Origin of the sequence: Paenibacillus paridis (genome assembly GCF_006345825.1) — a bacterium.
GTDB lineage: Bacteria > Bacillota > Bacilli > Paenibacillales > Paenibacillaceae > Pristimantibacillus > Pristimantibacillus paridis.
In genome coordinates this window covers 115,344-198,159 of record NZ_VCIX01000075.1, presented here as the reverse complement: position 1 = coordinate 198,159, position 82,816 = coordinate 115,344, and the positions used below count along the sequence as shown (strand labels likewise).

General features: G+C 48.3%; 68 protein-coding genes and 1 other annotated feature (1 of these 69 running past the window's edge). Of the genes, 41 read left to right on the top strand and 27 right to left on the bottom strand.

The features are described 5' to 3' along the window. The first annotated feature begins 219 nt into the window (after window positions 1-219). The gene (murI, locus tag FJQ58_RS07065) at window positions 220-1,017 is read left to right on the top strand and encodes a glutamate racemase (RefSeq protein WP_139991715.1); all 798 of its coding nucleotides are present in this window, start codon (window positions 220-222) and stop codon (window positions 1,015-1,017) included. 82 nt (window positions 1,018-1,099) lie between these two features. Here murI and FJQ58_RS07060 read toward each other — a convergent pair whose 3' ends face one another. From FJQ58_RS07060 to FJQ58_RS07050, 3 genes are all read right to left on the bottom strand, one after another. Further along, window positions 1,100-1,864, bottom strand: a complete 765-nt coding sequence (locus tag FJQ58_RS07060) for an exodeoxyribonuclease III (protein WP_139991731.1) — start codon at window positions 1,862-1,864, stop codon at window positions 1,100-1,102. 84 nt (window positions 1,865-1,948) lie between these two features. Further along, on the bottom strand, window positions 1,949-2,596 hold the full coding sequence (locus FJQ58_RS07055) for a DUF2306 domain-containing protein (protein ID WP_139991714.1): 648 nt from the start codon (window positions 2,594-2,596) through the stop codon (window positions 1,949-1,951). Window positions 2,597-2,660: 64 nt separating this feature from the next. Further along, window positions 2,661-3,248 (bottom strand): TetR/AcrR family transcriptional regulator, encoded by a 588-nt coding sequence (locus FJQ58_RS07050; protein WP_139991713.1) that lies wholly within the window; start codon window positions 3,246-3,248, stop codon window positions 2,661-2,663. A gap of 667 nt (window positions 3,249-3,915) precedes the next feature. On the opposite strand from FJQ58_RS07050, the gene FJQ58_RS07045 reads away from it, so the two are divergent. The 8 genes from FJQ58_RS07045 (at window position 3,916) to FJQ58_RS07010 (ending at window position 12,181) form a co-directional block, all read left to right on the top strand. After that, window positions 3,916-4,305 carry a hypothetical protein gene (locus tag FJQ58_RS07045; protein ID WP_139991712.1) on the top strand — a complete coding sequence of 130 codons (390 nt, stop codon included), beginning with the start codon at window positions 3,916-3,918 and terminating at the stop codon, window positions 4,303-4,305. A gap of 128 nt (window positions 4,306-4,433) precedes the next feature. Next, window positions 4,434-7,757 (top strand): NEAT domain-containing protein, encoded by a 3,324-nt coding sequence (locus FJQ58_RS07040; protein ID WP_162341359.1) that lies wholly within the window; start codon window positions 4,434-4,436, stop codon window positions 7,755-7,757. A gap of 219 nt (window positions 7,758-7,976) precedes the next feature. Further along, the gene (locus FJQ58_RS07035) at window positions 7,977-8,444 is read left to right on the top strand and encodes a MarR family winged helix-turn-helix transcriptional regulator (protein ID WP_139991710.1); all 468 of its coding nucleotides are present in this window, start codon (window positions 7,977-7,979) and stop codon (window positions 8,442-8,444) included. Further along, window positions 8,441-9,214, top strand: a complete 774-nt coding sequence (locus tag FJQ58_RS07030) for a pirin family protein (RefSeq protein WP_139991709.1) — start codon at window positions 8,441-8,443, stop codon at window positions 9,212-9,214. Before FJQ58_RS07035 ends, FJQ58_RS07030 begins: the two co-directional genes overlap by 4 nt. Before the next feature lie 36 nt (window positions 9,215-9,250). Next, complete coding sequence (locus tag FJQ58_RS07025) at window positions 9,251-9,871, top strand: NAD(P)H-dependent oxidoreductase (protein WP_139991708.1); 621 nt, start codon at window positions 9,251-9,253, stop codon at window positions 9,869-9,871. 173 nt (window positions 9,872-10,044) lie between these two features. Next, window positions 10,045-10,857, top strand: coding sequence for an undecaprenyl-diphosphate phosphatase (locus tag FJQ58_RS07020; protein WP_139991707.1), 813 nt, complete (start codon window positions 10,045-10,047; stop codon window positions 10,855-10,857). A 136-nt stretch (window positions 10,858-10,993) separates the two neighbouring features. After that, entirely contained in the window at window positions 10,994-11,644 is a 651-nt protein-coding gene (locus FJQ58_RS07015) for an SGNH/GDSL hydrolase family protein (protein WP_139991706.1), read from the top strand. Window positions 11,645-11,701: 57 nt separating this feature from the next. Next, the gene (locus FJQ58_RS07010) at window positions 11,702-12,181 is read left to right on the top strand and encodes a heme-degrading domain-containing protein (protein ID WP_202915228.1); all 480 of its coding nucleotides are present in this window, start codon (window positions 11,702-11,704) and stop codon (window positions 12,179-12,181) included. A gap of 86 nt (window positions 12,182-12,267) precedes the next feature. Here the strand turns inward: FJQ58_RS07010 and FJQ58_RS07005 are convergent, their stop codons facing one another. Next, entirely contained in the window at window positions 12,268-12,774 is a 507-nt protein-coding gene (locus FJQ58_RS07005) for a DUF2062 domain-containing protein (RefSeq protein ID WP_139991705.1), read from the bottom strand. A gap of 204 nt (window positions 12,775-12,978) precedes the next feature. Continuing rightward, window positions 12,979-14,370, bottom strand: a complete 1,392-nt coding sequence (locus FJQ58_RS07000) for an aldehyde dehydrogenase (protein WP_139991704.1) — start codon at window positions 14,368-14,370, stop codon at window positions 12,979-12,981. Window positions 14,371-14,662: 292 nt separating this feature from the next. Between FJQ58_RS07000 and FJQ58_RS06995 the strand changes: the two genes are divergently transcribed. Continuing rightward, window positions 14,663-15,088 carry a DUF6157 family protein gene (locus FJQ58_RS06995; RefSeq protein WP_139991703.1) on the top strand — a complete coding sequence of 142 codons (426 nt, stop codon included), beginning with the start codon at window positions 14,663-14,665 and terminating at the stop codon, window positions 15,086-15,088. Window positions 15,089-15,321: 233 nt separating this feature from the next. After that, the gene (locus tag FJQ58_RS06990; protein WP_139991702.1) at window positions 15,322-17,430 is read left to right on the top strand and encodes a methyl-accepting chemotaxis protein; all 2,109 of its coding nucleotides are present in this window, start codon (window positions 15,322-15,324) and stop codon (window positions 17,428-17,430) included. A 227-nt stretch (window positions 17,431-17,657) separates the two neighbouring features. Here the strand turns inward: FJQ58_RS06990 and FJQ58_RS06985 are convergent, their stop codons facing one another. Beyond that, a complete protein-coding gene (locus FJQ58_RS06985; protein ID WP_139991701.1) occupies window positions 17,658-18,707 on the bottom strand; it encodes a hypothetical protein in 1,050 nt (349 codons plus the stop codon). A 205-nt stretch (window positions 18,708-18,912) separates the two neighbouring features. On the opposite strand from FJQ58_RS06985, the gene flgB reads away from it, so the two are divergent. From flgB to FJQ58_RS06945, 7 genes are all read left to right on the top strand, one after another. Then, window positions 18,913-19,320 carry a flagellar basal body rod protein FlgB gene (gene flgB / locus FJQ58_RS06980; protein WP_139991700.1) on the top strand — a complete coding sequence of 136 codons (408 nt, stop codon included), beginning with the start codon at window positions 18,913-18,915 and terminating at the stop codon, window positions 19,318-19,320. 141 nt (window positions 19,321-19,461) lie between these two features. Beyond that, a complete protein-coding gene (locus tag FJQ58_RS06975; protein WP_202915227.1) occupies window positions 19,462-19,698 on the top strand; it encodes a hypothetical protein in 237 nt (78 codons plus the stop codon). A gap of 327 nt (window positions 19,699-20,025) precedes the next feature. Beyond that, window positions 20,026-20,451: a hypothetical protein gene (locus FJQ58_RS06970; protein ID WP_139991699.1), complete on the top strand. Its 426-nt coding sequence runs from the start codon at window positions 20,026-20,028 to the stop codon at window positions 20,449-20,451. A 706-nt stretch (window positions 20,452-21,157) separates the two neighbouring features. After that, entirely contained in the window at window positions 21,158-28,945 is a 7,788-nt protein-coding gene (locus tag FJQ58_RS06960; RefSeq protein ID WP_139991698.1) for a pullulanase, read from the top strand. A gap of 207 nt (window positions 28,946-29,152) precedes the next feature. Further along, window positions 29,153-30,748 carry an AraC family transcriptional regulator gene (locus FJQ58_RS06955; RefSeq protein ID WP_139991697.1) on the top strand — a complete coding sequence of 532 codons (1,596 nt, stop codon included), beginning with the start codon at window positions 29,153-29,155 and terminating at the stop codon, window positions 30,746-30,748. 137 nt (window positions 30,749-30,885) lie between these two features. Then, window positions 30,886-31,803 carry an iron-siderophore ABC transporter substrate-binding protein gene (locus FJQ58_RS06950; RefSeq protein WP_139991696.1) on the top strand — a complete coding sequence of 306 codons (918 nt, stop codon included), beginning with the start codon at window positions 30,886-30,888 and terminating at the stop codon, window positions 31,801-31,803. A gap of 20 nt (window positions 31,804-31,823) precedes the next feature. Beyond that, entirely contained in the window at window positions 31,824-32,387 is a 564-nt protein-coding gene (locus FJQ58_RS06945) for a nitroreductase family protein (protein ID WP_139991695.1), read from the top strand. A gap of 79 nt (window positions 32,388-32,466) precedes the next feature. Here FJQ58_RS06945 and FJQ58_RS06940 read toward each other — a convergent pair whose 3' ends face one another. From FJQ58_RS06940 to FJQ58_RS06910, 7 genes are all read right to left on the bottom strand, one after another. After that, window positions 32,467-33,363, bottom strand: coding sequence for a DMT family transporter (locus FJQ58_RS06940; RefSeq protein ID WP_238403862.1), 897 nt, complete (start codon window positions 33,361-33,363; stop codon window positions 32,467-32,469). Between the two features lie 690 nt (window positions 33,364-34,053). Further along, window positions 34,054-34,839: a 3'-5' exonuclease gene (locus tag FJQ58_RS06935; RefSeq protein WP_139991694.1), complete on the bottom strand. Its 786-nt coding sequence runs from the start codon at window positions 34,837-34,839 to the stop codon at window positions 34,054-34,056. A gap of 89 nt (window positions 34,840-34,928) precedes the next feature. Further along, window positions 34,929-35,432, bottom strand: coding sequence for a DUF1648 domain-containing protein (locus FJQ58_RS06930; protein WP_162341357.1), 504 nt, complete (start codon window positions 35,430-35,432; stop codon window positions 34,929-34,931). A gap of 196 nt (window positions 35,433-35,628) precedes the next feature. After that, on the bottom strand, window positions 35,629-36,537 hold the full coding sequence (pstA, locus tag FJQ58_RS06925; RefSeq protein ID WP_139991692.1) for a phosphate ABC transporter permease PstA: 909 nt from the start codon (window positions 36,535-36,537) through the stop codon (window positions 35,629-35,631). Continuing rightward, window positions 36,534-37,496 carry a phosphate ABC transporter permease subunit PstC gene (pstC, locus tag FJQ58_RS06920; protein ID WP_139991691.1) on the bottom strand — a complete coding sequence of 321 codons (963 nt, stop codon included), beginning with the start codon at window positions 37,494-37,496 and terminating at the stop codon, window positions 36,534-36,536. The genes pstA and pstC overlap by 4 nt, the downstream gene beginning before the upstream one ends. Window positions 37,497-37,663: 167 nt before the next feature. Further along, window positions 37,664-38,527 (bottom strand): phosphate ABC transporter substrate-binding protein, encoded by an 864-nt coding sequence (locus tag FJQ58_RS06915; RefSeq protein WP_139991690.1) that lies wholly within the window; start codon window positions 38,525-38,527, stop codon window positions 37,664-37,666. A gap of 19 nt (window positions 38,528-38,546) precedes the next feature. Beyond that, window positions 38,547-39,947, bottom strand: coding sequence for a stalk domain-containing protein (locus FJQ58_RS06910; RefSeq protein ID WP_139991689.1), 1,401 nt, complete (start codon window positions 39,945-39,947; stop codon window positions 38,547-38,549). A gap of 346 nt (window positions 39,948-40,293) precedes the next feature. Here FJQ58_RS06910 and FJQ58_RS06905 point away from each other — a divergent pair, with 346 nt between their 5' ends. From FJQ58_RS06905 to FJQ58_RS06890, 4 genes are all read left to right on the top strand, one after another. Beyond that, entirely contained in the window at window positions 40,294-41,127 is an 834-nt protein-coding gene (locus tag FJQ58_RS06905; RefSeq protein ID WP_139991688.1) for a sugar phosphate isomerase/epimerase family protein, read from the top strand. Further along, window positions 41,120-42,247 carry a Gfo/Idh/MocA family protein gene (locus tag FJQ58_RS06900; RefSeq protein WP_139991687.1) on the top strand — a complete coding sequence of 376 codons (1,128 nt, stop codon included), beginning with the start codon at window positions 41,120-41,122 and terminating at the stop codon, window positions 42,245-42,247. Before FJQ58_RS06905 ends, FJQ58_RS06900 begins: the two co-directional genes overlap by 8 nt. Window positions 42,248-42,298: 51 nt before the next feature. After that, complete coding sequence (locus tag FJQ58_RS06895) at window positions 42,299-43,489, top strand: MFS transporter (protein WP_139991686.1); 1,191 nt, start codon at window positions 42,299-42,301, stop codon at window positions 43,487-43,489. 75 nt (window positions 43,490-43,564) lie between these two features. Then, window positions 43,565-44,254: an S-layer homology domain-containing protein gene (locus FJQ58_RS06890; protein WP_139991685.1), complete on the top strand. Its 690-nt coding sequence runs from the start codon at window positions 43,565-43,567 to the stop codon at window positions 44,252-44,254. Window positions 44,255-44,395: 141 nt separating this feature from the next. Here the strand turns inward: FJQ58_RS06890 and FJQ58_RS06885 are convergent, their stop codons facing one another. The 4 genes from FJQ58_RS06885 to FJQ58_RS06870 all read right to left on the bottom strand — a co-directional run bounded on the left by FJQ58_RS06885 (window position 44,396) and on the right by FJQ58_RS06870 (window position 47,161). Further along, window positions 44,396-44,965, bottom strand: a complete 570-nt coding sequence (locus FJQ58_RS06885; protein WP_139991684.1) for a YdeI/OmpD-associated family protein — start codon at window positions 44,963-44,965, stop codon at window positions 44,396-44,398. 180 nt (window positions 44,966-45,145) lie between these two features. Continuing rightward, complete coding sequence (locus tag FJQ58_RS06880; protein ID WP_139991683.1) at window positions 45,146-45,562, bottom strand: DUF1761 domain-containing protein; 417 nt, start codon at window positions 45,560-45,562, stop codon at window positions 45,146-45,148. Window positions 45,563-45,651: 89 nt separating this feature from the next. After that, the gene (locus tag FJQ58_RS06875; protein WP_139991682.1) at window positions 45,652-46,161 is read right to left on the bottom strand and encodes a DinB family protein; all 510 of its coding nucleotides are present in this window, start codon (window positions 46,159-46,161) and stop codon (window positions 45,652-45,654) included. An 82-nt stretch (window positions 46,162-46,243) separates the two neighbouring features. Further along, on the bottom strand, window positions 46,244-47,161 hold the full coding sequence (locus FJQ58_RS06870) for a helix-turn-helix transcriptional regulator (protein ID WP_139991681.1): 918 nt from the start codon (window positions 47,159-47,161) through the stop codon (window positions 46,244-46,246). 255 nt (window positions 47,162-47,416) lie between these two features. Between FJQ58_RS06870 and FJQ58_RS06865 the strand changes: the two genes are divergently transcribed. Beyond that, window positions 47,417-47,632, top strand: a complete 216-nt coding sequence (locus tag FJQ58_RS06865) for a hypothetical protein (protein ID WP_139991680.1) — start codon at window positions 47,417-47,419, stop codon at window positions 47,630-47,632. 196 nt (window positions 47,633-47,828) lie between these two features. Here the strand turns inward: FJQ58_RS06865 and FJQ58_RS06860 are convergent, their stop codons facing one another. Further along, window positions 47,829-48,170, bottom strand: a complete 342-nt coding sequence (locus FJQ58_RS06860) for a hypothetical protein (protein ID WP_139991679.1) — start codon at window positions 48,168-48,170, stop codon at window positions 47,829-47,831. 177 nt (window positions 48,171-48,347) lie between these two features. Next, window positions 48,348-49,028, bottom strand: a complete 681-nt coding sequence (locus FJQ58_RS06855) for a class I SAM-dependent methyltransferase (RefSeq protein ID WP_139991678.1) — start codon at window positions 49,026-49,028, stop codon at window positions 48,348-48,350. Window positions 49,029-49,275: 247 nt separating this feature from the next. After that, window positions 49,276-49,512 (top strand) — a binding site (T-box leader). Window positions 49,513-49,567: 55 nt separating this feature from the next. Here FJQ58_RS06855 and FJQ58_RS06850 point away from each other — a divergent pair. Then, window positions 49,568-50,740, top strand: a complete 1,173-nt coding sequence (locus FJQ58_RS06850; RefSeq protein WP_274382319.1) for an aminotransferase class I/II-fold pyridoxal phosphate-dependent enzyme — start codon at window positions 49,568-49,570, stop codon at window positions 50,738-50,740. A 49-nt stretch (window positions 50,741-50,789) separates the two neighbouring features. Here the strand turns inward: FJQ58_RS06850 and FJQ58_RS06845 are convergent, their stop codons facing one another. Both FJQ58_RS06845 and FJQ58_RS06840 read right to left on the bottom strand, forming a co-directional pair. After that, window positions 50,790-52,529: a sensor histidine kinase gene (locus FJQ58_RS06845; protein ID WP_139991677.1), complete on the bottom strand. Its 1,740-nt coding sequence runs from the start codon at window positions 52,527-52,529 to the stop codon at window positions 50,790-50,792. After that, window positions 52,526-53,260 carry a response regulator transcription factor gene (locus tag FJQ58_RS06840; protein ID WP_139991676.1) on the bottom strand — a complete coding sequence of 245 codons (735 nt, stop codon included), beginning with the start codon at window positions 53,258-53,260 and terminating at the stop codon, window positions 52,526-52,528. Before FJQ58_RS06840 ends, FJQ58_RS06845 begins: the two co-directional genes overlap by 4 nt. Before the next feature lie 113 nt (window positions 53,261-53,373). Here FJQ58_RS06840 and FJQ58_RS06835 point away from each other — a divergent pair, with 113 nt between their 5' ends. Then, entirely contained in the window at window positions 53,374-54,615 is a 1,242-nt protein-coding gene (locus tag FJQ58_RS06835; RefSeq protein ID WP_139991675.1) for a DUF418 domain-containing protein, read from the top strand. An 801-nt stretch (window positions 54,616-55,416) separates the two neighbouring features. Here the strand turns inward: FJQ58_RS06835 and FJQ58_RS06830 are convergent. Both FJQ58_RS06830 and FJQ58_RS06825 read right to left on the bottom strand, forming a co-directional pair. Then, the gene (locus FJQ58_RS06830) at window positions 55,417-56,445 is read right to left on the bottom strand and encodes a DUF1835 domain-containing protein (RefSeq protein WP_139991674.1); all 1,029 of its coding nucleotides are present in this window, start codon (window positions 56,443-56,445) and stop codon (window positions 55,417-55,419) included. Between the two features lie 242 nt (window positions 56,446-56,687). Next, window positions 56,688-57,590, bottom strand: coding sequence for a manganese catalase family protein (locus tag FJQ58_RS06825; protein WP_139991673.1), 903 nt, complete (start codon window positions 57,588-57,590; stop codon window positions 56,688-56,690). A 215-nt stretch (window positions 57,591-57,805) separates the two neighbouring features. Between FJQ58_RS06825 and FJQ58_RS06820 the strand changes: the two genes are divergently transcribed. From FJQ58_RS06820 to fumC, 5 genes are all read left to right on the top strand, one after another. Beyond that, window positions 57,806-58,117: a Dabb family protein gene (locus tag FJQ58_RS06820; RefSeq protein WP_139991672.1), complete on the top strand. Its 312-nt coding sequence runs from the start codon at window positions 57,806-57,808 to the stop codon at window positions 58,115-58,117. A gap of 98 nt (window positions 58,118-58,215) precedes the next feature. After that, window positions 58,216-58,884 carry a bifunctional 2-keto-4-hydroxyglutarate aldolase/2-keto-3-deoxy-6-phosphogluconate aldolase gene (locus tag FJQ58_RS06815; RefSeq protein WP_139991671.1) on the top strand — a complete coding sequence of 223 codons (669 nt, stop codon included), beginning with the start codon at window positions 58,216-58,218 and terminating at the stop codon, window positions 58,882-58,884. A gap of 79 nt (window positions 58,885-58,963) precedes the next feature. Further along, the gene (locus FJQ58_RS06810; RefSeq protein WP_139991670.1) at window positions 58,964-59,839 is read left to right on the top strand and encodes a glycoside hydrolase family 43 protein; all 876 of its coding nucleotides are present in this window, start codon (window positions 58,964-58,966) and stop codon (window positions 59,837-59,839) included. Between the two features lie 63 nt (window positions 59,840-59,902). Next, window positions 59,903-61,135 (top strand): GAF domain-containing sensor histidine kinase, encoded by a 1,233-nt coding sequence (locus tag FJQ58_RS06805; protein ID WP_139991669.1) that lies wholly within the window; start codon window positions 59,903-59,905, stop codon window positions 61,133-61,135. A 154-nt stretch (window positions 61,136-61,289) separates the two neighbouring features. Continuing rightward, window positions 61,290-62,675 (top strand): class II fumarate hydratase, encoded by a 1,386-nt coding sequence (fumC, locus tag FJQ58_RS06800; protein ID WP_139991668.1) that lies wholly within the window; start codon window positions 61,290-61,292, stop codon window positions 62,673-62,675. A gap of 79 nt (window positions 62,676-62,754) precedes the next feature. Here fumC and FJQ58_RS06795 read toward each other — a convergent pair whose 3' ends face one another. Continuing rightward, on the bottom strand, window positions 62,755-63,321 hold the full coding sequence (locus FJQ58_RS06795) for a guanylate kinase (protein ID WP_139991667.1): 567 nt from the start codon (window positions 63,319-63,321) through the stop codon (window positions 62,755-62,757). A gap of 177 nt (window positions 63,322-63,498) precedes the next feature. Between FJQ58_RS06795 and FJQ58_RS06790 the strand changes: the two genes are divergently transcribed. The 6 genes from FJQ58_RS06790 (at window position 63,499) to FJQ58_RS06765 (ending at window position 71,734) form a co-directional block, all read left to right on the top strand. Beyond that, complete coding sequence (locus FJQ58_RS06790; protein ID WP_139991666.1) at window positions 63,499-65,436, top strand: ABC-F family ATP-binding cassette domain-containing protein; 1,938 nt, start codon at window positions 63,499-63,501, stop codon at window positions 65,434-65,436. A gap of 38 nt (window positions 65,437-65,474) precedes the next feature. After that, window positions 65,475-66,107, top strand: a complete 633-nt coding sequence (locus FJQ58_RS06785) for a fumarylacetoacetate hydrolase family protein (RefSeq protein WP_139991665.1) — start codon at window positions 65,475-65,477, stop codon at window positions 66,105-66,107. A gap of 77 nt (window positions 66,108-66,184) precedes the next feature. Then, window positions 66,185-66,889, top strand: a complete 705-nt coding sequence (locus FJQ58_RS06780) for a winged helix-turn-helix domain-containing protein (protein WP_162341355.1) — start codon at window positions 66,185-66,187, stop codon at window positions 66,887-66,889. After that, entirely contained in the window at window positions 66,886-68,190 is a 1,305-nt protein-coding gene (locus FJQ58_RS06775; RefSeq protein WP_139991663.1) for a sensor histidine kinase, read from the top strand. Before FJQ58_RS06780 ends, FJQ58_RS06775 begins: the two co-directional genes overlap by 4 nt. Before the next feature lie 95 nt (window positions 68,191-68,285). Continuing rightward, window positions 68,286-68,969, top strand: a complete 684-nt coding sequence (locus tag FJQ58_RS06770; protein WP_139991662.1) for an ABC transporter ATP-binding protein — start codon at window positions 68,286-68,288, stop codon at window positions 68,967-68,969. Next, a complete protein-coding gene (locus FJQ58_RS06765; protein WP_139991661.1) occupies window positions 68,966-71,734 on the top strand; it encodes an ABC transporter permease in 2,769 nt (922 codons plus the stop codon). The genes FJQ58_RS06770 and FJQ58_RS06765 overlap by 4 nt, the downstream gene beginning before the upstream one ends. Window positions 71,735-71,919: 185 nt before the next feature. On the opposite strand, the gene FJQ58_RS06760 is transcribed toward FJQ58_RS06765, so the two are convergent. The 3 genes from FJQ58_RS06760 to FJQ58_RS06750 form a co-directional block, all read right to left on the bottom strand. Further along, window positions 71,920-72,381 carry a Dps family protein gene (locus tag FJQ58_RS06760; RefSeq protein WP_139991660.1) on the bottom strand — a complete coding sequence of 154 codons (462 nt, stop codon included), beginning with the start codon at window positions 72,379-72,381 and terminating at the stop codon, window positions 71,920-71,922. A 1,389-nt stretch (window positions 72,382-73,770) separates the two neighbouring features. Continuing rightward, window positions 73,771-75,759: a glycoside hydrolase family 15 protein gene (locus FJQ58_RS06755; protein WP_238403861.1), complete on the bottom strand. Its 1,989-nt coding sequence runs from the start codon at window positions 75,757-75,759 to the stop codon at window positions 73,771-73,773. A 4-nt stretch (window positions 75,760-75,763) separates the two neighbouring features. Continuing rightward, window positions 75,764-76,792: a LacI family DNA-binding transcriptional regulator gene (locus tag FJQ58_RS06750; RefSeq protein WP_139991659.1), complete on the bottom strand. Its 1,029-nt coding sequence runs from the start codon at window positions 76,790-76,792 to the stop codon at window positions 75,764-75,766. Window positions 76,793-77,288: 496 nt separating this feature from the next. Here FJQ58_RS06750 and FJQ58_RS06745 point away from each other — a divergent pair, with 496 nt between their 5' ends. From FJQ58_RS06745 to FJQ58_RS06725, 5 genes are all read left to right on the top strand, one after another. Beyond that, window positions 77,289-78,605 (top strand): sugar ABC transporter substrate-binding protein, encoded by a 1,317-nt coding sequence (locus tag FJQ58_RS06745; RefSeq protein ID WP_139991658.1) that lies wholly within the window; start codon window positions 77,289-77,291, stop codon window positions 78,603-78,605. Between the two features lie 126 nt (window positions 78,606-78,731). Then, the gene (locus FJQ58_RS06740) at window positions 78,732-80,045 is read left to right on the top strand and encodes a carbohydrate ABC transporter permease (protein WP_139991657.1); all 1,314 of its coding nucleotides are present in this window, start codon (window positions 78,732-78,734) and stop codon (window positions 80,043-80,045) included. A gap of 2 nt (window positions 80,046-80,047) precedes the next feature. Continuing rightward, window positions 80,048-80,887 (top strand): sugar ABC transporter permease, encoded by an 840-nt coding sequence (locus tag FJQ58_RS06735; protein WP_139991725.1) that lies wholly within the window; start codon window positions 80,048-80,050, stop codon window positions 80,885-80,887. 4 nt (window positions 80,888-80,891) lie between these two features. Next, window positions 80,892-82,562, top strand: coding sequence for an alpha-amylase family glycosyl hydrolase (locus FJQ58_RS06730; RefSeq protein ID WP_139991656.1), 1,671 nt, complete (start codon window positions 80,892-80,894; stop codon window positions 82,560-82,562). Between the two features lie 153 nt (window positions 82,563-82,715). After that, window positions 82,716-82,816: the start of a spore germination protein gene (locus FJQ58_RS06725; RefSeq protein ID WP_139991655.1), read on the top strand. Its footprint extends 1,408 nt past the window's final position; the window shows 101 of its 1,509 coding nt (coding positions 1-101); the start codon lies at window positions 82,716-82,718; its stop codon lies off the right edge, out of view.

The window sequence follows — 82,816 nt, the reverse complement described above, 5'->3', positions numbered from 1 at the left end:
TTTGTCCCTTCATTGCCATAAAAATGCACCCCTTAGAATTCATCGGATTAACCAAGGGGTTTTTCCAATGTCTATTCTAAGGGGTGCACTTCACTTTCGGATGAGGGGCTTTTTTCTTCGCATTAGAATTATAAGCTTTAATGAAAGAGGGGAATGAGTTAAGATGGATATAGCTCTATCTGAAATTCTATTTCACTAAACGTAAGGAATCGATGAGACATGCGAATAGGCTTTTTTGATTCAGGGATTGGCGGGCTTACCGTGCTTGCGGAAGCGCTGAGAAGATTCCCTGATAAGGATTTTCTTTATATGGCAGATACACTGCATGTTCCTTATGGCACGAAGCCAGAGGCGGATGTTAAAGCGTATATTTTGGAGTCGGTCGCCAGGATGATGGGTGAAGGAATTGACGCCCTTGTTGTAGCTTGCAATACGGCAACCAGTATAGCAATTACAGAACTAAGGGAGCGTTACTCGCTACCCATTGTTGGAATGGAGCCGGCGGTCAAGCCTGCGGTGGAGATGAACCGTGCGACAGGCAAAAGAGTGCTTGTGTTCGCGACGCCGCTAACGCTGCAATTGCCTAAATATTATGCGCTCGTCTCCCGTGTAGATGACATGGGGATCGTGGATTCGCTTCCTTTGCCGGAGCTTGTGCATTATTGTGAATCTCTGCAATTCGATAAATTCATCATGAATGAATATTTTCGGGCGAAGCTCGCGAGCTATGATCTGGATCAATACGGTATTATCGTGCTGGGCTGTACGCATTATCCTTTTTATAAAAATATTTTGAGGGAGCTGCTTCCGGCTCATATCGAGATCGTGGACGGCAATGTGGGTACGGTGAAGCGTTTGTCCGCTTTGTTGAACCGTTACGGCATTGCTGAAGGCGGCGGTAGCGGGGATGTGCACTTTATGTGTACAGGCAACGAACCTGCATACAAGGACAAAATGCAAACGGCGCTTGCCCTTTTGCTTGAACAGCATGCAGTTTCGGAGACGCTCTCCACATAAGTAGGAACCAAAAAAAGCCGGACAACCCTCTACGGAGTGCTGTTCGACTTTTATTGTTCTTTAGACGGTGTACCCGGGCAATCTAGCCAGCTATTTCTTCTATGGCGAGCAGGACAGGGCAATGATCGCTGCCCATGACATGGGTATCAATTTGCGCATCAATGACCAAGGGGCTCAGTCTCGCTGAAGCCAAGAAATAATCAATTCGCCATCCGACGTTCCTCTCGCGCACCTTCGGCATATAAGACCACCAGCTGTACACGTCCGCACGTTCCGGGTAGAGATGTCTAAAGGTATCAATGAAACCCGAGCTAAGCAGCTCCGTCATCTTGCCGCGTTCTTCAATCGTAAAGCCGGAGTTGCCTAAGTTAGGCTTCGGATGCTTCAGATCGATCTCTTGATGGGCGACGTTCAGATCACCGCAGACAAGAACGGGCTTTATCGCATCCAGCTCCAGCAGATAGCTGCGGAAGCGGTTTTCCCATTCGAGCCGATAATCCAGTCTCGACAGGTCTCGCTTGGCGTTTGGCGTATAAACGTTAACAAGGTAGAAGCTGTCGAATTCGAGTGTGATCACGCGTCCTTCCGGCTCGGAATCCTCCTCGAGGCCGTAACGCACAGACAGCGGTTTGATCCGGGTAAAGATGGCGGTGCCGGAATACCCTTTTTTGACCGCATAATTCCAGTACTGCGAATATTCCTCGCCAAGCTCCATCGTAATTTGCCCTTCTTGCAGCTTCGTCTCCTGCAGGCAAAAAATATCCGCATTCGTTTCTTTAAAATAATCGTTGAAGCCTTTGGTGACGCAGGCTCTTAAACCATTCACATTCCATGATACCAGCTTGATCATCTTGATTCTCCCAGCTTTTCTATCGTTTATTTGCAGAGAACGTCGAGGCCGTTTCTTCTTGCTAGTTTAACATAGAAATCGTCACGAATTGAATAAGGTAGGGGATTGGGGGGTTCTGGATGCTAGATTACGAATAATAGCTTCAATGATGAATAGATTTGGAACCCAGCAAAGCCATGCTACGACGCGGTAACCAGCTTCAAAATCTCCAAATAGGATGGCCATAGGCGCGAGCCAGAGGCGAAGAGTAACCCCGGCGAAGGTGAGGGCGTAGCTGCGGAGCATCCAAGCTTGGTGTGCCTGCACATTTTTGCCTATGATTTTCCGTATGGCCGTCCAAGTCGTTGCTACCCACAGCACATCGAGTGCAAGGAAGCCGAGGCCTGCAGCCGCGCCGCCCGTAGCGAAAAAGGAGAGGTAAATGCCAACGATTCCGCTTATCGTAATCGAAATAACATAAACATAGCCGAGCCGTTTATGGAGAAGGGATCGTTTCTTCGTTTGCTTCATAAAAATTTGAAACGGTCCTATAAGAAGAGCAAGTATGCCTGTTGCTATGTGAATATAAAGGACGTAGACCCATGGAGTAAGCTGAAAATCAGGCTTTTGCAGCTTAAAAGCTACGAGCCCCGCCTTGCTGGCATCCAATAGACCGTATTGAACAACGGCATAGCCTGCAATTGCGAAAGAAAATAGAAATACAAGCGCCCTAAGAAATTTGTTTCTCATCGTAAAGACACTCTCCTTTGTTTTTATCAATTATTGATCACTGTTCAATTAAAGAACAAAAAAATTATTCCAAACCGCGAAGCAATAAATTCACATGCATGTCGGCTAAGTCCGCCACTTCCTCAAAGGATTGGCTGCCCGGAATATAGAAGTTGACGAAGCCATGGAGCGCGAGAAACAGGACCCAAATCATATTATCGTTACGGGCATGCTCTTCATTGATCACTAGCAGCGAAGCTCTTACGGCATCAGCAAATTGGTCATAGCTGCCCATCTTAGGACCCATCGTGTAACAGTCGAGTTCAGGCTCCTGAATAAGAAACATTAGCTCGAAGGAGCGCTTGTTCTCCAGCCCGAAACGAATAAAGTTAACAAAAATAAGCTGAAGCCGATCACGTCCAGGACTTGGCGATTGGGCAATCGTTGTTGTTAGCAGCTCGTTAAGCCGGTTAAAATCCTCAGTTGCCATGGCGCTGAACAAATCAGCCTTCTCTCGAAAGTGATAATAAAGCGATCCAGGCGAATAGCCGAGCTCTTTGGCAATTCCACGCATGGATAAACCACGATAGCCGTGCTGCGAGAACTGCTCTCTTGCCGTATCTAAAATACGTTCGCGGCTTAGCTCCTGATCGACTGCTTTTCTGGGTGACATATGGATTGGTTCTCCTTTATTGAACAGTGTTTGAATATAAAATACTATATCCTGTATTTTTATGTCAATAGGTATTCGGGAGTTTGGGCAAGGATACCACGTAAGAAAGGGGGAAGGTTAAGAGATGTTTTTATTCAAAGTGTAGCAAGAATAAAACTTTAATTAATAATGATAATCGTTATCAATAATGTTTAATACATTTAAAACTAATAATTGTTATTTACATAAAAAACGTTTATTCACTATTTTTTAAAAATAAAGGAAATAGTAAATATTAAAATGAATAATAGTGGATTCTTAAAAAGAAGTATTCGGACAGGAATTACTATTTAAAAAATAAATAGTAGCTGAAATTGGATTGACATAATTTAGAGTATAACTATAAAATCAAGCTATCGATGGACGATGTACACGTTATCGATTTTCTGAAGAGAGGGAGCATGTTACTTGCACCTGCAGGCATGTGCTTCGGCCACGGAAATTTTTTTTGCAACTAAGATGATAATGATTATCATTGTCTACATACTTACTTTTTCTGTGGGCTATACTTGCGCATTAGGGAGGGGGAGTGAAGTCGAAATTAGCAATGGACAGTTATCTCGCTTAGCGTAATCGAACTATTTTTATCAGTAAAATATGAACTCAAAATAAGGGAGTGTATTTAATAATGGTAAAATCGATGAAAAAATTAGTTCCAATGATGCTTTTGACTTTGGTCTTCGCGCTTGTTATGGCTATTCCGGCTTTTGCCGCAACACAAAGCTACCGTTTCCTTGATTCAGCGGGCAGCGCAACATCGTTTACTGCGGTCCATTCAAGTGCGTTCATTAACGGACCTGCGGACGTAACAGGCTCCACAGCTACGATTACACTTACAGGCGACTATTTCCCATCTTTGAAAGTGAATGGCGTTTATGCGACAAGAGCAGTTGTTGGCGGCAATACAACTTTCACATTCCCGGTTGCTGACGTAGTAACGAATATTCCGGTTGAGCTTCGTGTCTACATCGAGGATGTTCACGATGCAACATTCAACCTGCAAATTGACTGGCTATAATTCATATTATAACAGCGACCTGATTGCCTAAACAAAACCATATGACGGAGAAGCGGCCTGATTTATTCAGCCGCTTTTCGGTCGGTTTTCTAGGTAGAGACAGGAAGCGAAAAAGGAGTGTCCAACAGTTGAAAAAGAATTTGAGAAAATCATTTGCTATGCTGCTTACGTTTGCCTTGCTGCTAACATCTTTCCAATTGGGCTACGCAGCTGAATCAACAAATGCAAAGGTACCAGATGGCGAATATGCGCTGAGCTACAATTATTGGAAGGATAATACGGAAACAGCATCGGCTGCGGATGGGTTTATGCAAACCGGTAATGCAGGAAAGCTCATCATTCAAGACGGTAAAGCGAAGTTCGAGCATGAAATCACGAGTAAGAACTATGCTTATTTCCATTATCTTGGGTCGCGCAAAGCAGGCAGCAGCAAGGCAGTTATTACCGCATCAGGCTCCAATTACATAGTTAACGGCCAGGATGGTTATGAGCCGGTTACTTACCGTCAGGCCAATAACGGAACGGGAAATTGGATCGTTCAAATCGCTATTGATGACCTGTCCCAGAAACAAGATATCCTTATGCACGTAGAAGTTACCGATATTCCTGGATTCACCTATAACCACTGGTACAACGTACAATTACATTTGAATACAAGCTCGCTTCCGCAGATTCCTGAAGAGGGAGAAGGCGGTGGCGGAAATAATGGCGAAAACAACGGAGGCGGCACGGATCAACCGATTACCCTTGAGAATGTAAATGAGCTCATTTCGGTGTCACGTTCCGTTTACGAAAACACATACGAAGGCACATCTTATGGCGATTATCCCGTAGGCTCCAAAACGTCATTCTATAACAGTATTGAGCTAGCTGAAACCAAAAAGGCAGCAGCTGGTTCAGATGCAGCTCTTCTGAAAGAGGTTTATGTACAATTACAAGCAGCGTTAAACCAATACAAATCCTTGATTATTTCAGCGGACAAATCAGCACTTCACCTGCTTATTACGCTATCCACGGAGCTAGCAGATTCGTCAGAGGAACTCGGAAAGGCTGAAGGCAACCCGGGTGCATTCTACTCGACGATTACACCGGGCGAATATGCTAAAAATGCAATAAGCAATTTTGAAGAAGAGATTAGGATTGCGAAAGTAGTATTTGACAATGAGAGAGCATCACAAGAGGCCGTTGACGCAGCAGTAAAAAAAATAAACGGCTGGTATATAGATTTCCCGACCAGACAGTATATTGCTTCCGCTCCAACCAAAATCTATGTTTTGGATTCTTTGGAACCCACAACTGTGGAATCCTCCAATGCCAGTGAAATCGAGAGAACAGCAACATTGATTACGAATGAGAGCCTCCAAAACCGAACAAGTGCTAACCTTTCGTTCGTAGGATCTGCGATTGCTGAGGTCGTGCAATCTTCAGCACTCGAAGACGGAGACATGAAGACAGATGATCTGTTATTTACAAGAAATAAAGATAAAGCGCTTTTAGTAACCAAAAGCTCAAGTGAGCAGAAAAAAGTGTATCAGGTCATTATCCGTAACCTGTTGGCTGGCGATGAAAATTGGAAAGGCTTTTCTTATGTACGATACAAAGCTGGTGACGAGACTAAAGGTGTTTATATCAGTTACAATGCTGAGCAGCTTCAACAGCTGAAACAAGCGGCACTGAATGCTCAGAAACTGCATGACACCTTAGTTGCTGTAGAAGGAGCAGAAGAAGCGTATTCAACTGCGAAGGCTCAGTTGCAATCAGCTATACAAACAGCAGAAGAATCATCAAGCAATCTAGCCTCTACAAGGCAGCAAATCTCGGCTGAAACATCGGACTTGGAAGCAGCCGTAGCAGCTTTTAAGGAAACCGGAGTAACAACAGTCAATTTCTCTGCTATCTATTGGAATAAGGAACAATTCTCGACCATGGACAATTACTTTGTGAAGCCGGCACTTGTCAGTACGAATGGCGGTTCAACCTATGTGACGGTGACCGTGAAAAAGAGCTCTCAAGTCGAAGCAATTCGAGTGGAGACAGGCGGTGCATTCGAGGAGTCTATCGTTGTTAGCGAAGACAAAGCTGCTGATACGCGCGTCGTAAAGTTCAAGGTCGATGACTTGTCGGTACTTGTGAATGCTAAAGTTCATGTCGTCGTTAAGGAACAAAACTATGAAATGACACATGACATCCGCTTGAATTTCAATAATGTCAACAATTCCGTATTGGTACTTGCCATTAATGAAGCGACAGCCCTTCATAAAGCTGCGGTAGTGGGAACGAAGAAAGGCGAGTATCCGGAAGCTGCGAAGGTTGTTCTGCAAAGCGCAATTCAGGTAGCAAGCGCAGAAGCGGTGCGAATTACAGGAACACAAGAGCTGACGGATGCGGCAGTAACGGTGCTGCAGGCGGCTGTTGCTGCTTTCAAAGCGGCGGAGAATACAACGACTCTCCCTGATCCCACAACTACACCAGCACCGAATCAAGGTTTGGCCGATGGGCAGTATGTGATTGGAGTTCGCGTATTAAAATACGGTACTGAGCAGGATTCCGTCATGCAGGAGTATATTTTCCCAACGGCAAAATTGGTCGTATCCGGAAGCAGCAAACAAATTCATTTGTCCATTAAGCAGGATAAAGAAATTACTGGATTAAAGTTTAATGGCGCTAATGTTGCGTTGGTAAGCAGAAATACAGAAAAAAATACAAGGGTCGTTTCTTTCGCTGTGAGCGATCTGTCCAAGATTACGGATGGCTGGGTGAAGATCGATTGGCCGGAAATGAGCTACTTCCACGAGTACAACATCCAATTCAAGTTTGATGAGTCGAGCATTCGTCCTTATAATGGAACGGATGATTTGGAGCTGGTCGAGGAAAAGGATGGCGAAAAAGAAAATGAAGAGCTGAATGAGCCTGTCGTTACGGATTTTAAAGATATTCAAGGGCACTGGGCGCAAGCTTCGATTGAGAAAGCTCTAAAACTGGGCATTGTCAAAGGTTATGAAGATGGCAAATTCCATCCTAATGGCGTCATTACTCGCGCAGAATTTGCAGCTTTGATTAGCCGGGCATTGAAGCTGCCAGGCAGTACAACAACGACAAAGTTCAATGACAATACGCAAATTCCAACATGGGCACAGGAGCATGTTACGCGTGCTGTCCAAGCAGGCCTAATCGGCGGTTATGAGGACCAGACCTTTAGGGCAGGCAATGAAATTACAAGAGCCGAGCTTGCGGTTATTATCGCGAGAGCGGCAAAGCTAGAAACGAAGGAGGACGCGGTATTGTCCTTCGCTGATGCGGATAAGTTCCCGGCTTGGGCTAGAAAAGAGGCAGCCGCAGCGATTGAGGCTGGACTCATTCAAGGCAAAGGGAACAATACATTCGATCCGAACGCGAACGCTACTCGCGCAGAAGCACTGACTCTTATTTTAAGAGTGCTTGAGAAGCTGTAGTCAGCGCGTTTGAAGCTGGTCAACCGGGATCTTCCGTATAGGAGGTCCCGGTTTTTTTGATATAAATGGGAGTGAAGTGCCCGGTCAAGAGAACGAAGGCGCCAGTGCCTTAGCAGTTATATAAAAGGATTTGACAACTATTTATCCTAATGATAGGATATAAGTATCCTAATAGTAGAATTTTTGAAATTAAGATATGTGTAGTAAGGGGGCAAAAAAATGTATCATGCTGATGAACAAGGGCAGCTTGACCTTAGGCTTTTCCGCGTTTGGTTCAAAGCCTCACAAGCCGTTAGCAATAATGTGCGGAAAGATATGGAGAGCCATGGCATTAGGCAGGAGCATTTTATGATTCTCGAACTGCTCTACAGCAAAGGGCCTCAGCCTATTCAGAAAATAAGCGAAAAATTCGATATTCCGAGCGGCAGCATCACATACGTTGTGGACAAGCTTGAGAAGAAGGGATATGTAAGGCGCGAGCCTAGCGCTACAGACCGAAGGGGCTCGAATGTGCTGCTGACCGAGACAGGCCAAACCCTGTTCGATGATATATTTCCAAAGCATGCAGATGTGATTGCAAAAAACTTGGCTTTTATAAGCAACGAAGATAAAGAACAGCTTATTGTCTGGTTAAAGGCGATTGGCCTCGGCGCAGAAGCGCTGGCGGAAAAGGGGACGAAGTCATGAGATTAAACGTATATACGCCGCTTCAGCAGGCGATCGGCTCGTTTGAAGGAGGCAGGATTACGGAGCAGAAGCCGATCGGGTTTCCTCATGAGCAGGAAGCCGTCAAACGGGTGGGTCCATTGTTTTATTGGGCATGGGCGCATGCGAAGGAAGGCGGAAGCATCGGACTGCATCCGCATAAAGGTTTTGAGATAATGACCTATGTGGTGAACGGACTCGTAGCGCACGGTGATACGCTTGGAACAGAGAGTACTGTAGGCGTGGGCGGGGCCCAGGTGATGCAGACAGGCTCGGGTGTCTCGCATCGCGAGAAAATTACGGGTCCTGATGCGGAGTTATTCCAAATTTGGTTTGAAACCGACCTGAGCGAAGCTGTGAAAAGAGTGCCAACCTACCATGAATTTATGGCAGAGGATTTTCCGGTTACTGTCATTGGCAATGCTAAGGTCAAAACGATCTTAGGGGAAGGGTCGCCGGTTCAGCTGGTGACGAATGCACGGATGTGGGATATCGTCCTTCAGCCGGACAGCGAATATGTACACACGATTCCCGAAGGTTATTCGATGGCTACACTAGCGATCAGAGGAAACGGTGAACTTTGCATGCCGGCCGAGACCGGAGGGGTAGCATCTTTTGACCATAAAGATTTTGCAGTCATAGAGTCGGTTGACCGCGCAGAGACGATTCGGCTTGCCAGTAAGCAATCCGAATTGCGGGTCATTGCTATTCAGCTACCTACTCAAGTAGACTATCCACTATACCAAAGATAAAACCAAGCGTCATTAAATGTTAAGGGGATGAAGAGAATGTCAAATGAAAGCATTAATCTGGCCGTTATTTATTATAGCGTAACAGGAACAAATTATCAGATGGCCGAATGGGCTGCGGAGAGCGGCAGACAAGCGGGTGCCGAAGTAAGAATACTGAAAACGCCCGAGCTGGCAACGGAGGATGCGATTCAAGCGAACCCGATTTGGAGAACTCATGTTGCGGCAACGACGCATATACCGGAAGTAACTTATAAGGATTTGGAATGGGCAGACGCTATCGTGTTCAGCATTCCATCCCGCTTTGGCGGTATGCCAGGACCTGTGAAGCAGTTTCTGGATTCGACCGGAGCTTTATGGTTTAACGGAAAGCTAGTGAATAAAGTCGTGAGCGGGATGACTTCTGCACAGAATGCCCATGGCGGGCAAGAACAAACCATTTTGAGCTTATATACCTCCATGTATCATTGGGGGGCTATCGTGGCAGCGCCTGGTTACTCAAGTCCGGTTACTTTCGAAGCCGGCGGCAATCCATATGGCACGAGCGTTACCGTACAAAGCGGGAAAATGGTTGAAGACATCAAAGCAGCGGTAGAATACCAAGCGAAGCGTACGGTTAACGTAGCTCAGTGGGTGAAGCTTGGGCTTGCCCAGGAGTAAGCTCGAATGGCTAAGAATATCATCAAGCGGCGATTTTTTTAAGATTGCAATCTCTAGTTGTTACAAAATTGAAAGACCGGCAGTCTTCTTCTTAGAAGAAGCTGCCGGTCTTTGCTATATGCGCTCGGTACGCTATGATAGATCATAGAGATCGATTTAGGAGAGGAGAAGAAATGACAGACTTATTGCTTTGGTTAAAGTATCTGCTGCTTGGAATCGTACAGGGGGCAACCGAGCCTATCCCCGTATCCTCCAGCGGTCACCTGATTATCGCTCAAAAACTATTAGGCATAGAGCAGAGAGGCTTGGCTTTTGAAATATTGACCAATACGGCCTCGCTGATCGCTATTTCCTTCATTTTCCGCAAGGATATTATGAGGCTCATTGTGGGCAGCTTGCGGTTTGTCCAAACGAGAGAGAAGAGCTACCGTGCAGATTTTATGTTTGCGGCCTATGTGGTCGTAGGCACAATACCTGCGGTAATCATCGCATTATTGTTTAAGGATCAAATCGAGTCCTACTTTTCAAACGTACATACGGTGGCCGTTTCCTTATTGGTTACGGGCGTGGCCCTCTGGCTTATCCGCAACTTGCGCGGACGGAAGCGCGATGGCGACTTGTCATTCAAAGATGCGCTAATCGTCGGGCTGGCGCAAGCCGTTGCGCTTATTCCCGGCATTAGCCGGTCAGGCTCAACGGTGATTACGTCCATCGCTGTTGGCATGAAGCAGGATACAGCGCTTCGCTTTTCCTTTATGCTCTATATCCCCATCAGCTTAGGCGGTCTGGTGCTGGGGATATCCGATATTGCGGGAGATCCTGACCGTTCAACTTTAGCGATTCCGTACATCATTGCATTTCTGACTACGCTTGTCGTCACCTATTTTGCAATGAAATGGTTTATGAACATCATGGCCAAAGGCAATTTGATTTATTTCGCTTATTACTGCTTTGCAGCAGGAATATTGCTCCTTATTTTTCTATAATTTAAAAAGCAGCTCATCCATACAGGCCAGCACATTCCGAGTGGGAAAGTGCTGGCCTGTTCATTATGGACTATACGAAATCTGGCTTTTTCACCTATAATAAACGTAGAAGATATTGGAAAAAGGGGAGAATCGGATGTCGGATAGAACAGTTATTTTATTTCAAGGTGATTCAATAACGGATGGAGCAAGAGGAAGAAGTGATGACCCGAATCATATATTGGGACATAGCTATGCCTATATTATTGGGGCAAGACTAGGTTATGAGCAGGCGGAACAGCAGCCTCTTATTATTAATCGCGGAATTAGCGGCAACCGTGCTTCGGATTTATATGCAAGATGGAATGAGGATGCTATCAGTTTGCAGCCGTCCTTAATCAGCATGCTGATTGGTGTAAATGATGCATGGAGAACGGTGAACGGCGAGACTAGCGGGGTAACGGATCGATTCGAGCGTGCTTATCGTCATGTGTTGGAGGAAACGAAGGAAGTATTGCCGCAGGCTAAGCTTGTGCTTTGCGAGCCGTTTATCTTAAATACAGGCGCTCCTGCGAGCAATTGGGAGGCTTGGTCGGAGTGCTTAACGGCGTATCAGCAGACAGTTCGCCAGCTCGCAGAGCAGTACGGCGCTATTTTCGTGCCGCTGCAAGCCGCATTCAACGAAGCATGTACGCGTGCGGAGGCTTCTTATTGGTTATGGGACGGCGTTCACCCAACGGCCGCTGGCCATGAGCTGATTGCCCGTCAATGGATGGATCAGGTGTTTGGAAGCGAAATGAAAATTTAAAATATGCTTAAAATCATAGCCGATAGCTATTTATAGCGAAGAGGAGCCAGATTAAAAATGACGACGCCATCGATGGAACAACGATTGCAGCAAATGGAGCAGGAGGAGCAGGAGCTCTGGTTCCCAACCTTTACGAACGACACGGCTCTGGAGCTTGGCTTCGCGATCGTGGAGGAAGCAAAGCGTAACGGCCAGGGAATCACAGTGGAGGTTACCCGCAAGGGGCAGCGCTTGTTTCTCCATGCGATGGAAGGAACATCGGCTGAGAACGAGGACTGGATTAGGCGCAAAAATAATGCTGCCAATTATTTCGGTAGAAGTTCATGGCACATCGCTTGCCGTCTTCACAGTGAGGGAACGACGATGGAGGAGAAGCACGGATTGCCCTTAGCTGATTATGTTGGAGCGGGTGGCGCATTTCCGCTGCTTGTGCGGGGGGAAGGGCAGATCGGTACGGTTACCGTTTCCGGCTTGCCGGACCAAGAGGACCATGATTTGCTTGTTGCGGTTCTTCGCCGTTTCTTATTGCAATTCTAAGCTCATATGCAGAAAAGGCCGGAATTTCTCCATCGGAGGACCCGGCCTTTTTTTATGTCGGAGTATTCACTTTCAGCTGTGCTGTATCAAACCACTTTCCTCTTCAGCTTCCGAAGGAGGGGGAGACGGTAATGCTTTAGCACAAAACGAAGTACAAAATAGCCAATGAAAGAGAATAGAATGCTATTGACGATCGAGCCGGTTAAAAAGTTGAGTCCGATGTCGCTGAAGCTGTTAAAGTGATCCGCCGCTTCTGAATAATCGGCATCCGGCACGGGTTCATCCAAAGCGTCATCAAGCTCATAGTTGGGTGAATGAAAGAAGCTTTCAATAATAAATCCGGATTTGTAGTTGAGAAAAAAGAGAAACGGCCAAAGGAAGGAGCCCAGCGAGCCGGATATGACAGCAGCGACAAGGTTGCCTCGCAGCAGCCTAGCAAGACCTATGGAGAGCAGCATGCCAATGCCGAAGGTCGGAAACCAGCAGTGAAAGAAACCGGCGATAAAGCCGATGGCAACGACATGGTCTGATTTGCGAATTCGCAGCAGCTTAAGGAAGTGATACTTCATTTTTCGAACGAGCTTCAGCTTCATAGGTGTCAGTTCCTCTGTTCAGTTGATGTATTGTATTATAATAGCAGATTTTGTCCAAAAAAGGGTCTAAATATAGGCCGGGAGGACAGAAGTGGAGGGAAATGTAGATATACCGCAAAAAAGCGAAGAACCGATGGCTAGAATTATATCCATCAGTTCTTCGCATTGTTTTTTTAGGGGGATCATTTTCGCCATTTAGGCTTATTATTTCAGCAGCTTTTTAATTCTGTCGAGCTTGCCTGCATACGGTGGAAAAACAAGTCCGAATTCGATTTTGGTGCTCTTCTTTAAGATGCTTTTTTTGTGGGAAAAAAGATCGAAGCTGTGTTTTCCATGATAGGCCCCGACGCCTGAATGGCCAACGCCGCCGAATGGCAGCGATGGGTTAGACACATGCATAATCGTATCGTTAATGCAGCCGCCGCCGAAGGAAACTTGATTCAGCACTTGTTTCTCTATCGCTGCGTCCTCGGTGAACAAGTAAAGGGAGAGCGGCTTGGGACGAGCGTTAATGGCGCTAATCGCCTCGTGAAGGTCCTGGTATTCGAGAATGGGCAATAGGGGGCCAAAAATCTCTTCCTGCATCGCTGCGCTTTCCCAGGTACTGCCTGCGAGCAGGGTCGGTTCAATATAGAGATCAGCCCGATCGGTTGTCCCGCCGAACACGATCTGGGCTTGATCGCGTTCCAGAATGGAGGCAAGCCGGTCGAACTGGCGCTGGTTGACGATCCGGGCATAATCGTTGTTGTGCTGAATATCGGAGCCGTAGAAGCCTTGAATGGTTTCTTTCATTTTCTGGATTAACGGTTCCTTGATGCTGGCATGGGCCAGTACATAATCCGGCGAGATGCAGGTTTGTCCGGTATTCAGGAGCTTTCCCCAAATGATTCGTTTAGCTGCGAGCTCCAGATTCGCTTGCGCATCAACGATGACGGGGCTTTTTCCGCCTAGCTCCAGCGTGACAGGAACAAGGTTTTTCGCAGCGGCCTGCATGACGATTTTGCCCACCTCGGTACTCCCCGTGAAAAAAATATAATCAACCGGCGCATGGATGAGCAGGGATGTCGTTTCCCTTTCTCCTTCAATGACGCATATATAGGATGGATCAAAGGCTTCGCTGATTATTTTAGTGATAAGGGCAGATAGATGAGGCGTGCTCTCCGAAGGCTTCACAATGGCACAGTTGCCTGCCGCTATGGCACCGATTAACGGCTCGATGACGAGCTGGAATGGGTAGTTGAACGGACCGATGATTAACACGGTTCCATACGGTTCTCTATAAATGCGGCTCGTTGCCGGAAAAAGATAGAAGGGAGTTCGTACCTTCTCGGGTTTCATCCATTTCTTGAGCTGCTTTAGCATATGGCGGATACTGCTTGTCGTGATCGCTATCTCCGTCATATACGTTTCTAATTCGCTTTTGCGCAAATCTTGATATAGAGCATCGCTAATTTCCTTCTCATGACGCTTGATCGTTTCCATGAGCAAGCTAAGCTGCTTGATACGGAAATGAACATCCATCGTATGTCCTTGACTGAAGTAGCTCTTCTGATGCTGCACAATATGATCTATGGCTTCTTTGCTGTATTCGCTCATGCCGAACCCTCCTCGCATTAACCATATCTTAACAGGTTGTGTTACCAACTTCTATTCTAGCCCGTTATTAACGCATTATCGTCATATTTACAGAAATTATGATCGCTGTGCCAGCAGACGGTTTGTAAGTGCACGGGCCTATCAAATAGGAAAAAGATGCTGGCCGCCGCTTGCGAGCAGCTCCGTGATGCCTTCGAGGGCGATGGCAGTGGTGAGTTATTCTTTCGGAGTCGATAAGAATGAGCAAAGAGTCTATACTAAGAGTATCTATCTCTCACGAGGAGGACAAGCAATGGACTGGAATTATTATAATACGTTCATTACCGTCTCTGCGGATTGCCCAGTGGAATTCGGAATGGTGCCGCCGGATAAGAAGAGCGGAAGAACGAAGCCGAGCTTGGAATATGAGCTGGCAGCCGAGCATCCATATCGCTATACGCAGGAAGAGCTGATGTTTGAGGTGCATGTTCGCCATCAGGGCATTTCGCAGGAGGAGCTTACAGAGCGCGGAGAAACGATTCGTAGTGCCTTTTTTTCCAAGCCGAAAGCTTGTTTGCGAGCGTCCATGCTTCCGAAGAAATACGGATGGGGCATCCATTTCGATGAGGAGGGCAAGCTTGCGCTCATACCGAAGGAGTCGGCAGAGTATCAACAGTTTGCAGAAGGCAAACGGGAGAATTTAAAGGTAGTCGCTGGCATGAGAAGCAGCAAAAAATAAGCATAAAATAATACTTGTGATGAACGTTATAATAAACGCATGGATGAATGAGAAAAATCAACAGGAAAACCGGTAGAGCCTTATGTAAAGGCGCCGGTTTTTTTGCATGTTAAGGGGGAAAAGGGGCGAATGGGCAGCCCATCAATTATTTTTTTAAACAGGCATTCATGTCTATTATGTTTTAGTCGTTTTTTGTCGATTAATGTCTTATTACAAAGGGTGGAGTTGAGCATATGACCGTATTTCGGAAGCTGTCTTTAACATTTAAGTTTATTGCTGTGGTCGGATTAGTGATTGCTTTGGTACTTGGGTCCATATTGCTCGCAAATTTGCAGCAGCTACGGTCAACGAGCATAAGCAAAGGTGAACTTGAGGCCGAGAAGGCTGGTATGGAATACGCAACAACGATTGAAAACAAGATGACGGAGCTTGAAGCTACCTTGCAAACGCTATCTTCACTGCTGGTGGATACACGGAAGACCAATAGCCTGTCACGGGAGGATGCCATTGCCATTATGAGCCGAGTTCTGCAAGAGCGGCCGGATGTATTCGGTATTTATACGCTCTGGGAGCCGGGAGCGTTCGATGGCAATGACCAGGCAAACCGAAACAAAGCTGCCTATGACGATGCATCCGGGAGATTCGTGCCCTACCTTATCCATAATGGTGAAAATGTGGCAGCCGAGCCGTTGAAAGACTATGAAAGACCGGGAGCCGGCAATTACTATCTTATACCAAAGGCGAGCAAGAAGCTTTCTTATATTGAGCCGTACACCTATGAGGCGGCTGGCGTACAAACGGAATTGATGTCGATCGTCTACCCGATCTTGGATGCCAAGGGTACTTTTCTTGGCATCGTTGGTATCGATCTCTCGCTTTCGGAGCTTCAGGCGGAAGCGGCACAATATAAACCGCTTGAAGGTTATGTAGCGCTGATTACTTCTAAAGGTGTTTACGCTGCGAATCCGAATGATCCGGCATCGATTTTGCAGGCTTACGGGGATAGTCCCGATAAACAGAAATTATGGGAGCAAGTCATCAGTGGGAAGAACCACAAGGCCTACACATTGAATTCCGGGGGACTCAGCGTACTCCGCGTGTTCGAGACGATCCAAATGCCGGGCAGCGAACAGGTTTGGTATACGCAGACGGCGGTATCAAAGGATGTTATTTTGGCGGAATACAACAAAGCTAAGCTTATCGCTATTTTGACAGCGGCTGCTGCGATGCTAATCTTGGCGGGCGTTATGGCATTCCTTATATGGAGCATGGTGATAAAGCCGCTTCGTGTGCTGTCGGGCAAGCTCCAGCTTATGTCGCAAGGGGATTTGACGCAGCAGCTTCAAATTCGGACAGGCGATGAGTTCGGCATCATGAGCGGACATTTTAACGAAATGACGTCCAAGCTTAGGGGAATGTTCCGTCTCGTTTCCGACTTATCCATGGCAGTAGGCGCTACTTCCGAACAGCTAACCGCCAGTGCGGAACAAACCGGCAAAGCGTCCGAGACGATTGCAGTGTCGATCGGGCATGTGGCCGAAGGTGCGCAAAGCCAGCATGGTTATGCGTCGGAAGCGTCGCAGGCGATGGGGGAAATGACGATAGGCGTTCAGCGTATTGCAGATTCTTCAGCGTCAGTCTCATCATCCGCGGAGGATGTGGCACAGCAGACAAAAGCCGGCAGCGCGCAGCTTCAAGCTGCCATTCATCTGATGGATGAGCTGCAAAGGTCGGTAGCAGAAACGGGAAGCGCGATCGACCGTTTAGGTCAACGGTCGGACCAGATCGGCGGCATGATTGATATTATTTCGGGCATAAGCACGCAAACGAATCTGCTTGCTTTGAATGCAGCGATTGAAGCCTCAAGAGTAGGGGAGCATGGCAGAGGATTTGCCGTTGTAGCCGCAGAAATCCGCAAGCTGGCCGAGCAGACTAAAAAAGCTGCCGAGCAAGTAACCGGCTTGGTGGAGGATGTACGTGGGGATACGCATAAGGCGGCACTAACGATGGCGGCAGGCAACGAGAAGGTGCAGCAGGGCGTGAAGAGCGTCGCGGATAGCGGCCAATTGTTCGCTTCGATCCTGACTGAAATGTCGCAGGTCAATGATCAAATTCAAGAGGTATCCGCGGCGGCGCAGCAAATGACGGCCAGCACGGAACAAATTTCTGCGAGCGTTGTACAGCTAGCCGACCTAGCATCGGATGCTTCCTCGGAATCGCAAAGCGTTGCCGCAGCATCGGAGGAGCAGCTTGCCTCCATGGAGGAAATCTCTGCTTCAGCGGAAGCATTGAGCAACATGGTTCAGGAGCTGCTTGAGAAACTGGATCAATTTAAAATATAGCGAACGGGAAGAAGGCATGGTGCTCAGCGGAGGTCGGGGCTGAGCGCCATGTTTTTTTTTGATGAGGAAAATATAGTTCTGCACATGTGGATAACTTGTGTGTCGTTTTGGGGATAAGTGGATACTTTTGTTCATAGTTTAGGTGAAGGCCTGAGTTCTGGAGCGTTGTGCACAGGGGTCATATGATGAGGATTTGTTTATGTACTTTCATGCACACAGGCATGCGTTTACTCTAGGCTCTTAACTTTAGAACTGATGGCCTCAGCCACTGCTGCTTCCTCCATAATAAGCATGTGTTGCGTTGCATAGAGGGAATTGGTTTTGGCGATGAATAACTGGCCTACTCTTTCAAACGAGCTCACTTGCGAGTGTATTGAAGTGTCTTCCAACAAATTAGGAAATACAGTATTCGTCGGTACAGGTTCATATCCTTCGAAGATCAATTCGTCAGATCGCTCCATTTGACTTGGATTAAACAAGAAAAACCGATCATTCATATTTTGTGTAACGGCCAGTCCGTTGTTCAAATAGAGCATTTCATAACCCGGATTCATATCGGAGTCCTCTTCCTCTTGGTCTTCTTCGAACTGCTCCTGCTCCATGGACAGCTCAAATGCCGGATAAGAAAAACAAGCAAACAAACGCATATCGTTCTCTAACGTGAACAAGGTTGTGCCGTCAGGATGCCATGCTGGCGAAATATAGCACCCATTCGGAAACATTTCTTTGATGCAGAGCTGGTTCTCATGAATCGACAGTTCGTATACGGAGACGCCATCCTGACCTGCCGCAAGCTCAAGCGTTACAGAGTCCGAAGCAGGTATATCCATCATTCGCAGAGCACTGTCATATAAGGGATCTTCCATTTCGTGCGTATGTACTAGAGTGCCATCTTCGCTAAGGTAAACCGATATTCGAAGACGATTCTCATCAAGCTTCTGAGCTGTCCAAATCAGGCTTCCCTCACGCGAGAACAATACACATTCGAAACTCCCAACCTTGCTCCACAACAGTTGACCGGAAAAATCTCCTAGGCCAAGTGAACCGTCCTCCATGATAAAGGCAGCGCGCTCCATAAACGGATGAAACGATAGGGTGTTGAATTGAAGCTTTGCTTGGTTGGAAATACTTCCTGCTTCATGATGCGTCAAGCTCTCATCAAGGCGGTATACTCTATATTCCATGTCATACAAATAAACGGCAGGTGCCTCATTGTTTCTCGCACAAAAGCCATAAGAGCCTACGAGCGTTTTCGCGGGAGTCAATCGTATCATCATTGTATTCCTCCAGATCGTTGGTTAGTTTTTCCCTCGTGTGGATCCAGTAGTGTCGCAGTCTCTCAATTTTAGCATAGTCTCGACAAAAACCTTTATGTATAAGTGCTTTGCAAGTAATTCAGCGAAGTTTGAAACGTCTATCGGAATGGAGCGTACCATTTTATGATATACAAATTCATAGACTTATGAATTGAGGAGATGAGAGATGTTCGAAACCCAAAATTCGATCCGTAACGAATCTTTGCTTCATATTCTGGAGTTAAGACATAAGGTGATTACAGGGAACCTTGCGAATACTGAGACGCCGGGATACAAAGTGAAAAGCGTCGCCTTCGAGGAAGAATTGGAGAAGATGATTACGGCGGGGAACGGAGAAAATGTACAGCTCAACCGGACGAACGAGCGACATCTTCCGCAAACCTTCGGGTCGGGGGTCATTCCCTATAAAATAGTTGAACACAGCGACACGACCATGAATAACAATCGGAATAATGTCGACGTTGACAAAGAGATGGCCAATCTGGCCCAAAACCAACTTGAATACAATTATATGATTGATCGCGTTAGTGGTCACTACAGTAAATACATGAAGATGTTTGCTGATCTGAAATAGACCAGACTGTGAGCCAGGCGCTAGCAGGGAAGATGGACGCTAGTGCCGGGCTCATTTATGTATTTTTCTGTTTATCCTAACACGGAATAATAACGGGCAACTTTAATATAATTCTCAACTTACATACCGTGGGGCGATGATGTGTCTGGTATAAGCGAGTTAATTACTTTCCTTAATAAATTAGAGGATAATCATATATTTTATAAACTGAACAAAGTTAGAAATGATGCTGTCATGGTTGAAGTAGCTGTTCCTGGACAACGGTGGGAAATAGAGTATTTTGCAGATGGTACGGTAGAGATTGAAAAATTCATCAACGATGGAGATATTTATGATGCTGGAGAGTTGGAGTTTCTATTCAAAGACTTCAGTGATTAATTAAGAAAAATTTTGAACATTCAGAGTGTATTTCTTTAATGCAGAGCTTGTTCTCATGAATCGACATTTCGTATACGGAGACGCCATCCTGACCTGCCGCAAGCTCAAGCGTTACAGAGTTCATTAGCGAGGCATTCGATCTCCAGTGGAATGAATTTCTTATTAGATTATTACGCTAATGGAAAAGAACTGTTGAATAAAGACAGGGGCGCTAGGTTTTGAGGAGGTAATGGTGGTTTAGATTCATCATTCTTATTTTGTATAATACTGTTGTATAATGTGATTTTTCATATTGAGCTTTACGAATAAAAACATACAGGTGAAACGATGAATCAAATACAAGCCATTTGTATATTTCTATTTTGTTTTAGTCTTCTATTTGGATTAGGATTAACTGTTAACTTTAGAAGTAATAAAAAAATCTCTAATAGAATATTTGTTAGCACCATAGCCGTTTGCTTTCTACTCTCTGCTATTATATTTATTTCTTTCAAACAAATGAAAAAGCACGGTATTCAGGATATGATTCATTCACGGAATGGCGTGATTATTTCTGTAAATAAAATCAAAGACAAGCAAACTCCATTCAGTTCTGAGGTTGAAAAGGATAATTCCGTTTATGAGATTCAATATCGAATTGGAAATAAATATTATACAGCATGGCATCGTTCCGTCGATGTAGGAACGAACATGGAAGAAAGCATGGATGGGAAAGTCAGATTTTATAAAGAAAAATGGATCTTTAATGAGTAATTATAGCGGAACCTGAAAGGAGCAGTGTGCTAAGGCAGCTGCTCTTTTTCACATTAGGCGAACGGTTAATAGAGCATAGTAGAAGAAGTATTTATTTACTTCATTTGGCTTATTTCTTTCACACAATTTTTGATCGCATCGATAACGAGTTTTGGTTCTGAGAATTGAGGGAAATGTCCGCTTTTGTTAGCGGTAATATGTTTGCTGTTACTGGACATAGAGAGCAGTTCCAACTGATGTTCTATACGCTTTTTACGAACTTCCTCAGGCATCATACAATTTTCTTTTCCGCCTGTATTCACATTTTTGATAGGTTTTTAGTGAGTACGAGTTTCGTTAGTTGATAAAAATGACAAACGATTCTAGAGTACAGCTATATGCGCAAACGTTATCATTTTATTGATTTTAGATGAATAAGGATGTATAGATAGGTCTTTTTTAGAGAAAAACAATTGACAACGCTTTATTTAGAGGATTAATATGAGCTTAGGCAAACGCTTTCATTGGTTTCTTTCCGTAAATTGAGATTAAGGAAGGAACGGTAGAGAGAAGTTTGTATTTATTTTATGTTTTATGCAAACGATTGCACAATTGTGAGTGATCATTTTTATGAAGGTCAGGAGGTGTCGCAGCCGGAGAGTTAACGGAGCGCTTATGGCTTTTCTGGGTTAAACAAGGTTCGAAAAATGAGGGAGGGTTCATTCGAATGAGCTTGGTTTTCAAACAAAAGAGGCTGTTGTCGATGCTGCTGATTGCAGCCATGCTTTGGTCAGTGATCGGCATTTATCCAATTCAAGCGAGTGCAGAAACGCTGCCGCAGGCGGTGCTCGTAGGGGATTTGCAGTCTGAGCTTGGCCATACGGGAGACTGGGACCCGGCAGCCAAAGCGACTGAAATGGACAGCTTGGGCAATGGATATTATAGCTTAACGGGCACTTTGCCCGCTGGCACTTATGAATATAAAGTCGCTATCGACGGAGCGTGGACGGAAAGCTACGGTTTTGCCAGCTACACAAACCCAAGTGGCGAAGATAGCGGCGGCAACATTAAGCTGGTATTAACGGAAGAGACGGAAATTACCTTTTATTACAACCACATCACGCATAAAATTGCCGACTCCACGTATTACACTCCAATCGCTGCAGATAAGCTCCCGCGCATAGTAGGCAGCCTGCAAACCGCAATCGGCGATCCAGGCAACTGGCAGCCGGAGGCGGCGCTCTCGATTCTTGACGATCAAGATTTTGACAACGTATACACGATTACGAAAAAAGTGCCTCAAGGCACCTATGAATATAAGCTGGCGCTTGGCTCTAATTGGGATGAGTCATATCCTGCGCAAAATCTAGTTTTGGCGCTGCCTGAGGAGCTTCCCGTTACGTTCCAATACCATGCGGGCAATCATGAAGTGAAGGCGACGTTCACCGTACCCGTCGATCCTAATGCCGATCCGATCCCTGCGAACCATCTCCGCGTGCATTACAGCAGGGCCGATGGCTTATATGAGCAGTACGGCCTTTGGCTTTGGGATCATGTGGCTTCCCCATCCGCCAACTGGCCAAGCGGAGCAACCGTGTTCTTAGCCGGAAAGGCAGATGCCTATGGCACCTATGTAGATATCCCACTAGCGGCAGGGGCCACGAAAATCGGTTTTCTAATCGTTAATCGTACGGATGGCTCCAAGGATGGGGGAGACAAAGCGATTGCGCTGGATTCGCCGGAAAAGAATGAAGTTTGGACCAAGCAAGGCTCGGATAAAGTTTATGAATATGAGCCGGTTGAGCTTCCCGAGAATACGGTTCGTATTCATTATGTTCGTGCCGATCAGAACCAAAGCGCTTACGGCTTATGGCTATGGGATCAGGTAGCGGCTCCATCGGAGGGCTGGCCGGCCGGGGCGGCGGCATTCCAAGCAGGCAACGTAGACCGCTACGGCGGTTATACCGATATTGAGCTGCAGCCGAATGCGCAGAAAATAAGCTTTCTAGTCGTTAACCGGACTTCTGGCGACAAGGACGGCGGCGACCGTACCTTCAGCCTTCTGGACCGCTATGACCAGCTGTGGATCAGAGAAGGGGACAATACGGTTTATGTGTCACCTTATTGGGAGATGCCGACAGGACTCGTTTCCGCGGAGATTTTATCGGAAAGCAAGCTGCTCCTTTCGTTTACGATGACGGACGGGCTTGCTGCGGATGAATTGAAGTCCGCAATCTCCATCACGGACAAGAACGGCGCGCCCGTTGCGGTCCAGCAAGTGGTGCTGAATGCGGATAAGAAAACAGCTCTGGCAGAGGTAGACATTCAGCTGGAGCAAGCCCCTTTGCAGGTGACTTACCAGGGCAAAACCGTCTCCGCCGTTACCGGCTGGAGAATGCTGGACGAAGTCTATGCCTACGAGGGCGACGATCTTGGAGCGACCTACGAAGATGGTCAGGCTGCTTTGAAGCTCTGGGCGCCAACGGCAAGCTCTGTAGTAGTCAAGGTTTATGATAAAAACGACGCTACCCAGCTTGTTGGCAGCAAGCCGCTAGCCAAGGGCAACCAAGGCGTATGGTCCGCGGCACTAACGCCTGAAGACCTGAGCGCGTCTGGCGTTACCGATGTGAAAGGTTATTTTTATCAATATGAGGTTACCAATGATGGCATCACCAAGCAGGTGCTCGATCCTTATGCCAAGTCAATGGCCGTATTTAGGGTGAATACGAAGGGCGAGGCTGGAGCGGACGGGGATACGGTCGGGAAAGCGGCAATTGTGGATCTGAGCCAAACCGATCCTGCGGCGGATTTTGATTTTGCCCAGATTGACGGCTATGAGAAAAGAGAGGATGCAATCATATGGGAGGCGCATATTCGGGATTTCACCTCTGATCCTTCGATCGCTAGCGATTTGAATGCGAGATGGGGCTCCTACAGCGCCTTCAAGGATAAGCTCGATTATATTAAATCACTTGGTGTGACGCATGTTCAGCTGCTTCCGGTCATGGCTTGGTACTATGGCGATGAAGCGGCTATGGACGTGAGGGAAACGGAATATTCCGCGCTGGATAATGAATACAACTGGGGGTATGATCCGCACAGCTATTTCTCACCGGATGGCGCCTATTCGGAAAATGCGGCAGACCCAGAGCTTAGAGTCAAGGAACTGAAGGATTTGGTCGCTGCTATCCACGATGCGGGCATGGGCGTCGTCCTCGACGTGGTGTACACCCATATGGCCAAAGCGAGCTTTCTGAACGATATCGTACCGAATTATTATGCGTTCCAGGATGCCAACGGCAATAATATTGGCGGCTTCGGCAACAACCTCGCGACCTCGCACAAAATGGCGGAGAAGCTGATGGTGGATTCCGTTAAATATTGGTTCGAGGAATACAAGATCGACGGAATGCGCTGGGATATGATGGGCGATGCCACTTACGATTCCGTTCAAAACGCTTATGATGCGGCAGCGAGCGTTAATCCGAACGCGCTGTTTATCGGCGAAGGCTGGAAAACGTTCGGAGGAGCAGCGTCCGATCAATCCTTGGAGGGTAAAGGAGCCGATCAAGCTTGGATGGACAAAACGGATAACGTGGGTGTGTTCTCCGACGAAATCCGCAATGAATTGAAGTCAGGCTACGGCTCGGAAGGCGAGCCAAGGTTTATTACAGGCGGGGCAAGGAGCATCGCTACGATTCTGGATAACATCAAGGCACAGCCTGGCAATACGCCTGCGGACGATCCGGGCGATATGGTCCAGTATATTGAGGCTCATGATAATTTGCCTTTATACGATGTAATCGCTCAATCTATTAAGAAGGACCCGTCGATCGCGGCGAATGATTTGGAAATCCATAAGCGTGTACGGCTGGGCAACTTGCTCATCCTTACTTCGCAGGGCACGGCTTTCCTTCATGCCGGGCAGGAATATGGCAGAACGAAGCAGTGGCTAGGCGCAGGAGTGCCAGAGCAGAAGTATCATGAGCTGGCGGATGAAGACGGGAATCCGTTCGGATATTTTATCCACGATTCCTATGATTCTTCGGATGCGATCAACAAGTTTGACTGGCAGAAGGCGGCAAACGAGGTGCAATATCCGGTCAACCACATCACCAAAGAATATACGGCGGGGCTGATCGCGCTTCGGAAGCATACGGACGCCTTTCGACTGGGTGATAAGGATTTGGTCGATTCCAACGTGACGCTGATTCCTTCCGCAGATATCAAAGCAAATGATCTGGTCATCGGCTACAAAAATAAAGCAACCGACGGCTCCGGCAACTACTACGTATTTGTTAATGCGGATAGCAAACCAAGAACGCTCGCATTGTCGGAGGATTTAACCGCAGGCACGGTGCTTGTGGACAATGATGAGGCGGGATTGGGAGCGGTGACTGTTCCATCCGGATTCGAACTGATCGCAAGCTCGATCACGCTTGAGCCGCTAAGTGCAGTGATTATTAAGCTGGATGCAGCTGCCCCAACGCTTACCGGCCTTGAGCTGGACAGCGCAAGCTATACGCTGCAGGTTGGAAGCACGCATCAAACGGCCGTTTTTGCAAAATACAGCGACGGCAGCAAGCGCAAAGTCACAGGTTTGGCGGCTTATTCTACAGATTATCCTGATGTGATTGCTGTATCTTCTAGCGGCTTAGTAACTGCTATCGGCGCTGGAGCTGCTACGGTAACGGTCACTTTCCAAGGGGCAACAGCAAGCGCGGCTGTGTCCGTAACGACGGAATCAACGAAGCGCTATGTTCAATTGAATTATATCCGTCCGGACAAAAACTACGCGGATTGGAATCTCTGGATTTGGAATACGGGCGTCAAGAACGACCAAATCAACTTTGACAAGGTTGAAAATGGCGTCGCAACCGTGATGCTGGAAATTTCGCCGGATACGACGAGTGTCGGCTTCGTGCTCCGCAAGGGTACGGACTGGAACACGGCGAAGCAGGATATTCCGGATGACCGGGTCATTCCGATCGCTCCGGGGGCTGCGTTTACCAAGGTGAATATTACGAGCATGGTTAGCCAGCTTGATATTTTGCCCGTGGTCAATGGTCCTGTGCTGAAGGATGGGACGCTCACCTTCCTCTACCGAGATGATGTTTTGTTCCGCGAGGGACGGCTTGGCGATATTACGGATATGAAGGTTAAAGTGAACGACATGACGTACGACATGGTGTACGATGCTGCCAAGGAATGGTTTGCTTATACGCTTCATGATATTGAAGGGGGCGTATACGAGTATACCTTCCTAGTAACGAAGAAGAATTCGGCAACTGTTGAAATGACTGATCCGAAAAACACAACGGACGGCAAATCGGTGGTAACGTACCGGAAGCCATCGGTCACAATGAACGCGGCCGCTAGCCCAGCTTCTATCTCCTATAACGAGAGCTCTGTGTTGACGATTGAAGCGGCTGCTTCGGAGGAGATTGCTTATGCGGAAGGGTATATGGACCTTACGGCTTTGGGCGGGCCGGCCAAGGTCGCCTTTGATACTGGGCTGATGGCCCAAACCATTGGCGTGAAGGATTCTATAACCGCAGGAGTAAAGGAACTCCCGATTACGCTAGTTGATGAGTACGGCAATAAGCATACACATAAAGGCTCGATAACGGTAAAAGCGAGGACGTATGCGGGCAAGCTGGATTTTGACTGGGATGAGGCCCGCATTTATTTTGCGCTGACCGATCGGTTTGCGGATGGTGATTCCTCCAATAACGCGGATGTGGATAAGAGCCATTTGGAAGCTTACCATGGCGGCGATTTCAGAGGGATGATCGACAAACTGGACTACCTGGAGGAGCTTGGCATCAATACGCTTTGGATCACGCCAATCGTTGACAACATTGATTTCAATAAGGGCGTTGATTTCAATAGCAAGCAATATGGCTACCATGGATATTGGGCGAAAGATTTCACCAAGCTCGACGAGCACCTTGGGGATATGGATACGTTCAAGGAGCTGATCAACAAAGCCCATGACAAAGGCATTAAGATTATGGTCGATGTCGTGCTGAACCATACGGGCTATGGTTTGAAGCCCGAAGAGAATCGCCCAGGCATTACGGCTGAGGATAAAGCGCGCTTCGATGGCATGCTGAGAACGAATGGCGTTCAGGCCAGCACCAATCCGATCGAAGGAGAGCTGGACCATCTGCCGGATTTCAAGACGGAAGACCCGGCCGTACGCGAGAAAATCATAGAATGGCAAGCAGGCTGGCTGGAGCGGGCCAGAACGGAGCGAGGGGATACGATCGATTTCTTCCGCGTCGATACGGTGAAGCATGTGGAGAGCACGACATGGAAGGCGTTCAAGAACGCGCTGACCACGATCGATCCGGGCTTTAAGCTAATTGGCGAGTACTATGGAGCTACGATCGACGGTGACGGAGGCATGCTTCGCAGCGGTCAAATGGATAGCTTGCTCGATTTCAGCTTTAATGACAGAGCGCGAGATTTCGTTAACGGCGCTATTGATGCGGTTGATGCATATTTGGCTGAACGCGAGGCGAAGCTGGATAACGGAGCAACGATGGGTCAATTTTTGAGCAGCCATGACGAGGATGGTTTCCTCTCCCACTTTGTGGATGGGGACAAAGGGAAGTTAAAAATTGCAGCGGCTCTGCAAATAACGGCGAAAGGCCAGCCGGTCATCTATTACGGGGAAGAGCTGGGACGATCCGGTGCGAATGCACGCGATATGAGTGCGGGACTATTTAGCGAAAACCGTGCAGATATGCCGTGGGATCAGCTCGAAGCCGAGCAAGCGCTGCATGACCATTATCAGAAGCTGCTCAGCATTAGGGCGAAGTTCTCGAAGGTGTATGCGAAGGGAGCCCGGACGAGGCTGGCGGGCTCGGATGAGCTCGGTTATCTGGCTTTCAACAAACAGTATGAGGGCAATAATGTAGTTACGATTATTAATACTTCGACGGCTAGCAAGCTGGTGACACTGACCGTTCCGTTCCCGGATGGAGCGGAAGCTAGGGATGAATATAGCGGCAAGCTTTACAAGGTCGCGGCAGCAGGTGAGCTTACCATCGAAGTGCCGGGAAGAAACGAAGGCGGTACGGTTATTCTGAGTGAGGTCGCAGGTGTTGAGCCGACGCCTTCGCCGACAATAGAGCCAACGGCATCACCAGAAGCGACGCCATCACCAACGACAGGACCAACAGCATCGCCGGAAGCGACGCCTTCGCCGACAACAGGGCCAACGGCATCACCGGAAGTGACGCTGTCCCCAACGGCAGGGCCAACAGCATCACCGGAAGCGACGCCTTCGCCGACAACAGGGCCAACGGCATCGCCGGAAGCGACACCGTCGCCAACATCGCCGACAACAACCCCAGGCACGCTGCCAACGCCGAATGGCTCCGGAACTAAGCCGCAGCCGACGGACGCTCAGGTGGTGGAGGAAAGCACGCTGAAGAGCGGTAAGGATGGCAATGTAACGGTTCAGGTGGCAGACGGTAAACGGGCTGTTCTACTGCCGCTCCAAGCAGCGACATTGCTTGAAGGCAATGCATTAATATTAGAAGCCAACAGCCTGACGATTACACTCTCTAACGAAATGCTGGCTGAGCTTCAAGCTTTGGCAGTTGGAGACGAAGCAAACGCTGCCCGTATATTATTCGAATTCAAGCCGCTTACGGCTGCTGAGGTTAAAGAGCTGATGGAACGTTCGGGAACGGACTATATTAAGGTAGATGCAGCCTCCGAGATTTACGATTTCCATTTGAGCCTTTGGACCAAAGATGGGAAAGTGGTAAAGGTTACGAAGTTCGGTTCGCCGATTACGCTCACCTTTAAGCTGCATGCCAATGCAGACAAAGACAAAGTGGGAATCTATTATATGGGCGAGGATGGAAAGCTGGAATATTACGGTGGCGTGCTGAATGGAAATGGCATAAGCGTAGAGGTAGACCATTTTAGCAGCTATGCCGCGCTTGCCTATGAGCGATCCTTTGCTGACGTACCAGCTAGCCACTGGGCTTCTGCAGCAATTAAGTTTCTGACAGCGAAGCATATCGTAACTGGCCTCAACGACACGCAATTTGCACCGCAAACGCAAGTGACGCGTGCCGAATTTGCGGCAATGCTGGTTCGTGCGTTGGGTGCTAAAGCAGAGGGCAAAGCGAACTTCTCCGATGTCGCTGCTGATCACTGGTATTCCTCATACGTAGCTACGGCAAGTAAGCTGGGCCTTGTGAAAGGGCGCAGCGGCAGCAGTTTTGCGCCAAACGACACGATTAGCCGCGAAGAGATGGTCGTTATGGTTATGCGCGCTTATGAGGTAAGCAAAGGTAAGGAGAATGTTACTGCTGCTAATGATGCTGGTTATATGGATAGCAGCCAAATTAGCCATTGGGCAATTGACTCGATTGCTCGCGCTTCCGAGCTTGAGCTGGTGCAGGGCATAGACGGAGGTTCCTTTATGCCGAAGGGCAAGCTGACGCGCGCCGAGAGTGCCCAGGTTATTTATAACCTGCTAAGTAAGTAGACGAAAACACAACGGATTCAGATTAAAAAAATTAGCAGTCTTGAGTCTTGTAGACGTTGACTTGAATCCCTCAAGGATAAGCCTCCTAAACCGCTCTGAAAGTGGTTTGGGAGGTTTTTTTAATACATATACGCTGTAACTCGGATTTGGCAAGAGCATAAGGCAAACAGAGCATGTATAATGATGGTGGGAGGATGAGGATTACCTATGAACAGACAAGATACAAACAAACTTCCGTTCCGCGATCTTTTTTACGTTATGCAGGGAATACAGTACTTGGTTTCTGCAGCAGGAGAGCAGATGAAGGTTGCGGCAGGAGTCGAGCCGATGCTTCTTATTGTAGTTACAGGAAATGGTGTGCTTCAATGGGAGCGGGGGCAGCAGCTTTTGGCTCAGCATATGATTTTCTCCATTCCTCCAAAGGAGCTTGCATGGATTACAAATGACGGACAGTCAGCCCTAGGCTGCTATGTTATCACATATAAAGTTTATCAAACGGAGAAGAACAACTATCATCAGGCACAATTAACAATCAATGAATCAATTTTACTAGCAGGTAGGAACTCTGTGCTGGAAGCTACGGATTCGATTCAGGACATGGTTAAGTCGCTTTACCGCTCCGTGAGTATAGGAGAAGAGCAGGAGGCTATTGCAACTCATTTTCTTTTTCAGAAACTGATTTTTGCATTAACTGAACAGAAGCAGTTCCAAAAAGACAATAAAAACCCGCGGCTCGCTGTCAAACGCACGCTGCAGTATATGGAGCGTCATCTCGATGAAGCGATTTCTATCGAAGGTCTAGCAAAGCTGGCAAATGTCAGCAGGCGCTGGTACACGGTTCTTTTTAAGGAAATGACGGGCGAGAACCCTCACGATTATTTAATTGGCTTGCGAATAAGGAAAGCAAAGGATTTGCTTAACCTATCGGAAGATAGCTTTCATACAATTGCTCGTCGAGTTGGCTTTGAGGACGAGCATTATTTCAGCAGGCGCTTTAAGCAGAAGGTAGGCTTGTCTCCACGTTATTATTTGCAGCAGCGGAGACATTTTGGAACACGGGTTACGTATCCGGAATTGATGCATGTGCTCGGGGTTACACCGATTGCAGCTCCTACTCCCCATCAGGAATTTCCTTATTATTTGCAAGCTTCTTTCCGCGAAGTGGAAAAGCTTCATTGCGATAAAACATTAAGCCTGGATAAGGTCAGATTATCAAAGCCTGATTTCATCGTCGCTTCTGAGTGGCAAGATCAAGCGATTTACGAGGAGCTTAGTGATATTGCAACTACGGTGCTTTTGCCTAATCGAGAAGATTGGCGTGATGAGCTGAGAGATATGGCTGAAATATTGGGTAAGCGATCAGAGGCGAATCGAGTGATTGAGCGTTTTGCGGACAAGCTGGACCAGGCAAGGGAATGTTTATATTTTGCGGTAAAGGGTGAGACGGTTGTCTATGTGCGACTGACCTCTGAGGGAGCTGTCGTGTTTGGCGAGAAATCATCTAGAGGGCGCATTCTGTATACAGAGCTTGGCTTAAAGCCGCCAAGCGTATCCGCTTTGAATCAAGAAGGCATCGTCTTACCGTTTAACCGACTCTGCGAGCTCAAAGCCGACCATATTATTTTACAAGCAGATGATATGAAGCTACGGGGAATATCGAATGGGGAGTCGTTGCTTAGGGGCAGGGAAAGCCGGATTTATCAGGTGGGCAACGAAGAGTGGTATAACTTTTCATTCTCGCCGCTGTCCACCCACTTTGCTGTTGATGAAATCATTAAGATATTTGATTCTAGAAAAGCATAATATTCCTAATTCCTAATACATTCTTTATTTCCATTCCTCCATGTTTTGTTTCCAATGTTCCATGTACAATATAAGACTACCGTCTATAATGAGAATGAGAATTATTATTGACAGAAGATAGCGAGAGGGATGGGAAGATGAGCAAAGGTAAAATAGGTGGCGTATGGTTCATAGCGCTTGTTCTGTTGTTAATGACAGCATGTGGATCGAACAAAGCAAACGAAGTGAAAAATGAATCTACGCCGGCTGCAGAACCAGAAAAGTTAAGAGTTGTGGCTACTTCGGTTACGTATCCGGATTTTTTGTATGTGCTTGGCGTTACGCCGGTTGCGGCTGAAAATTATCATGCAGAGTTTCCAAGCTATTTTAATGATACCTTCAAAGATGTAGCTAAGCTGGGCAATGGTGAAAATTTGGAGGGTTTGCTTGCATCGGAGCCGGATTTGATCATTGCACCTAAATGGCGGGATGAGAAGGTATATGATCAATACTCCAAAATTGCAAAAACCGTGCTGATGCCAGACCGCGATAATTGGCGCGACGAGTTGCGGGATATTGCGGAGGTGCTGGATAAAGCAAAAGAAGCCGATCAGGTCATTCAGGATTATGAGGCGCATATTCAAGAAGCCAAGGCCGAACTGCAAGCGATTGTCGGGGATGAAACGTTCGTATATATGCGAGTTATGCAGTCGGAAAGTTTTATTATGGGGGAAATCTCCGCTAGAGGGAAAGTCATTCATGGCGAGCTTGGTCTTAAAACGGTTGCCGCCTACCCGCAAGAGGAAGGCAGCCTATCGATTTCATTGGAAACGTTGACGGAGTTCGATCCCGATCATATTATTCTCCAAGTGGATGGCGGAGAAGATAAGGCGAGTGCACAAAAAATATATGACGATATGAAATCGAACCCGGTTTGGCTTGGTTTAAAGGCTGTAAAAGCCAATCAAGTCTATGTAGTAGGGGATAAAGAGTGGATGAACTTCGGCTACTCGTCGGTTGCTACGATCAGGGCGGTAGATGAAATTGTTGCTGCTATTAAGCAAAATGAAAAGTAAGCCGCAGGAGGTTAGCTCACTTGCATAACGGAATCGAGCGGACGATTCGGGATCGCAGAACGATTAGGTCTTTTTCGGACAAGGAAATATCGGAGGAAACGCTGATTCGACTGCTCAATGCAGCAGTATGGGCACCTTTTCATTCCCGTGCAGAGCCTTGGCGTTTTATAGTGTATATGAAGGACGGACGACAGGCATTTGCTGATGCGGTTTTGTCCACCTATACACAAGAGGAACTGGAGCGGTATGGAGAGGGTGCTCGCTATGAATATGAGCAGGAGACACCTGTCCACATCATTGTCGTTATTCGAGAGGACAAGCATCCAGGCAAGATGGAAGATGCTCTATTGGCCGCTGCTTCGTTGATTCAAAACTTGCAGTTGCTGGCTTGGGAATGGGGAATGGGTGTTGTGTGGAAGACGCATGAGTTCAACCGCGAGGATGCTTTTAAACAAAAAGCAGGCATTATGGCTAACGAGAAAATAGTGGGAACGCTCCATCTGGGCTATTTCACTCCGGATAAGATACCTAAGGCCAAGCTTAGAAAGCAGGCTGAACAGTTAGTTACCTGGCACCGGGGATAGGAGGAGCGGCATCACTTTTATGTATTAGCCAGAAAAAGGGGGAGGAATGAGCAGTAATTTGCTCTTTCCTCCCCTTATATTATTCTTTGCCATGGCGGATGAACAGCCAAACGCCGAACAAAATCAATACGCCTGCGGCTAGCTGGTAGGCTGTAAGTGCTTCTTTCAGAAGCGCCCATGCAAGCAAAGAGGCGATTACAGGTTCGCCGAGTACGGACATCGATACCGCAGCTGCGCTCATATGCTTAAGCAGCCAGTTGAACAGGTAATGGCCAAATAGCGTTGGCACAATCGCGAGTAGCAGGAAAATGCCCCATTCCTTTGGGCTATAGCCCGTGAAGGAATTGCCGCGAACAATATTGTAGAAGGCAAGCGCCGTTGCTGCCAGTAAGAAAACCCAGAAGTTATAAGCAAATGCGCTCATGTCGTTGCGCAGCTGCTTGCCAATCAGCATGTGCACGGCAACCGCCGCCGCGCCTAGCAAGGAGAGGATATCTCCAAGCAGCGCGTCACCGGAGAGGGAAAAGTCGCCAGAGGCGATGATGACGGAGCCAATTAAGGCGATACCCATTCCGCAAAGCATCATTCGGTTAGCTTTTGTGCGGAAGACCCAATAGGAGCCAAGCATGACCATCACAGGTTCGAGCGTTAGAATGACAGTGGAGCTGGCAACGGTAGTTAGCCGCAGCGAAGCCATCCACAGCAGAAAATGCAGTGCGAGCATAATGCCTGAGGCCGTCAGCAAACGCCACTGCCGTGCGGTGAGCCGGAATAGCTCCGCCCGATATTTCCAGACGAGCGGGAGCATAAGCAGATTAGTCAAATATAACCGGTACATCGCAATGACCGCGACGTCGGCTTCCGACCACCGGACGAATATAGAAGAAAAAGAAATGGCAATAATACCGATAATATAAAGCAATTCATAGGTTGCGATCGACTTGGTGCTGCGTTCCATAGTTGCTGTTTCTCCCATACTTATAAAACCCCTGACTCCATCCGCCGCAATTAGCGCTGGAAGGTTCAGGGGCTTCGTTTATATTATTTGAAATGAAAATATGCACATTTCGGTCGCTGCGCGAGCAGATCATTCTTTAGGGCTGCAAAGGTGAATACTTCGTCTCTCCAAAATGATCTCCATGCTGCGATGAAGACTTTATTATCATTTGATTTAGCGGGAATTTCTCCCTCTAATCTGATGGATTTTGGCTTTTCTTGACGTTTAGCTGGAATTTCTCCCGTTAATTTCAAGAAAAAGCCGGGAACACATGTGAAAAGACCAGATTAACAGGAGAAATTCCTGCTATTTCATATGCCAAGCAAATAAACCTATTTTAACGGGAGAAATTCCATCTATTTAAGGTAAACTAGATATTCCCGCTTTGGGCGCCGTGTGAATAGGTCAATTTTGAGGGTCGAAGTTGCAATCAGATCGTTGAATTTCATATGGGCCGCGAAAGAGAACACATCGTTTCTTCAAAATAATCCCCATCCATGCTTCGCTGATACTTCATTTTTATATTCGACGAATATAGCTTGTTGGGTTAGTGCGGTTATATTCATCTATAATTGTAATATTTAAATTGCATGATCTTCATAATATCAATCCAAACAGCCGATAGAACCTCACTTACCCAGCCGAAGGCTTCGCCGCCTTATCCAGAGCTTACCCGGCCTGCCCCGCTTGCCCGGCCGAAGGCTTCGCCGCCTTCTCCAGCTCGGCATCGAAATACTGCTGCAGCTCCGCTACTTTTCTTACGTCCTCGAAGGAAGCTTTGCCTGCGAGGTAACGCTCAGCGAACACTTCCCATTGGGGCACGATTTTTTGCGAGGTCATCGACCGAATCGCGTTTTTGACCATCCGGCGTTCTTTGGCATTCGTGTACATGTCTTTGTATTGCTGCTTAAGGGAGAAGTCTAGCTCGCCAAAAATTTTGCGAAGCACTTCCGAGGTCATGCGTGCATCATCCAAAGCGCGGTGGGCCGAGCCCTCCGCGGTAATCTCAAGATCGACAAGAGCGGCTTCGACGCTGACGTCGTTCGTCACGTTCTTAAAGCGGATGTATCCCTTCAGCAAGTCGAAATAATCAGCGGCCATCCAGAAGCTGTCATCAAGCTTATGCATCCGAGTATCGAACACAATGCGCTTCAGGTCTTCTCCGCCCCAAGTGAACAGAAGGAAGCTGTCGCTTTTGTTCAGCCAAGCGGTAAAATCCCGAATCACCTTCGGGAAGCGGCTTGCCGAGTCGATGTCTTCCTGCGGAATGCCGGTCTTTTTCTTAATAAAGCTGTTCAGCTTGGAAAAATAAACGGGCCGGATTAAAGCGGAAAATTCATCCGTTTGCTCCAAAGAGCTATTTAAACGAACCGCACCGATCTCAATTACTTCCATGGGCAATTCGCTTGCAAACTTACGTCCATTAAATTCAATATCCAATACGATATAGTCCAAAATCTTAACCTCCGATAGATAGTAGCCTGTGTTCTCCATTCTATCAGAAAAACTTATCCAGATGGAAACTACAATAGGGTATAACGCCTTTATGGCTGTATTTTTTTTGATTTCATCGTATAAATAACGATGGTTCCGAACAAAATGACCAAGACAGCTGGAAGCAGCCACAGTCCAAGGCCAGCGGACTTTCCCTCAGCATTTTGAATGATCGACCACTGCATGTAGCCAAACAAAACGACAAGCTCAAACTTGATCCAGCTGAGCATCGCTAGGGAGATTTGGTAGTGGTGGGCCGCATTTTGCTCTGTGATGGTCGTCATGTAGTTGAATTGATGAGGAGTTTTGCGTAAAAGGGACAGCCCGATATAAAAGAGGAGCGAGATTGCCGGGCCAATTAGCAGAAAGGCTTTGCTGCCCCAGTTATCGGGCTCGCCGCCGGCATTGAAGTGAATCGCAATCGTTTGGGGAAGCGAGCTCCACCGTGCAGCCGTATAGGCGACCGAAAAAATAAGAATAAGGATAGCAAGGCTATCATGCACGTTTTCCAGTGCAGTTCTGTTCATTTTTAGCTTGGGTAATGGAGTTATCATAGCAGCACCGCCAATCGCAAGGTATAGGTATCCCATTAATTATACCGTACTCTTCCTCCTTTGGAAGATGGTTTTTACATTTAATTTCCATAAGGTGATCCTCTTCTACAGCTTTACATTTTGAAAAAGCCTCCAGCATAGGCCGCTAAGGACCAAACTGGAGGCTTTGCTATGCCCATTGCGTTGCCAATCCGTGCTAAGCACGCTTCGTACGACGGGAGTTTAACCAGAGCGGGATGCGGAAGATCAAATTGATAAGCAGCACGACAAAGACGAGCACGGCCGCCGCTTTTTGCGCAATTTCCTGCGCGTCCCCGACGATGGCTTCGGATTGTACGTACCAGAGATGAACGGCAAGCGTGGCGCCGGGCGAGAAGAGGCTGAAATCCCACATTTCACCAGATGTCGTTACGCCAGCCGTTAGAATAATAACGGCGCTCTCGCCGAATGCCCGGCCTGCAACGAGGCAAATGCCGGTAATGATGCCGTTTAGGGCAGCCGGGATAAGCGCTCGCGTAATCGTTTGAAGATGGGTGCCTCCGAGCGCGAAGGAAGCGCTCTTTAGCTCCTTCGGAACGGAGCGGATCGACTCCTCGGTTACACGGGTTAGAACCGGCAGGTTAAGGAAAGCAAGACTGACCGCGCCGCCAAGAATGGTTAATCCAATCTCGAAATATTCGACGAACAGCGCAATGCCGAATAAACCGAAAATAATGGATGGAACGGATGCGAGGCCTTCGACGCAAATACGGACAAAACCAATGAGCTTATTGTCCGGAGCGAATTCCGCCAGATAGATCCCTGCCGCCATGCCAAGCGGAATGGAAATCAGCAAGGAAATGAACAGAATATAAAAGGAGTTAAGCAGCGTCGGCCCGATGCCTCCGCCCTCATCGATCTCGCTCGGCAGACCGAACAGGAAATCCCATGTCAGCTTCGGCAGCCCATCCTGCAAAATCAAATATAACAGACCAAAGATAAACGCAATGATCAGTATGCCAAGGGTCCAGACGATGCCGGTGAAAGCACGGTCCTTTACCCGGTTAAGGCCTTGCTTGCCGCTAAACGGATTCGCTAAGGGGCTTGTTGGAATGGCTTGTTTCATGCTTGAATCCCCTTTCTTTGCAGCCAGCGAATGGCGACGATCATGATTAATGAAATGACAAGCAGCAGGAAGCCCATCAGATACAGCGCGTAATTCCACGTGGAGTCAAAAGGAACGTTCGAGATTTGCATAACGATGTTGCTGGTGAGAACGGAAGTCGGCTTCAGCAGGCTGTCGGCCAGCTGCGGCGTATTGCCAATGACCATTACGACGGCCATCGTCTCGCCGACTGCACGCGCCATGCCGAGAATGACCGCATACATGATGCCGCTTTTGGCTGATGGCAGCAGCACCCGCCATACCGTTTGGAAGCGGGTAGCGCCGAGTGCGTAGGAAGCATCGCTAAATTTGGCGGGTACGGCGCTGATGGCGTCATCACTGATCCGGCTTACCGTAGGCAGAACCATAATGGTAAGCACAAGCGCCGCTGCAAGCAGGCCGTCGCCCATGCCGCTGCCCGTTACATTACGGATCAAAGGGATAAGCACGGTCAGGCCGAGGTAGCCATATACGACGGAAGGGATACCGACGAGCAGGTCAAGCACGGGACGAAGCATGTTTTTTAGCCAAGAAGGCACGAACACAGACAGGAATACAGCAATGATTAAGGAGATGGGCACACAAATCAACAGCGTAAGGGCTGTAAGGGCAAAGGTGCCAAATATGAAGATAAGCGCGCCATACTGCTCATTCTCCGGATTCCATTCGGTGGAGAAGAAGAAATCGGCAAATGAAATTTGGCCAAACGTCAAAACGCCGGTACGGAACATCAACAGCAGAATCAGAAAAAGGATAAGGCAAACAAAGCCGGCGGCCGCGATGCAAAGGTAACGAAAGAGACGGTTGGTGAAAAATAGTCGTGACCGCCGATCAAACGGTTTGCTGCTGCCCGACAATATCGCGCTTCCCAGCTCAGCTGCTTGCCGATTCTGACGCACGGGAGGGGTGGATTCCAACATAAATCATAGGCTCCTCTAAACGAAAACGGTTCGTGGCTGCCTTACGGCTGCCGGTCCCGATTCGCGATCAAATAGGTTCGGGGGTACTAACTTATCAAACGATTTAAGGAAAGAACGGCCGGCTTAGGCGCTCATATGCGCAAGCCGACCGCTCCTGTGAATCAAAACTATTTGATTGCCGAGATCGGGATGAATTTAAGCTTTTTAAGCGAACCGTTTTGGAATTTCGTGCTTTGTACGTATTTAATGAATTCCTTAGTAGCGCCAGTTGGCTCGCCTTTGGTCATGTAGTACCCGTAGCCCCATACTTTGTATTTACCGTTAATGACGTTAGCTTCTGTAGGAGCGATATCATTGATTTTTACGGCAGTCATTTTGTCTGTTACGTAAGCAAGGTCCATGTATCCGATGGCGTTAGGCGTTGTTTCGATTGCCGACTTCATGTCGCCGCTTGTTTTAACCTCTTTGTAGTTGTCGCCTTTGGACATGAAATCCGTACCGGCAAGCGCCTTGTCTTGGAAGTTAACGCGTGTTCCTGAACCGAAGGTACGGTTTACGACGATGATTTCAGCGTCCTTGCCGCCAACTTCTTTCCAGTTTTTGATTTTGCCGGAGAAGATGCCTTGCAGATCCTTTGTCGTTAAGTTTGTTGCGGTTACGTTTTTGTTTACAACGGCTGCGAAAGGAATGATCGCTACTTTATGAGCGACTTGGCCTTCGAATTTTTTGAAGCCCGGAACATCCTTCGTTGCGTCCCAGTCTACTGCTCCGATATCAGCGATGCCTTTGCGCACAGCTTGCGGTCCTGTAATGGAACCGGCAGCGGATGCCGAGATTTTAACTTTTGGGTTCAGCTTTTTGAACTCGTTCGACGCTTGAAGCGTCAAAGGAAGCAAAGCAGATGAGCCGTTGATGACGATTTTGCCGCTAAGCTTGCTTGCTGCGGTAGCTACAGGAGTGGAAGAAGGAACGGATGAGAAACCGACAACGGCGATAAGCGCCGCGATTGTTAATTGTTTAAACCATTTCATTAGGAATGACCTCCATTAATTAGTTTGTGATGTTTTTCCATTTGCCTTGGGCAGATACGACCAATTGGCCGTCAATGAGTGCAGCGATATCGCCATTTCCGGAGATCAGCAGCTCGGATGCGCTATCCGAAACGGTCTGAACGAGCTTGCTTGTGCCGGAAGCGCCGTCGATTTCATAAATTGCGTTTGTGCTGTTGCCGTCAGCTGTTAGCAGGTACAATTTGCTGCCGCCTTGAACGAGTTGGTAAACGTCCTTGTCAGCGAACGACGGTGTGCTTGCTTTGCCAGCCGTATCGATAGTAACCAGTTGCCCAACGCTTGCTTCATCGGAGCTTACGCTGACATAGCTGACTTTGGAGCCGTCTGCCGCAAGTTTCAGGAATACTTTATCTGCCGTGTCTTTTGTAAGTTGAACGGGCTTGTTATCTGCTGCAGCCGTGTTATAGAAGTAGATTTGCGGCTCAGTGCCTGTGGCATCGATAGCGACATCATCAAGCTCAACGTCAATGCTGCTGTCGGCAGTTACTTTGGGCTGTTTGAACACATAGAAAGCAACCTGTTTGCCGTCTGCGGATACTTCAAGGTTTCCTTTGTAATCCACCTTGTCCTCCAGCACTTTTGTGACGCTGCCATCCGCTAGGGATACCTTTGCGATGACGGAGCTTTTGTCGCCTTGCAGGAAGAAGAGGGAAGAGCCGTCTTTCGAGTATTGCAGCTCGTTTTTGATGGAGCTATCCGTGCTTACTTGCTTCGTTTGCTTCGTGCTAAGCTCGATAGTAAATACTGCGCCGTTCGCATCGGAGTAAGCTACGCTTTTGCCATCTGGAGAAAGGACAAGCTCAGACGTGTCAGAGGAAGCCAGCAGCAGCTCGTATTTGCCAGTTGCTGCATCGACCAGAAAGTCCTCGCGTCCTTCGCCGGCAGAGTTGGAAACGATCAGCTGGGAGGAATTTGCCCAAATGGCATGCTCGGCACCGTCAAGCAGTTCTACCACGCTGATGGTGTTGTTTTCATAAGTCCCGCCAAGTGCTTGAACGAAAGCGGCTGGCTCGATAAAGGTTGCATAGGCAACTTCCTTGGCAGGGTGCTGAAGAGCGGTTACTGTTCCATTAACCGTAAGGGTTTTGGAAGCTGCTTTCAGCTTCAAGGTGTTGTCGCGGAATTTTACAACAACCGTATGGTCACTGTTAATGTGAAGGGTAGCGCCAATGGCATTGGTGATGTCGCGAACGGAAGCGAGCGTGACGCCGCCGTCTACAATCGTACGAATGGAAACCGGGTTTGCATTAACGAAAAAGTTGGATTGGCTGATTTGTACAGCTTGCTTGCTAGCTGCTGTTTGTGCGAATACCGGAGTCACTGCGGATGCGCTGATTGCTGCTGCGATCATGGAGATTACCATTGCTTTTTTCATTTGCATGGAATAGGGTCACCTTTCTCAAATGGGTATTTTTTTTTATAAACCGAATGTCCGACGGCCTTGGTCGGTATGTATACTTGGCTTGATCCCTCCCAGGCAGTGTTAGTTCGGAACGTTTCATCGGTGAGTGATTCATTTCTACTAGATCATAACAACGATTTATTATCCCATTATTTAGAAATTGTATAGAGATTGTAAATGATAGGGTCAAAAGGACCAATCTGAGCTGTTCTATGAAAAGAGAAATTTCCCCCTGAATCAGAAGAAAGTGCACCGCAGACTGATTTGAAGGAGGACTATAATGAGGGTATGACGCTAATTTATTCACTTGCGGGAGGACGAAGCAATGAACATTTCAATCGGAGGCTATTCATTCAATAACACGTACTTGGAAGGGAAGATGGATGTATTCGGTTATTTAGAGACGGTCAAGTATCGCTATCGCATGGATGTGGTTGATTTGTGGAACGGTTTTTTTATCGACCGGAGCAGCAAGCCAATTATGAAGCTAGCGGATGAAAGCTATATTCGTAAAATACGTGAGGCGCTAGATGAGAAGGAAATGCGCGTCGTTAACTTTGCTATCGACGGTGCCCATTTGTGGGATCCAAACGAGGATATGCGTAAGCAGCTGTACGACAATGCCCTTCTGCATTTGCGGGCATCCGTCATTTTGGGTGCGGAGACGGTACGGATTGATACAGGCGGCAGCTATGAAAACTTTGAACAGATGGGCGAGGAGCAGTTCGAATATACGGTAAAGCGCTATCGTGAATTTTCAGACTACGCACGCGAGCATGGCTTTCTCTTGGGTCCTGAGAATCATATGGGAGCATCGCTCAATCCGAATGAGATGAAACGCCTGGCAGAGGCGGTCGATCATCCTTCATTTGGTTTTCTCGTACACTTGGGGCGCTGGAAGGAAAATCAGGCGGAGGGCGACAGCATCGTTGCGCCATGGGCCTATCATACTCATTTTGACGAGGAGACGGCTGACGGCGAGCATGCGGTGTCTACCATTCATATGCTTCGGGAAGCCGGCTATAAAGGTTACTTTGGCGTAGAATATAACGCTCCTGGCAACCAATATATAGAGACGGAGCTGCTGATCTCCAAGGTGAAGAAAATTTTAGTGGACGCAAGCCAGTCCTCCGGCAGAGGAGAGCAGGAACATGAATAACATTCGAATTGGAATAATCGGAGTCGGGCAAATTGGCAAAATGCACATTGAGAAGTATAAGAACATCGCCGGAGCCGAGCTTGTTGCGGTGTGCGACGTTAATGAAGCGGAGGCGAAGCGTGTTGCTGAGCTGTATGGCATTCCGCATGCCTATGCGGACTTTCGGGAGCTGCTGCAGCATGAAGGGCTGGATGCGGTGGATGTGTGTTTGCACAATAATTTTCACGCTCCGGTGACGATAGCGGCTCTTGAAGCGAGCCTCCATGTCTATTGCGAAAAACCGATTGCGGGTACGTATACCGACGGAAAAGCGATGGTTGAAGCGGCAAAAGCTAACGGCAAGAAATTGCATGTTCAGCTCTTTACGTTATATGGTAAAGACACGAAAGCCGCAAAAACGTTAATTGACGACGGCATGCTGGGCAAGCTTTATCATGCGCGCTCGACGGGCTTTCGCAGAAGGAACCGTCCCTTTGTGGATGGGTATGGCACGCCCTATTTCACGCGCAAGGAGACAGCAGCAGGAGGAGCCTTGCTGGATATGGGCGTCTACCATATTGCTCAGCTGCTATACCTGCTAGGCAACCCGCAGGTGGACAGAATATCGGGCAAGCTGTATCAGGAGACGGATATGCTGCCGGAGCGCAGAGAGCAAAGCGGCTTCGACGTGGAAGAGCTGGCGGCAGGCTTTATTCGTTTTTCGGGCGGTTTAACGCTGGATATTGTAGAAGCCTGGGCGATTCATATGGGCGGCTTTGAGGGAAGCAGCATCGCGGGCTCCAAGGGCGGAGTGCGGCTTCCGAATGAGGCGGCTGGGGCTGCGGCCCAGCCGTTCAGCTTCCATAGCACCGTTTGCGATATGGATATGGATAGTACGATTGATTTGGATATGATGGATTTGCGCAGGCACCGGCTGTATGAGCATGAGGATGCGTATGCGTCTTCGCAGCATCATTGGGTTGCTGCGCTGCAAGGAAGAGTGCCGTTATTGCCGACAGCGGAGATCGCGCTGAATACTATGCTAATAAGCGAAGGCATCTATATGTCAGAGGAGCTGGGACGGGAAGTCAGCGCAGAGGAAGTCGTGACGCGCTCCCGAACGTCTGCCGTGCTGCTTTAGAAATTTGTAACGGTTCGGCAACAGCTCTGGAGGCAGGATGAAGGACAGGATATGAATCATACTAAATCGTTTCAGATGATCAAAGCGTTCAATTTTTTTGTATATGGCGCAATTGCCGTCTACAGTACGTTCTTTGCGTTATATTTGCAATCGATCGGCATGTCAACGCTGGAGATCGGCGCATTGATGGCCGTCGGACCAATGGTCTCCATTATTGCGAATCCGTTATGGGGCTATTTAAGCGACAGGCTCCGCAATGTCAGGCTTATTCTGATCATTATGCTCGTAGGAAGCATGCTCATCATGCAGCTTGTCTTTTTATACCAATCCTATACGATGATTTATGCGAGCATGCTGTTCTTTTTCTTTTTTCAAATGCCCTTATTTTCGCAAACGAACAGCCTGATCTTAAACAGCATTGAAGGAACGAAGCATAACTTTGGCGCGTTTCGGTTGTTCGGCTCGCTCGGATGGGCGCTTATGGCGGTTATAGCAGGTCCTGTTATTGGGCAGATTGGGATTGAGCGGCTATGGGTCATCTATACGGTGATGATGCTTATTTCACTGGGATTTGCACTTACGCTGCCAAGAGGCGAGGCCAAGGGGGCCGCGCCAGCAGGCAAGGTGAATTACCGCTCTATGTTTCGCAATCGTTATTTCTTGCTGTTCTTGGTCATTGGCCTAGTTATTTCGATTCCAAATTCGATGAATACGACATTTATTTCGCTTTATATTAGAGAAATGGGCGGGGAAGCTTCCATGATCGGCTGGTCGGCCTTCTGGTCATCCATCTTTGAAATTCCCGTATTTCTGCTGCTTGATCGTTATTTGAAAAAAAATACACGGACGATGGTTCTTTGCCTCATCGTGATCAGCGGCTTGTTCGCGCTGCGCTGGCTCCTGATGTCCAATGCAGACAGCGCGGTGCAAATCATTTACATTCAGGCGCTGCACTGCATTACGTTCGGCGGCTATTATTACATTGGCACGCAGTTGACTGTCCTGCTCGTGCCTGCTGAATTCAGAGCCTCGGGCCAGGCTCTTTATGCGCTGACTTGGGGTGGCTTGTCCGGAATTGCGGCGGGCATTGCGGGAGGCTGGCTATTTGAGCAGTCGGGTCCGCAGGCGATGTATCAGTTATGCGGTATGCTTGCTTTGGCGGGAACGGTCGGGTTTTCTTTGCTATATTTCCGCTTGCGCAAAGGTGTCCGTCGGTCGGAGGGGATGAGTACGGGATTGTGAGGTCTGCAACCTTTTGCGAGGCAGCGCCGTTCTAATAGGAGAACGGACAAAACCAATCAGAAGAGGTGGACGACCATGAAGAAACGTATAACGACATCCATTGCAGCGGTCGCTGTCATGCTTTCTGCAACTATTGCTACACAAGCCTTTGCAGCAGCTCCATTTAGCGATATTTCTAGCTTAAGCAGCAAAGCGAAGATTGAAGCCCTGCAGCAACAAGGCATTATCAAGGGAGTGAGCGATACGTCATTCAACCCGGAAGATAACCTGACCGCCGCACAAGGCATTTCCTTAATCGTTAGAGCAACGCAAATTAGCCTCGCAGCCATTGATTTCTCAAGCGCGCCAACTGCGGACGGTTTTTATACAAAAGTAAACAACGACGCGTGGTACGCGGAGGATTTTGTTATTGCCCACTATAACGGCCTGGATATTCCAGCCGATATTGATCCGAAGGCACCGCTCACCAAGGAGCAGTTCACGCATTATCTCGTACAGGCTCTTGAGCTGACAGGCCAGTACCCGACGATTAAAATGTTCATCCAAATTCAAGATGAGAAGTCGATCACGGTTGACTACCAAGGTACGATCCAACGTGCGCTTCTGTACAAAATCGTATCCCTGGATGAAGCAGGCAACTTCGATCCAACGCATGTACTGACGCGTGCCGAAGCGGCAGCGATCCTGTATGATACACGCAGCTTCATTGATGCGCACAAGGACGATGTTGCTCCAGACCCGGTTGAGCCGGAAACAACGGCTTAAGTTTTGTTAAGATGCATAGCAGTCGATCGGACTATTCCAAGTCTGGTTGGCTGCTTTTTGTTGTAAAAGCCTTAGCCTTCACGTTGTGGGAGGGGGAGCGGCTGTAAACACTTCATTTCACTCTATTCGATCTAGCGCATCTTAATAATCCAGAAGGCGGCCATTATCATGCCACTGGCCATACATTTTATTTTCTTTCGTGTTTGCTATAAATTTGTCTAATCTATCCTTAAATAATTCTGGCTGATGTTTATTGCTTTGAATCGTGTCGATTCGAACTCTTTGATAAAGAGCTGGAAACGCCAAGAAATTCTCGTATACCTGTGTATCCTCTTTTAGCCTTTGCTCGATCACCGTATCTATTTTAAAAGAATCATGACTCATATCTGGAAGCGCCTTTCTTCCTTCATTCGTCATCAACCCTAATTTTTCCAAGCGGCGGACACGCTCTTTATTCAATTCAGTCCAATTGCTTTTTTTGCTTCTTGGGGACAGTCTCTGCGCGAGCCCGGTTTCAGATATTTTCTTCTTAACCCCGTCGATCCAACCGAAGCATAAAGATTGTTCCACCGCGTCCAAATACAGCAACGAGTCTGGTTTTGGCGCCATGCTCACGACGACCCAACAAGATGTTGCTATCTTGCTATTCTCTTGCAGCCAATCCCTTAAATCCTCTTTCGATATTGCAGTAAATAGATTTTCAATGTCCATAATTAAGATACTTTCTCCTTTCTCGGTATGGAATGTAATTCTGATGCTTATAGACGATAAGGCTAGCTTAGCAATTAAGCCCAGTTCTCTCAAGAGAACTGGGCAGCGTTTATTTTGGAGGTTAATATTTAATGACCTTAGAACGCGTGCTAAGCCTATTGCCGATTCATGAATAACCCACTATTTCATAATGACAAGAATTATGCTAATGATCAAACCGGACAGTGAGAAGTAGCTGCCGCTAATCAGTCCGTACAAAAGCGGTCGAGGCATGTTTGGATTGATTGCCGTATTGACAGTCGTTGAGGCCAACAAGCCGATACCGACAATGACACCGAAGAGGATAGCATCAACAAGGGTTTCGATATTTAAGGCATAGATCAAAACGGCCATGGTGACTGTCGTTATTAAACCGCACACAAAAGGTCCTGCAATAAATAGGGGGGCTGGCTTTTCAGCAGGTTTGCCTTCTCTTCCTAGCGCAAAGGCGTAAGCTTTTCCGAAAAACACAGTAAACCAAAGTCCTCCCAATACAGCGGAAGCTAATGCAGCTAATAATACTGCAATCCAGTTAATCTCTTGTAGTACATGAAACATCATTTTTCTCCTATTCGATAAAACGTATTTTTATTAACAGTAGCAGAGGTTTAATGAGGAATTGATCGATTGATTTTGCAGGTCAATCTTTACTTAGTCGGTTCTTGATACCAAAAAAGCGAATAGTCGTTCATAGTGGACGCGTGGCCGAGCTGGCGCAACATTGTAGACACATTGCCCCTGTGATAGGTCCCGTGATTGACCAGCTGCAGCACAATTTCTGATAGCCGCGTTTGGCGGGCTCCTGCGAACGGATTATCAAGCAAAGTCGTTTGCTCTAAATTGGGATTGCTCCTGAACCATTCTCTGAATTGATCGGATAACTCGGCATAGATATTGGAATAGTCATCTATGGATGGCAGGATGCTTTCATTTAGCGGTATGCATGCTTGGAACGCCTCTGGCATACCCGTACCTGTCAAAACCAGATACCACATCTTATCAACCGCATAGATATGGCTCAGTGCATGGGCGATGGTGGGAAATGAGCTGTTCACTTCTTGGCTCAGCACGGAGGACGGGAGTTCCTTGATTCTCCCCAGGATGGTTTGGCTGGCCCAGGTGTGGTATTCAAACATTTGTACCGGATGATTCGACATTCATAACGTCTCCTTTTGGCTTCTCATGAGTTTGTTTTGGTATCTGTTGTAATCATAATAAAAGAAGTATGACAACAGTCTGTCATACTTCTTCATAGAGTTTGAGCGTATTTGAAAGCTGTTCTTTTAAAATGGCTCGCAGCGGAGAGGGCTCGAGGACTTCGGCGCCGCTGCCAAAACTCAGCAGAATGGACCAAAGCCAGCGTGCCTCCAGCGGTTTGTAAACCGGAATTCGCAGCGTCACGCTTCCATCGGCCAGAAATTGCTTATCCACCTGGTGAAACTGATCCATAGCCTCTGACAGAGCCTCAGGTCCCACCCTGACCACCACATCCTGTATTTGATCCTGCCATTCCTTGTTTGAACGACGCCCCTCTTCCGGCACCTCATGATGTGGCTGAAAGGTATCCTGTGTCAGAAACAAATTGAGTATTCTTGATAGCCGGAATTCCCGATAATCCTGCCTAGTTCGGCAATAACCATACACGTACCAATTGCTATATTTAAAATGAAGCCTAATCGGTTCCAAATCACGGGATGTCCGTTCATTTTTTGCATTGATGTAATCAAAGCGGACGATATTTCGCTCCTTAATGGCCGTTCGTAAATAAGGAAGCGCTTCGGGATCAGTACGACGGGTTTCAAAGTCTACCGATAGAATCGGTGTTTGATGTTCAGGCCCGATCGTTTGCAATCGTTCAATGGTTCCTTGCGCACGCTCGTCTTCAAATACGGAGGAGAGGCTGCTAAGCACAGTGATTAGGGAATCAACATCATATGAACCGAGCAAGCTTCTATCCATTTTATATCCGTCCATCATGCCATATCCGCCATTCATTCCCTGATAAGAGATGACCGGAAAGCCGGCTGCACAGATGACATCGATATCCCGATAGATGGTTCTTTGAGAAACTTGGAACTCTTCTGCTAGCACGGAGGCAGACAGAACTTCGTGATTAAGCAGCTTGTAGATCATAGAAATCAATCGTTCCAATTTCATAGGTATCCCCGCCCGTTATTCCATTTCGTTTAGTGGGCATTATTATATCACAAATTTTGTTTTAGCTAGTCTTGGCGTTGGTTATTGTCCGAGCATAACGATTATTCCAAGGGGAGTAATAAGAATTAAAAGAGTAATCTTTATTTATAACATACCTATTTATAAAAAATCAATAAAAAACGAAAAAAAGCCTTGAAATATTTTCGCGGCTGTAGTATCTTCTGTATAGGAAATTATTTGGGGAGGTGAACGATAATGGAAAAAATGGCAATGCAAATGATGATGAACATGTGCATGGAAGAAATGATGTGCAAGATGAAATCCATGAAGATGATGATGGACATGATGATGGAAATGAACATGATGGACAGCATGGATATGAACATGATGATGATGAAAATGCAAGAATGCGACGAGATGTCCACGATGATGATGAAGATGATGCGCGACATGGAGCAAGTATCGATGTAACATGATCTATGAATCTGGCCATTCATAGAAAGTAGAATCTAGATACGTGGGCAGAGCAGTTCGCTGCATGCCATTCCTCAATGCAATATCCTACATAGCTAAGCAGAGCAGATCACTGCATGCCGGCTTTTTTTTATTTTCAGAGCTTTTCGGCTAGGCGGCAATGAATTTGATTCCATGACCCCACAATCCCTCATTAGGATGCATAGTGAGCCTTCAGCTTGCTAGCGATCATAACCCTCTGAAGCTTGAATTCCCATACCTTTTCTCTAAGCTGCTTCTGCTGCTGCTCCGAATGCTGGGCGTCGCGAAGCTGTTCGTATATATCAAGCATTTTACGATTAATTTGATCAAAACGCAGCCATAGGTCCACGCGGATGCCATGCTCGATTTCGAGACGGATATGGTTGTCTTTCGCATGCAAGGTTTGGAGGATTTGCTGCTGCCATTCGGTATCTCCGACGGTTACGGCAAAGTTGTAAAGATCCAAATAATCATCAACCCATTTTGCTGCAATTTGTTTCTCGGAATAGGTCATGCCGGTCAGCTCCAATCTCCGTAATGTTTCTATACCTAGTATTATACTCGGAATTAAAGGGATTGCAAGCGAATAATTTCAAAATCGAAATAAAAGCCGATTCAATCCGCACTTGTTAAAGGGGAATTGCTCCGGCTTTGGCTTTGAAAGATTGAGGCAGAAGGAACGTGGGATCCATTACGGGCTCTTATGAGCGGCAAATACAGCGAACCCCATGTTTTTATAAACACAATCGCTTTGGGCAAAGCCCGCCTCGCGCAGCCAGTCGAGCTGGTCCTGCACCGTGGCATTTATATCGACTTTACGGCGTTCAATAGAGGCTTCAATGGCTTCAGCAGGCAAGCCGCTTTGCCAGATGGCTTTTTTCCATTGGGCCATGTAATAATCCTCCCAATATGCCGACGGGCCTGCTGCCTGATCAGCGTTTACGAATAGGCCTCCGTCGGCTAGCAGCCCGTGGATAGTCCGGAATAGCGCGCGCTTAGCGGGATGAGTCAGGTGGTGAATGGATAGGGAGGAAATGACGGCATCGTACATCTCCGTATAAGGATATATGGAATAATCGGCCGTGATGTAGCTGACGTTAGCATCCTGCTCGAAGCGGGAGCGGGCTCCCTTCAGCATTTCCTCGCTGAGATCGATGAGCGTAAGGGAAGCGCTTGGATATTTGCTCCGTAGGAAAGAGGAGAACAGCCCGGTGCCAGCCCCTAGGTCCAGAATGCGCGGCGTGTTGCTCTCACATTTAACCATATCGGTTGCGATGCCGTAAAAATCATCAAAGCAAGGGATCAATTGGCGGCGCTGGCGGTCATATTGTGGCGCGACGGCATCGAAATGTTTTTTGACGATATCACTCATAAGTAGGCCTCCTCGAATCTTTGATAAGTGTGGATTGTAATCTATTCCGCGTGAAGTTAAGTTGTATGTTACAGCTCTGGCCTTCATAATGGAAATATATAAAACAAATAAACTTTATAGCTTATAACTATGAGTGATTCGGCTTTTATTAACAAAAAAATGGGTATTGCATATCCGTGTTTTTGATGTTATCATTGGTAAAAATTTTAACAATTTAGTTGATATGCAATGACAAGCTGAATAGCTTTTATATTCGAAGACGAGAAAGAGTACGTTATGGGCCTGTTCGAACAGAGAGTTGGGGGAGCTGAAAACCAACGTTCAGGCGCTAGCGGAAAGCCATCTCCGAGAAGCAGGCTGAACGAGAGTAAGCTCTGCCGCAATTCCAGCGTTAACGGGAACATGTATTGATGGATACATGAGCAGAGTGTCGCGCTTCGGCGTGGAACTAGGGTGGTAACACGGGTGGAGACTCGTCCCTTTACAGGGATGGGTCTCTTTTTTTGTTTTCAAATAACCTTTTTTTAGGAGGAACAGCAATGAAAACATGGTCAATGAGCGAGATGATCTCGCCAATGGTGAAGCAAATTCCGCCCTCGGGCATCCGAAAGTTTTTTAGCCTAGCGGAAGGGAATAAGGACATTATCTCCCTTGGAGTCGGAGAGCCTGACTTCGTGACACCGGAGCATGTTCGGGCTGCTTGCGTCCGAGCACTCGAGCTCGGAAAAACCACCTACACGCCGAATGCAGGGCTGCTGGAGCTGAGAGAAGAAATTGCCGGCTATTTGTACAATAGCTTTCAAGTGAAATACGAGCCCTCCAATGAGATTATCGTGACCGTAGGGGGGAGTGAGGCGATCGATCTGGCGCTGAGGGCTCTTATTGCGACGGGGGATGAGATCATCGTTCCAGTTCCGAGCTATGTGGCTTATTCGCCGATTGCCCAGTTAAACGGGGGGAAGGTCATTGAGGTTGAAACGTTTGCGAAGGACGATTTCAAGCTGACAGCGGAGGCATTAAAGGCCGGGCTTACACCACGCTCCAAGATATTAATCATTAACTATCCTAGCAACCCAACGGGAGCAATGATGACCTATGAGGACTGGCTGCCCATTGCTAAGATCGTTGAGGACAACAACCTGATTGTCATCTCTGATGAGATCTATGCTGAGCTTACCTATGACAGCAAGCACGTCAGCTTTGCAACACTGCCGGGCATGAAGGATAGAACGCTGTTAATTAGCGGATTCTCGAAAGCATTTGCCATGACCGGTTGGAGAATCGGTTACGCTTGCGGGAATCAGGAGCTGCTTGGGGCGATGCTGAAAATCCACCAATATACCGTTATGTGCGCGCCGATCATTGGGCAGATCGCTGCAATTGAATCGCTGCGGAACGGTCTCGGGGAAAAGGATAGGATGATGGAATCCTATAACCAGCGGAGACGGATGTTTGTAAAGGGATTGAGGGAGATCGGCTTGCCCTGCCACGAGCCTCGCGGGGCGTTCTATGCTTTTCCCTCGGTTGCGCATACCGGGCTTGATTCCGACTCCTTCGCACAAAAGCTGCTGTTTGAAGCGGGGGTAGCTACCGTTCCAGGCCATGTGTTTGGCCAAGGCGGGGAAGGCTTTATCCGCTGCTCCTATGCGTCCTCCGTGCCTAGGCTGACGGAGGCGCTGGAGCGCATCGATCGCTGCTTGCGCGCGTTATAGAAGGAAGAAATATAAAGAAGGGAGTCGGAGGACTCCCTTCTAGAAATCTCTATTCATCTCCGGAGAAATAGATGAGGATGGAGGTGCCTTCACCGATAGCAGAGCGAACCTCTATGCGGCCGCCATGCGCTTCCACGATCATTTTAGCAATACTCATGCCAAGGCCGGAGCCATCGCTGGATTCTTCCGTGTTCGTGCCGCGGTAGTAGCGTTCAAACAGATTGTGGATGGTTTCGTCATCCATGCCTCGACCGTTATCGGAAACGCAAATATAGGCTTCGTCGTTGACCATTCCGCAGGCTGCCGTAACCGCGACGCCTGGCGGATTATGCTTAACGGCGTTGGAGAGCAAATTGTCCATGAGCCGCTGCAGCCATTTCTCGTTGCCGAGCACGGGTATGGGCTGCTCCTCCCCTTCGTATTGAAAGTCGGCTTCGGATAGCGTGGCGTCATTCACATATTTCAGGACGGCTCTTCTAACGAGCTCGCCAAGCTCAAGCTCTTTCCTCTCTATAAGCTCGGCGCTTTGCTTTAATTGAAAAATTAGCGAGAAATCAGACATCAGCTCCAGCATATAACCGCTTTTCTCGCGGATCATTTTCCCCATATCCTGAAGCTCCTCCGCGCTCCAGTGCGCGGGTGAATTTTCCAGTATATAGCCATAGCCCTGCACGGTGGACAGCGGAGTCCGCAAATCATGCGAGATGCCGCTCATCCATTCTTCCCGCGTTTTCTCCAACTGCAGCCGATCCTTTTCCGTTTGGGCGAGTCGTTCGGCCATTTGGTAAAAAGAGCCGATGGCTTCGCGGTAGAGACGGTAACGGATGCGAAGCTTGCCGTTGCGGCGGAAAACTCTTCGGCGGTCCTTGGGCGTTAGCACCTCATCATAGAGACCTCTGCCCATTCGCTCAAACCACCCCACAAACAGCATGAGGGGCTGGCCATAACGGATGCCATGCCATATGGAAATCGCGAGCGAGAGGAGTAGGATCGAACCGCCCATCCAAATAAAGACGCGAATAATTTCTTTGAAGACGGGCTGCTTTGCAAAGGTTCCCGGTGCATTTGGCGTATGCATAATCCAGGTCAGCTTGCTTGCGGGCGGCTGGTACACATAAATATTCGTATCGTAATTGCGAGGCTTTTGCTGCATGATCAGAACTTCCAGCGGTTCGTATTCATTGACGGCCGAAGCTTGATCGCCAATCATTTGAACGTTGTCGCCCGCTTGATCAACGATAAGCAAATAGCTGCTTGTTTCACGGAGCTCAGCGATAAGGGCATCACGGTGCGCGGGGCTGACTAAACCGTTTTGCTGATAGGCATTATACCAGCGCTCAAGCTTCTCCTGCTGCGGGCTCTTATACCCAAGAAGGAACAGGTAGGGGCTGCTGTAGCTTTGATCGAGCTGATTATCCACAAAATAGTCTCCATATTTGCCCGATTGCTGAATGGCTAGGAGCTGGGTAACCGAATAAGACATAGGCTGATCGCTATCGGTATTGGCGCTATAGATCACATCGCCCTTGGTATCTACGACCTGTAGCCACATGCCTTGCTCCTCTATGAGCGTTCGCCAGCGATTGGACAGCTTGATATTGCTATCGTCAAATAAGGTTTCCGTTACAATTGAGCTAAGTGCGCCGGCGGGAAAGCTGCTCCTTAAATCTTCGTTCATGATTTTGCTGATCAGGATAAAAAGCAATATGCACATGGCTACGAAAATGAGAACGGAATATATAATGAGCTGGTATGTGAAATGGAAAGCCATTCGCCGCTGAATCTTCATAAGCCGGTAGGATCCTTTGCCAGTTTGTAGCCTAATCCGCGCACGGTAAGCAGATGGGTCGGCATGCTAGGATCATGCTCGATTCGTTCCCTGATCCGCCGGATATGGACCATGACCGTATTGTCGTCGCCAATCCCGTCAATTCCCCACACAGCCTCATAAAGCTGCCCTTTGGAGAAGACGATTCCGGGATTTTTGCAAAAAAAGAGCAGAAGCTGGAAAACCTGTGCCGGACACGAGACCGGCTGCCCGTCGACAAGCAGCTCGCCTGCGGCTTCGTTCACTTGAAAGCGCCCGAAGCGGAATATAGGCTGCGCCGCAGCGGTGAACAAAGAGGAGGCGCCAGGAGCTTGGCCGCTTTCATCCCTGCGGCGAAGCCGCGCCTTAATGCGTGCGGCAATCTCTAAAGGATTAAACGGTTTGGTTATATAATCGTCGCCGCCCAGCGCGAAGCCCGTCAGAACATCCAGATCGGAAGCTTTGGCGGTCAAAAATAAAATATGAGGATTGCCCAGCTGCCTAATCTGGGAGCAAAGCTCGAATCCGCTGCCATCGGGCAGCATCACGTCAAGCAGCACGATGTTGGCCCCGTGCTTGGCTATCGTATCCAGTGCTTCCCGGCAGGTTCCGGCTGTATAAATGTGCTGGAAGCCTTCTTTCTGAAGCACGAGCTGCAGCATTTTCACAATCGACGGTTCATCATCAACGATAACAATCGTATCTCTATTCATAATTATCACCCGCCTTCATGCTAGCATATAAACCTTAACAGCAGTTGAACAAATGGCAGGAAAATTAAGTTTCTGTTTCAGTTCCGTTTGTAAGTCGTTTAACAGGAGCCGCTATGATTGTAAACAAAGGGGTGATAGCTGTGGTTAACGCCATAGAAACAGGAAGCCGGATTCGCATAATGGATGCTATCAGAGGTTTCAGCTTGCTGGGCATATTGATCGCTAATATGCTCATTTTTCAATACGGTATCTATGGCAAAGAGGAAATGCAGCATTTTAACCCAACCAGGCTCGATCATGTGATGCACCATGGACTTCAGATTATCGTAGAAGGCAGCTTCATGCCCATCTTTATGTTTCTGTTCGGATACAGCTTGGTTAAGCTGCGCGAATCGCTTGTGGCGAAGGGGCATAAACCAGCGGGGCCATTCATTCGCCGTTTTCTGATGTTGATGGGGCTGGGACTGCTGCATAGTATATTTCTGTGGGAGGGCGATATTTTGCTGGCTTATGGGCTGGCGGGCTTTTGTTTGCTGCTGTTTGTGAAGCGGACGCCGCGGACGCTGGTCATTTGGGGAATCATCTTGAGTGTGCTCATGGCAGGCATCAGTTATGGCTCGGAACAAAAAGAACCGAAAGCCGAGCAGCGCATGCAGGCGTATGTGGAAAAGTCGATTACGGTCAATGGGGAAGGAACCTACAAGGAAATTATGGATTTTCGCCAAAAGGAAGATCCGCTTGATCTTCCAGAAGCGCTCCTATTCTTCGTTTTACTGTTAATGCCGTTAATCCTGCTGCCGATGTTTTTGCTTGGCATAGCGGCGGCGAAGAAACAATGGTTTCACAATCCGAAGCGGGAGCGGCGAAAATATAGCTGGGCAATGGCGATATTTCTGCCGATTGGCCTTGCGACGAAGAGCGCGGCCGTTCTCCTGCCGGAAGGGAAATGGAATCTACTGCTGCTGACGGCAGGCGGACCTTTGCTGGCGCTGGGGTATATTTTTGGACTTGCGCTCTTGCTGTCTTATCTTTCCAAAAGCTCAAAAATCATTATGGCGTTTGAAGCGGTAGGACGGATGTCCATGACGAACTATTTAATGCAGACAGTCATTAGCACCACGATCTTTTATGGCTACGGGCTGGGCTGGTTTGGCAAAATCGGCGTATTAAATGGTTTACTTCTTGCGCTGCTTATTTATGCCTTGCAAGCTGTAGTATCCAGCTGGGTTTTGCGCAGGTTTAAAAATGGCCCGTTCGAGCGATTGCTGCGGATGTGGACGTATTGGTCCTTCAGCGGCAAAACAAGGAGCGGACGGAAGCTCTCCGATACGCCCGGAGTAAATACGGGAGCATAGCGCTGTGTTAAGTCCTGACCGGATTGCACAAGTTGACGGTTGGGTTGAAGGTTGGCTGCTGGTGAATGCTTGGTTAGAGAGGTTACTCTGACGTAAGGTAAGAATCTGGCTACAAAGGTGAACACTCCGTTTCTTCAGAACGATCTTTTCGCATCGCTTAGACATCGTTTCTTTCCGTTCAACTTTTATATGTAAAAAAGAACCTGGGATCATAACGAAATGAATGGTTTTCATCCGTTTATTGGGTCGACAACAGAAGGATTATGATTTAGAAGAGGGAAATCCTCCCGCTAATATAGCGTAAACTGTTGGGCTAATGAAATAGATGGAATTCCTCCCGCTAAAATAGCGTAATACGCCGGGCTGATGAAATAGAGGGAATCGTTCCCGTTAATTCAACCGTTTCATGCCAATTTAGGCATGATACATGGAATTAAAGGGAAAAATTCCAACTAAATACCCCGAAAGTCCAATATTCATTGAAATAGAGGGAGGATTTCCAGCTAAATCGAAGGGCGAGAAATCATAAACGAAAATGATAAAAGATAGAACGGAAAAACAGAATAAGAAAAGGAAAAGGAAAAGGTAAAGGTAACTGTAAGGGTAAAGGAAAAGCGTGAAAAAGTAAAAATATGAAAAAAGCAAAATCATGAAAAAAGTAAAACAGCCAGCCAAGAATATGGATCTATTCGCATGAGAAGTGGTTATGTTGTTAAAGTGTATTTTACATACCTATTTGCGTTGCTTATCTATCTTTTGAGGAAAGTGGACTTAAAGGTAGGGCAGAGCAAGGCCCACTGTTCATCTGCTTCCATCACTTCTCCCCTGGCGGACCAAGCCTCCGCCCAAATCGTCCCAGCGCCATGCAATGTCATGCCCGTGAAGATGCAGTCCGCCAAACCACTCGTCGATCCCTTGAATCGCAATGCGATCCGCCGCTCCATTCAGCACCTCATTCCCAAGCTCGGTCAGATGGACTGGATGGTTCAGAAACTCCGGCATGTTGCTCGGATCCAAGCTGGTCTTAGACCCATCAATACTTAGCAAGGGATGCTTGCCATGTGCTAAAGCACGGATGACTTTCCAGTATTCGATATCGCCCATGCCGAGCACATGCAGGCTATCAGTTACTTGACGGAACAAGGCCAATGGCGTGTTCGCGCCATTGCGAACGGCTTGACACGTGGTCTGTTCCACAAGGCCGAGGCCATTCCGCTTCGAGGGCAGCCGCTGGAGATGCGCGCTGAAGGCATCAAAGGCAAAAGGGAGGCCGGATGCCGTCAATTCTTCCTTCTTATTTTTCAGCAGCTCAGCCATTTGAACAGGTTCAGGTGAGGCGTAAGCCTGCCAAAGCTCGCTTCCGAGCTTCATTTCTCGCTGCCCAATGGTCCGCCAGGTTCCGGATAATGTCTGAAGCTGTGCCGGAGTGAGCTGCCCTAGGCCGTGAAATCGTTCGATTCCGGGAAACTCCCCAATACAGAGCAGACTCAGCTTCGTATGGCCTAGTTCCTGCTGTTTGAACCAGTGGAGCAAATAAGCGAGCATGCTCTGGTCAAACAGGTCATGCTCAAACCACAGCACGACTTCATTGTACTTGGAAAATTCACGAAGTTTCTGTTCTTGTTCCTCGCAGCCTGCTATGAATTCACCAGAGTGAATGCCCATCGTTTCTTCGAGCACACGGGCCCTCAGCGGCCGTTCATAAGCTCCAGCTGGATTTTCAAAGATCGGCCCTGCCGGATAAATCTCTCTCCATACAAGCACATCACCCTTTACAACGCCTAGCTTCAACTTCTCGCCTACCACATCACCGTTAACAATATGCAGCATGCTCGGCCTCCTTCATACATAGGGTTGAGCACTGGCAGCCAATAGCTTGTCTTTCAGCTTTTGACGGGCATTGTGCTGCCAGTACGCGCCATCCCGCAAAAATTTCTTTATCATACTTATGTATCACAAAAATTCCCCTAGTGCCATCTCTTACTATCTGTTGCAGCAACGGTGCAAGGCATACTCCTAAAGAAAAACGTCCTAAAGCCATTATATCGGCATTAGGACGTTTTTCGACTTGACTATTCCCGAATATTGCCCGCCTGCTTAAGGCGCTCAGCAATAGCTTTGAATTCTTCAGCTGAGATGCCGGGAGCAAACTCTTCTTCTGCGGCAGGCGCTTCTGGAATTGGATAACCTTGCGGCACTCCTTGGATGACTTCCAGCGGCAGATCGTCCTCAGGGTGAGTCCCTTTCCAGATCTGATCGATCGCGGTAAAGTCGCTGTCGCTATACGTATATAGCTTGGTATGCACGCCTTTCTCCTCGTATTTCCTTGCCTCGTTAAATGCTTTATTGCTCAAAGAAGGGATCGGAACCAGCTTCGTTACATTAACTCCGGTTGCAATTTCGAGCGCTTTGGCATAAGCGACGACATGAACGCCTCCTCGTACTAGCAGATAACCTACGACGGCGCGTGCGGCAGGGTGATCCGTCATTTCATATACTTTCATCTTATGTGTCCGTGCGCCGCATTCCAGGAAGAAGTTGTGAAGCAAGTCCTCCACCAGGTTTCCGCTATTAAACACATGAGCGCCCGTCCAAGGATTGCCCATGGAATCGAATGGCATCGCGCCTTGGGCGCCAGCCAGAAAATGATAGGACAGCCGGTTATCCTTTGCTGCGCCGAGCGGCGTTGCTTCGGGTTCTTTATAGGTAGTCGAGCCTCTCAGACATTTATTGATCGCATGTGATACCAGCTCGACATGGCCAAGCTCTTCGGCGGTTATGCTCATCACTAAATCATAGAAAGGCTTAAGCTTTTCTTTGGAGCGGAAATTAAAAGATTGATACAAGTAATTGTTTAACGTTGACATTTCTCCGAACTTACCGCCTAGCAGCTCCTGAATGGCAGCTGCGCCGTTTGGGTCCGGCTTTTCGACATCTGGTATTTCAATTAAGATTTCATCCATGCGCTTGAACATTATTTTCTCAACCTCCTAAGTTCCCGTTAGTCTCTCCCAAGCTAGTCATACTTAACCTTTCGTTGTTAACCATAAATTCGTAAAAAAAGGATGCGGAATTAAAGGGAAGATCGGATTATCGAAATGAATATGCTGTAAACGTTCCATTTTAAGGCGTACTTGTGTTATTTTTAAAGGAATCATAGCCCATTTATTTAGAAGAAGGAGCGATACATATGTCAGCACAGTCAAAAGAATGGATTTTACACTCGGTTATTTTCAGCCTGAAGCATGAGAAGGGTTCGGAAGCGGAACGTCAGTTTTTGGAGGATGGTAAGCGTATTCTTGCCTCTATTCCAACCGTGACGAATTTTCAAGTGTACAAGCAGGTTAGCGCGAAAAATGACTACGACCACGGCTTCGCGATGGAGTTTGCCAATCAGGCTGATTATGACGCTTACAACGAGCATCCGCTGCATGTACAGTTCGTGAGTGAGCGCTGGGTGACGGAAGTCGAAAGGTTTCTTGAAATCGATTACGCTAAATAGCGTAATCATTGAAGAAAACTGCAAAACGGCTTATAATTAGCGATATATACAGAACAAATTCAAACAAATACGAACATAATGGGAAGAGGGACTTACGGATGAAAAAGCTTAGAGTGCTGCAGCAGCTGACGGAGGCTGGCGTTGTAGCGGTATTGCGCGCGGATTCGCCAGAGGAAGTCGTGGAAATGTCGCGCCGTGCGATCAAAGGCGGAATCAAAGCTATCGAAATTACGATGACGGTACCATTTGCGCTTCGAGCAATCGAGCAGCTTGCCAAAGAATATTCCAGCGACGTATCGCCGGATGCAGATAATTTTGCAATTATTGGCGTAGGTACGGTACTTGATCCGGAGACTGCGAGAGCAGCGATCTTGGCGGGCGCTGAATATGTGGTGTCGCCGGCGCTTAACCCGGATACGATCAAGCTCTGCAATCGTTATTCCATTCCGATTCTGCCAGGCACGATGACGATTCATGAAATACAGACGGCACTTGAGCTGGGCGTAGATATCGTTAAGCTGTTCCCGGGCAATCTCTATTCCCCGAATGTAATTCCTTCGATTAAAGGACCTTTGCCGCAGGCAAACGTTATGCCGACTGGCGGCGTTTCGCTTGATAATTTGAAGGATTGGATCAAGGCCGGCGCGGTTGCGGTGGGCATTGGCTCCGACTTGACGAAGGATGCTGTGAAAACCGGCGATTTCTCGCTTATCGAGAAGAAAGCTGCTGCGTATATTGCGGCATACCGCGAAGCAAAAGGATTGTAGCCTGACAGCCTGATAGAGAGGAAACCGCTCTGTCAGGCTTTTTTATGCATGAACAGAACCCGAGGAGGTAATTGCAGCCATGATTAACCGTGACCAAATTCGTATTCGCGACCCTTACATATTCGTAAATGAACAGGAAAAATGCTATTATCTCTACGGGACGACGGACAGTAACGTCTGGTCGGGTCCCGGCACCGGCTTCGATACTTACAAAAGCTCGGATCTTGAGCAATGGGATGGCCCTTATCCGGCTTTCAGGCCAACGCCGGGTTTTTGGGCGGATCATCATTTTTGGGCACCGGAAGTGTATTTTCATCATAATCGCTATTATATGTTCGCTTCATTTAAGTCAGAGGACAAGCGGCGTGCTACGCAAATTTTGGTGTCGGACAGTCCAAAGGGGCCGTTTGAGCCGCTTAGCAGCAAGCCGATTACGCCTGCCGAGTGGGAATGCTTGGATGGCACGCTTTATATCGCTGAGGACGGTACGCCTTGGATGGTATTTTGCCAAGAGTGGGTGCAAGTGAGAGACGGCAAAATGTGCGCGGTTCCGCTTGCGCCGGATTTTAGCGAAGCGGCAGGAGAGCCCATTACGCTGTTCACGGCTTCGGAAGCTCCTTGGGCAGTAGCCGGCGGGGATGAGAAGGACGTTTATGTAACGGATGGCCCGTTCTTGTTCAAAAATAAAGAAGGCGAGCTGCTTATGATGTGGTCAAGCGGTTCGAAGAATGGCTATGCGATCGGGATCGCCCGCTCGAAGAACGGACAGATCGAAGGGCCCTGGACGCAGGACGAAGAAACGTTGTTCCCGGAGGACGGCGGACACGGGATGCTGTTCCGCTCATTCGAGGGCAAGCTTATGCTTGCGATGCACACCCCAAACCATCAGCCAGAGGAACGGGCTGTATTTATTGAAGTGGAAGAGAAGAACGGCACGCTGCGGAGGAAAGAATAGCAGCGTACGCTGTAGGAGGAACATGCAGCGCATGACGGTTATTTTGAAGATGGGATGGATTGTATGAGATCTGCAATTATTGAAGACATGCTAACGATCGTCTCGCGCAATATTTATGATTCGGCTACGCAGGTGATGAGCACGGCCAGCAGTATCATTCAGGCCAATACGTTCTGTATTGCTATAAATGATCGAATGACGACTACGGTTCTTAGATCCTATAACCGCGAGGAAATGATTTTGGCGGAAGGGCTGGTTGTCGACAATGAAGAGTCCTATTGCCATTTGGTCATTGAGAAGTCGCAAGGCCCTCTAATTATAGAAAATAACCTAACTCATCCGCTTACAAGAGACATGGATGCAACAAAGCTGGTGGGCGGCTGCTCGTTCATGGGCGTGCCTATCGTGAAACGAGGCGGGGAAGTATACGGCTCATTGTGTGCGTTTGATCAAAATTTTTATTCTTATGATGAGAAGGAAATTGCGTTTATGATTTCCCTGGCGGCGTTTTTTGCCAATGTGCTGGAGCTTGAGGATACGGTGGGCGCATTACAAAATGCGAATTTGACCATATGCGATTTGGCAGAGGAGAAGGCCCATTTGCTTGCGGTGATGAGCCATGAGATTCGGACGCCTCTGAATGGCATAATCGGAATGATTGATTTGCTCCAATCCACGGAATTAACGGAGGAGCAGCGGAATTATATCCGTATTGCGCAAGCAAGCGGGGACTCGCTTCTAAAGCTGCTGAATGATATTCTCTCCTTCTCCAAAATTGAATCCGAGCATCCGCAAATTAGCGATGAACCCTTTGCCTTTCGTCCGAGCCTAAAGCAAGCGCATGACCTGCTGCTGCATGATGCGGTGAAGAAAGGCATTCGGCTTGAAGTGGACGTATGCTCAGCGATGCCAGACATTATCGTAGGTGACGTTAATAAGCTGCAGCAAATTATCATTAATCTAATTAGCAATGCGATCAAGTTCACGGATGATGGGGAAATAACGACCACCGTCGAATTGCTGGAATCGGAAGTAGGTTTGCCCCGGATGCTGGTGACGGTCAAAGATACGGGTACTGGAATTGACCAGCAGCAGCTCAATCGCTTGTTCAAGCCGTTCTCCCAATTGCATACGTCTGCCAAGAGGGAAGAATATAGCGGCACGGGTCTCGGATTATCCATCTGCAAAAAACTTGCGGAGCAGCTTGGAGGAAGCATTTGGCTCAAGGAAACCAATGAACGAGGCACCAGCTTCGCTTTGGAATTGCCATTTGGCGTTCATGAGGCATCTGCATGATTCCTTGCCGCTAAATTGTTTAGAAATCGTGAACGCCGACACAATTCTTCTGTCCGATTTCGCCCGCTTTGCTTGATTCTGGGTTGGAATAGCGTTATAACAGAAGCAGGGTCATGAGGAGTAAAATCAATGGATTAAAGGAGTCGTTCAATTAATGGATTATCGAATTGAGAAGGACACAATGGGTGAAATTCAGGTTCCTGCGGACAAGCTGTGGGGCGCGCAAACGCAGCGAAGCCTGCAAAACTTCAAAATTAGCGGCGAACGCATGCCAATCGAAGTCGTATATGCGATGGCTTATATCAAAAAAGCCTCCGCGCAAGCGAACGAGAAGCTTGGCGTATTGGATGCGGCCAAATCGGCGATTATCGGCGAGGCTGTAGATGAGATCGTATCCGGCAAGTGGGATGAGCATTTCCCGCTCGTGGTATGGCAGACAGGCAGCGGCACGCAAACGAACATGAACGTGAACGAGGTTATCGCAAACCGTGCGAACGCGCTGCTTGCTGAACGCGGCAGCGACGTGCGCATTCACCCGAATGATGACGTGAACCGTTCGCAAAGCTCGAATGACACGTTCCCTGCGGCGATGCATATTGCCGGCGTCATTGCGCTGGAAGATCGTTTGCTTCCATCGCTTGACTTGCTGAACGACACGCTTCGCGCAAAAGCGGAGAAGTTCAACGATATCGTAAAAATCGGCCGCACGCATCTTCAGGATGCCACGCCAATTACGCTTGGCCAAGAAATTAGCGGTTGGTACTCGATGCTAGACAGAACGCGCAAGATGCTCGTTCAAAGCGTAGAGACGATGCGCGATTTGGCGCTTGGCGGTACGGCTGTGGGCACGGGGCTTAATGCTCACCCTGACTTTGCCATTGCAGTAGCTGAAGAGGTAACGGCACTTACCGGCAAATCCTTCGTTACCGCTGAGAACAAATTCCACTCCCTGACAAGCCATGACCAAATCGTCTATACGCATGGGGCGGTTAAAGCTCTGGCGGCTGATTTAATGAAGATCGCCAATGACGTGAGATGGCTGGCAAGCGGCCCGCGCTGCGGCATTGGTGAGATCTCCATTCCGGAAAACGAGCCAGGCAGCTCGATTATGCCAGGTAAAGTAAACCCGACGCAAAGCGAAGCGTTAACGATGGCCGTATGCCAGGTTATCGGAAACGATACAGCGATTTCGATAGCAGCGAGCCAAGGCAACTTTGAACTCAATGTGTTCAAACCGGTTATTATTTATAACTTCCTGCAATCCGTTGCGCTGCTTGCTGACGGCATGGTATCGTTCAACGACAATTGCGCGGTTGGCATTGAGCCGAATGAAGCGGCGATCAAGCGCAATCTGGATCAATCGCTGATGCTTGTAACGGCACTTAACCCGCATATCGGCTACGAGAATGCAGCGGCCATTGCGAAGAACGCTCACAAAAAAGGACTTACGCTTAAAGAGTCGGCGATTGCAAGCGGCTTGCTCACTCCCGAGCAGTTCGATGAGTTTGTCCGTCCGGAGAATATGATTGGTAAACGTTAATCCTTGTTTGGAATAGGAAAGGCCAGCACGTCAGTTAATGACAAGTGCTGGCCTTTTTTTTGAAATATAGAGAAGAGTATTACGCTAAGGTTGAATGCATGTAGCTATCAACGATGGTCTTGATTTGTTGGACGGTCCGCTCAAGCGATACATTCTCTAAGACATGTTCGCAGGACTTGCGGTAGGTAACTTCCTCGGTATAATGGCTCAAATAGCTGTCGATAATCTCATAGCGAGTGCCCTTGCTTTCGAGTCGCTCCGCAACGGTCTTCTTGTCGACGTACAAGAAGATGCGAATAACGCGGTCGCCGTATTGTTTATGAATGATGTCCGAGCCTTCGCGGTTCAAAATGAGATAAACGCTGTTGCCCGATTGCAGAGCAAGATCGAGATATCGCTTACCAATACCGTAACGGTATTGATCGATTTTGACCCATTCCATAAAGAAGCTGTCTGCCGCTAGTTGATCGAATTGTTCTTTCGTTACATAACGGTAATCCATGTCTGGGCGTTCTTGATCGCGCGGCAGCCTGTCCGTGCAGGAGGGAATATGTGCAATTCCGGTTCCCTTTAGAGCTTGGTGCGCCGCAGTCTTGCGTCCGGAACCGCTTGTGCCGGTAAAGATGAAGATGTAAGGCTTGACCATGCCAATCACTCCTTCCTCTTACTCTTTATATCGGTTTTTCAGCGAAGGTTCATGACTGCTCTATCTTAGAAAGATCAAGGAGAAGTGGCAGGGGACAAAGTGATGCGGCTGCTTATTTATGGTATGATACGTGTGACTGCCTAGGCAGCTACTATTCTAAAAAAGTAGGTTTGACTCATGCATTTATTGTCTGTAGAACATATAACGAAGAGCTACGGCGAAAAGCTGTTGTTCGAGGATGTCACCTTCGGCGTGGAGGATGGCGATAAAGTCGGCATTATCGGCGTGAACGGCACGGGAAAGTCTACCTTTCTCAAGGTTATTGCGGGCCTCGAGCCAGCAGATTCAGGAAACGTGTCGATTGGCAACCGCGTAACCGTCAGAATGCTGGCGCAGGACCCGGTCTTTGCCCCTAATGAAACGACGCTGGAGCATGTGCTTGGCGGAAACTCCCCGCAGCTAAGAGCCGTACAGGCTTACGCTGCTGCCATGGAAGCAATTGAGCTTAAGCCAAGCGACACGGCGCTGCAAGAACAGCTAATTAAAGCAAATCAGCTTATGGATGAGTATGACGCTTGGCAGCTCGAGAGCGATGCGAAGATGGCGTTATCCAAACTAGGCATTTATGATTTTGAGGCCAAAGTGGAGACGCTATCGGGCGGCCAGCGCAAGCGGGTCGCGATGGCGGCGGCGCTGCTGCTGCCGTCGGATGTGCTTATTCTCGATGAGCCGACCAACCATATTGATAATGATTCCGTAGCATGGCTAGAGGGGATGCTGCAGAAACGCAGAGGCGCCCTTCTTATGATTACGCATGATCGTTATTTTCTCGATCGGGTCAGCAATCGCGTCATTGAGCTGGATAAAGGGCAAGCCCATTTCTATCAGGCGAATTACAGCCGCTTTCTTGAACTGAAGCTGGACCGCGAGGAACGCGAGGCTGCAACCGAATCGAAGCGGCAGAATTTGCTGCGCAACGAGCTTGCATGGATCAGGCGCGGAGCCAAAGCGAGAACGACGAAGCAAAAGGCGCGGATCGACCGATTCGAGGCGCTTAAGGCGGAAGCGCCGAAGCAAGCGGGCGGCAAGATGGATGTGTCGGTAGCTTCAACTAGGCTGGGCCGGAAAATCGTTGAAATGGAAGACGTGACGAAGCGCTTCGGCGAGCGTACGCTTATTCGCGATTTCAGCTATATTGCCGTTCCCGAGGATCGGGTCGGCATTGTTGGCCGCAACGGAAGCGGGAAGTCTACGCTTCTTAAGCTGATTACCGGTCAATTAATGCCGGATGAAGGAACCGTTGAGCTGGGCTTGACGGTTAAGCTTGGCTGGTTCTCGCAGGAGCACGAGGAGATGGACCAATCGCTTCGCGTTATTGAATATATCCGCGAGGCTGCAGAGCAGGTGAAGACGGCGGATGGCACGACGATCTCCGCAGGACAGATGCTGGAGCGGTTCCTGTTCTCGCCAACGATGCAGTGGACGCCGATCTCCAAGCTCTCTGGCGGAGAGAAGCGGCGCTTGCAGCTATTGCGCGTGCTGATGAACGCGCCTAACGTGCTGCTGCTCGATGAGCCGACGAATGATTTGGATATTTCGACGCTTACCGTGTTGGAGGACTATTTGGACGATTTCCCTGGTGTCGTGTTCGTCGTTTCCCATGATCGCTACTTCCTGGATCGTACGGTGGACAAAATTGTTGCGTTTGAAGGGGATGGCGTCATCACCCATCATACCGGCAACTACTCCGACTATCAGGAATTTGTCGCAAAACATGGATCAGGAGCTCCGGCAGCGGCTTCAGCGCCCAAGGTGCAGCCTGCAGCTGCGCCTAGCCGCACAGATGCCCCTGCGAACGCAGCGGCAGGCAAAGCGCGTGTGACGAAAATGTCCTACAAAGACCAAAAGGATTTCGAGCAAATCGATGGCTGGATTGAGGCCGTGGAGGCTGAAGTCAGCGCGATTGCGGATCGTATGGAAGCGGCAAGCAGCGATTCTGTGAAGCTGCAGGAGCTTGCGGCGGAGCAGCAGCAGCTGGAAGAAAAGCTGGAGAAGCTGATGGACCGCTGGGCTGAGCTGAATGAGCTGGCGGAGCAAATTGCGGCACAGAAATAGAAGGATTTTATTTCATATGACGAAGGGCGGCTGAGCTGATGAGCGCTAACGACATTCGCAATGTTTATTGCATAGGACGCAACTACAGGCTTCACGCATTGGAGCTTGGCAACGAAATTCCGGATGAGCCGCTCGTGTTTACGAAGCCGTCTCATGCCGTAGTCCCGATGAACGGCAATGCCGTGGAGCTTCCGGGCGATGTAGGCGAGGTGCATTTTGAGCTGGAGATCGTCTTGCGGATAGGCAAGTCCTATGAACCGGGCATCGATGCCGAGCAGCTAATTGATGCTATGGCGCTGGGGCTCGACTTGACGCTGCGCGACGTGCAGTCCAAGCTGAAGGCAAAGGGGCAGCCTTGGCTGGCTGCCAAAGGCTTCAAGAGTTCGGCGCCGCTTGGCGAATGGCTTGCTTATCCAGGCGCAGCGGTGCTGGCAGAGACGGAGTTCGTCCTGCTGCGCAATGGGGAAACGGCTCAGCGCGGCCAAGCGAGCGACATGCTGTTTAGCGTATCCGAGCTGATTGAATATGTAGGCGAGCATTATGGCCTTAGCGCGGGCGATGTCATTTATACAGGGACCCCGGCTGGCGTAGCGGCTCTGCAGGATGGCGATCAGCTGCAAGCCCTTTGGGCTGGCGAGCCAGTAGGGAATTGCAGCATAAAATTAGTTTAGACGGTTGTACGACAGTTCTTCCTACTTGGAAGAACTGTTTTTTTATGTAACAATTTGTAGAGGGGAGCGTGATTGGCTTGAAAATCGTATGGATTGAGGATGAGCTGCAGTTGCTGCAGGAATGTACTGAATTTTTACATAAGGAATCTATAGAGGTACACGGGGCTACGAGCCTTCAGGAAGCGGAGAGTCTTATCGCGGAAATAAGCCCGGATTTGTTATTGGTGGACTGGATGCTGCCTGGCGGGGCGAGCGGAATTGAAATATGCAAGCGGAACGAGCGGGAATGGAAGCTGCCCTTCATTATGGTAACGGCTAAGGGGGATGAATTCGATAAAGTACTGGCGCTTGAGCTTGGGGCGGATGATTATTTGACGAAACCTTTCGGATTGAGGGAATTGAGTGCCAGAATTAAAGCGGTGATGCGCAGAGCAAGCAGGAACGGTGAGGAGGTCTCAATGCTGGACGAAGAAACGCTGATTCAGCGAGGAGGGCTTTTGCTTGACCAACAGCGCTTCGCAGCATTTTTGAACGGACAAAAGCTTGATTTGACGCGTACCGAGTTTTTGTTGCTGTCGAAGCTGGCGGCTTATCCTGGGAGGGTATTTACCCGTACTCATTTAATGGACGAGGCGCTTGGAGACAGCTTCCTAGGCTATGAGAGAACGCTGGATTCCCATATCCGTAATTTGCGGCGCAAGCTGGAGGTCGGGAAAGAGAAGCAGGAGCTGATTCAAACGGTTTATGGCGTGGGCTACCGATTTGCGGAGGAGTTCCGGTGAAGAGGAACGGTTTAATCGGCAGAGCGAAGGAGAAGCGCTGGCTGGCTGCGATCACCGTTTTGGCAGGCATGGTGACGTTTCTTGGAATGCAATGGTTGGTGGCAGATGCTAATCAGGTAGAACAAAGGGCGAGTCAGCTTTTTTGGAACGGATATGCCAAGCTGTTTTACGAATCAACAGGCAGCTGGTCCGGACTGGGGGAACGTTTGAGGACTGACCGCTTTATGCTTTCGGAAAATAATGTGGCTTCGGTAACGGTATATGATAAAGATGGAAGGACAGTAGCAGAGCTGAAAAACCAAGGGCCCCGCGAAGCTGCCGCTCGCAAAATAGCGGTTTTGTCCGATAACGTCATTGTCGGATTCACGCAGATCCATGCAGCGAAGCAAAAGGTCGGAAGCAAAGAACTTTTGCTTCCGCTGGCAGTGATGCTGCTTGTTTATTTGCTCGGGGCTTGGTTGCTCCGCCAAAGGAAGGTTATCGCGGAGCAGGCAGAGGATCGGATTGCCCTAGCCATTTGGCAACGTTCTGCCCCGGTTAAGAGTAAAAACGTAGAAAGTAAAGTTAAGCTTAGTGAGGCATTAAGCTTAATTGAAGAGCTTGCGCAGCGCGCGGAACGTTTGGAGACGGTGCGGAGGACAATGGTAGCAGATATTGCTCATGAGCTTCGGACTCCGATTGCAGTTATGCGTACGCAGCTGGATAACGCCATACAGGAAGGGCAACCGCTCCCTTTATCCAAAATCGTATCTCTCCATGACGAGACGCTTCGCCTCACGAAGCTGGTTCGTGACTTGCAGGAGCTATCGCTTGCGGAATCAGGGCATCTGCCGCTCAATAAGCACTGGTTTTCGCTAACGAGGCTTGCGGAATCGGTCGTAGAGGCACTCGTAGTCGGCACGGAGGAACAAGAGATGAAGTTCATCATGGAAAAGGATCAGGATATCCGTATCTATGCAGATGAGGCCCGGGTTAGACAAATTATGATCAATCTGGTTGGCAATGCGCTTCAGCATGCTCACCAGGAGCTTTGCGTGGCCATTTTATTGGAAGATGGACAAGCTTTGCTCAGCATAGCCGATGACGGCGTTGGAATCGAGGAGGAGGAGTTAGCCTTTGTGTTTGACCGATTTTACCGTGGAAGTTCGAAGGTGAGAACAAGCAAGCGTGCCGCTGGCTTGGGACTTGGACTTGCGATCGCGCAGCAGTTCGCGAACGTGCACGGCGGGACAATTACCGTGAGCAGCGAGTATGGCAATGGAGCTACCTTTGCTCTGCGGCTGCCCATTATGAAAGACTAGCGAACTGCACAAGTTCTGCATATTTGCTCCATTAAGAATGCATATCGATTTGCTAAAGTGAGAGCATTCTATGGAACAAGAGGTGAAGCATCAGGATGATTACTGTTAAAGGAATATCTAAGACGTATGGCAAGGGTGAAGCGGCGGCTCGGGCGCTTCGCGACGTATCTTTTACGATCAGCAAGGGTGAAATGGTATCGATTACGGGCCCTTCCGGCTGCGGCAAGTCGACGCTGCTTCATCTTTTGGCGGGTATCGAATCCGTCGATAGCGGTGAAATATGGATTGGCGATGCGCCGATTCATGCATGGGATGACAAAAAAATCGCGAAGCTGCGGCTTGCAAAAATGGGGTTTGTGTTTCAGTCCTACCACCTCGTTCCTGTATTGAATGCATGGGAGAATGCTGCTTTGCCGCTCATTGCATCCGGCGTTTCTTCAGCTAAGGCGAAGGAACGTTCGCTTGAAGCGCTTAAAGAGGTTGGGCTTGCGGATAAGGTGAATCAGTATCCCGGTGCATTATCAGGCGGGCAAAATCAACGTGTGGCAATTGCCCGGGCCATCGTTGGGAAGCCTGACATCATTTGGGCGGATGAGCCAACAGGTGCGTTGGATACGGAAACGGCAGAGCAGGTTATCGGAATGCTGGAGATGTTGAACAGTCATTATGGGACAACCATTATAATGGTTACTCATGACGCGCGGATGGCGGGCCGAGCATCGCGTATCATTCGGATGCAAAATGGCCGAGTCATTTATGATGGGGGCATGACGCCATGATCAGGTCTGGACTGATATGGCGTATGGCGGCAGGCAATCTGCGAAAGCAGTGGAAGCAGACGCTGCTTACGGTGTTTGCCGGAGCGATCGGAGCGATGCTGATTGCCCTTAGCGCGGTTAACTATGAATCGGTTCAAAGCAGCGGAAAGGCGTGGATAGAGACTCATCTCGGACCGATTAATTGGAAGCTATCCCCGGAGAAGTCCGAGAGCGGAGGCTTTACGGCGGGGGAGATCGCTACACTTTTAGAGCGTACTGAAAATGATGGCTATACGCTGCTGCCCTATGTGAGAACAGAAGCAGCTGTCATTGCCGCGGATGCCGATGCAGGCGCGGGAGCAGCGCTGAAAAACATATTGTTTATTGGTTTTCCTATGGAGGAGGCTGTTAGCTTTGATCCTGTTGGCAATGCTCTATGGCGGGAGGGGCTGGCAGACGACGAGCTCATTATTAATCGTGAAACAGCGAACCTGCTGGATGTCCAAACCGGTGATGTGCTCGCTGTCGCGGTACAAAATGGCGAGCAGCTATTTCGTATTAGAGCTGTAACGGAGCAGCGCGGATTAACCGGATATCTGGAAACGGGTGCATTTTCCGGTACGATTATTGGCTCTGAGTCTGCTGTACGTAAACTTTCAGGACGAATGGCGGGGAGCTATGATGCTGTTCTATTGGGACACACCAACCCGGCTATCGACTTGCAAGGGATGTTTTTCATGCAGGATCTGCCTTTCCGTGTGGATTATTTAAAGCTGAATGCCCAACAAAAATTCGAAAAGATGAATTTTACGCTGATTATTGGAATGATCAGTGCCGTTGCGATCGCTTCAAGCATGCTCTTCATGCGCCAGGTGCTGACGATGATCGGTGAATCCAGACAGGAGATGTATGGCATTTTGCGTGCTATCGGTTTCTCCAAACCGAATATATCGGCGATGTTTACAGCGGAAGCTTTGTTGCTTTCCTTCTTCAGCGCCCTGCTCGGTACAATAGCCGGCATGCTAGGCGGTTATCAGCTCATCCGTTTGTTTTATGGAAGCTATGCCGCGGAGCTTTCTCGAATGGCTGGCAGCAATATCACGGTTCAGCCTTATATTTCCTTGAGCACAACGGTTATCGTTTTTGCGGTTATCCTTTTATTTCTCGCCATGATTTCTTTGCTGGCGGCTCGGCGCGTGAGCCAATTTGGTATTGTTGAAGCTTTGCGAGGGCCGTCGCAGATGAAGCAAGCGGGTAGAGGGAAAGGGAGAGTGCGTGGAAAAAAAGGCGTAGCTGCACTCGCTCTTGGAATCATTGGAATATCAGGAACTGCCGTGCATTTTGTTTTTGCTTTTGTTGAGCCGCCTGAATTAAAGGGAGAGAATGTTCTGCTCATAGCAGCAACTTGGCTAATTGCTTGTTGTTACGTGTTATCTATCTTTTTAACTTTAATGGAAAAAATGGATGTTCCCCTGCACAAGATTCTCCGAATAGTCGGGATTCCGCGGTTATCGGTGATGCTCGCGCTTAAATATCCCAGATGGCATAAAGGCAGATCGTATACGACAGCGCTCTTGTTCTCGCTTGTTATGATGACCATTACCCTTGTTGTCTGCATTTTGCAGCTTATTCTTGCAAACGGAGACGTTAATCGAACGAACCAAAGTGTTTTTGGTTTTGGCGGTTACGCTTCTTATCGCACAACGGAGGAGCAGCAGAATATAGTAGAAGCGGCTGCAAGTGACTCATTCATTCATGGGCAAATGAAGGGAACGGTAACGATAGAGCCATATATGCTAAGTATGGTGGAGAATGGCATAGCTCAAGCGGTGGTTCCTGTTACCGAAGAGTTAGTGGGGAATCATCCGAAAGCATTATTGGCACGTGCCTCTAACTTCTCCGATGATGCCGCCGCTTGGGAAGCTGTGCGGAATAATTCGGATTATATTATTTTGCCGCACTTTTTTAGCATGAAGGACCCGCTTTATTCTGATGATATTACGCTAGTGAAGGCGGGCGATTCCATCAGGCTCCCAGTCTATGAAAACAAGCTCAGATCAGACACGGAGGCGTGGGAGCCATTGACCGAGCGAACGTTTATCGTGGCCGGATTTGTTCCGAATGATGCATCGAATTTGTTGATGGACTTTTACGGAGCCACCTTTATGAATGAGAAGGTCGTGGAGGAGCTTCGTCCTTTTGGACACAAGTGGATGAATCAGAATGATCTCGGCTTTGTATTGTTTCAATTTGATTATAAGGACATCAAGACGGCTCAAGCGTTGGAGGAGAGGTTTGCTGTTCAAGGCGTGTTAACCTTTAACGTGCCTTATTTGAAAAATTCAGCGGAGCAGTTATTGAACAAGCAGCTTGGGATCGGCTTTATCGGGTTTACGGTCATCTCGGCCTTCATTGGATTGATGGGTCTGGCGATCATTCAGTTCCGTTCCGTACGCGAACGAAGCAAACAAGTAGCGATGATGCGCTGCATTGGCGTACCAAGCAAACAAATCTACGGAATGTTTTTCATTGAAGGTTTTGTGATCAGCGTTGTCGGTTTATTGGCAGGCTGGGCAATTGGATCCAGCGGAGTCCGTATTTTTTCTGAAAACCTAAAACATGATATCCGTGTATATGAGGAGCCCGTCATCTTTCATTATCCTTTCGGCATTCTGCTTCCGATTATCGGCAGCTTGGTGATCGCTTCCTTTTTCATTAATCTGCTACCTGCAAGGGCAGCGCTTCGGCTTAAAGCAGTGGATGCTCTACGCGTAGGGAATGAATGAAGGATGGATATAAGCTTTTCATAAGCAAAGAGGGTGCGCCAGCAGCAATCATGCAGCTGGCGCACCCTCTTTATCAAAATATAAGAATTCATAAGCTTGTTCGCTTATAAAAGCTTTATATTTCACCGTCTAAGCTGCTTCAGCGTCTTAAGGACGCCGAAGGCGTTGTTGCTTGGCTTTATCGCTTATTTGCCGTTGAAGGCACTTAGCATCCATACATGCTTCTCAAGCGCTGTATGAATCGCGAGCAGCATATCAGCTGTCGTCTCATCCTTGGCTTCCTGTGCTGCTTCCATGCCTTCCTTCAGCTCGCCAATAATCTTAGCGAAATCCGCGATCAATTGATCGACCATTTGCGTGGCATCTTCTTTATTCGAAGCTTCCTCGATGCTCGATGCTTTCAAATGCTCTTTCATCGTCGCGATAGGCTTGCCTTTCAAGGCGAGCAGGCGCTCTGCCAGCTCATCGACGTGAAGAGCTGCTTCCTCGTATAGCTCCTGAAATTTGACGTGCAGGGTAAAGAACTGCGAACCCTTCACGTACCAGTGGTAATTGTGAAGCTTGATGTAAAGCACGCTCCAATTGGCAATTTGGTGGTTCAGGTGCTCCTGTACAGTTGTAGATTTAGCTGTAGTTGCTGTTGTCATAATGATCATCCTTTCTCATGGTAGTTTGCGCTATTAAAGGGTAGTGAATACAAAATGATTGGGAAAGCAACGAATAATAATGATTTAGACTAACTCCTTGTTTATAATTATTACAAATTAACTGTCGCTTGTCAATATCATTACCCGTATATCGGATAAATGAAACAGGCTATGTCGCATGTTTATCGAAAATGAAGGGTTAGCGTGCTGATGGCCAATGGAGATAGAAGTGATGTATGCTCGCTGTGCTTCGGCTAATTTGTAGGCTAGGTAGTGGAGATATAAGCTTGAAAGTGGCTGATTATGCGCTCTATTTTTCGGCTATATTACGCTGCGGAGGCCAAAGTTAGTGCAAGCGTGCAGGATAGGAGTGGGGAGAAGGCTTAAATAGAAGAAGTTACTGCGATCGTGCAGGATAGCTATTTAATTGGTTATAAGATGTTCGCGGTTAGGGTGCGGAGTGGAAGCGCTGAGCTGCTATGTTGTATTTATGCAGGCAGGAAGCTGCTTTATCTTCCTTGGGGGGACCTATGCTGCATGCAGTACAATATAGAGCTCCAATTTCGGCTATATTACGCAACGGAGGCCAAAGTTAGTGCAAACGTGCAGGATAGGATCGGGGAGAAGGCTTAAATAGAAGAAGTTACTGCGAACGTGCAGGATAGCTATTTAACTAGTTGAAAGATGTTCGCGGTTAGGGTACGGAGTGGAAGCGCTGAGCTGCTATGTTGTATTTATGCAGGCAGGAAGCTGCTTTTTCTTCCTTGAGGGAATCTATCCTGTATGCAGTACAATATAGGGCTCCGATTTCGGCTATATTACGCAGCGGAGGCCAAAGTTAGTGCAAACGTGCAGGATAGGGGCGGGGAAAAGGCTTAAATAGAAGAAGTTACTGCGATCGTGCAGGATGCCTATTTAATTGGTTATAAGATGTTCGCGGTTAGGGTGCGTTTGGAAGCGCTGAGCTGCTATGTTGTATTTATGCAGGCAGGAAGCTGCTTTTTCTTCCTTGAGGGAATTTATCCTGTATGCAGTACAATATAGGGCTCCAATTTCGGCTATATTACGCAGCGGAGGCCAAAGTTAGTGCAAACGTGCAGGATAGGAGCGGGGAGAAGGCCTAAATAGAAGAAGTTACTGCGATCGTACAAGATAGCTATTTAACTGGAACTGGAACTTGAACTGTAACTTGAACTGGAAATGGAATGGCTCGGTTCGGCACGGTACAGCATAACGCAGCACATAAATGGGAATCAGCAGGTTAGGAGCCGGATGTTAATAGGAGAGTACGGATGAACTGACGTCAGGCAGTAATCCGTAAAAATATACAAACAGCTGAACAGATGAAATGCGTCTGTCCAGCTGTTTATTGTAGTTAGGCAGTTTGTTTTAGACTAGGCTTACTTTGCTGATTGCGGGGTCATTTAAACGTGCGGCTTCCGCATCCGCTAGCATGAACAGGGTAAGAACAAACATGGCGTGAGACCAGGTTAGTGGGACAACCCAGGCAGTTTCGCCTGTGTTTTTGTCTACTTGCTCAGGCAATAAGCCCGTTTCGGTACGGTGATCGACTGCCCATTTCAGCAGCTTTCTCGCTTCGTCTAAGCTTCCCGTTTGAATCCGATAATGGGCAAGCCATAGGGTAGTGAGAATCCAAGGATTTCCTCCAATATAGTTATCATCCTCGTAACGCTTGATGCCGCCTACGCCTGGTACAGTTAACGCTGCTTCAATAGTATCGGCAGTACGCTTCATGTAATCGTGATCGGCTGCTACCGCCCCGAATGGCACTGCAATGCCTAACAGGCTGATATCAATGACAGGGTCATGCTCAAGCAGATACTTTTTGTAGCCTTTAATGCCTTCGGCCACTTGCCCAGCAGCTCCCGTCGCGATTGCTTGCTCGTATTTGCCTTGCGGCACCGTCAAATTCAAACCGCGGTAAAAGCTGCTGCCTTCTTCATTCCAGCATAGCTCAGTAATCGAAGCAGCAATCTGTTCGGCTGCTGCTGTCCACTCTGCTGCCAGCTCAGGCTTGCCAGCCAATCCGGCAAAGCTTGCGGCAGCCGTCAACCCGCCATACACAGCGGCAGAGGAATAGGTATGCGAAGCCTCGCGCTCTTCCCACAAATCGATGCTCGTTCTAGGCAATCCATTGTCGCTTTGCAGAAATCCTAATAGGAAATGTGCGCCTTTCTCTACAGCGGGCCATACCTGCTCGGCGAAACCTGCATTTTGGTTCTCCAAGTAATGCTGCCACATTCCCCATAAAATCGAAGAGCCTTCGTCAATTTGAAGTCCCCAAGACGGAGCAAGACTGCCGTCATGATAGTGGCGCTGCTGCCATGAACCATCCGGCGATTGCGCGGTAAGCGTCCAAGCATAGAAGCTGTCGGAGAGGGCTCCAAGGCCTGCTCTATCAAGCGCGGTTGTAATGAATGCGGCATCCCGGCCCCAGCAATACGAATAACCGCCGCAGCGGGCGAAGTTTTCGTCAAATTCCGGTGCTGCAATGATGCTTCCTGTTTGCTCATCGGACATGAGCTTGAACATGAGCAGCGAACGGTCATAAAGTTCCGCAATCTCAACATCTGCATCTTCAATCGGGCAAGGGGCTGCCTCCGACAAAAACGTATGCCAGTAAGCGATGGTTTCCGCCATCCACTCACTGCTGGCTTTTCCTTTGGCTGCTTCCATTTGCAGCAATGCACTTTGTTCATCCTGCCCAGCGGCAATGTATACGGGAATCGTGATGGATTGGCCGGGGTCGAGCGACTCGATTTCCCATTTCAACGCACCATCCGGCTTCATATCGATGATTGTCCCATTCAATTCGCCACTCTGGACCAAATCCCAGGAAAGGCCTGCTTGGAAGCTTGTGCATACGTTTGCACTTGAAAGCGCAAAATAATACTTATGGCGAAAATGAACCAAAGAATCGGCATCTGGATGGAACAATGTCGTGTTGTACAAATGATTTTCACTTACAAGAAAGGAGGAGTGCACAATAAATGAGAATGAAGCAGGCTGATCGGTGATATTGGTGAACGTATATTCCCGAACGATGACATCCTGCCCGGGAACGGCAAAGTGGAAGCTTTCAATTTGAACGGGCTGCTGCTCGGAGCGGGCGCCAACGCGGAAAACATTCGTTTTTTCCACGTAATTCGCTTCATGTACCCAGCCGTCTACGGCATCATCAAACCAAGAAACCGGACCATCCTTCTGCTGGATACCGGTACGAATCGCATCTACATGCTGCGGCAAATCGATATTTGGCCACCACAGGCGATACATCTTGCCTGTGCGGCCGAGTGAGGCGAGGAACTTTGAATTTCCAATGATAGCGTCTACTAAAAATGGTTTCTTTATGGACACGCTGTCAACTCCTTTTGGATACGGTCTGTATGGAAGATTCACGAACGATCAGCCTATGCGGAATAATCATCCGGTTTTGGTGCACGCTCTCCTCCTGAATGTAGCGGATAAGCATTTGAGACGCAGTATACCCAAGCTGGTACGTCCCTATATCTATAGAGCTAATGGGGGGGGTGGCCAGTTCGGACAGAGCAATATTGTTGAAGCTTACGATGCTAAGGTCATCAGGCACTTTAAAGCCTAGCTCGGTTAAGCCACGCAGGACACCGAAACCGACCACGTCATCAATGACAACAAGGCCGCTTGGCCGCTCAGGCAGGCTCATCATAAAGGACATGGCACGGTAGCCGCTTTGCTGAAGAAATTCTCCTTCTACAATCCATTCGGATCTAACGGTTAAGCCAGCTTCCTTCATCGCACGGCGATACCCTTTCATGCGATCATGGGCAACCGTCAATGACGGGGGCCCGCTTACGAAGCCTATTCTCTCATGGCCTTGCAGAATCAGATGCTGCGTTGCATCATAGGCGGCGAGCTCATTGTCATTATCAACGGATAAGATATGCGGGTGATCTTCCGTGCGGCCAATTAATACAGTCGGAAACTTGTGCTTGTCGAGCAGTTGGATTAAAGGATCGTTTACCCGGGAGGATAACAAAATAACGCCGTCTACCCGGCGTCCGAACACGAGCCTCGAAACCGTTTCCGTCTCATCGCTGGGCGAGGTGGCAGCGGTTAGCAGCATGTCGTAGCCTGCCCGCGTAGATTGCGTAAGGATGCCGCGCAGCAGCTCGCCGAAGAAGAAATCCTGAAACAGCTCTTCTGCGGGACGAGGCAGCATAATTGCAAGCGTTTGAGTCGTCTTGGAGACAAGGCTCTTTGCCATCGCATTCGGATGGTAGCCCATTTCTTCCATGATCCGTTTAACCTTTTGAGTCGTTGCCTTACTGATGCGGGGGTGATTGGATACGACCCTCGAAACCGTTGAAGGCGATACTCCTGCAGCTTTTGCAATATCTTTAATGGTCACCATCTTTAATTGAGCCCCCATCGTGCAATCATGTGTGCATTATATGCTTCATCCTAATGCAACTGCCGTCTAAAAGTAAATATATATCTTAAGAAAGCGTTTCACAAATGTTGAAAAACTGAATAAGAAAGAGATTTATAAAGATAATTAAAGAATACAGGCTATTTGTTCTAAATATTGAACTGTGCAAACGTTTTAACAAAATCTATTGTCTGTTGTATGATGGAGCCACGAATAGAACGCTTTCAAGAGGTGGATAACACCAGTTAACCATGAAATACGGCTAAATATCCGATTTCGAAGCATTTTCTAACGCCAAATGAACAAACGTTTGCACAGTTTCGGTTTTGCTGAAAGCTTATGAGTAAACGCAAACCGGCACACTGCTTCTATCGTTTGCAAACGGACGTTTTTTTATGAAAATGCGCTGCATTCACGCTCTTGAAAGGTTTTGATTCACAAAAAGGCAGGAACACATTATGGAGGGGGATCACCCAGCATGAAGAAGTGGTTTGTAATGTCATTAATCGTTGCCTTGTTTATCGTATCCGCTTGCGGCGGAACAAAGAATGACGGAAAAACAGAAAACGCGGCCAACGCCACGAACGCACCGGCAAACAATGCGGGAGGGAGCACGAATGAAGGCGCAGCAGACGATGAAGAGATTCAGCCTGAGGAAGGCGCATCCTTGCTCGTATGGGAAAGTAAAGAGGAGCGTCCATTCGTTGAAGCGATTTCAAAAGAATTCACTGAAAAATACGGCATTGAAGTGAAATTCGAAGAGGTTGGCGCGGCAGACCAAGTAACGAAGTTGACTACTGACGGCCCTGCAGGCCTTGGTGCCGACGTCGTAGTTTTCCCGCATGACAACCTCGGCAGAGCAGTGACGGCTGGCCTTGTGCTGCCTAACGATTTCTATGAAGAGCAGGCCAAATCGGCTAACTCTGAAATTGCTGTAAACGCTGTTTCTTACGGCGGTACGCTATACGGCTACCCTCGCTCGATTGAAACCTACGCTTTGTTCTACAACAAAGCCCTTATTCCAGAAGCTCCAAAAACATTTGATGAAATCGTTGCATTCGCAAAAACGTACAACGATGTGCCAAACAACAAGTTCGCCTTGATGTGGGAAGTAGGCAACTTCTACTTCAACTATCCATTCATCTCCACAGGTGGATATGTGTATGGTGAAAATGGACAAAACAAAGACGATATCGGCTTGAACACTGAAGGCGCGGTTAACGGTTTGAAATATTATGGTTCCCTGAAAGACAGCATCCTGCCGCTTAACTCCGGCGACATTACGTACGACATCAAGAAAGGCATGTTCACAGCAGGAACATTGGCTATGGACATCAACGGCCCTTGGACCATCGCAGACTACAAAAGTGCCGGCATTGATTTTGGTGTAGCTCCGATTCCGAGCATTAACGGCCAAGCGGCTTCTTCCTTCTCGGGAGTTAAAGCATGGTACGTCAACCAATTCTCGAAATATCCGAATGCGGCACGCTTGTTCGCGAATTTTGCTTCCACGAAGGCTGCTCAATTGAAGGATTTTGAATTGACGGGCGCTATTCCTGCGAACACAGAAGCAACGAACGACTCTGCGGTACAAGGAAATGACATCGTAAAAGGTTTCGTGGCGCAGTTCAACCAATCCACGCCTATGCCGTCCATTCCGGAGATGGGTAACGTATGGAGCCCGATCGCGGCAGCGTTCTCCGATGTATGGAACTCTGGCAAAGATGCCAAAGCAGCGCTTGATAACGCGGTTCAACAAATTAAAGATGCCAATAACGGCACTGCGGCAAAATAATAGACGACTCTTGGTATCGCCCGCCGAACGCTATTCGGCGGGTGAACCGATGTTTTAAATCCGCCGCAAAGAAATAGACAGGCGGTATAATCGCAATTTTAGATGATAGGAAGGGAGCTTGGCGGGATGAAGCGTCATCGCAGCACCGCGGCTATATTGTCGTTACTCGTAATGGGTCTTGGCCAATTGTATAACCGCCAGTTTATCAAAGGCTTGATCATGCTTGCCGTTGAAGCGGCAGCGCTTATGTATTTTGTTCCGAATCTGGGAAGAGCCATATGGGGAATCGTTACGCTTGGCGAGAAAACGCAAGGTCTTGAGAAGATTGGAAAAATTAGTGTGCGCGTAGAGGGAGATCATTCGATTTTCCTATTAATTAGCGGTTTGATTACGTTGTTCTTATTTATTCTTTTTATCATCATCTACATTATGAATATTCGCGATGCTTATCGGAACGGCAAGCAAAGAGATGAAGGAGCCGTGCCTGGAAGCTTCCGGATGACGCTCTCTTATGTGATGGATCGTAATTTCCCGCATTTGATGCTGACGCTTCCAGCGCTTGGCGTATTGTTTCTGACCATCATGCCGATTATTTTTATGGTCATGCTTGCTTTCACCAACTATGCGTCGCCTGATCATATTCCGCCTGCGAAGCTGGTCGATTGGGTAGGGTTTCAAACCTTTGCCAACCTTCTTACTTTAAAGACATGGAGCCATACCTTTGTAGGCGTGTTTACTTGGACGATTATTTGGGCTATTATTGCCACTGTTACGACCTATTTCGGCGGCTTGCTCGTTGCGCTGCTGATTGAGCAGAAGGGGATTCGCTTCAAGAAGCTTTGGCGCACGTTGTTCATCATTCCGTATGCCATTCCGCAATTAATCTCCTTGCTTGTGATGCGTAATTTGTTCAACGGACAATTCGGACCAATCAATCAATACTTAGGTTATTTCGGCATGGGCAAGCTGCCCTGGCTGACCGATCCGTTTTGGGCAAAAGTGACGGTCATTATCGTTAACATGTGGGTGGGCATTCCCGTGTCGATGGTTCTTATTCTCGGCGTATTGACGGCTATCCCGAAAGACTTGTATGAAGCAGCTGACGTTGATGGAGCGACAGGCATTCAGAAGTTCCGCATCATCACGATCCCGTTCGTGCTATTCTCGACCGCGCCGATTCTGATCACGCAATTTGCCGGCAACATCAACAACTTCAACGTTATTTTCCTGCTTACGAACGGCGATCCGGTCAAGGGCGATTATCAATTCGCCGGCAGCACCGACTTGCTTGTGACATGGCTGTATAAACTGACGCTGAATAATAGCCAATTCAACATGGCCTCGGCCATCGGGATTATTATCTTTATCATTGTCGCTACATTCTCGATCTATAACTATCGCCGTACGCGGTCATTCAAAGAGGAGGATATGATCCAATGAAAATGGGACGCAAAACCGCAACTCTTGTCCGTTTGACGTTAAGCTATCTCTTATTGATTGCCATTGCCATCTGCGCGATCTATCCGGCGCTTTGGGTGCTGCTATCGTCGCTTCGCCCGGGCACATCGCTGTTTAGCTCGAGCTTGATTCCAGAATCCTTTACGCTAGTGCATTATAAGGAACTGTTCACTAATCCCAGCTTCCGTTACGGAGTTTGGTATTTAAATACGCTCAAAATCGCGACCCTAACGATGATCTTCTCTACGATTCTCGTTACGCTCAGCATGTATGCCTTGTCGCGTTTTCGCTTTCGCGGCCGTAAAATGACGCTGACGATTATGCTCGTTCTTGGCATGTTTCCCGGCTTCATGAGCATGATTGCGATCTTTATTTTCTTGCTTCAGCTTAATTTACTTGATACGCATGCAGCGCTGATCATCGTTTATTCGGCAGGCGCAGTGCTGGGCGGGTTTGTTGTAAAAGGCTTCTACGATACGATTCCGCGCAGCCTGGATGAGGCGGCGCGCATGGATGGCGCATCTCATCTGCAGGTTTTTGTGAAGATCATGCTTCCGCTTTCCCGTCCGATGCTGACTTATGTGGCGCTAACTACGTTCGCTGGCTCCTGGGTTGACTTTATATTTGCGAGATTGGTGCTCCGCAGCAAGGATAACTGGACGCTGGCTGTTGGGATGTGGGATCTCGTCAACTCTTATCAAAATAGTAACTTTACGCTGTTTGCCGCGGGTGCGGTGTTGATTGCCATTCCAATTACGCTGTTGTTCGTCTTCTTACAGCGCTTCCTTGTGCAAGGCATGATGTCCGGCGCATCGAAAGGGTAAGCAGATGAAGAGCAAACGATTGTTTCATGCAGGAGCGAAATGGCTAGGCTTGATTCTGCTTCTGGCACTCGTCGCATGTTCAGCGGAAAAGAGTGAAAATCATATGCAACCGGCGAATAACCTGGCTGCTTCTGTGCCTAATGCCCCTGAGAATAGTGCTGCGGGTGAGACGGAAACAGTCTCATACCAGGTAGATGAGCAGCCGGGCGGCGTATACTATGAAATTTTTGTTCGTTCCTTCTATGATACGGATGGCGATGGCATTGGCGATTTGAACGGTGTGACGGCGAAGCTGGATTATCTTAAGGAGCTTGGGATCAGCGGAATTTGGTTGATGCCGATTAACGCCTCGCCAAGCTACCATGGTTATGATACGACGGATTATTATGCCGTTAATCCGGAGTACGGCACATTAGGCGATCTAAAGCGCTTGCTGGAGGAAGCCCATAATCGCGGGATTAAAGTCATTATGGATCTTGTAGTGAACCATACGAGCAAGGAGCACCCTTGGTTTAAGGAGGCGCTTGTGAAGGAGGACAGTCCTTACCGTAGCTGGTATGCGTTCGCGAAGCCGGAAGAGCAGACAAGCGCGGACGGAGCAGTAGGCGGCGATCCTTGGCATCGTTACGGTAGCCTCAAATATTTAGGCGTATTCTGGGAAGGCATGCCGGATCTGAACTTCGATGAGCCAAAGGTACGCGCGGAAATGATCAAGATCGGACAGTACTGGCTGGAACAAGGGGTGGACGGATTTCGTTTGGACGCGGCCAAGCATATTTATGGCGATTTTGCTTCCACGGCAACTACCCCGGAAATCCAAGCGAAAAACAAAGCATGGTGGCAGGAGTTCCGCGCGGGAATGGATCAGGTTAAGCCTGACGCATATCTCATTGGCGAGGTATGGGATTCGCTGACCGTTATTGCGCCTTATTTTGACCATGCGCTTGACTCTGCATTCCATTTTGACCTCGCCGGGCGCTTGCTCAGCGCGGCAGGATCGGAGCAGGATGCAGATCTGGCCTTTTCCCTTGGGCGCGCCTACGGTGTCTACGAGAAATCATCCGGCGGAAATTTCGTTGATGCTCCATTTCTTAGCAATCATGACCAGAACCGGGTCATGACGGCGTTGAATGGGAATATCGATCATGCCAAGATGGCGGCTGCTATGCTGCTCACCCTCCCGGGCACGCCGTATCTTTATTACGGCGAGGAGCTGGGCATGAAAGGGGCAAAGCCGGATGAGCATATTCGCGAGCCGATGCGGTGGTACAGCTCCGCTGGCGGCAAGGGCCAAACGGTATGGGAGAAGGCGCGCTACAATACGGGGGCTGATCAGGTTTCCGTGGAGGCTCAGCTGCCAGAGGAAGCGTCGCTGCTGAATCATTACCGGAAGCTGATCCGTTGGCGCAATGAACAACCTGCCTTGCGCGATGGGAGCATAGCCGAATTCAAGCTGCAGCCTGCGAACTCCAAGCTGAGCGTCTATATTAGAGCGACTGCTAGCGAGCGTGTGCTGGTGATGCATAACTTATCAGGCAAGGAACAAATGGCAGACTTGCAGCCGTCTACGTTGTTTGGCTCATTTCAGAAGCTTGTTTATAGGACAAGCGATGACGCCAAGTGGAATGGAAGCCAAATCAAGCTTCCTCCCTATAGCACGATAATCATGAAATAAGGATGAGATTTAAGAGGTAGAGGAAAACGCGCAGCCTGCGCGGATTTCCTCTACCTCTTTTTGCGCTGCGTGAGGCGGGGAGAAAAGCTTAAAGGCATACATCCGAAGCTTTTGGACAAAATACATAATTATGTCATCACGCGGAGGGTAGACATGAGTTTATCAGGGAAGCGGCTATCGAAACGCTTGGAAGCAAATGTGGATGAAATTAAGCAAAGGCTAGGCAGCAGCGATGATTTAATCGTCAAAAGCAT

Coding starts and splice junctions, on each gene's coding strand:
- FJQ58_RS07020 (WP_139991707.1), top strand. CDS start 10,045: ATGACAGACTTATTGCTTTGGTTAAAGTATCTGCTGCTTGGAATCGTA.
- FJQ58_RS06880 (WP_139991683.1), bottom strand. CDS start 45,562: ATGTTTCATGTACTACAAGAGATTAACTGGATTGCAGTATTATTAGCT.
- FJQ58_RS06735 (WP_139991725.1), top strand. CDS start 80,048: ATGGGACGCAAAACCGCAACTCTTGTCCGTTTGACGTTAAGCTATCTC.
- FJQ58_RS06990 (WP_139991702.1), top strand. CDS start 15,322: ATGACCGTATTTCGGAAGCTGTCTTTAACATTTAAGTTTATTGCTGTG.
- FJQ58_RS06910 (WP_139991689.1), bottom strand. CDS start 39,947: ATGCAAATGAAAAAAGCAATGGTAATCTCCATGATCGCAGCAGCAATC.
- FJQ58_RS06930 (WP_162341357.1), bottom strand. CDS start 35,432: ATGATAACTCCATTACCCAAGCTAAAAATGAACAGAACTGCACTGGAA.
- FJQ58_RS06745 (WP_139991658.1), top strand. CDS start 77,289: ATGAAGAAGTGGTTTGTAATGTCATTAATCGTTGCCTTGTTTATCGTA.
- FJQ58_RS06985 (WP_139991701.1), bottom strand. CDS start 18,707: ATGATGATACGATTGACTCCCGCGAAAACGCTCGTAGGCTCTTATGGC.
- FJQ58_RS07035 (WP_139991710.1), top strand. CDS start 7,977: ATGTATCATGCTGATGAACAAGGGCAGCTTGACCTTAGGCTTTTCCGC.
- FJQ58_RS06765 (WP_139991661.1), top strand. CDS start 68,966: ATGATCAGGTCTGGACTGATATGGCGTATGGCGGCAGGCAATCTGCGA.
- FJQ58_RS06830 (WP_139991674.1), bottom strand. CDS start 56,445: ATGCTGCATATTGTTAACGGTGATGTGGTAGGCGAGAAGTTGAAGCTA.
- FJQ58_RS06915 (WP_139991690.1), bottom strand. CDS start 38,527: ATGAAATGGTTTAAACAATTAACAATCGCGGCGCTTATCGCCGTTGTC.
- FJQ58_RS06940 (WP_238403862.1), bottom strand. CDS start 33,363: ATGGGAGAAACAGCAACTATGGAACGCAGCACCAAGTCGATCGCAACC.
- FJQ58_RS06760 (WP_139991660.1), bottom strand. CDS start 72,381: ATGACAACAGCAACTACAGCTAAATCTACAACTGTACAGGAGCACCTG.
- FJQ58_RS06895 (WP_139991686.1), top strand. CDS start 42,299: ATGAATCATACTAAATCGTTTCAGATGATCAAAGCGTTCAATTTTTTT.
- FJQ58_RS06845 (WP_139991677.1), bottom strand. CDS start 52,529: ATGAAGATTCAGCGGCGAATGGCTTTCCATTTCACATACCAGCTCATT.
- FJQ58_RS06820 (WP_139991672.1), top strand. CDS start 57,806: ATGTCAGCACAGTCAAAAGAATGGATTTTACACTCGGTTATTTTCAGC.
- FJQ58_RS06825 (WP_139991673.1), bottom strand. CDS start 57,590: ATGTTCAAGCGCATGGATGAAATCTTAATTGAAATACCAGATGTCGAA.
- FJQ58_RS06750 (WP_139991659.1), bottom strand. CDS start 76,792: ATGGTGACCATTAAAGATATTGCAAAAGCTGCAGGAGTATCGCCTTCA.
- FJQ58_RS06730 (WP_139991656.1), top strand. CDS start 80,892: ATGAAGAGCAAACGATTGTTTCATGCAGGAGCGAAATGGCTAGGCTTG.
- FJQ58_RS07030 (WP_139991709.1), top strand. CDS start 8,441: ATGAGATTAAACGTATATACGCCGCTTCAGCAGGCGATCGGCTCGTTT.
- FJQ58_RS06770 (WP_139991662.1), top strand. CDS start 68,286: ATGATTACTGTTAAAGGAATATCTAAGACGTATGGCAAGGGTGAAGCG.
- FJQ58_RS06805 (WP_139991669.1), top strand. CDS start 59,903: ATGAGATCTGCAATTATTGAAGACATGCTAACGATCGTCTCGCGCAAT.
- FJQ58_RS07045 (WP_139991712.1), top strand. CDS start 3,916: ATGGTAAAATCGATGAAAAAATTAGTTCCAATGATGCTTTTGACTTTG.
- FJQ58_RS07050 (WP_139991713.1), bottom strand. CDS start 3,248: ATGTCACCCAGAAAAGCAGTCGATCAGGAGCTAAGCCGCGAACGTATT.
- FJQ58_RS06970 (WP_139991699.1), top strand. CDS start 20,026: ATGAATCAAATACAAGCCATTTGTATATTTCTATTTTGTTTTAGTCTT.
- FJQ58_RS06790 (WP_139991666.1), top strand. CDS start 63,499: ATGCATTTATTGTCTGTAGAACATATAACGAAGAGCTACGGCGAAAAG.
- FJQ58_RS06795 (WP_139991667.1), bottom strand. CDS start 63,321: ATGGTCAAGCCTTACATCTTCATCTTTACCGGCACAAGCGGTTCCGGA.
- FJQ58_RS06850 (WP_274382319.1), top strand. CDS start 49,568: ATGAAAACATGGTCAATGAGCGAGATGATCTCGCCAATGGTGAAGCAA.
- FJQ58_RS06815 (WP_139991671.1), top strand. CDS start 58,216: ATGAAAAAGCTTAGAGTGCTGCAGCAGCTGACGGAGGCTGGCGTTGTA.
- FJQ58_RS06960 (WP_139991698.1), top strand. CDS start 21,158: ATGAGCTTGGTTTTCAAACAAAAGAGGCTGTTGTCGATGCTGCTGATT.
- FJQ58_RS06860 (WP_139991679.1), bottom strand. CDS start 48,170: ATGACCTATTCCGAGAAACAAATTGCAGCAAAATGGGTTGATGATTAT.
- FJQ58_RS07005 (WP_139991705.1), bottom strand. CDS start 12,774: ATGAAGCTGAAGCTCGTTCGAAAAATGAAGTATCACTTCCTTAAGCTG.
- FJQ58_RS06840 (WP_139991676.1), bottom strand. CDS start 53,260: ATGAATAGAGATACGATTGTTATCGTTGATGATGAACCGTCGATTGTG.
- FJQ58_RS07015 (WP_139991706.1), top strand. CDS start 10,994: ATGTCGGATAGAACAGTTATTTTATTTCAAGGTGATTCAATAACGGAT.
- FJQ58_RS06950 (WP_139991696.1), top strand. CDS start 30,886: ATGAGCAAAGGTAAAATAGGTGGCGTATGGTTCATAGCGCTTGTTCTG.
- FJQ58_RS06890 (WP_139991685.1), top strand. CDS start 43,565: ATGAAGAAACGTATAACGACATCCATTGCAGCGGTCGCTGTCATGCTT.
- FJQ58_RS07055 (WP_139991714.1), bottom strand. CDS start 2,596: ATGAGAAACAAATTTCTTAGGGCGCTTGTATTTCTATTTTCTTTCGCA.
- FJQ58_RS06995 (WP_139991703.1), top strand. CDS start 14,663: ATGGACTGGAATTATTATAATACGTTCATTACCGTCTCTGCGGATTGC.
- pstA (WP_139991692.1), bottom strand. CDS start 36,537: ATGAAACAAGCCATTCCAACAAGCCCCTTAGCGAATCCGTTTAGCGGC.
- FJQ58_RS06740 (WP_139991657.1), top strand. CDS start 78,732: ATGAAGCGTCATCGCAGCACCGCGGCTATATTGTCGTTACTCGTAATG.
- fumC (WP_139991668.1), top strand. CDS start 61,290: ATGGATTATCGAATTGAGAAGGACACAATGGGTGAAATTCAGGTTCCT.
- murI (WP_139991715.1), top strand. CDS start 220: ATGCGAATAGGCTTTTTTGATTCAGGGATTGGCGGGCTTACCGTGCTT.
- flgB (WP_139991700.1), top strand. CDS start 18,913: ATGTTCGAAACCCAAAATTCGATCCGTAACGAATCTTTGCTTCATATT.
- FJQ58_RS06835 (WP_139991675.1), top strand. CDS start 53,374: ATGATTGTAAACAAAGGGGTGATAGCTGTGGTTAACGCCATAGAAACA.
- FJQ58_RS06875 (WP_139991682.1), bottom strand. CDS start 46,161: ATGTCGAATCATCCGGTACAAATGTTTGAATACCACACCTGGGCCAGC.
- FJQ58_RS06865 (WP_139991680.1), top strand. CDS start 47,417: ATGGAAAAAATGGCAATGCAAATGATGATGAACATGTGCATGGAAGAA.
- FJQ58_RS06855 (WP_139991678.1), bottom strand. CDS start 49,028: ATGAGTGATATCGTCAAAAAACATTTCGATGCCGTCGCGCCACAATAT.
- FJQ58_RS06810 (WP_139991670.1), top strand. CDS start 58,964: ATGATTAACCGTGACCAAATTCGTATTCGCGACCCTTACATATTCGTA.
- FJQ58_RS06785 (WP_139991665.1), top strand. CDS start 65,475: ATGAGCGCTAACGACATTCGCAATGTTTATTGCATAGGACGCAACTAC.
- FJQ58_RS07000 (WP_139991704.1), bottom strand. CDS start 14,370: ATGAGCGAATACAGCAAAGAAGCCATAGATCATATTGTGCAGCATCAG.
- pstC (WP_139991691.1), bottom strand. CDS start 37,496: ATGTTGGAATCCACCCCTCCCGTGCGTCAGAATCGGCAAGCAGCTGAG.
- FJQ58_RS07025 (WP_139991708.1), top strand. CDS start 9,251: ATGTCAAATGAAAGCATTAATCTGGCCGTTATTTATTATAGCGTAACA.
- FJQ58_RS07010 (WP_202915228.1), top strand. CDS start 11,702: ATGACGACGCCATCGATGGAACAACGATTGCAGCAAATGGAGCAGGAG.
- FJQ58_RS06955 (WP_139991697.1), top strand. CDS start 29,153: ATGAACAGACAAGATACAAACAAACTTCCGTTCCGCGATCTTTTTTAC.
- FJQ58_RS06900 (WP_139991687.1), top strand. CDS start 41,120: ATGAATAACATTCGAATTGGAATAATCGGAGTCGGGCAAATTGGCAAA.
- FJQ58_RS06885 (WP_139991684.1), bottom strand. CDS start 44,965: ATGGACATTGAAAATCTATTTACTGCAATATCGAAAGAGGATTTAAGG.
- FJQ58_RS06870 (WP_139991681.1), bottom strand. CDS start 47,161: ATGAAATTGGAACGATTGATTTCTATGATCTACAAGCTGCTTAATCAC.
- FJQ58_RS06905 (WP_139991688.1), top strand. CDS start 40,294: ATGAACATTTCAATCGGAGGCTATTCATTCAATAACACGTACTTGGAA.